This is a genomic window from Streptomyces sp. NPDC002138, from assembly GCF_040296485.1.
Taxonomy (GTDB): domain Bacteria; phylum Actinomycetota; class Actinomycetes; order Streptomycetales; family Streptomycetaceae; genus Streptomyces.
Map to the genome: position 1 here is coordinate 1 of NZ_JBEOXE010000018.1, position 115,343 is coordinate 115,343.

Below are 115,343 nucleotides of genomic sequence, written 5' to 3' on the forward strand. Positions count from 1 at the left end.
GACAGTTCCAGGCACGTGTCAGCCACTACAAACGACGCGGCCACACGCCACCAGAAACTGCCCAACCGTCACAGCAAGCACCGTTGCAGTACTAGTCCGGGCCGCCGTCCAGGAAGCCTCCCGACCGGTGCCGCCACGGCGCCTCCTCCGCGTTGGCTGCCAGGGTACGAGCGACCCCCAGGTCGCTAGTGCCGCGTCAGGCAATGTCCGCCCCGTCGCGACGCCAAGAGATCGGCTTCCTGGTGCCGGCCTTCCGAGCAATCGGGGGGACGCTCATCCACACCGATCGCACGCGGGAATCCGTCGAGCCGCGTCCGACTCCGTCCCTCTCGGACGGCCAGGGCCAGAGGGGACGAGGCGCGGAGAAGACCGGTGGCCGCCACCGACCACGTCCGACACCTCCACAAGCCGGTCATGAGCCGCCCCCCTTCTCCTGACGCGCTGCCTTTTCGCTGGTCGGAGGGCCTACGGGGCAACCGGTCAGATATGGCCGGTCCGGCGGCCTGGTCGCAGAGGGGCGGCCCGGCCAGTCTCGGAGGCAACGACCGGATCGACTCGTTCCGAAGACAAGGAACCCCCATGCCGATGACCGCGGTCTCCGCCCGGCCGGAGGTCCCCGCCCTCAGTCCACGAGAGCGCCGAGTGCTGTACGCGGCGGGCTGTGGCTTGTGCGACGCCGAGATCGCCGAGGTACTCGCCCTCCCCGAGCCCGAAGTGGTCGCCCTTCTCGGCCGAGTCCTCACCAAGCTCGCGCTGCCGGACCGGGCCGCCGCCATCGTCCACGCCTTCGACTGCGGCTTGGTCGCGCCCGGCCGCGGCCCGCGCCGCCGGGCGGCACAGGTGGCGCCCGTCCTGGCTCCCGGCCGACCGACGGTGGCCGTCGGCGGCCCCCGGCTGTCGCTCACACTCCTCGGGCCGCCGACCGCGCACCTCGCAGGGGAGCCCATCGATCTGGGTCCGCTGCGCCAGCAGGCGGTGCTCGCGATGCTGGCGCTCTCCTCCGACCGGCCGGTCAGCCGGAATCAGTTGCTCGACGGCGTATGGGGCAGTGAGCCTCCGACAGGCAACGTCGTGCCGGTTTACGTCTACAGGCTGCGCAAACTCCTCAGCACGGCCTCGGTGATCGAGCACGAGCGGTGCGGTTACCGGATCGGGGCGGGTCGAATCGAGCAAGATGTGACGCGGCTCGAGTCGCTCACCGCCTCAGCCGAAGCGGCCGAGCGCGCCGGTGACCTCACCGAGGCGGTGCGGCTCCGCACCGACGGTCTCGCGCTGTTCCGTGGCGAGCCCTTATCGGGCCTCCCCGGCCCATTCGCCGAGCTGGAGCGCTTTCGGCTCGGCCGCCACCGGATCGCTCTGACCCAGCGCAAGGCCGACTGCCAACTCCGCCTCGGGCACCCTTCCGAGGCCATCGACGAACTCGCCGCCCTCGCCACGGCAGAGCCACTGGACGAACCGGTCGCGGTCCTACTGATGCACACACTCCACCGCGACGGCCGCCGGGCGGAAGCCCTTTCCGTCTTCACCCGTACCCGGCGCCGCCTCGCCGAGGACCTCGGCGTCGCCCCCGGTGCCGCGTTGCGCCAGGCTCACCGGACCATCCTCTCCGGCGGTCCCGGCCTGGATCGACGACGTCCATCCAGGTGACACGAACCGATCGAACCCAATGAAGGACATCATGATGGAACCACTGCCCTCGGACATTCAAGTGACCGCGGACCAGGCCAACTTGGGCGCCCACAAGCACAGCTACGGAGATACCCGGGGCAAGGACTTCATCCAACGCCTGGACGTGTTCGACAACGGCATCGCGGTCCGGTCCAAGGACGGCACGTGTCTGGCCATCACCTGGCCCGAACTGAAGATGTATGAATCCGCCACCACCCTGTACGGAAATGTCTCACACTTCTACAACTTCGAGGACTACAACGGACACAACTTCCCCATCAACGGGGCCTGGAAGAAGTCCGACGAAATGGCCCAGGTGCTCCGCGTCGCCATTGCCGGCTCATGGGTACCCAACGCGCTGTCCAGCATCGCGGAAGGCAGGCCCTGGATCTTCGTTTCCGATCCGGCGAAACCCACGTACAAGCTGGCGCTGAGCCGGGAAGGGATAATCTTCGGCACAGTAACGCTCCCCTGGGAACACATCCAGTACATACGACTGGTCAGCGGCAACCTGGTCATCAAGAGGCACAAGAAGTTCCGGCCCGCCATGTACCCGTCGGGATGGATTCCGAACATCTACAGCTTCATGCACCTGGCCGAGACCTTGCGCGCCGGATAGCCCGCCCGGTCCGGCAGCCCTGATCATGCTCAGCAGCGCCACGACGAGGAGGCGGGCCGGGCCGGGCCGCGGCGACGTGCGGGCCGGAGGTGCCCGTGCCACGCTGGACGGAGTCCGGGGTGTACGCCGACCGGGCGACACAGCCGGTGTCCGCCGAGACCGAACGGGGCCTGCCGTGGTGCGAGGAACGAACGCGCCGTCCTGGCGGCGCCGCGCGGGCGCCGGATGCGCGGCCCTTCTGCTCGTGGCGCTGACCTCGGGGACCTCCGGGGCGGCGGCCGTCGGCGCGACGCCGACCCCGACGCCGACGCCCTCCGGCGACGGCTCCTCGGCCCCGCTCGACCCCCGCATCACGGAGATCATGCGCAAGCCGGAGTACCGCAACGCCCAGTGGGGCCTCCTCCAGACCGACCCGGACACCGGGCGGGTAGTGCACAGCGCGTTCCCCGGCCAGTTCTTCATCCCCGGGTCCACCGCCAAGCTGTTCAGCGTGTCCGCGCCCTGGAAGACCTTGGGCTCCGACCACCGCTTCGAGACGCCGCTCTACGCGGTCGGCGAGCGGCGCGGCGCGACCCTGGACGGTGATCTGGCGCTGGTGGCCCAGGGCGACCTCACCCTGGGCGGCCGGACCCGCCCGGACGGCACGGTCGCCTTCACCTCCCTCGACCACACCTACGCCAACGACGTCCCGGGCGCCACGCTCACCCCGCAGGACCCGCTCGCCGGGATCGATCAGCTCGCCCGGCAGGTGCGGCGCTCCGGGATCACCCGCGTCGCCGGGAACGTCATCGTCGACGAGCGGCTCTTCGCCCCCGATCCCGAGCTCGTCCCCACCCCGACCCCGCTGATCATCAACGACAACCTGATCGACCTGCTGTCCACCCCCGGGGACCGCGCCGACGCGCCCGCGCGGCTGGACTGGCGACCGAAGGCAGCTCCGTACCGGGTCACCTCGACGGTCAAGACCGTGGCCGCGGGCAAGCCGTCCGCGGTCACGGCGACGGCCTCCGAGAACGGCACCCGGATCCAGCTGTCCGGCACGGTGGCGGTGGGCGCCGCCCCCGTCCTGCGGGTGTCCCCCATCGCGGACCCGGCGGCCTTCGGGCGCGCCGCGCTGATCGAGGCGCTGGAACGGGCCGGGGTGCACGTCGGCGCGGCGCCGACGGGACCCAACCCGGCCGCCGCGCTGCCCGCGGACTACGACGGCCGCTCGCGCGTGGCCCTGTACACCTCGCCGCCGTACGCGGAGTACGCCAAGCTCATCCTCAAGGTCAGCCACAACCTGGGCGCCAACCTGGGCATCTGCCTGCTGGCGGTCACGGCCCGCAGCCACGACTGCATGGACGGGTTCCCGGTTCTGGCCACCTTCCTGGACGGGGCGGGCGTCGACCGCGCGCAGGTGCAGCTGCTGGACGGGCGGGGCGGCAATCCCGTCGACCGGTCCACGCCGCAGGCGGAGGCGCAGATGCTGACGTACTGGATGCACACCCCCGACGCGCGCCGCTTCCGGGAGGCGCTGCCCGTCCTCGGGGTCGACGGGCTGCTGGCCGACAACTGCCGCGACTGCCCGGCGCGCGGCAAGGTCTTCGCCAAGACCGGCGCCGCCGTCGGGCTGGACGCGCTCAACAACCGCCTGGGCGTGGGTGCGATCACGATCGCGGGCTATCTGGACAAGGGCGCCGGCCATTACGACGTGTTCTACGCCGGGGTCACCGGCGCCTCGACGCCGACGACCGACCCCAGCGGCATCCTGAGCATCGCGAACGACCTCGCGATGATCGCCGCCCACCTCCAGGAACGGTGAGGGACCGCGGGCCCGCCCCGGTCCGCGGCCCATGTCCGGACATGGTCCTTTGGGCAGAGATTGGCGTTGCTTGTCAGGCTTGAGATGTACGCGCACATCGGCTCCCAGGGGGACTCCCCCGGGCGGCCCGGTCTCATAGCTTCTTGATCGGTACGGAGTGCAGCGCTCCGTCGAACGGGAAGTGGGACGACGATGTACGGCAAGGCTTTCGCGCCCGAATACCGGGGTTCCTTAGGCGACCTCTCCGTCAACACCTCCCTGGAGGAGGTGCTGGCCAAGGCGCTGGAGGAGCGCCGCAAGGCCGATGAGGGCGGCCACGGCGCCGAGTCGGCGAGCGCGGGGCTCGCCGTCGCCGAGGCCAGCAGGCGCCTCGGCCGGGTCGAGGAGGCCGAGCAGGCGTGGAAGGACAGCTACCGGGCGGCCCGCGGGTCCGGCGACCAGGGGGCGATGGCCTGGGCGGTGTGGAGCGGCGGCACCCTGGCACGGCAGCGCGGCGCCCTCTCGCTGGCCCGGCGGCGGCTCGCGCTGGCCGCCGAACTCGCCGAGCGCGGCGGGGACGTCGTGGCCCGCGGCTACTCGCTGGCCGGGCTCGCCGAGACCGGCCGCATCCAGGGCGACCACGCGGCCGTCGGCGAACTCCACGAGAAGCTGCTGGCCGAGGCGCGCCGCCGGGGTGAGGCCCGCCACACCGTGTGGGCCCTGGAGGGCATCGCGCAGATGCACCGGGGCGCCGGCTCCTTCGACACCGCGCTGGCGCTGTTCGAGGAGGCGGCCGAGATCGCGGGGGCGGCGGGCGACGACCGGGGCCGCGCCTGGGCGCTGCGCGGGATCGCCGACGTACGCTCCGCGCGGGGCGAGACCGGGCGGGCGCTGGAGCTCTTGTCCGAGGCGGAGCGGATCTGCCGGGAGATCCAGCTGGTGAGCGCGCTGGCGTACAACCTGAAGATGCGCGGGAACGTCTTCTACCGCGCCGCGCGATACCCGGAGGCCGAGGAGTGCTACGCCGAGGCGTTGCGGGAGTTCCGCGCCATGGACGAACCGCGCGGAGAGGCGCTGTCCGGTCTGGGGCTGACCAAGGCCCTGGCCCGGCAGGGACGCGCGCCGGAGCGGACCGCGGCCGACCTCGACGCCCTGGAGGGGGCGCTCGTCCGGATCGGGCTGCGGCACGCCCGTGCCATGATCGAGCGGGCCCGTGCGGAGCTGGGCATCGTGACCGGGGAGCCGGGAGCGACCGCCGCCGACACCGCACCGGTCCACTGAGCCCGCGCCCGCCCTCGTCCCCCGCACGACCCACGACAGGAGTTCCGCCCATGTCCGCGCAGACCGGTCTGCCCACCTCCACGCTCCAGGCGACCCTGCTCCGCTCCCGGAGCCTGGTCGAGCCCGCGCTGCGCAAGGCCGTCTCGGAGCTGCATCCGGCGCCCGGCCGGATAGCCTCCCACGCCTTCGGCTGGTGCGACGAGGACGGCACCCCGACGGCCGCCGCGAACGACGCGGGCGGCAAGGGCATCCGCCAGGCGCTCGCCGTCCTGGGCGCGCAGGCCGTGGGCGCGGCCGCGGAGACGGCCGTGTCGGCCGCCGTGGCGATCGAGCTGGTGCACACCTTCTCGCTGATGCACGACGACATCATGGACGGCGACGAGCGGCGCCGGCACCGCCCCAGCGCGTGGAAGGCCTTCGGCACCGGGCAAGCGGTCCTGGCGGGCGACGCGCTGTTCGCCCTCGCCGTCCGGGTCCTGGCCGAGACGCCGGGCGAGGGGGGCGCCGCCGCACTGCGGCAGCTCACCGTGACCCTGGGCGAGCTGGTGCACGGGCAGGCCGACGACCTGCTCTTCGAGACCCGGCCCTGGACCGGTCCGGGCGCCGTGGACATCGCGGAGTACCAGGCGATGGCGGAGCGCAAGACGGGATCCCTGCTCGCGTCCGCCCTGGGCCTGGGCGCGGCGCTCGCGGGAGCGCCGCCGGAGCCGGTGGCCGCCCTCTCGTGGGCGGGGCGGCAGTGGGGCATCGCGTTCCAGGGGATCGACGACCTGCTGGGCATCTGGGGCGACCCGCGCGCCACGGGCAAGCCGGCCCACAGCGACCTGCGCCGCCGCAAGAAGACCCTGCCGGTCCTCGCCGCGATGTCCCTGGACCCGGCGGCCGGCCCCGTGCTGGCCGGCCTGCTCGGTACGCGGGGCCCGGTCGAGGAGGCCGACGTGCGGCGCGCGGCGCAGGTGATCGAGGACGCGGGCGGCCGTGACTTCGCGCTGCGGGAAGCGCGCCGCCTGCTGGACGCGGCGCGCGAGCGGATGTACGCGGCTCCGCTGGCCCCGGCCGCCGTGGACGAGCTCGTCGCGCTGTCCGAGTCCCTCCTGCGGTACGCCTCGTAACGGCTGCCGGGGCGCCGGCGCTCAGGTCGCGGTGGTGACCGTCACCGTGCGCGGTGCCTCGCGCTGGTGCGGGACCGGCGCGGGCGCGGCCGTGAGCTGGGGAGCGTCGCCCTGGAGGGAGACCGTACGGGCCGGGACGGGGATGGAGATGCCCTCCGTGCGGAACCGGTGGTGCAGGCGTTTGATGAACTCGTGCTTGATCCGGTACTGGTCGCTGAACTCGCCGACGCCCAGGATCACCGTGAAGTTGATCCTGGAGTCCGCGAACGTGTGGAAGCGCACGGCCCCTTCGTGGTCGAGCACGGCGCCGTTGATGTCGGCCATGACGCTGTCGACGACTTCCAGGGTGACCCGCTCGACGTGCTCCAGGTCGCTCTCGTAGCCCACGCCCACCTGGACCGGCAGGGACAGCTTCTGCTCGGGCTGGGTGTAGTTGGTCATGTTCGTGCGGGCGAGCCGCCCGTTGGGGATGATGACGAGGTTGTTCGACAGGTTGCGCACCACGGTGTTGCGCCAGTTGATGTCGACGACGTAGCCCTCCTCGCCTCCGCTGAGGCGGATGTAATCGCCGGGCTGCACCGTCTTCGAGGCGAGGATGTGCACGCCCGCGAAGAGGTTGGCGAGGGTGTCCTGGAGCGCGAGGGCGACGGCCAGGCCGCCCACCCCGAGGGCGGTGAGCAGCGGCGCGATGGACACGCCCACGGTTTCGAGGGCGACCAGGGCGCCCATCGCGAGGACCACGATCCGCGTGATGTTGACGAAGATGGTGGCCGATCCGGCCACTCCGGTGCGCGACTGCGCCAGCGACTGGACGAGACCGGCGACGACCCGGGCCGCGCCGAGCGTGGCCAGGACGATGAGCAGCGCGGTCAGGGAGTGGTTCACGAACCCCGAGATCCGCGAGGTGAGGGGCAGGGCCGAGGCCGCCACCGCGGCGCCCGCGATGAGGGCCGCGCCGGGCGCGAGGGTGCGCAGCGCGTCGACGATGAGGTCGTCTCCGCTCCAGCGGGTCCGCTCGGCGTGCCCCCGCAGCCACCGCAGGAGGGCCCGGAGGAGCAGTCCGGCGAGAGCGCCCGCGGCCAGTGCGATGCCCGCGACCAGCCAGTCGTGCACGACCAGGTCCCGGGTCACCGGCGGGCCTCCGTCGCGGGGCGGGCCGGGGAGGAGGGGGCGGGCGCCGCGTGCCGGGTTATCGGGGGTGTCGGGGGTGTCGTCACCTTGTCACCTGTCAGTTCGTCGTGGGAGCAGACCCGTTCGGATGTGGATGTACGCATTCCGAACGGGTTGCCATCCTCTCCCATGGCCGGGACCGCCCCCGCAGGCGGGCCGCCGAAGCGTTCTTCACCGAATCCGACGGTCCATCAGGTCAACTGTCCCGGACTATTGACTCCGTAGCCGGCAGCCGGGACCCTGGCCGCGTTGTTTGCGCGGAACATGACAATGAAGCGCCGCGCCTTCCGAGTGGACCACCCCGACCGAAGACGTGAGTGATGACCTTGACCCGAGATCCGCACACCCGGCGAAAGCCGGTCCTCGTCCTGTCGCTGCTCCTCGCCCTGCTGGCGATGGCGCTCAGCCCGGCGTCCAGCGCCGCCGCCGATCCGGGCTGGTGGAATCCGACCGCCCGGCCCGCGCCGGACTCCGGGATCAATGTCACCGGCGAGCCGTTCAAGGGCACCGACGCCCAGGGCGACGTACGCGGCTTCGTCGACGCCCACGACCACATCATGGCCAACGAGGGCTTCGGCGGCCGCCTCATCTGCGGCAAGCCGTTCTCCGACCTGGGCGTCGCCGACGCGCTCAAGGACTGTCCGGAGCACTACCCGGACGGATCGCTCGCGATCTTCGACTACATCACCAAGGGCGGTGACGGCAAGCATGACCCGGTGGGCTGGCCGACCTTCAAGGACTGGCCCGCCCACGACTCGCTCACCCACCAGCAGAACTACTACGCCTGGATCGAGCGGGCCTGGCGCGGCGGCCAGCGGGTGCTCGTCAACGACCTGGTCACCAACGGGGTGATCTGCTCGGTCTACTTCTTCAAGGACCGCGGCTGCGACGAGATGACCGCCATCCGCCTGGAGGCGCAGAAGACCTACGACATGCAGGCGTACATCGACAAGATGTACGGCGGCCCGGGCAAGGGCTGGTTCCGCATCGTCACGGACTCCGCCCAGGCCCGCGATGTCGTCCAGCAGGGCAAACTGGCCGTCGTCCTGGGCGTCGAGACCTCCGAGCCCTTCGGCTGCAAGCAGATCCTGGACATCTCGCAGTGCAGCAAGGCCGACATCGACAAGGGCCTGGACGAGCTGCACGCGCTCGGCGTCCGCAGCATGTTCCTCTGCCACAAGTTCGACAACGCCCTGTGCGGCGTCCGCTTCGACCAGGGCGCCCTGGGCACCGCCATCAACGTGGGGCAGTTCCTGTCGACCGGAACCTTCTGGCAGACGGAGAAGTGCGCCGGTCCGCAGCACGACAACCCCATCGGGCTGGCGCCCGCGCCGGGCGCCCAGAAGGACCTGCCGGCGGGCGTCGCGGTGCCGTCGTACGCCGCGGACGCGCAGTGCAACACCCGCGGGCTGACCGACCTGGGCGAATACGCCGTACGCGGCATGATGAAGCGCAAGATGATGCTGGAAGTCGACCACATGAGCGTCAAGGCCGCGGGCCGCGCCTTCGACATCCTCGAGTCGGCCTCGTACCCGGGCGTCCTGTCCTCCCACAGCTGGATGGACAGCGACTGGACCGAGCGGCTCTACAAGCTCGGCGGGTTCGCCGCCCAGTACATGAGCGGGTCCGAGGGGTTCAGCGCGGAGGCCAAGAGCAAGGACGCGCTGCGCGACAAGTACGGCGTCGGCCTCGGCTACGGCACCGACATGAACGGGGTCGGCGGCTGGCCCGCCCCGCGCGGAGCCGGCGCCCCGAACCCGGTGACGTACCCCTACCGCAGCGCCGACGGCGGCTCGGTCATCGACAAGCAGACCACCGGCCGGCGCACGTGGGACTTCAACACCGACGGCGGCGCGCACTACGGCATGGTCCCGGACTGGCTGGAGGACATCCGGCACGTCGGCGGCCAGGACGTGGTGGACGACCTCTTCAAGGGCGCCGAGTCCTACCTGCGCACCTGGGGCGCCTCCGAGCAGCACCGGGCCGGGGTGAACCTCGCCTCCGGAGCGGCCGCGTCGGCCAGCTCGTCGGAGTGGAACCCCTTCGTCAGCTACGCCCCCGGGCAGGCCGTGGACGGCAACACCGGCACCCGCTGGGCGAGCGACTGGAGCGACGACCAGTGGTTCCAGGTCGACCTCGGGTCGGCGAGCCTGGTCAAGCGCGTCACGCTGGACTGGGAGCGCGCCTACGGCAAGGTCTACCGCATCGAAGTCTCCACCGACGGATCGAACTGGCGGACCGCCTGGTCCACGGCCACCGGTGACGGCGGCCTGGACACCGCCCGGTTCAACGGGGTCTCCGCGCGCTACGTCCGCGTCCACGGAGTGGGACGCGGCACGCAATGGGGTTACTCCCTGCACGAAGTCGGCGTATACAGCAGCTGACGCGATCATGTGGGCGCCGCCCCCGGCCACCTGCCGGGGGCGGCGCCCTGCGTCACGCACGAGGCCCGACGCACCACGCGCGGCACCGCGGCGCGCACCCGGACGAAGGAGACCCCATGGCACGGATGCCGCTGGCCGAGCGCCGCCGGCAGCTGACCGAGGCCGCGATCCGCGCGATGACCCGCGACGGCGTCTCCCGGACGACCACCCGGTCCATCGCCGCCGAGGCGGGCGTGTCGCTGAGCGTCTTCCACTACTGCTTCGACTCCAAGCAGGCCCTGCTCGAATCCGTCCTCACCATGATCACCGATCACTACATCGCGGTGGTGAAGGAGGCGATCCGGCCGCGGGCCACCCTGCGCGAGACCGTCCGGGCCGGGTTCCAGGCGTACTGGGACCACGTGGCGGCCCGTCCCGCCGAGCACATGCTGACGTACGACCTCACCCAGTACGCGCTGCGCGAGCCGGGGTTCGAGCACCTGGCCCGGCGGCAGTACGAGCTGTACTGCGAGACCTACGCGCAGCTCCTCGAACAGCTGGGCCGGCAGACCGGGTTCGAGCTCCTCGTACCCGTCCCGGTGCTGGCCCGCTATCTGGCCGCCATGACGGACGGGGTCACCCTGAACTTCCTCGTCCTCGGCGACGCCGACGCCGCGGCCGGCATCCTCGACATGGTCACCGATCACGTCGCGGGGCTGATCCGCGAGCGCTGAGCGGGCCGGGCTCCGGACCCTGCGCTCAGGGCCCCTCGGCTCCGGGCCCTGTGGCTCCGGGTCAGCCGAGCGGGGGATGCACCTCCGGGTGGGCGTCCCACCAGGCGCGGTGGAAGGGGTTGTTGTCCACATTGGCCAGGTAGGCGCCCGCGGCGGCCCGGTACAGCAGCTCCGCCTGGAGGGTGGAGACCGCCGCGCGGTTCCACGCGAGCCGGATGCGGCCCACGACCGGCTCACCGGCCAGGGGGCGCAGGACCGTACCCGGCACGGCCGGGGCCGTGGGCTGGCTCAGCGAGACCGCCCGGCCCGCCGCGATCAGGTCGTACTGCATCATGCGGTCGGTGATCCGGTAGCGCAGCGAGGGCGCGAACCCGGCCTTCGCACAGGCCTCCACCAGGGCCTCGGGGCCGCCGTCGTCGTCCTCGACCAGCGTCATCCACGGTTCGTCGGCGAGGTCGGCGAGGTCCAGGACGGCCTCGCCGGCCAGCGGGTGGCGGTCGGACATCCGGATGCAGAAGGGCTCCTTGGGGACCAGGGTGCGGCCCAGCACGCCGCCGGGCAGCGGGACTTCGTGGTCGTTGACCTCGCCGTAGACGATGACGTCGTAGCGGCCCGCGCCGAGCATGCGCACCAGTGCGGTCACCGAGTCCTCCAGGTCCACGGTGATCTCCCGGCCGTACAGGTCCAGGTCGGTCCGGGCGAGCAGGCCGTCGAGCAGGACGAGCATGATGCAGCCGAGGCGCAGCGGCGTGTGCCCGGCCATCGCGCGCGCCTCGGCGCCCAGCGCGTCCATCTCGTGCAGCACCCGGCGGGCCTTGGCCAGGACGAAGTGGCCCAGCGCGGTGGGCTCCACCCCGTGCCGGCCGCGGACGAAGAGGTCACCGCCGGTGACCCCCTCGATCCGGCGGAGCTGCGCGGAGAGCGCGGGCTGGGAGACCCCGAGCTGCCGGGCGGCGCCGCCCAGGCTCCCGGCTTCCGCTATCTGGCAGACGGTGTGCAGATGCCTCAACTCGAGCTGCATTGCGGCAGCTTACGCAGCGTGACGCCCCCGGCACCATAACCCGGGTCTTATGCGCGCAGGGATGTCCCAATCTCGCCATGTCCACGCCCATACTCGGCGGCGAACCCCCCGCCCGGCACACATCCCCCGCACAGCCGTCGCACAGGTACCGCACAGATGCCGCACAGCCTTTGCCAAGGCTCTGCACAGGCTCGTCCCGGGCGGCTCACCGTCGTACCCCCCACACACGATCGGAGTGGACTCTTGCAGCCCACCAGATGGATGGCGACCGTGGCAGCGATGGCGCTGACCGCGAGCCTCGCCGGCGCGCTGGCCGGAACCGCGTCGGCCGCGCAGCAGACCGAGCGCCAAGTCCAGCCCCCACGGGCGAAGTCGGCCGAGCGCGCGGTCGCCGCCGCCGACGCGGCCGTGAGGAGCGGCCTCGACACCCTGGTCAACTCCCCCCAGCAGCAGTACGACCGGCGGATGGTCACCCCCTGGGTGCAGGACCTGTACTCCGTCGCCTACGAGCGCACCTACCGCGGCCTGCCCGTGGTCGGCGGAGACGCGGTGGTTCTCGCCGACGGCGAGGGCCGGGTCCGCGCCCTCCAGTCGGCCTCGTCCACCGCGATCGACGTGGCGACGACCCCCACCGTCACGGCGAAGGCCGCCGAGGCCACCTCCCGCAAGGAGCTGGCCAGGACCGACACCGTCCTCGACAGCAGGCTGGTGATCCGCCTCAAGGACGACCGGCCCGTGCTGGCCTGGGAGACCGTCCTGTCCGGCCGGACCGCGACCGCGCCCAGCAAGCTGCACGTGTTCGTGGACGCCCGCACCGGCACGGTGGTCGACCGCCACGACGAGGTGGCGGCGGGCAGCGGAACCAGCAAGTGGAACGGCCCGAACCCGCTGACGATCGACACCACCGCGTCCGGGGCCACGTACTCCCTGCGCGACCCGAACCGGACCGGCCTGAGCTGCGCGGACTACAGCAGCGGCAGCGTCTTCTCCAAGTCGTCGGACTCCTGGGGCACCGGCAACGCCACCTCCAAGGAGACCGGCTGTACGGACCTCATGTTCGCGGCCCAGAAGCAGTGGGACATGCTCGGGTCCTGGCTCGGGCGCAACGGCGTCAGCGGCAACGGGCGCAGCTTCCCGGGCAAGGTGGGCCTGTCCGACCTGAACGCGTACTGGGACGGCAGCTCGGTCACCATCGGGCACAACAGCGCCAACGAGTGGATCGCCGGTGTGGACGTGGTGGCCCACGAGTACGGGCACGCCATCGACACCAACACCCCGGGCGGCACCAGCGGCCAGGAGGCGGGACTCGGCGAGGGCACCGGGGACATCTTCGGCGCGCTGACCGAGGCGTACATCAACGAGCCCGCGCCGTACGACGTCCCGGACTACACCGTCGGCGAGATGATCAACCTCCAGGGCAACGGGCCGATCCGGAACATGTACAACCCGCCGGCCGTCAACAACGACCCGGCCTGCTACAGCTCCTCGATACCGGGCACCGAGGTGCACGCCGCCGCGGGGCCGCTGAACCACTGGTTCTACCTGCTGGCCGAGGGCACGAACCCGGGCGGCGGCAAGCCGAACAGCAGCACCTGCAACGGCACCACGCTCACGGGTGTCGGCGTACAGAACGCCGGCAAGATCTTCTACGGCGGCATGCTGCTCAAGACCAGCAGCATGAGCTACAAGAAGTACCGCACGGCGACGCTGAGCGCGGCCAAGTCCCTGGACCCGGCCACCTGCAACCTGTTCACCCGGACCAAGGCCGCCTGGGACGCGATCAGCGTGCCCGCACAGAGCGGTGACACCACCTGCACGCCGAGCGGTCAGAACGACGACTTCTCGATGGCCCTGAACCCCGCGTCGGGCACCGTCCAGCAGGGCGGCTCGGTCACCACCAGCGTGGTCACGAACACCACCACCGGCTCGGCCCAGCAGGTCACCCTCACCGCGACCGGCCTGCCGTCCGGGGTGAGCGCCTCCTTCAACCCGGCCACCGTGCAGTCCGGCCAGTCCTCGGTGCTGACCCTCACCGCCTCCACCTCCGCGGCTCCCGGTCCGTCCACCGTCACCGTCAAGGGCCAGGGACCGGGCCTCTCGCACACCGTCGACTACGCGCTGAACGTCGGCGGCACCCCGCCCGGCCCCGACGCGCCGAACATCGACGTCGCCAACGTGCAGGCCCACCTCGCGCAGCTGAACACGATCGCCTCCCAGAACGGCGGCAACCGCCGCGCGGGCAGCGGTGGTCACAGCGGCTCGGTGGCCTACATCAAGGGCAAGCTGCAGGCGGCCGGTTACACCGTCACCGAGCAGAGCTGCACCTCCTGCACCTACCCGTCGAACAACCTGATCGCGGACTGGCCCGGCGGCCCCGCCGACCAGACCGTCATGTTCGGCGCGCACCTCGACAGCGTCTCGGCGGGCCCGGGCATCAACGACAACGGCTCCGGCTCCGCGACCCTGCTGGAGAACGCGCTCGCCCTCGCGCAGCGCAACCCGACCCTCACCAAGCACGTGCGCTTCGGGTGGTGGACCGACGAGGAACAGGGCCTGAACGGCTCGAAGTTCTACGTCGGCCAGCTCAGCAGCGCCCAGAAGTCCGCCATCAAGGGCTACTACAACTTCGACATGGTCGGCTCGCCCAACGGCGGCTACTTCATCAACAACCTCAACTCCGCGACCTCGGCCCCGATGAAGGCGTACTGGACCTCGCTGAACCTCGCCCCCGAGGAGAACGTCGAGGGCCAGGGCCGCAGTGACGACTACTCCTTCCAGCAGGCCGGCATCCCGACCTCCGGCTACGCGGCCGGCGCCAGCGCCCGCAAGACCTCGGCCCAGGCCGCCAAGTGGGGCGGCACCGCGAACGCCGCCTACGACTCCTGCTACCACAGCGCCTGCGACACCACGAGCAACATCAGCGCCACGGTCCTGGACCGCAGCGCCGACGGTGTCGCGTACACCATCTGGAAGCAGGCCGTCGGCGGCGACACCCCGGCGCAGGACTTCTCGCTGAGCACCTCACCGGCGGCCGGCAGCGCGAACCCCGGCGGCAGCGTCAGCTCCACCGTGAACACCACCACCGTGAGCGGCAGCCCGCAAACCCTGAACCTGACGGTCTCCGGCGCGCCCACCGGCGTCACCGCCACGCTCAGCCCGGCCTCCGTGCAGTCCGGCGGCTCCTCGGCCCTGTCCGTCCAGGTCGGCGCCTCCACCGCGCCCGGCACCTACACCCTGACGGTCACGGGCACCGGCACCACCAGCCACAGCACCACCTACACCCTGACCGTCGGGGGCGGCGGGAGCTGCACCCCGCGCCAGGTCGTCGCCAACGGCGGCTTCGAGAGCGGGAGCGCCCCCTGGACCGCCACCTCGGGCGTCATCACCAACCAGGCCGGCGAGGCCCCGCACGGCGGCGCGTACATGGCGTGGCTGAACGGCTGGGGCACCCCGCGCACCGACAGCGCGGCGCAGTCCCTGACCCTGCCGACGGGCTGCTCGACCGGCCGGCTCTCCTTCTACCTGCACATCGACACGGACGAGACGGAGAGCGTCGCCTACGACACCTTCACGGTGTCGGTCGGCGGCCAGACGCTGGAGACCCTGTCCAACGTCAACGCGACGTCGGGCTACGTCCTGAAGACCTATGACGTCTCGCAGTTCGCGGGCCAGACGGTCACCCTCCAGTTCCAGGGGGTCGAGGACCAGTCCCTCCAGACCTCCTTCGTGGTGGACGACGTCACCCTCCAGGTGAGCTGACGCCCGCCGAGTCCCCCCACGGGACCGCATGAAGAGGCGCCCGACCGGGGCTGTTGCCCGGTCGGGCGCCTTCGTGCCGTGGTGCCCGGGCGTCCTGGTGACTCGCGCCGTGGCGGCTCGTCCCGTGGTGACTCGCGCCGTGGCGGCTCGTCCCGTCGCGGCTCGCGCCGTCGCGACTCGCGCCCTCACGCCTCCGCGGCGGCCATCCTGCGCCGCAGGCTGAGCGGGCGCATGTCCGTCCACACCACATCGATGTGGTCCAGGCACTCCTGCTTCGTCCCGGACGTGCCCTCGGCCCGCCAGCCCTGCGGCAGTTCGCGGTCCAGCCGCCACACGGAGTACTGCTCTTCCTCGTTGCACACGACCTGGTAGCCGCTCTCACCGCTGGCACTCATCGCTTGGGCCCTCCCGCGTTCGATCGGTCGACGCGCCCAGCCTGCCCCGGAACGGCGGCCCGCCATAGAGACAAACGCGCAGAAGCGGAGGCGCCTGCCGCTGCCCGTCCTTCCCTGGTGGCGCGGAGCCCGCACCGGCAGGGTTCTGGCAGCCAGGGTGACGCCAGAGACGGTACCCGGCGCGGAGTCAGTACCGCCTGGAAGGAGCTCCGCCATGACGGACGTCCCGGACCACGTGCACCTGCCCACCGGTGGGTGGCGCTTGTGGGAGCATTTCGCCCTGCGCGGTCCCGGTTTCCCCGCCGAAGGGGTGCTGCGCATGGCGCCCCCCGGGCTGGCCGTGGCCGCCGACAAGTTCGGGCCGCGGGACCTGCTGGCCGGGCCCGAGTGGGAGGCCTTCACCGAGACCTTCGACACGGGCGCCGTACGCACCGCCGGACTGCTGCAGGAGATCGCCGCCGCCCCGCGCTTCCGCGCCGCCGTGGCCTGGCAGAACCGGACCGTACTGCGCACGGGCATCGCCCCGTTCCTGAACTGGACGCCCACCGCGGCGAGCCGCACCAGCATGCCCCGCCAGCGCGAGGAACTCGTCGCCCACTACTGGCAGCGCTTCTGCGTCAAGAACGACACCATCGGCTTCTTCGGACCCGTCGGCTGGGGCCGCTGGGACCTCGCGAGCGATGGCATCGCCGTCGATCCCGGCAGCGGACTGCTCGCCGACTCGCAGGTGTACTTCGCCAGTTGGGCCATCGACGCGCTGGCCAGGACGCTGGGCGCCGACCCGGCGATGAAGCCGTGGATCGCACCGCGCCGGGTGTCCTTCGTCCGCGCCGAGGGCCGCACCGTCCGGCTGCCCGGCCGGCCGCCGCAGCCGATCACCGACGCCGCGCGGACCGTGCTCGACCTGTGCGACGGGACCCGGCCGGTGGCCGCGATCGCCGAAGCGGCCGGGATCACCGTCGCGGAGGCGACGGAGACCGTCCAGTGGCTCCAGTCCAAGCGCTGGGTGCACTGGCGCCTGGAGGTGCCGAGCAGCACCTACCCCGAGCGGGAGCTGCGGACCATCCTGGAGCGCGTCGGCGACCGTGAGCTGCGGGAATCCGCCCTGGAGCGGCTCGCCGTGCTGGAGCGCGGCCGGGACGCGGTGCAGGCGGCCGGCCTCGACGCCGACGCGCTGGGCGAGGCGATGGGCGCCCTGGAGGCGGATTTCGCCCGGCTGACCGACACCGACGGCCAGCGGGCCAAGGGCTCCCGGACCGCGCCCTGCCGCGGCCTGGTGTACTCCGACTGCCGCCGCTCGGCGACGGCGACGCTCGGCACCGCGCTGCTCGGCGAACTGACCCCGCTGGCGCAGTGCCTGACCTCCGCGCGCTGGATGACGAACCGGTTCACCGAGCGCGTGGGCGTCCGGCTGCGCGAGGTGTACGAGCGCCTGCACGCGGGCGGCCCGGTGGACCTGGGCGCGATGTGGCTGGCCTGCCTGCCGTCGCCGTACGCCGAGGCGAGCAGCGATCTGGACGCGATCCAGGCCGAGATGCGGGCGAAGTGGGCGCGCATCCTGGAGGTGCCCGAGGGGGCGCGCAGCGTGCGGGTGTCCTCGGCGGACATCGCCGAGCGGGTGCGGGAGGAGTTCGAGGAGCCGGGCGCGGGCTGGTCGCTGGCCCGCTACTTCAGCCCCGACGTGCTGGTCCTCGCGGAGGACGCGGCGGCCGTGACCCGCGGCGACTTCGCGCTCGTGCTCGGCGAGATGCACAGCGCGCTCAACACGATGGGCGCGTCGCTCTTCGTCCACCAGCACCCCGACCGGGACCAGTTGATCGCGGAGACCACCCGGGACTTCCCCGAGCCGCGGCTGCTGCCGATGCTCCCCAAGGAGCTTCCGCTGAAGTGGTCCACGCGCAGCAGGCCCTCGCTGGACCGGCCGCAGGACTACTACGTCTCGCTGGTCGACGACACGGGCGACCCGCACCGGCCGCGCACCGTGCTCAGCGCGGACGTCGCGGTGGAGGACCGGGAGGGGACCCTGACGGCGGTCCTCCCGGACGGGACCGCCTTCCCGCTGCTCGACGTCTACGCGAACACCCTGACCCAGCGGATCATGGACCGGTTCACGATCCGCCCCGAGGGCGACCACACCCCCCGGATCAGCATCGACAAGATGATCGTGGCCCGCGAGACCTGGAGCTTCCCGGCCTCCGAACTGACCTTCGCCGACGAGAAGTCGGAGGCCAGGCGGTACGTCCGGGCGCGGCACTGGCAGCGTGAACACGATCTGCCGCGCTTCGTGTTCGTGGTCTCGCCGACGGAACCCAGGCCGTTCTACGTGGACTTCGACAGCCCGGTGTACCTGACGATCCTGGCCAAGGCGGCGCGCCGGCTGGCCCGCAAGGACCCGGACGCGCGGCTGAAGGTCAGCGAGATGCTGCCGACCCCGGAGCAGGCCTGGCTCACCGACGACCAGGGCAACAGCTTCACCTCCGAGCTGCGCTTCGTCGCCGTCGACCAGAGCGCGGTGCCCACGGCGCGGGACGGGGACGCGTGATGCGGACCTTCGTCGACGACATCGCCGCGCACGCGGGCCGCCACCCCGACCGGGTCGCGGTCGTCACCCCGGCCGGCGAGCTGACGTACGCGGAGCTCACCGCCCGGATCGACTCCCTCGCCGGAGTGCTCCGGGCCCGGGGCGCCCGGCCCGAGGTGGTGTGCGCGGTGGCCGTGGAGCGCGGGGTGGACGCCGTGGTCGCGATGGCGGCCGTGGTGCGCTCCGGCGCCGCGTTCCTCAGCCTGGACCCGGAACAGCCCGCGGCGCGGCTGGCGGCGCTGGTGCGCAGCGGCGGCGCCGGGATGCTGCTGACCTCGTCGGAGCTGTCCGCGCGCCTCGACCTGCCGGTCACGGGGCCGCGGGTGCTGCTGGACCGGCCCGGCCCGGTCGGGCCGGGCTCGGCGCCCGCCGGGGCGCCCGAGGAACGCGCCCTCGCGTACGTCAGTCACACGTCCGGGACCACCGGGGAGCCGAGCGCGGTGCTGGTCGAGCACAGGGGTCTCGATTCGTACCTGCGTTTCGTCGTCCGCGACTACGGTCTCGGGCCGGACACCGTGGGGCTCCAGGTCGCGCCGCTGGGCTACGACGCCTCCGTCCGGGACACCTTCGCGCCGCTGCTCGCGGGCGGGCGCCTCGTCGTCGTGCCGCGCTCGGCGCTGCTGCGGCCGGAGGAGTTCGAAGAGGTGGTGCGAAACGAGGGGGTGACCGCGCTGCTGAGCGTGACCCCGTCCTTCCTGTCGTTCCTGGCCGGTCAGCCGGACGCGGCCGCCCTGCTGGCGGGGCTGCGGCTGGTGGTCTCCAGCGGGGAGTCGCTGCGGCCGTTCCTGGCCGCGGGCGGGCGGGCGCTGGTGCCGGGCGCGCTGGTCAACCAGTACGGTCCGACCGAGTGCACGATGACCTCGACCCGGTACGCCGTGCCGAGCGACCCGGACACCTCCCGCGACCTGGTGGGGACCCCGATCGACGGGGTCGTCGTACGGCTGCTGGACGAGGCGCTCGCGCCGGTGCCCGACGGGAGCGCCGGGGAGGTGTACATCGGCGGGACCGGGGTGGCCCGGGGGTACCGCGGGCTGCCCGGCCGGACCGCGGAGCGCTTCGTGCCCGACCCGCTCGGGCCGCCCGGTGCCCGGCTGTACCGGACCGGGGACCTGGCCCGGCGCGGCCCCGAGGGGCTGGCCTACCTGGGGCGCGGCGACCGGCAGGTCAAGATCCGTGGCTACCGCGTGGACCCGGCCGAGGTGGAGGGCGCGCTGCTGGCCCACCCCGCGGTGACGGGCGCGGTGGTCACCTCCGCCACCGACGGCCAGGGGCGGGTGTTCCTGACCGCCCACGTCACCGGCGACCCGGCCGTCCCCGACACCGCGCTGCGGGCGCACCTGGGGACCACCCTGCCGCCGCACCTGATGCCGCGCCGGTTCGTCCGGCTGGCGGAGCTACCCACCACCCGCGGGGGCAAGGCCGACCGGCGTGCCCTGGCCGAAAGCGGAGGCACCCGGTCATGAACGTGACCACCATCGACACCCTGGGCCCGGCGGACGTGGACGCGGCCGTCGAACGGCTCGCGGAGCACGTGCGGCGCACCCCGCTGCTGCCCGGGCTGGGGGACGCGGGGGCGCGCCGCTCGGACTGCGCGCTCCTGCTGAAGGCCGAACACCTGCAGCACAGCGGCTCGTTCAAGGTGCGCGGGGCCGCCAACGCCGTCCTGGCCCTGGGCGCGGAGCGGATCGTCACGGGGTCCTCCGGGAACCACGGGATCGCGCTGGCCCGGCTCGCCGCCCCGCTGGGGGTCGAGGTCACCGTGGTCATGGCGGCCGGGGCCACCCCGGCGAAGGCCGCGCTGATCCGGGCGCTGGGCGGCCGGATCGTCCACGTGCCGGGCGGGGTGGCCGAGCGCGACGCCCTCGCCCTGGACCTGGCCGAGGAGAGCGGCGCCGTCCTGGTCCCCTCCTCGGACCACGAACTCGTGATCGCCGGGCAGGGCACGGTCGGGGCGGAGATCCTGGCCGATGTGCCCGACGTCGAGACCGTGTACGTACCGACCGGCGGGGGCGGGCTGCTGGCCGGGGTCTGCCTGGCCGCCCACGGGCACCGGGTCAAGGTGGTGGGCGTGGAGCCCGCCGCCACCCCCCGCTACGCCCGTTCGCTCGCGGCGGGCCGGCCGCTGCGGCTGCCGCCGAGCGACACCGTCGCCGACGGGCTGCGCGCCCAGCAGCCGGGCGCGGTGACCTTCCCCGTCATCCGGGACCGGGTCGACGACCTGATCGCCGTGTCCGACGCCGAAATCCTGGCCGCGGCCGCCCTGTTGCGGCGGCGCGGCATCGAGGCGGAGCCCAGCGGGGCCGTCGCCCTGGCCGGGGCGCTGCGCGCCGGCCGGGGGGCCGGACGCGCCGTCGCCATCGTCTCGGGCGGCAACACCACCGCGGCGCTGACCGCCGCCGCGGCCACCGAACCGTATCTGGAGGAGATCTCATGACCACGTCCGCGAACCCGATCCTGACCGGCGCCGAGCTGACGGAGCTGGTGCTCGGCATCTACCGCGACACCCTCGGCGAGGCGGAGCTGCACGAGGACAGCGACTTCTACGAGTGGGGCGGCGACTCGCTGACCGCGTTCCGGATCACCGCGCGGATCGAGGAGGCCCTCGGGGTCGAGGTGCCGGTCGCCCTGGTCTTCGCCTACCCCTCCCCGGCCGACCTCGCCTCCGTCGTCGACGCCGACCTCGTCCAGGCGTGAGGGGCAGACCATGACCGAGACCTATCTGCCGGGCGGCCGCTGGCGGCTGTGGGAGCAGTTCGCGCTGCGCGGGCCGGGCTTCCCGGCCCGGGGGGTGCTGCGGCTGGCCCCGTCCGGGCTGGCCGCGGCGGCCGACAAGTTCCCCGAGGGCGAGCAGCTGTCCGGGGAGCGCTGGGGCGAGTTCGGGGCGCTGTTCGACGACGCGGCCGTGGAGAGCGCGCTCGCCCTCCAGGACATCGCCCGGCTGCCGGCCTTCCGGGAGGCCGTGGCCTGGCAGAACCGGACCGTACTGCGTACGGGCATCGCCCCGTTCCTGAACTGGACGCCCACCGCGGCGAGCCGCACCAGCATGCCCCGCCAGCGCGAGGAACTCGTCGCCCACTACTGGCAGCGCTTCTGCGTCAAGAACGACACCATCGGATTCTTCGGACCCGTCGGCTGGGGCCGCTGGGACCTGGGCGCCGAGGGCCCGGACGGCATCGCCGTCGATCCCGGCACCGGTCTGATCGCCGACTCGCGGGTGTACTTCGCCAGTTGGGGAATCGACGCGCTCGCCACGACGATCGGGGCCGATCCGTCGCTGCGCGACTGGGTGGCCCCCCGCCGGGTGCCGTTCGTGCGCCTCGCGGACGGCGGAGGCGGCGAGGACGGCCAGGGCGGCCGGGTGCTCGTCCCGGGCCGCCCCGCGCAGCCTGTCGGCGCCGCGGCCACGGCCGTGCTCGCGCTGTGCGACGGCGTGCGGACCGCGCGGGAGATCGCGGCCGCGCTGCCGGGGACGGACGTGTCGGCCGAGCTGACGGCGCTGGTGGCCCGCCGGTGGGTGGTGTGGAAGCTGGAGGTCCCCGCCGACGCCCGTCCGGAGCGCTACCTGCGGGCCTGGCTGGACCGGATCGGGGATCCGGCGGCGCGCGGGCGCGCCCTGGCCGCCCTGGACGCGCTGGAGCGGGGCCGGGACCGGGTGGCCGCCGCCGAGGGGCCCGAGGCCCTGGTCGAGGCGATGACCGGGCTGGAGGGCGAGTTCGTCGCGCTGACCGAGACCGCCGCCGTGCGCGAGAAGTCGGCCGGTACCGCGCCCTGCCGGGCCCTGGTGTACTCCGACTGCCGGCGCTCGGCGAGCGCGCGGCTGGGCCGGGTGGTGCACGAGGCCCTCGCTCCGCTGGAGCCGCTGCTCACCAGTGCCGGCTGGCTCACCGCCCGGCTCGCCGAGGCGGTCATGGCCAAGGCGGAGGAGGTGTACGACCGCCTCGCCGCGCAGGGTCCGGTGGACCTGGCGGCGTTCTGGTTCGCCTGCATGCCGATCCTGCACGGCGCGGCGCGCACCGAAACACAGGCGCTGCAACGGGAGTTCCGGGCCCGCTGGGCCGCGATCCTGTCACCGCCCCCGGGGGCCCGCCGGGTCCGGCTGACCCTGGCCGACATCGCGGGGCCGGTCGCCGAGCGGTTCGGCGCGGGCGAAGACGGTGCGGTCGGGGGAGGCCCGGGCGCCGGGGGCGGCGTACGCGGCGGCTGGACGGCCGCCCGCTACCTCAGCCCCGACATCATGATCGCCGCGACCGGTACGGACGCGGTGGCCCGCGGGGACTTCGAACTGGTCCTGGGCGAGCTGCACCTGGCGGCCAACACACTGGGTTCCTCGCTCTTCGTCCACCAGCACCCCGACGCCGGGGAGCTGCACGCGCTCACCGGCCGCGACCACCCCGGGCCCCGGCTGATGCCGCTGCTGCCCAAGGAGCACCGCTCGCGGCTGTCGGTCCGTACCCGCCACGCGCTGGTCCGGCCCGAGGACTACCATGTCGCGCTGGTCGACTTCACCGCCGATCCGGGCCGGCCGCGCACGGTGCTCAGCGCCGATGTCGCGGTGGCGCGGGGGGACGACGGCGAGCTGCGGGTCACGCTGCCCGACGGCGCCGTGTTCGCGGCGGTGGACGTGTTCGCGCACGTCCTGACGACCCTCGCGATGGACCTGTTCCAGATCCTGCCGGAGGAGGCGGAGCACTCTCCCAGGGTGACCGTCGACCGGCTGGTGGTGGCCCGGGAGACCTGGCGGCTGCCGCAGTCCGGGATCGACTTCGCGGACGAGAAGGACGAGGCCCGCCGGTTCGTGCGGGCCCGCAGGTGGCGCGAGCGGCACGGGCTGCCGCGGTTCGTGTTCGTGGTGCTGCCCACCGAGACCCGGCCGTTCTACGTGGACTTCGACAGCCCGGTGTACCTCAACATCCTGGCCAAGGCGCTGCGCAGACTGGCCCGCAACGACCCGGACGGCCGCGCGGTGATCACCGAGATGCTGCCCAGCCCCGAACAGGCCTGGCTCACCGACGACCAGGGCGCCGCCTACACCTCCGAGCTGCGTTTCGTGGCGGTGGACGACGCGTAGGCCCAGTCGCGGCACGGACGGCGGCAGCACGCACGACGGCGGCGCGCCCGGCACGGAACGAGGCCGGGCGGGGCCGCCGTTGCGCGTTCTACCCCCGGTGGCTGCGCGCGCGGCTGCGTCTTCTTCCCTACTGACCGGCCTTTCCAGACAGCAGTGTTGAGGAAAACACCGCTTGGAGGCCCGCAGTGAAGGCATCGTTCGCGCAGCGCAGGCTGTGGTTCCTCGACCAGCTCACCCGAGGTTCCACCGACTCCTTGCTCCCCCTCGCGCTGCGGATCCGCGGCACCCTCGACGTCCCCGCGCTGGAGCGGGCGCTGACGGGGATCGTCGCCCGGCACGAGGTGCTGCGCACCCGGTTCACCGCCGTCGACGGCGAGCCCGTGCCCCGGGTGGATCCGGCCGCGCCGGTCGTGCTGGAGCGGGCCGAGGCCGCCGACGCGGCCGAGGTCTTCGAACGGGAGCTCAGCCGCCCCCTCGACCTGGCCGCCGAGCACCCGGTGCGGGCCACCCTCACCCGGCTCGGTCCCGAGGAGCACCTGCTCCTCGTGGTGGTCCACCACATCGCGGTCGACGGCTGGTCCTGGGGCCTGCTGCTGCACGAGCTGGACGCCGGGTACCGCGGCGAGAGCGTGAGCGCGCCCGCGCTCCAGTACACCGACGTCGCCGCCGCCGAGGCCGAGCGCCTCGCCGGCCCGCGCATGGAGCGGCTGCTGGGGTACTGGCGCGAGCGGCTGGCCGGGGTGGCCCCGCTGGCGCTGCCCGCCGACCGGCCGCGGCCCGCGTTCTGGGACGGCTCCGGGGACGTGGTCCGCTTCGAGCTGCCGGCGGAGCTGGTCGCCGAGGTCGACCGGGTGGCCCGCGAACACCGCGCGACCCGGTACATGCTGCTGCTGTCCGTCTACCAGGCCCTGCTGGGCCGTTACTCGGGCCGCGGCGACATCGCGGTGTGCACCACCCTCGCCGATCGCGGGCGGCCCGGTGTGGACGCGCTGATCGGCCCGTTCGTCAACACCATCGTGCTGCGGACCGACCTGTCCGGCGACCCGACCTTCGGTGAGCTGCTGGCGCGGGTGCGGACCGGGGCCCTCAAGGACTTCTCGCACGTCGACGCCCCCTTCGACCGGGTGGTCGGCGAGGTCGTCACCGAACGCGACCTCTCCCGGCACCCGCTCGCGCAGGCCTCCTTCACCCTGCTCAACAACGCCCCGGCCGCCGCCCGTCTGGGGGACCTGGAGGTGGCGCTCGTCCCGACTCCGCTCGGCGGTACCGGGCTCGACGTGTTCCTCGACCTGAGCCTGCGGGCCAACGGCGACGTCGCGGCCCTGCTCCAGTACTCCACCGCCCTGTTCGACCGCGCGACGATGGAGCGTTTCGCCGCGGGGTACGTCGCCCTGCTGCGCGCGGTGGTGGCCTCGCCGGGCGCTCCGGTCGCCGCGCTCGCCCGGGAGCTGGAGCCGCTGCCCGGCGCGGAGAACCGGCGCCTGGCCGCGCTCGCGGGCCGCGGGGAGACGGCCACGGCGCCTGCCGTGCCCGCCCCGCCGTTCACCGTGCGCGGCGCGCCCGAGGCGGTGGCCCTGGTCTGCGGGGACGAGTCCCTGACCTACGGCGGGCTGGACGCGCTGACCGGCGACCTGGCCGCGGCCCTGGCCGGTGCGGGCGTCGGCCCCGGCACGCCGGTCGGGGTGTGCCTGCGGCGCGGGATCGCGTCCGTGGCCGCGATGGCCGCCGTGTGGCGGGCGGGCGGGGTGTTCGTCCCGATGGACCGGCAACTGCCCCTCGAACGGCTGCGGTTCATGGCCGAGGAGGCGGGCGTGCGGTGCGTGCTCGCCGACGCGGCGACCCGGGAGACGGCGGAGTCGCTCGGCCGGCCCGTGCTGAGCGTGGAGAGCGTGCGGCCCGGGTCCGGCGCGGACTCCCCGGCGCCCCCGCACGTCCCGGATCCGCGCGACCTGGCGTACGTCATCTTCACCTCGGGCTCCACCGGCCGCCCCAAGGCGGTCGGCGTCGAGCACGGGGCGATGGCCGCCCACGCCGCCGCGGCCCGGACCGAGTTCGGGATCACCGCCGCGGACCGGGTGCTCGCCTTCTCGTCCTTCTCCTTCGACGCCTCCTTCGACCAGCTGCTGACCGCCCTGGGCTGCGGGGCGCGCCTGGTCGTCCGGCCCGACGAGCAGTGGCTGCCCGACCGGGTGCCCGCGCTCGTCGAGCGGCACGGGATCACCGTCCTGAACCTGCCCCCGACCTACTGGGCCGAGCTGGCCTTCTCGCTCGGCGAGGGCTCCGCGGCCGCGCTGGCCCCGCTGCGCCTGCTGATCCTCGGCGGGGAGTCGGTGCCGGCGGGTGCGCTGGCCGCCTGGCGGGCCCGGGTGCCCGCGGTCCGGGTGGTCAACGCCTACGGGCCGACCGAGACCACCGTCACCGCGACCGTGCACGACATCCAGGCCCCGGCGCCGGGCGGCGACGCGGCGGCGTCCCGGGTGCCGATCGGCCGGCCGCTGGGCGGGCGCCGGGCGTACGTCGTGGACGACCGGGACGACCTGGTTCCCGAGGGGGTCCCCGGCGAGCTGCTGATCGGCGGCCCGGAGCTGGCCCGCGGCTACCTCGGGCGGCCCGCCCTGACCGCGGCCAGGTTCGTCCCCGACCCCTTCGCCGGGGACGGCGGCCGGCTCTACCGCACCGGCGACCTGGTACGCCGACTGCCCACCGGGGAGCTGGAGTTCCTCGGGCGGACGGACGACCAGGTCAAGATCCGCGGGTTCCGCGTCGAGCTCGGCGAGGTCGAGGCCGTCCTGCTGGAGTGCCCGGGGGTGGTGGCCGCCGCGGTGGCCACCGGCCCGGACGCCCAGGGCGGCGTGAGCCTGGCCGGGTACGTGGTGGGCGCCGACGGCCCGGTCGCCGCGCCGGTCCTGCGCGCCTTCTGCGCCGGGCGGCTGCCGCACTACGCTGTTCCCGCCGACTTCGTGAGCCTGGACGCGCTCCCCGTGAACGCGTCCGGCAAGCTCGACCGGGCCGCGCTGCCCGCCGTCCGGCCGGACCGGGACCGGGCCGTGAGCGGGGCCGAGTTCATCGCCCCGCGCGACGAGACCGAGCGGGTCGTCGCCGGGATCTGGGCCGAGGTGCTGGGCGTGGACCGGGTCGGCATCGACGACGGGTTCTTCGACCTGGGCGGTCACTCGCTGCTGGCCACGATGGCGGTCTCGCGGATCGCCGAGCGGCTCGGCCGCGAGGTGGAGCTGCGCACCCTGTTCGAGAACCCGAGCATCCGCGCCTTCGGCCCGCTGGTGGCGGCGGCCCGGCAGGCGGGGGCGAGCGCGGTGGTCCCCGTCGACCGCTCGGGGCCGCTGCCGCAGTCCTTCGCCCAGGAGCGCATGTGGTTCCTGGACCGGATGTCGGACGCGGGCGACGAGTACGTCCTGTGGTTCTCCTGGCGGATGCGCGGCGGCCTGGACCGGGCGGCCTGGCAGGGCGCCCTGGACGAGGTGGTTTCCCGGCACGAGGCGCTGCGCACGGCGCTGTCGGAGCTGGACGGGCGTCCCGTGCAGCGCGTGGTGGAGGGGGCCGTCGTACCGCTGGAGTGGCGGGAGGCCGCGCCGGGCGAGGAGTCCGCGCGCCTGGGGGAGGTCCGCGAGCAGGCCTTCGCCTTCGCCACCCGCCGGTTCGACCTGGAGCGCCCGCCGCTGCTGCGGGCCGGGGTGTGGGAGCTGGGGCCCGAGGACCACGTCGCGGTCATCTCGTTCCACCACGCGGCCACCGACGGCTGGTCCAAGGACATCGTCATCGGCGAGCTGTCGGCCTGCTACCGGGCCCGGCTGGCCGGGGAGGCGGCGGAGCTGGCGCCGGTCCCGGTGCAGTACGGGGACTACGCGGTCTGGCAGCGCGACCGGCTGGCCGGTGAGGTGCTGGAGCGGCAGCTGGGCTACTGGGAGCGGAACCTCGCCGGGGTGCCCGCGCTGGAGCTGGCGACGGACCGGCCGCGTCCGGCGCTCTGGTCGGGCCGGGGCGGGGCCGTGGAGGTGGACCTGCCGGCGGAGCTGGCGGCCGGGCTGGGCGAGCTGACCCGCAGGTACGGGGTGAGCCGGTTCATGGTGCTGCTGGCGGTGACCCAGATCGTGCTGGCCCGCTGGTCGGGACAGCAGGACCTGGCGGTGGGCACCCCGGTGGCGGGGCGCGGCCAGGTGGAGCTGGAGCGGCTGGTGGGGCTGCTGGTGAACACGGTGGTGCTGCGGGCGGACCTGTCGGGCGAGCCCACCTTCGAGGAGTTCCTGGGCCGGGTCCGGGAGTCGGTGCTGGGGGCCTTCGACCACCAGGAGGTGCCCTTCGAGCGGCTGGTGGAACAGCTGCGCCCGGAGCGGGACCCGTCGCGCAATCCGCTCTTCCAGGTGATGTTCGACGTACAGGAGAGCGCCACCGGCGGCCCGCGGGCCGAGGGGCTGGAGGTGGAGCACTTCGTCCTGCCGTGGCGGTCGGCGAAGTTCGACCTGACGGCGACCTTCCTGCTCTATCCGGACCGGTTCGCGCTGAACGTCGAGTACGCGAGCGATCTCTTCGACGCCGCCACGGTGACCCGGTTCGCGGGGCACGTGGGCCGGGTGCTGGCCTCGGCGGTGGCCGATCCGGGGCGTCCCGTCGGGCGGCTGGAGCTCCTGTCGGCCGCCGAGCGGGCGCGGCTGACGGGCGCGGCGGGCAGCTCACCGACGGTGGCGGACGCACCGCCGTTCACGGTACGGGGCGAGGCCGACGCGGTGGCCCTGGTGTGCGGGGAGGAGACCCTGCGCTACGGCGAACTGGACGCCCTGACCGGCGGTCTGGCCATGGCGCTGACCGGGGCCGGGGCCGGCCCGGAGATGCCGGTCGGGGTGTGCCTGCGGCGGGGCACCTGGTCGGTGGCGGCGATGGCCGCGATCTGGCGGGCGGGCGGGGTCTACGTACCGCTGGACCCGCACCTGCCCGAGGAGCGGCTGCGGTACATGGTGGAGCGGGCCGGGGTCGGGTACCTCGTGACCGACGGCCCGACCGCCGCCCTGGCCGCGGGCCTCGGCCGGCCGGTGCTCCGGGTGGAGGACGTACGGCCCGCCCCGGACGCGCCGCGGCACGCGCCCGACCCGCGCGAACTGGCCTGTGTCATCTTCACCTCCGGTTCCACCGGCCGCCCCAAGGCGGTCGGGGTGGAGCACCACGCGCTGGCCGCGCACGCCCTCGCCGCCCGCGAGCGGTTCGGCATCACCGCCGACGACCGCGTGCTGAACTTCGCGTCCCATTCCTTCGACGCCTCCCTCGAACAGATCCTGCCCGCCCTCGGCGCCGGAGCCACGGTGGTGATCCGCCCCGACGAGGTGTGGACGGTGGAGGAACTCGCCGAGCGGGTGCGGGCGGAGGGCATCACGGTCATGGAGGTCACCCCTTCCTACTGGGAGGAGATCGCCGCCCGCCTCGACGCGGTGGCCGGGGACCTCAAGAGCCTGCGGCTGACCGTGACCGGCGGGGAGGCCCTGCCGTCGGCGCCCCTGGAGCGCTGGTTCGCCCATCTGCCCGACGTGCCCGTGCACAACACCTACGGCCCCACGGAGTCCGTCATCTCGGCCACGTCGCACCTGGTCACCGGGCCGGTCGAGGGCCGGGTGCCGATCGGCCGGGCCTGGGGCGGGCGGCGGCTGTACGTCGTGGACGCGCACGACGAGCTGGTGCCCGTCGGCGTACCGGGCGAACTCCTGGTCGGCGGAGCGGAGCTGGCCCGCGGCTATCTCGGCCAAGGCGCCCTGACGGCCCAGCGGTTCGTGCCCGATCCGTACGGCGGCACCGGCGGGCGGCTCTACCGCACCGGCGACATCGTGCGCCGACTGCCCGGCGGGGAGCTGGACTTCCTCGGCCGGACCGACCAGCAGGTCAAGATCCGCGGGTTCCGCATCGAACCCGGCGAGATCGAGGCCGTCCTCGAACAGTTCGAGGGCGTGCGGGGCGCGGCCGTAGTGGTCCGCGAACTGCGCGGCGACCGCGCCCTCGTGGGCTACGTGGCCGGTGCGGGCCTCGGCGCCGACGAGCTGGCCGCCTGGTGCCGCACCCTGCTGCCCGGCTACATGGTCCCGGCCGCCTTCGTGGTCCTGGACCGGCTGCCCCTGACCGTGCAGGGCAAGACCGACATCCGGGCCCTGCCCGATCCCGAACTTCCCGCGCCGGCCGCGTCGGTGGCGCCACGGACCCCGACCGAAGAGGTGACGGCCCAGATCTGGGCCGAGGTCCTCGACCTGCCCGGGGTCGGGGTGCGCGAGGACTTCTTCGCCCTCGGCGGGCACTCGCTGCGCGCCGTGGCGGTGGCCTCCCGGCTGCGCGCCGCCTTCGACTGCCCGGTCCAGGTCCGCGACCTGTTCGAGCACCCGACGGTCGAGCTGCTCGCCGCCGAGGTGGAGCGCCGGCTGTTCGAGGAGATCGCCGGGATGAGCGACGACGAGATCGACCTGTCCCTGACGGCTGACTTCTGAGACGAGATAGGACCGCATTCCCATGACCACTTCACAGGTCGAACCCTCCACCGCTCAGGGCGGGCTCTCCCCGGCGGCCCGGGCACTGCTGGAACGCAGACTGCGCGGCCGGGCCGGCGCGGCGGCGGGCATCCCCCGCGTCTCGCCCCGCCCGGAGCGGATCCCGCTGTCGGCCGCCCAGCAGAGCCTCTACTTCCTGCACCGGCTCGACCCGCGGGGCCTCGAGTACCTGATGCCCGCCGCCTGGCGGTTCACCGGGCCCCTGGACCTGCCCGCGCTGGACGCGGCGGTCGGCGATCTGATCGTCCGGCACGAGCAGCTGCGCGTGATCTTCCCGGACGTGGACGGCGTACCGGCCCAGGAGGTGCTGCCCTCGGACGGCGCCGGTCTGCACCTGGTGGAGCTGCCCGAGGGGGCCGACGCCGGAGCCGTGGCCGAGGCCGTGCGCGCCGCGGCGGTGCGCCCCTTCGACCTGGCCGTCGAGCCGGGCTTCCGGGCCACCCTGGTGCGGGTGGCGGCCGAGGAGCACGTGCTGGTCCTCGCCCTGCACCACATCGTCGCGGACGGCTGGTCGCTGGACCTTCTGATGCGGGACCTCCGGGCCTTCCACCGGGCCCGGTCCGAGGGCGGCGCGCCGCCCGCCGACCCGGCGCCCATCGCCTACGTCGACTACGCGATCTGGCAGCGCGGCCGGGACGAGAGCGCCGACGTCGCCTACTGGCGCTCGGCCCTGGCGGGCCTGACCCCGCTCGAGCTGCCCCTGGACCACCCGCGCCCGGCCACCCGCTCCTACGCCGGAGCCGTGCACACCGTGGAGCTGCCCGAGGAGCTGACGGCGGCCCTCGCGGAGGTCGGCAAGCGGACCGACACCACCCCGTACATGACCACGATGGCCGCGTTCCAGGCCGCGCTGGGCTTCCACAGCGGGCAGGACGACATCGCGATCGGCACGGTCGTGGCCAACCGGGAGCGGCCGGAGACCGAGCAGCTGGTCGGGTACTTCGTGAACACCCTGGTCGTACGGGCCGATCTGGCGGGCGACCCGACCGGGGACGAGCTGCTCGCCCGGACCCGGGAGAGCGTGCTGGGGGCGCTCTCGCACCAGACGCTGCCCTTCGAGCGGGTGGTCGACGAGCTGAGCCCCGACCGGGACCTGTCCCGCAATCCGCTGTTCCAGGTGCTGTTCACGCACACCGCGGCCGAGCACGGCACCTACGCCCTGGGCGGGGCCACGGGCACGGCCTTCCCCATCGACCTGACCACCGCGAAGTTCGATCTGACGCTGGACGTCCTGGACGACGCCGGGCGCCTGAGCCTGCGCTTCGTCTACCGCCCCGACCTGTTCGCGGCGGAGTCGATGGCGCGGCTGGCGGAGCACACCGCCGCGGTCCTGCGGGCCTTCACCCGGACCCCGGCCGTCCCGCTGAGCCGGATGGAGCTGCTCACGGAGGCCGAGACCGCCGAGCTGCTCGGCCCCGACGGCCCGGCGAACCGGTCCGCCACGGCACCGGCCGAGGAGGGGACCGCCGCGGCGCCCCGGCTCGCCTGGGAGCGCCTCGCGGAGCACATCGCCCGTACGCCCGGCGCCGTGGCCGTCTCCGGTGGCGGCCGCTCCCTGACGTACGCGGAGCTGGACGCGGCCTCGCTGGCCCTGGCCGGGCGGCTGCGCGCCGCCGGGATCGGTCCGGAGTCCCTGGTCGGGGTGTGCCTGGGCCGCTCGGTCGACCTGGCCGTGGCGCTGCTCGGGGTCTGGCGGGCGGGGGCGGCGTACCTGCCGCTGGACCCGGCGCACCCGCGGGCCCGGCGGGAGTTCACCGTGGCCGACGCGGGCGTGGAGTGGGTGGTCACCGACGACGCCGGGCGCGCGGCGGTGGACGGGCTGGCGGTGGGGGTGATCCCGCTGGCGGAGCCCGGGGTCCCGGACCCCGCCACGGACCTGTCCGCGGTGGCCCCGGGTCCGGACTCGCTCGCCTACGTCATCTACACCTCCGGGTCCACCGGGCAGCCGAAGGGCGTCGAGGTCACCCACGCCAACCTGGCCTGGCTGCTGGGCGCGGCCGACCACCACTTCGACTTCGGCGCCGACGACGTGTGGACCCTGCTGCACTCCCCCGCCTTCGACTTCTCCGTCTGGGAGCTGTGGGGTCCGCTGACCTCCGGCGGGCGGGTGGTGGTGCTGACCGAGGACGAGGTCCGCGACCCGGCCGCGGTGCACGCCGTCCTGCGGGCGGAGGGCGTGACGGTGCTCAACCAGACCCCGGCCGCCTTCAAGGGGCTGCGGGCCCATCTGGCCCAGCAGGGCGAGGACTTCGCGGCGCTGGCACTGCGTACGGTGATCTTCGGCGGGGACGCCTTCGACGCCCGGGACTACCGCGACTGGTTCGCCGGGCCCGCCGCCGGGCGGCCCGCGCTGGTGAACATGTACGGCATCACCGAGACCACCGTGCACGTCACCTACCGGCTGATCACCGAGGCGGACACGGTCGCGGCGGTGTACTCGCCGATCGGCCGCCCGCTGGCCGGGCAGCACGGGTACGTCCTCGACCGGACGGGCCGGCTGGCGCCCCGGGGCACGGTGGGCGAGCTGTACGTCGCGGGCGGCGGGGTGGCCCGCGGCTACCGCAACCGGCCCGAACTGACCGCCGAGCGCTTCCCGCTGGACCCCTTCGCGCCGGGCGGCGCCGGCGGATCGCGGATGTACCGCACGGGTGACCTGGTCCGGGTGCTCCCCGACGGGCAGCTCGCCTACGCGGGGCGCGCCGACCACCAGGTGAAGATCCGCGGGTTCCGCATCGAGCCGGGCGAGATCGAGACCGCGCTGCGGGTGCTGCCCGGGGTGCGGGACGCCTCGGTGGTGGCCCGGCCCGACGGGCACGGCGGGGCCCGGCTGGTGGCCCACGTGGTGCTGCCCGAGGGGCGCCCGCTCGACGCCGCGGACCTGCGGGACCGGCTGCGCGTGACGCTGCCCGAGTACATGGTCCCCGCCCTGTTCGTGCGGCACATGAAGCTGCCGATCACCGCGAACGGCAAGGTGGACCGGGCGGCCCTGATCGCGGTGGCCGCCGAAGGGGCCGCGGCCCCGGCCGACTTCACGGCGCCCGAGGGCGCGGTCGAGGAGGCGCTGGCCGGCATCTGGTCGGAGGTCCTGGGCGCCGAGCGGATCAGCCGGAGCGCGAACTTCTTCGACCTCGGCGGGGACTCGATCCTGGCCCTGCGGGTGATCGGGCGGGCCCGTTCGGCGGGGCTGGGGCTGAGCGTGGCGGACCTGTTCCGGGCCCGGACGCTGGCCGACCTGGCCGCCCTGGCGTCCACCGCCGAGGACCCGGCCGGTCCCCCGCCGGTCGCGCCGTTCTCGCAGCTGGACCCGGCGGACGCGGCGCGGCTGCCCGAGGGGCTCGTCGACGCCTACCCGCTCACCTTCCTGCAGACCGGCATGCTGCACGAGATGCTCGCGGACCCGGAGCGCGGGGCGTACCACAACGTCACCGACCTCAAGATCACCGTGCCCGAGGGCTTCGACCTCGCCGCCTTCCAGACGGCCGTGGACACGGTCGTGCGCGCCCACGACATCCTGCGCTCCTCCGTCGACCTGGTGTCCTTCTCCGAGCCGCTCCAGCTGGTGCGTCCGTCGGCCGACCTGCCGGTGGGGTACGTCGATCTGCGCGGGCAGAGCCGCGAGGAGCAGCGGGCCGCGGTCAAGGCGTACGTGCGGGAGGAGTTCGCCCGCCGCTTCGACCTCGCCTCGGCTCCCCTGGTCCGGCTGCACCTGCACCACGTCGGCGAGCACGAGCTGCGGTTCACGGTCACCGACTGCCACATCGTGCTCGACGGCTGGAGCCTGACCTCGCTCATCGCCGACGTGCTGGACCTGCACCGCCAGGTGGTGGCCCAGGGGCGGCGCGAGCCGGCCCTGGCGCCGGCCCCGCGGTTCGCCGAGTACGTCGCGCTGGAGCGGGCGGCGGTCCGGTCGCAGGAGAGCCTGAAATTCTGGAGCGCCCAGCTGGACGATCTGCGGCCGGTGCGCTTCGGGCGCCGCTCCGACGGTCCGGTCGACGGCGACCGCGCCATCGTGGAGATCCGCCGCTCCTACGCGGCGCTGGCCGGGCCGATCGGCGACCTCGCGAAGCGGGCGGGCGTACCGCGCCGGACCGTGCTGCTGGCGGCCTTCCACCACACGATGGGCCTGTTCACCGATATCGAGGCGGACCTCGACGGCGGCTCCGCCGGGCACTCGATCGGGCTGGTCACCAACGGCCGCCCCGAGGAGTCGGGCGCGGACCGGATGCGCGGACTGTTCCTCAACACCGTCCCGTTCGGGGTGCGGCGGACCGGGGAGACCTGGATGGACCTGCTGCGGGAGGTCTTCGCCGCCGAGCAGGACCTGATGCCGCACCGCAGGGTGCCGCTGGCCCGGCTGGGGCAGCTGCGCGCGGACGAACCCGGTCTGGTCGACGTGCTCTTCAACTACATCAACTTCCACCGGCTCTCCGGGGACACCTGGGACGAGTCGGAGGAGATCGCCCGGACGATGTTCCCGCTCAACATCAACGTGAGCGTGCAGGGGTTCACCGTCGACGCCGACACGACCCGGGTCGACCCGGCCACCGCCGAGCAGCTCGCCGACGCGGTGTGCGCGCTGCTGGAGTCCATGGTCGGCGACCCGGACGGGCCGGTGGCGCGGCCGGTGCTGCGGGGCGCCGCCCGGGAGCGGGCGCTGGTGGAGTGGGCGCACGGCCCGGTGGTGCGCAACGACCCCCGGATGTTCCACGAGTGGTTCGCGGAGCACGCGCTGCGCGCCCCGGACGCGGTGGCCGTCGCGCACGGCGAGACCGAGGTCGGCTACGGCGCCCTCGACGCCTCCGCCGGGGTGCTGGCGGGCCGCCTGCGGGAGCTGGGCGTGGGCCCGGAGGTGATCGTCGGGATCTGCGCGGACCGCGGCCCGGACATGGTGCGCGCCATCCTCGCGGTCCTCAAGGCGGGTGGGGCGTTCCTGCCGCTGGACCCGCAGCACCCCACCGAGCGCCTCGCGTTCGTGGCCGGGGACAGCGGGATGCGGGTGCTGCTCACCCAGTCCGCGCTGGCGGGCCGGGTGCCCTTCGAAGGCCCGGTGGTGCTGGTCGACGTACCCGCCGAGTGCGCGGGGTCCGGCGGGGTCCCGGAGGCCGGTACGGGCGCGGACAACACCGCGTACGTGCTGTACACCTCGGGGTCGACCGGCCGGCCCAAGGGCGCCGCCGTACCGCACCGCGGCCTGACCAACCTGATCCACGGCCAGCGGGACGTGTTCGGCCCGCGGCCCGAGGACCGGGTGCTGCAATTCGCCTCCTTCAGCTTCGACGTGTTCGTCAGCGAGCTGACCTGGGCCCTGGCCAACGGGGCGCGGCTGTGCACCGCGCCCAAGGAGGCCCTGATGCCCGGCCCGGACCTGATCGCCACCCTGCACCGGTACGGGATCACCGCGGCCGCGCTGCCGCCGAGCACCCTGGCGGTGCTCGCGGAGCAGGGGGATCCGCTGCCGCTGCTGCACACCATCGTCACGGGCGGCGAGGCGCCCACGGCCGAGATGTCGGACATCTGGTCGCCCGGCCGCCGGTTCATCAACTCCTACGGTCTGACGGAGACCTCGGTGTGGTCCTGCGCCGAGGTGTGCGTGGCGGGCACGGGCCTGCCGCCGATCGGCCCGCCGATCCGCAACAGCCAGGTCTACGTCCTGGACCGGGACCTCGAACCGGTCCCGGTCGGAGTGCCCGGCGAGATCTGCCTCGGCGGCGACGCCGTGGGCCTGTACTACCTGAACCGGCCCGCGCTGACGGCCACCGCCTTCGCCCCGGACCCCTACGGCGGCGTGCCCGGCGCCCGCCTCTTCCGCACCGGTGACCTCGGCCGCTACCACGCCGACGGCAGCATCGAATGCCTCGGCCGCAGGGACACGCAGGTCAAGCTGCGCGGCTTCCGCATCGAACTGGGCGAGCTCGAATGCGCGTTGCGGGACCTGCCCGGGGTGAACAAGGCCGTGGTGCTGCTGCGCCGCGACCTGCCGGGTGATCCGGCGCTGGTCGCCTACGTCGTGCCCGAGCAGGGGTGCGCGCCGGACGCCGAGGGGATCCGCCGGGCGCTGCGGGCCCGGATGCCCGCGTACATGGTGCCCGCGCGGTTCGTGTTCCTCGGCGAACTGCCCCTGAACAGCAGCAAGAAGGTGGACCGGCGGGCCCTGCCGCTGCCGCTGGAGCGCTCGGACGTGGACGTCGAGTACACCGCGCCGCGCACCCCGGCCGAGCGGGAGCTCGCCGAGGTGTGGTGCGCCGTGCTGGGGGTGCCGGAGGTCGGGATCCACGACGACTTCTTCCGGATCGGCGGGAGTTCGCTCTCCACGGTCCGGGTGGCCGCCCGGGCGGCGGCCCGCGGGCTGGCCGTGTCCGTACGCGACCTGATCGAGCTGCCCACGATCGCGCAGCTCGCGGCCCGCGCCGGGGAGGCGGCCGCCGCCACCGGGTCCGAGCCGGTGACCTCCGAGGTCCGGCTGCGCGACGGGGAGGGCGACCCGCTGTGGTGCGTGCACCCGACGGGCGGCAGCGCCGCCTGGTACGTCGGGCTGGCCCGCGCCCTGCCGCCGGGCGTCCCGGTGCGGGCCTTCCAGGCCCGCGGCCTGCTCGGCGGGGTGGACCCGACCACGGTGGCCGGGATCGCGGCCAACTACGTGGCCGAGATGACCGCGCACGGCGGGGAGGGCCCGCACGACCTGCTGGGCTGGTCCATGGGCGCCAACCTCGCCATGGAGATGGCCACCCAGCTGCACGAGGCCGGCCACCGGGTGGCACCGCTGACCCTGATCGAGCCCTATCTGCCCAGCGAGGTGGCGCGCGGTCAGCTCGCGGACGTGAGCGCCAAGATGGTCACCGCGAGGCGGCTGCGCGACCGGCTGCGGACGATGGCCCCCTCCGCGGAGCGCGAGGGCGTGAAGGCCGAGCTGACCGCGGTGCTGCTGAGCGCGGACATGAGCCCGAGCGAAGCGGCCCTGGTGGAGAACGCCCCGATCGAGGTGTGGCACTCGCTGCTCACCGCCCTGGCCGACTACGAGGTGCGGCCCTACCCCGGCCGCGTCCACCTGGTGGTGGGTTCGCACGCGGCCGCCCTGCCCGACGGCGAGCCGATGCCCGGCTTCGACGTGGGCTTCCACGAGTACGTCGAACGCTGGCGGGAGCAGGCCCTGGGCGGCCTGACCCTGCACGTCACCGAAGGCGACCACATGTCGCTGATGTCCGAGCCCCTGCTGGGCCGGACCGCTTCCCTGCTGCACGCCATCCGGACGGAGACCCGGTCATGACCACGATGATTCCCGCGGGCGGCCCGGCCGCCCTGCTCACCGCACCCCCGCGGACCGGCTTCGCCGAGCGCTACCTCCTGGACCCCGAGATCAACGCCGACCCCTACGGCTACCTGAACTCCCTGCGCGACCACGACCCGGTCCACTGGAGCCCCATGCACCGCGCCTGGCTGGTCACCGGCCACGGCCAGCTGATGCACTGCCTGCGCGACCCGGCGGTCTCCGCCGAGCGGGTCGGCCCCCTGATGGACGCCGTCCCCGAGGGCGCCCGGGAGGACACCGCACGGGCGTTCTCCATCCTCTCCCGCTGGATGGTCTTCAACGACCCGCCGCAGCACCGGCGGCTGCGCCAGGTGTTCCAGGAGCAGTTCTCGGCCCGCTCGATCGGCCGCTACCGCACGTTCGTCGAGCGGGCCACCCGGGCCATGCTGGCCCGGCGTTCGGTGCCGGGCAGCAGCGGTGACCTGCTCGCCGACATCGCCCGGCCGCTGCCGGCGCTGGTCTTCGCCCGCTGGCTGGGCGTCCCCCAGGCGCACAGCCCCTCCTTCTGGTACTGGAACGCCCGGGTGGGCGACCTGGTGCTCGGGGCCGCGCAGGAGGAGCGCGAGTACCGCACCTCCCTGCAGTCCCTGGTCAAGCTGGACGACTACCTCGCCGGACTGGTCGGCGAGCGCCGCGCCGACCCCAAGGACGACCTGATCAGCTCCGTGCTGGCGGGCGGCCAGATCGGGAAGTCGGTCAGCGAGGAGGAGTTCGTCGGGATGCTGACCCAGATGGCCTTCGCGGGCGGGGAGACCACGAGCAATCTGATCGTCAACACCCTGCTCGCCCTGCTGCGCCACCCCGAGCAGCTGGCGGCGGTCCGCGCCGACCCGGACCTGGTGCCGCTCGCCGTCGAGGAGGCCATGCGCTACGACGGCCCCTCGAAGATGTCGATCCGCAGCGCCGCCCGGGACTTCGACCTCGACGGCCGCCCGGTGCGCGGCGGGGACCGGCTGTTCCTGGTCACCGCCGCCGCCAACCGGGATCCCGAGCGGTTCGCCGACCCCGACCTCTTCAACGTCGCCCGGGGCAGCACCTCGCACCTCGGGTTCGGCTTCGGCGCGCACTTCTGCATCGGGGCCGCGCTGGCCCGGCTGGTGGCCTGCGCGGTGGTCGGCGTCCTCGTGCGCGACTACCCGGACCTCGCGCTGGCCACGGACCGGCACACCTGGCAGCCGTCCCTGCTCAACCGCGCCCTGACGGCGCTGCCCGTCCACTACTGACCCGTGGCCGTCCGCTACCGAACCGCGGCCGCCCCGGGCGGCCCGACGAAGGGTCCGATCATGGCCTCCACCCTGGCGAGCGCGGGCTCGCGCCTGAGCGCCCCCGCCAAAGTGCCCTCCTTCCGGCTGCTGTGGCTGGGACAGTCCCTGTCCCTGCTCGGGGACGGCTTCAGCTACATCGCCTTCTCCTGGATCACGCTGAGCCTGACCCAGTCCACCCTGACCCTCGGCTACGTCCTCGCCTTCCAGGCGGTGCCGCGCGCGCTGCTGACCATGGTCGGCGGCTCGCTCAGCGACACGTGGTCCTCCCGCACGCTGATGACGCTCTCCAGCTGGGCCCGGGCCGTGCTGATGGGGGGCGTCGGGCTGATCGGGATGTCCGGCACGCTCACGGTCCCGATCCTGTGCTGCGCCGCCGCCGCGTTCGGCGCCGTCGACGCCTTCTTCCAGCCCGCCAGGGCCTCGATCCTGCCGTCGGTGGTGGACAAGGAGCTGCTGGCCCCGGCCAACGCCCTGTTGGCGGTCGGCACCAAGGTCTCCTCGATCCTGGGCCCGGCCGTCGGGGGCATGGTGGTGGCCCTCTCGGACGCGCCCGTCGCCTTCCTCGTCGACGGCGTGTGCTTCGCGCTCTGCGGGCTGTGCGTCTCCCGGATCCGGACGGTGCCCCGCGAGGCCGGGGAGCCGGCGGAGTCCGCGGACGGAGGCGACGCCGCGGCGGCGCCGGAGGCCGGGGACTCGCTGCTCACCCGGATGCGCGCCGGCCTGCGCTACGCCCTGGAAGACCCTCGGATCCGCTCGATCCTGGTCGTCGACACGGTGATGACCTTCTGTTACGCCGGTACCTTCACGGTCGGCTTCGCCACCCTCGCCAAGGTGGACCTGCACGGCGGCTCGGTGACCCTGGGCCTGCTCAACGGCGCGCTGGCGGGCGGGGCGATGCTGGGCACCCTGGTGGGCGGCTCGCTCAGCGGCCTCCCCCGGGTGGGGCTGCTGATCGCCGCGCTGGCCGGGTGGCTCGCGGTGGGCATGGGGGTGCTGGGGCTGGTGGACACTACGGTGGCCGCGTTCGTGACCGTCCTGGTGATGGGCTTCGGCATCGGGTTCCAGGGGGTCTTCGGCCTCAGCTGGATCCAGCGCAACATCGACCCCTCGGTGCTCAGCCGGGTGATCTCCATCGACATGGTCCTCGGCTACGCGATGGCCCCGGTCTCGCTGATCCTGTGCGGGGCGCTGGCCCAGCAGGGCAGCGGCCCCATGTTCGCGGTGTCGGGCGCGGTCCTCGCGCTGACGGCGGTGGGGGTGCTCAGCTCCAGGGCGGTGCGCGGGATGCGCTGACCGCGTCGGCGGGCCGGGGCCGGGGCGGTGGCGCCCCGGCTCTACCCGCGCAGGGAAGCGGAGAGTTCGCACAGGGCCGAGCGGTTGGCGCGGCCCGTCTTGGTGCCGAGGCTGGCGATGTGTTTCTCCACCGTGCGGGGCGAGATGTAGAGGCGGTCCGCGATGTCCTTGTTCCCCAGCCGCTCGGCGAGCAGCCGGAACACCTCGTACTCGCGCACCGTGACCCCCTGGGTGCGCAGCACGTCCGGGATGTTGCCCGAGCCGGAGCGCCGCTGGGCGACGGGGGCGCCCATCCGGCGCAGCGCGGCCCGGCAGGCGTTGGCGACGGGGGCCACGGAGCCCTGGTGGAAGTGGAGTTCGGCCCGGCGCAGCCAGGCCACCGGTTCGCCCCAGCCGTCCGCGTGGGCCGCCTCCGCGATCAGCCGCAGGCCCAGGTGGAGTGCGGTGGAGTACGGCTCCGCGGTCCGCAGGGCCTCGTTGACGGCCGCGGCCGCCAGGTCGGGTCTCCCCTCCCGGCCCAGCAGGACGGCGCCCGCGAAGTGCACGAACTGGCGGTTCCAGCGCATCCGGCCGGGGGCGGTGGCGGCGATCTCCTCGTACGGACCGCGGCCGGCCTCCCCGGAGAGCACGTCCAGGAGCAGCCCGATGCCGTACCGGCCGCTGAGGTAGTAGGTACTGGGGTTGGTGCTCTCCAGGTCCGCCACGGTGTGCAGTTCACGGACGGCGGCGGGCCGGTCCTCCTCCATCAGCGCGCAGAAGGCGCGGGCCAGGCCGCGGGTCAGCGGCTCCTCCTGGGAGCCGATGCCGTCCCACTCGCCGAAGGCGGCGAGGGCGCGCTCCATGCCCGCGCGGTCGCCCTGGTGCGCCGCGAGGGTCGCCTGGGCCATCAGGACGTACCGGGTGGCCGGAGCCAGGCGCAGCCGCTGGACGACGGCCAGGCACTCCTCGGCGGCCCGGGCGGCGTCGGCGAACCCGGCCCGCAGCACTCCGTCGAGGATCATGATGCCGTCGATGGTGTAGACGATGGTGGCGGAGCCGAGCCGCTGGGCCTCGCAGCGGGCCGCGAGCAGGGGGACCGTATTGCCCTCGGTGAGCCAGTTGTTCCCGCCGATGCGGGTGAGGGCGTACATCCGCTGGAGCGGGAGCTGGTGCTGTTCGGCGGTGTGCAGGGCCGATTCCAGCAGGGCCGTGGCCTCGTCGAAGTCCCGCTCGCGGGCGAGGGTGGCGAGCAGCTCCCAGGCCTGGCAGACCACCGTGGGCAGGCCGTGCCGTTCGGCGGCCTGGAGGGCCGAGTAGGCCAGCTTCTCGGCGAGTTGGGTGCGGTCGGGGCCGGGGGTGTCGAGGGCCAGGTAGGCGGCGGTGACGTCGATGGAGGCGGTGCTGCGCTCGTCGGGGTGCTCCCCGAGGAGGGCTCTGGCCTGGGCTATCTGCCGGTTGCCGTCCTCCCAGCGCCCGGCGGTGTGCGCCACCTTGGCGAGCCGGGTGTGCAGCGCGGCCAGCCGCTCGGCGCTCAGGCCGCTGCCGCCGAGGGTGTGCAGGTTCTCGGCGAAACCGAAGGCCTGGGCGAAGTCCCCGGCCTCCGCGAGCGCGGGGAGCAGCGCCTCCAGGGCGGCGGTGCGGCCCGCCGCGTCCCCGCTGGCCGCCAGCAGCCGCTCGGCCCGGCCCAGCAGGGTGACCGCCGAGCCGATGGCCCCGGCCGACAGGGCCCGCAGCCCCGCGACGGTGAACAGCCGCCCGGCTTCCGCGTCGTCACCGGCCTGGGAGCGCAACTCCGCGACCAGCGGGCACCATTCGCCCTCCAGCTCGGGATACAGCGCCTGCACCGCGTCGGCGGCGCGCCCGGACATCTCCGCCCGGTTGGTGGGCGTGAGCTGGGTCAGCAGCGCCTCGGCGGTGAGCGAGTGGCGGAACGCGTACCAGTCGGGGGCGGGTTCGTCATGGACGACAAGCTGCGCCGCGACCCCGGCGTGCAGGTGGCTGAGCAGGCTGCGGTCGTCGATCCCGGTCATCCGCTGGAGCACGGTGAGCGGGAAGCGGCGGCCGATCACGGCAGCCGCGGACAGCAGGGTCAGGCCCTGGGGGGCGAGCCGGTCGACGCGCCGCAGGATGCCGCGCGCGAGCGCGGTGGACACGTCGCTGCGCAGGTCGCCGACGACGCGCCAGCCGTCCTCGGCGCGGACCAGCGCCCCGCTGCCGATCATCCCCTGGAGGAGTTCCTCGACCAGGAAGGGGCTGCCCGCGCTGTCGTCCCAGAGCCGCTCCAGGGCCGGTTCCGGCACCAGTTCCGGTTCGGTGTCCAGCTGCGCGGCGATCACGGCGCGCACCTCGGGCCGGGTCAGCGGGGCCAGCTGGAGCACGGTCCCCACACCGCGGCGGCGGGCCGATTCGGCCATGTCGAGGGCGTCGCAGGATTCGGTGCGGATCGTGGCCAGAAGGACCACGTTGGTGTATTCGAGGTTGTCCACGAGGTACTCGACGACCGCGAGGGTCTCGGGGTCGGCGTCGTGCAGGTCCTCCAGCAGGAGGAGCTGGCCGTGTTCCCTGCCGGTGGCGATGAGCAGCCGCAGCACGGCCTCGCCCAGGATCACCATGGAGCTGTTGTCCTGGGCGTCGCTGCTCCAGTCCGGGATGATCCGGCCCAGCGCGGGCCGGTAGGGGCCGAGCGGCAGGTCGTCCAGGGACGGACCGCCGGGCGGACCGCCGCGGAACAGCGCCATCAGCGCTTCGGTCAATGGCCGGAAAGGCACTGTGGGGCCGGTCGTGCTGCTCCGGCCCCGCAGTGCCCGCATTCCGGCGTTGAAGGCCATTCCCACGGCCTCGGCGGCGAGCCGCGATTTGCCGATCCCCGCCTCGCCGACCAGGAAGACGACCCCGCCGCGCCCGTCCCTCGCCTCGGCCAACGCCTGGTTGATCTCTGAGAGTTGCGAGTCACGACCGATGATGTACCGCGTACGGGAACGCATGAGCGCAATCTAGTTCATACGTACGGTCCGCCGTGCACCGAAAGTCGGCCTTTCCCAGGTGCCCCGCTCCGCTATCCGGGCACTACCAGGTGACGTTGGGGGCCGAGACGCTGGTGTCGATCTGGCTCAGCGCGACCACGAGTCCGCTGGTGAGGACGAGGCCGGCCAGCGCCCGGGCCCGCGCGCACGCCGTGTTGCGGCCCGACAGGGTGATGCCGCCCGCGGGGTCCCCGGCGGGAACCTCGGCGACCGCGTCGGTGGTGGCGTCCGTGGCGATGGCGTTGACCTGGAACTCCTGCATGGTGGTGAGTACCTTTCTCGGAACCTGAAGTGGAGTGTGGTGCTCGGTACGGCAGTTCGTTCGGTGCGATCGATCGAGTGTCAGTGGAGCAGCAGTACGGACGGGACCGCCTCCGGGAAACCCAGCCTGAGCAGGGCGTATCCGATGCCGGAGAGGCCGGTGAGGAGTCCGGGTGAGGGGACGTGGTCGGGGGTGCCGCAGCGGTGGCCGTGGCATTCGAGGCGGCCGAGGACCTGACCGGCGCGGTGGGTGAGGGCGGTGGCGGCCCGGGGGTGCCCCTGCCCGGCGAGGACGCTGAGCAGTTCCAGGGAGCCGAGCGTGCCGTGGCCCAGGCTGAGGTCGCCGAACTCGGCCGCCTCGGTGGACTCCCCGGCCTCGGCGGGATCGCTCAGCAGGGCCGCGCACCAGGTGAGTTCGGCTTCGGGGACCGGCTGGCCGGCCCGGGCGAGCGCGTCGGCCGCGGCGAGCGCGGTGCCCGCGAGCCCGGAGTGCCAGCCGAGGTCGGCGGGGTGGTTGAGGGCCTCGTCCAGGGCGGGCCGCAGCAGGGCGGCGCCGGTACGGGCGCACGCCTCGGCCCTCGCTCCGGGGCCGGCGGCCGGGCCGCGCGCCTCCGCGGCGGCGGCGTAGCGCAGCAGGGCCCAGCCGATGCCCGCGTCGCCGTGGGCGAAGCCGGGGGCCGCGGGGCCGTGCCCGGCGGGCCGGGCCAGCCGGGGTTCGGCGCGGGCGAGCAGCCGGTCGGCGAAGGCGGCGGCCAGGGCGGCGGCGCCGGGCATCCCGGTGAGGCGGTGCACGGCGACGACGGCGGCCAGCGCTCCGGCGAGGCCGTCGGCGAGGTCGGCCGGACCTTCGGGGTCGGCTTCGACCGCGAGGGCCAGCGCGGTGAGGGCGTCGGGCAGACAGGCGCGCAAGGGATCGGCGACGGTGCTCCCCCCGGTCCCGCCCTCGACCTCGCCCCCGCCCGGGCCCCCGCCCTCGCCCAGCAGCGCGGCCAGCCGGGCCACGGTGTAGACGATGCCGCTCAGCCCGTGCAGGGCGCCCGGCCCCACGGCGGCGCTCAGCGCGGGGCTGGCGGCGAGCGTGGCCAGCAGCTCCGGCAGCGGGGCCGCGGCCTGCCGGGCCAGGGCGGTGTAGCGTCCGGCGCCGGTCAGGGCGCCGAGCTGGGCCAGGAAGAGGGCCACGCCGCAGTAGCCCTGGGCGAGCCCGCCGCCCATCGGCAGGACCGCCCAGTGCTCACCGGAGACCTGCTCCAGGCCGAGCCAGTTGACCCGGCCGTCACCGTGCACCGCACGGGCCGCGATCTCGTCGGCGATCCCGCAGGCGGCGGTCAGCAGCCGCGAGGGCTCGGGCACGACGGCCGGGGCGAGGTGACCGGCCAACGCCGAACGCGGGCCGCCCCCGGTGAGGTTGGCGCCGGTCACCGCGAGCGTGGCCGAGATGATCCACTCCTGGTCGTGCCGGTCCACCTCGCCCATCGCCGCGATCTTGTCCAGGGCCGCGCGCAGACTGGGCGCGGGCAGCACCCCGTCGATGAGCGCGCCCCGCGAGGTGCGCACCGAGGTGTGCGCGGGGTGGTGGAAGAAGACGGGAACGTCACCCTCCCACAGGTCGGCGGTCTCGTCCTCGATCAGCCGCCGACGGGCCGGGTCGTTCTCGGATTCCGCCCACAGTACGGCGAACAGCGCGTCCCGGGTCAGCGCGTCGCGCAGCACGTCGGGGTGGGTGGACTCCTCCAGCAGGGTCGTGTAGAGGCGGGTGGCGCGGGCGATCAGCCGGCCCGGGCTGGTGGCCCAGCGGCCCAGCAGCCCGTCCTCGCCGAGGAGTTCGCGGCGGTGGGCGGCGATCGCGTCGTAGCCCGCACGGAAGCCCTCGAGCAGCGCCGCCCTGTGGTCCCCGTGTCCGGCGGCCCCGTCCCGCGGCGCGGGCCGGTTCTGTCCGGCCGGGGTCTCGACGCGGCCGCGCAGCACCCGCATCTCGTCGGTTCCGGCGGCTTCCCAGCTCATCCCGTCGCTGGGGTAGGAACCGCCGTGCCCGCCGCCGAGGGCGGAGATGTCCATGGCGCCGTGCTCGCCGATGAGCAGGCTCGGGAGCAGGCAGGTGCGGTGGACCGAGGCGGACAGGGCCGCCGCCGCGGGGTCGGAGCCGCAGGTCACCGCGGCGGGCAGGCCCGCGTGGAGCAGGGTCTCGGCGTCCACCAGGACCGGCTGGTCCTGGCAGGCGATGACGTTCTCGTAGTGCATGTCGACGCCGTCCACCGCGTACAGCAGGGCGAGCAGCGCGCCCTGGCGGCGGTAGAACCGGTCCAGTGCGGTGGGCGAGGCACACCAGCCGTGCTCGATGAACTCCAGCCAGCCGTACCCGGGACGGCGCACCGACCGGGGGGTCCGCAGGCCGAGGCCGGGCACCTTGCCGTTGGTCCAGGCGACGGCCTGGTCGAGGAGGGCGTGCTGGTCGAGCGGGCGGGGCTTGTGCACGACGGTGGCGCCGCCGGCGAAGCGCAGCAGCGCGACGGAGCGGTTGCCCTGGTGGACGTCGCCGCGGCCGAGGTCGATGCGCACCAGCGGGCCCGGGTCGGCGCCGCCGAGCAGGCCCCGCACGATCGCGGCGCGGTCGGTGGTGTAGCGGCGGACCAGCTCCGCCGTCGCGTCCTCGGCGTACGCGCAGGACTGGGCCAGCATCCGGGCCAGCACCGGGTAGCCGGTGAACAGCGCCGCCAGGCCCTCCCGGGTGCCGAGCCGGGCCAGGAAGTCGGCGAACCGCTCCCGCGAGGTCTCTCCCGCCAGCCGCCCGGCGGTGCGCGCCGCGTGCAGTTCCTTGACCAGGGTCCGGGCGGACTGGCGGATCAGGCGGTCGCCCAGCCAGCCCTCGAAGGCGGTGCGGACCACGGCCAGTTCCGCCTCGGGAAGCTCGATCCGCGGAGCCGTCCCGGCCCAGGCCATCTCGGTCAGGGAGCGCAGCGCGGGCAGGAACACCGCGGCGCCCGTGGCCTCTTCGCCGCCGTCGGCCGCGGCGCCCGCCGTGGCCGTCCGCTCGACGGGGGCCGCCGCCACGATCCGTTCCGCGTACGCCGCCCACTCCGGCTTCTCGGCGCGGGCGGCCAGCCGCCCGGACCGCTCCGCCGCGAGCGCGTACCCGGTGTCCTCGGTCGCCCCCAGACTCGCCAGCCGGGCCGCGAAGCCCTCGGGGTCCCCCAGGGACCACGAGGCGGGCCGGTCGTGGGGGGCGGCGGTCCGCGCGGGTGCGGGGGCACCCGGTGCGGCGAGCCGCTCCCGCAGGTTCAGGGCCTGTGCCCACCAGGAGTGGGTCAGGCCGCCGACCTCGGTTTCTGCGGCGGTGGCGGTGTCAGTCACAAGAGGAAAACTCGCAGAGTGGCGCGCCGCGCACATGGGGGCACGTCCCCCATATTCTGCGCGGCCGCCCCCAGAGGCCCCCGGGCGCACCGCCCGGCCCCCACCGCCGTGGCGTCCGCGTACGGCCCGCGCACCCCGTGCGACCCGCCACGACGGGCCGTCCGGCCGATCCGGGCAGCGGCCTTCACACGATCCGCCGCTCGCGGCACCCCGCCTTCACAAATGTGGGGGCCGGGGCCCGATGCCCGGCCCGGCGGCCGCCCCCAGTCTGGGAACCAGCACCCTTTCCGCCGGTCCGACACCCCGGCAGGCGGATGACTTTCGGAGGACCCGGTGGGAGAACCCGTCCCTGTCAACGTCGTCGCACTCGATCCGGTGCTCGAAGCCGGTACCAAGAGCGCCCTGCTCGCCTGTCCGGAGGTGGCCCTGACCGCGCCCGGCGGCGCACCCCGCGTCGTGGTCATGACCGTGGACCGGGTCGGCCGTACGGAACTCGACGTCCTGCGGTCGATCCGGGACACCCCGTCCCGTCCGGACGTGGTGCTGGTGGCGGGCGAGCTGGAGCCCGCCGACGCCCTGCACGCGATCGCCGCCGGGGCCCGGGGTCTGCTGCGCCGCCGCGAGGCGGATCCCGTCCGCCTCGCCCGGGCCGTCCGCGCCGCCTCCCGCGGTGACTGCACGCTGCCGCCGGACCTGCTCGACCTGCTGCTGGAACACTCCGGCGCGCGCGGCTCGGCGGCCGGCGAGGTGGCCGGGCCATGGGACGCGGCGGGGCTCAGCGACCGGGAGCGCTCGGTCCTGCGGATGGTCGCGGACGGCCACGAAACCAGCGAGATAGCCAAGCGGCTGTGCTATTCGCCGCGCACGGTGACCACCGTCGTGCACGACATCACCCAGCGCTTCCGGCTGCGCAATCGCGCCCACGCGGTGGCCTACGCCCTGCGGGCGGGCATGCTGTGAGCCCCGTCGCCGCACCGACGCGCACGACGCCCCGCGAGCCGGGCCACGAGGCGGTCCTGGAGGCGGGCCGGCTGAGCCGGATGCTGGCCCAGGTCGCCACCGGCCTCGCACCCGCCCCCGAACCGGCTCCGGACACCGTCGAGCTGCCCTACCCCGACCTGCTCCGGCTGCTGGGCGGCCACACGGCCCTGCCCGCGCCGCGGCCCGTACCCGCCGCGGACACCCCGCACTTGACGGCCCGCCAGACCTCGGTGCTGGCCCTCATGGCGGAGGGCCACGGGAACGCGGTGATCGCGCGCACCCTGTCCTGCTCGGAGCACACCGTGAAGAACGTCATCTACGAGCTGATGTCCCGCCTCCACGCCCGCAACCGCTCGCACGCGGTGGCCTGCGCGGTGCAGTACAGCCTCATCTGAACGGCCGCCGCCGCGGCGGGGGCTACCGGCGGGAGTCGCGCGAGTTGCCGAAGAGGATCCGGTAGGCGATCAGCAGGACCAGCGAGCCCGCCACCGCGGCGCCCCAGGTGGCGAGGTCGAAGAACTCGTTCTGGATGGGCCGGTCCAGGAACTTCGCCGACAGCCAGCCGCCGATGAAGGCGCCGGCGACGCCGATCAGGGTCGTCCCGATCAGGCCCCCCGGGTCGCGCCCAGGCAGCAGCACCTTCGCTATGCCTCCGGCCAGCAGCCCCAGAATGATCCAGCTGACGAACCCCATACCCGCTCACTCCCGTTCCCTGCCCTCGCGCCCGTCCGTGTGCGCGCTCACCAGGAAGGACGCCGACCGGGCCGAAATGGTTCTCCGCCCGGACCCGATCGGTCCGGATGAGGAGGTCACAGAGCTGCGCGGACCCGAACCTTGACGGGGCTATGCCCTCAAGTGGCCGGAAAGGCACAGTCGACGGGCAGGCCGGGCACGTGCGGTGCACCCCCGGCCCGGCCCTCCCCGTCCCGCGCCCTCCGTCACGCAGCGAGGCCTCCATGACACTGCCCGACCCGCCCGTCCCGGCCGCCCTCACCCACGTCCTGGTGGGGTACAGCCCGGTGATGCTCGGCAAGCTGGACGTCCTGCTCCCCGAGAACTCCGTCCTGGTCGTGGAGGAGCCCGCCGTCATCGCCGCGCGCGGCATCGACGGCCTGGCCGGATCGCACCGCTGTGTCGGAGCGCTGCTCGCGGCGCCCAGCCAGGACGAGGAGCATCCGCACCGCGTCGTCGCCGCCGTCCCCCGGCCCCCGGCCGTGCGCGCGGTCGTGCCGGTCGTGGAGTACGGCGTGGTGGCCGCCGCGGCCCTCGCCGAGGCGTGGGGGCTGCCCGGCGCGGGCCCGAAGGCCGCGCGCATCCTGCGGGACAAGGCCCGGCTGCGGGCCGCGGTGGACGGTACGGACCTGGACCAGCCGGCCTGGCAGCGGGCCCGGAGCCCCGAGGACGTCAGCGCCTTCCGCGCCCGGTACGGCGGGGCGTGCGTGCTCAAACCCGCGGGCCGCCAGGCCAGTCTCGGCGTACGCCTCCTCGGACCGGACGACGACAGTGCCGCGGCCTGGGCGCACACGACGACCGCCGACGAGCCGTCCCTGCACGCGGGGTACCCGGACTCCGCCCGCTATCTGGTCGAACAGCGCCTGTACGGGCCGGAGGTGAGCGTCGAGGCCGTGGTCCACGAGGGCATCGTCGGCTTCACCAACATCACCGCCAAGAGGGTCCAGGACTCGCGCCATCCCGTCGAGACGGGGCACACCGTGCCCGCCGCGCTGCCCGAAGCGCAGGCCGACGCGCTGCGCGGCGCGGTCGCGGTCCTGGTGTCGGCCACGGGGTTCCGCTCCGGCGTGCTGCACTCGGAGTGGATCCTCGACGGCGGCCGCCCGCACCTGGTGGAGTGCGCGGCCCGGCTGCCCGGCGGCGGCATCACCGCGCTCATCGACCTCGCCTACGGGATGGACATCCTGTCCGCGCTGCTCGGCGCGCTGGACGGCACCGGTGCGACGCCGCAGCGGCCGCCCGTCCTGGGCGCGGCCGTCCGGTTCCTGATCGCGCCGGTCGGTCCGGTCGGGGCGGTGGAGGGCGTCGAGGCCGCCCGGCGCGCCGTCGGGGTGGAGGAGGTCCACGTCGGGGTCGCCCCCGGTGACGTGGTCCTGGCCGTCACCAGCTCGTGGGAGCGGGCGGGGTACGTGATCGCCACCGGTACGGACGCGGCGGCCGCGGGGCGCAACGCCGAGGAGGCCGCCGCTCTGGTGTCGCTGCGCACGGCGGGACGCGACGGGGGTGCGCGGTGAAGCGGATCTCGCCCTCGGACTACGTGCCCGCGACGGCTGCCGGGCGGACCTTCGCCCTGACCTCGCTGATCAACGCGATCGGCACCGGCCTGTTCCTCGCCGGATCCACGGTCTTCTTCATCCGCTCGGTCGGCCTGACCACCCCGCAGATCGGCGCCGGTCTGGCCGTCTCCGGGTTCGTCGGCTTCCTGGCCACCGTCCCGATCGGCGCGCTCAGTGACCGGATCGGGGCCCGGCGCACGCTGATCGCGCTCCAGGTGTGGCGGGCCCTGTGGTTCGTGGCGCTGGCGTACGTGCACGGCTTCGGCGGGTTCCTGGTGGTGTCCTCGTGCCTCGCCGCGGCGGAAGGGGCGACCCAGCCGATGACGCAGGCGGTGGCCTCCGACACCACCGAGGAGTCCGACCGTACGCGGACGATGGCGATCGTGCGCACCGTGCGCAACATCGGCTTCTCGGTCGGCGCGCTGCTCGCTGCGCCGTTGCTCGCCGCCGACAGCATGTGGGCGTACCGGGGCATCGTGCTCGGCAACGCGGCGGCGTTCCTGGCGTCGGCGGTCATGCTGGGCCGGCTGCGGCTGGTGCGGGCGAGCGCGGCGCAGCGCAAGGTGGGGCCGCTGACGGCGATCCGGGGCTTCCGTGACTGGCGCTACCTCGGCCTGGCCGGGCTGGGCGGCGTACTGAACCTGCACACGACGCTGCTGTCGGTGGGGCTGCCGCTGTGGGCGATGACGGCCACCGGGGTGCCCGCCGGGTTCGTGCCGGTGCTGATCCTGGTGAACACGGCGCTGTCGATCACCCTCCAAGTGCCGGTCTCGCGGGGGGCGGAGCGGCCCGGCGGGGCGGCCCGGGCGCTGCGGCTGAGCGGTTTCGCGCTCGCCGCGTGCTGCGCGGCGCTGGCGGCGGCGCACGGGCTGCCGCCCCTGCTCGCGGGGGCGCTGCTGCTGGCCGCCTGCGTCGCGCTGACCTTCGGGGAGATGTGGCAGGCGGTGGGCAGCTGGGACATGAGTTACGCGTTCGCGCCGGAGGACCGCCGGGGGATCTACCTGTCGGTGTTCAGCCTGGGCAACTCCGGGCAGCGGATCGTGGGTCCGGCGCTGGTGACCGGGGTGGTGATCGCGGCGGGTGCGGCCGGGTGGGCCGCCCTGGGCGTGGTGTTCTGCCTGGCCTCGGTCCTCGTACCGCCGGTGACGCGGGCCCTGGCGCGGCAGCAGCGCGAGCGGGAAGCAGCACAGGCACAGGCACAGGCGCCGACGCAGGAGCAGGCGCAGGCGGAAGTCCAGGTATCCCGGGCAGCGAATGAAGGGGCAGTGGCGTGAAGGATCTGCTGGTGGTCGGCGTCGGCACGATGGGACGGCCGTACGTCGACGCGGCGAGGCGGCTCGGACACCGGGTCCGCGTGGTGGAGAACGCGGCGCTCATGGGCAGCCGCCCGGCCGAGGAGGACGTCACCTACTACCCGGTCACGGGTTCCCTGGACGAGTCCTGGTTCGCCGGGGTCACGGCGGCGCTCGCCGACCGCGCCCCGGACGGGGTGCTCGCCTTCGCCGAGGCCAATGTGACGGCGGGCGCGCTGGCCCAGGAACGGCTCGGGCTGCCCGGCCCGTCCCTGCACGCGGCGGTGATCTCCCGCAACAAGGCCCTGCAGCGCACCGGGTTCGGGGCGTACGGGGTCGCGCAGCCCGTGTTCCTGCTCGCCCCGGACCTGCGCGCGGCCCGGGAGTGGATGCTGGAGCGGCTGCCGGTGGTGGTCAAGCCGCTGTCCCTGGGCGGCAGCGAGGGCGTCGAGCTGGTCACGAGCGCCGCGGAGGCCGAGGAGATCGTCGCCCGGCGGGGCGGCGAGGGGAAGATCCTGGTCGAGGCGGCAGTCCTGGGCCCGGAGTACAGCTGGGAGGCGCTGGTCCACGAGGGCGAGGTGCTCTTCGCCAACGTGACGGAGAAGGAGACCACCGCCCCGCCGTACTTCGTGGAGCTCTCGCACCGCTGCGGGTACGCGTTCACCGATCCGGAGCTCGCGGCGCGGGTGGACGCCCTGACCGCGGGAGTGCTGCGGGGGCTCGGGATGCGGACCGGGCTGGTGCACCTGGAGTTCCGGGTGGGGCTGGAGGGTCCGGTACTGATGGAGGTCGCCGTCCGCACCCCCGGGGACTTCCTGGCCGAGGCGGTGGGCCTGACGTACGGCTTCGACCTGCACGAGGCGGTGGTGCGGCTCGCGCTCGGGGAGCCGCTCGGCGATCTGCTGCGCGAGCGGCCGGTGGCGTACGCGGCGACGTACTTCCCCACCTGCGCCCCGGGCACGATCACGGAGGTCGACGGGCTGGCGGAGATCGCCGCGCATCCGGCGGTGGTCCGGGTCGGGCTGCGCAAGGGCCCGGGTGACGTGGTCGGCCCGCTCACGTCCTCGTCCCAGCGGCTGGGCCACATCCTGCTGAAGGCGCCCTCGCCCGCCGAGCGCGAGGACGCCCTGAAGTTCGTGGCCCGGCGGCTGAGGATCTCCGTACGCCCCTGAAGCACCCGTCGGCCGGGGAGACCAACTAGTGCCGCGTCAGGCCATGTTCGCCCCGTCGCGACGCCCGGCTCCTTGACGGGCAAACGTTGCCTGACGCGGCACTAGCCGAGGGTGACCGGCAGTTCGAACAGGTCGTTCTGGGTCACGATCGGCTTGTTGCGCAGCTCGTCGCGGCCCACGGCCAGGCTCAGTCCGGGGAAGCGCGCGTACAGGGCGGGGAGGGCCACCGCCGCCTCCAGCCGGGAAAGCGCGGCGCCGGGGCAGACGTGCGGGCCGTGGCCGAAGGAGATGTGCCGGTTCGGGGTGCGGGTGGCGTCGAAGGCGCCCGCGCTCTCGCCGTGCTGGGCCTCGTCGCGGCCGATGGCGCCGAAGGAGACGATCAGGCCCTCGCCCCGGGGCAGGACGGTGTCGCCGACCTCGACGTCCTCGGCGGCGAAGCGGATCAGCACGTGCGAGGTCGGGGTCGACCAGCGCAGGGTCTCCTCGATCACGTTCTCCCACGGCACCTCGCCCTTGAGGACGAGGGCGCGCTGCTCGGGGTGGGTCTCCAGCGCGACGACCGCGTTGACGATCAGGCTGATCGTGGTCTCGTGTCCGGCCGCGACCATCAGCTGAAGGGTGTTGGTGATCTCCTCGGTGGTGAGGTGGTCACCGTCCTCCGAGGCCGCGATGAGCGCGCTGGTCAGGTCGTCGCCCGGGTTCTGCCGCTTGGACTCCACGATCCGGCCGAAGAGCGCCGCGAGGTCCGCCATCATCTGCGGGACCTCTTCGGGCTTCGTCTGCGTCGAGAAGAACTTCTCGAACAGCTCCTTCATCCGGGGGTGGTCGGCGGCGTCCACGCCCATCAGTTCGCTGATCACGTTCATCGGCAGCGGGTACGCGAAGTGCGCCTTGAGGTCCACGGTCTCCCCCGCGGGCACCTCGGCGAGCCGGTCCAGCATCCCCGCGGTCAACGCCTCGATGCCGGTCCGCAGCGTCTCCACCCGGCGCACGGTCAGGGCCTGGGCGACCAGGGTGCGCAGCCGGCGGTGTTCGTCGCCGTCGACGGTCAGCATCGAGCGCCCGGGGTTGGCGAGCCCGATCAGCGGCCAGTCCAGGGGTATCTCGCCGCGCTGCCAGGCGCCCCACGCGTTGATGTCCTTGACGATCCGGGGATCGGTCAGGAGCTTGCGGGCCTCCGCGTGGTGGGTGACCGCGTAGCAGGGCACACCGCCCGGCAGGACGACGCGGACCAGCGGTCCGGCGGCGCGCAGGGCCGCGCTCTCGGCGTCGAGGTCGGCCACGAAGGGGTCCAGGCTGATGGCGGCGGAGCCGGAGTGGTCGATCGGGCACGTCATCTGGTGGCTCCAAGGGCGGGGGTAGGGGTGTAGGTGACGGGCAGTTCGGACAGGCCGCGCAGCCAGGGCGAGGGGCGGCGGGCGAGCTCGGAGGCGGGGACCGCGAGGTCGACGTCGGGGAGCCGGTCGAGGAGGACCTCGATGCCGGTCCGGGCGATGACCTCCGCGACCTCCTGCGCGGGGAACGGGCAGCGGTGTTCGCCGTGCCCGAAGGAGAAGTGGGCGTTGTTGCCGCCGGTCAGGGCGCCCGCGTCGGTGCGCACGTGCGGGTCGGAGTTGGCGGCGGCCAGGCCCAGCAGGACGAGGTCGCCGCTCGCGATCCGGTGCCCGCCGAGGGTGGTGTCGCGGGAGGTCCAGCGGCCCGCCACGTTCTGGGTGGGGGTGTCCTCCCACAGCACCTCGTTCATGGCTTCGCCGACGCTGTGCCGGCCGCCCGCGAGGGAGGCCGCGAACCGGTCGTCGGTGAGCATGAGGCGCAGCGAGTTGCCGATCCAGTCGGCGGTGGGCTGGTGCCCGGCGGCCATCATGACCATGAGGTCCTGGGCGATCTCGTCCAGGGTGAAACCGGCCCGGTTGGCGAGCATCCGGGAGGCCACGTCCGGGCCGGGCGCGGCCGACTTGGCGGCGAGCAGCGCGTACATGGAGCCGCCGAGGTGCTGCTGTCCCGCCAGCGCCCCCTCGCGGCCGTTGATCATGTCGTTCATGGCGGTGACGAGGCCGGGGCCCTCCTCGTCGGCGAAGCCGTAGATCCTGGCCAGGACGCGCAGCGGCAGCAGCATGGCGTACTGGCCGACGATGTCGCAGGAGCCCTTCCCGCAGATCTGGTCGATCAGCTCGTCCGCGAACCGTTCGGCGTGGCCCTTGAGTTCGAAGGGGTCGATGGCCTCCAGCGCGTCGGAGATCACCGCCGCCCGCTCGCGGTGGCGCTCGCCGACGGTGTAGAGGATCGACGGCTGCTTGCGGCCGATCATCGGCAACAGCGGCCAGTCGGCGGGGATGCGGTCCCACTGGTTCCACAGGTCGGAGTCGCGGGAGAAGAGCACCGGGTCGCTGGTGACCTGGTGCAGTTCGCGGTAGCCGAGGACCAGCCAGGCCGGTACGTCGCCGTCGAGGACGACCGGGGCGACGGCGCCGTGGTCGCGGCGCATCTCCCGGTACAGCTCGGTGGGATCGGTCTGGAACCGGGGGCCGCCCAGGGGGACGGGGGCGGGCTCGGGGGTGGTCACGGGGTGGGCTCCGGGGTCGTCGGCCGGTCGGCCGTCTGGACGGACTGACTGTGCTGGCTGTGCCGGACGTCCTGGACGTGCCGCACGAGGGAGATGAGCACCTGCTTGCTGGACTCGCGGGAGCGCGCGTCGCAGAACACCAGCGGGATGTGCGGCGGCAGGTCGAGGGCGCCCCGGATCTGCTCCGGGGTGTGCACGGGGCCGCCGAAGTCGTTGCAGGCCACGACGAAGGGGGTGCCGTGGTGTTCGAGCCGGTCGATGGCGTACCAGGAGTCGGCCAGCCGCCGGGTGTCGACGAGGACGACCGCGCCGAGGGTGCCGGAGAACAGCCGGTCCCACAGGAACCAGAACCGCTCCTGGCCGGGGGCTCCGAACAGGTAGAGCACGTTGTGGGCGTCGAGGGTGATCCGGCCGAAGTCGAAGGCGACGGTGGTGGAGGTCTTGGTGGCGACCCCGCCGGTGTCGTCGACCGCCTCGCCCGCCTTGGTCATGGTCTCCTCGGTGTTCAGCGGACGGATCTCGCTGACCGAGCGGACCATGGTGGTCTTGCCGACGCCGAAGCCGCCCACGACGACGATCTTGAGACCGTTGTCCGCGGTGCTGCTGAGCACCTGCCGGGCGGGGCGGGGTTCGTGGTGACCGGCGGGCAGGTCACCGGACTGATCAGCGGGCCGATCAGAGATTGCGGAGTCCAACGAGCACCTGCTCCAGGATGTCGGGGTCGGGAAGGTTGTACGCCGAGTTCGCCGTGCGCGGGTGGCGGGCGCTGATCCTGCCGGTGCCGAGCAGGTCGGCGAGCAGGATCCGCACGATCGACACCGGCAGTCCCAGGTCGGCGGCGATCTCGACGACCGCCGTCGGGTGCCGGCACATCCGCAGGATGGCCGCGTGTTCCGACTGCATGCCGACGACCGGATCGCATTCGGCGATGACCAGGGTCACCAGGTCGAAGGCGTCCGAACCCGACCGGCTGCGGCCGCCCGTGAGGGTGTAGAGCCGGTCCGGTGAGTCGTCCCGGCCCGGCCTGCCGCGGCTCATCCCCGGGGCCTGGCGATCAGATGCTCACTCAGCTGTTCGACCAGTTCCGACATGTTGTGGCCGACGAGGCCCGCGTCCGCGTCCTCGGCGGCGACCAGCGCCAGGTGGGCGCCTTCGCCCGCCTCGACGATGAAGAGGATCCCGCCGTAGAACTCGGCCATCGCGGAGCGGACTCCGCCGCTGCCGTCGCCGAATTCGATGGACGCCCCGTGCGACAGGCTCTGGATCCCGGCGGCGATCGCCGCGAGCTGGTCGGCCTGGTCGACGGAGAGCTCCGGGGTGCGGCAGAGCTTGAGGCCGTCCCGGGAGAGCACGAGGGCGTGGCGGGCGCCGGGGGTGCGTTCCAGGAGGCTCTCCAGGAGCCAGCCGAGCGTCTCGTCGGTGGTGGTGCCGGTCATCGCGTGTTGCCTTCCGGGTGCGGGGGGTTCGAGAGCGTGGCGGGCGGCGCGGCCGCGGCGCCGCGCACGGCCTGGCGGAAACTGCCGAAGCGGGCGGCGGAGCGCGAGGCGTCCGCGGGGGCGCGCGCGGCCGCCTGGTCCGCGGCCCCGGCTCCCTCGGGGTGGGCGGCGGCCAGGGTCCGGCCGCGCCGGCGCTGCGGCAGCCCGCTCTCGCCGAGGGTGGTGTGCGTGCCGGTGTCCTCGGACCCCGCGGCCGCGTCGGGGCCGTCGGCGGCGGCCGATCCGGCGCGCTCGGCGCCCGCGTGGGTACGGTCCTGCGCGCGCCCGGCGCCGGTACGGGCCTCCGCGCCCGCGGCGTCGGCGGGCGCGGCGTCGGCGCGCGCGGCGTCGGCGGGCGCGGCCGTGTGCTCCGGGTGGGAACGGGCCACCGCGTCGGCGGCGTCGAGCGGCAACGGGGCGTCGGGTTCGGCCGCGGGGTTCACGGCGGGGCCACGGCTGATCAGCTCCTGAGGGAGCATCATCAGCGCGCCCGTGCCACCGCGCGCCGAGGGCCGGAAGGAGACCGTCAGCCCGTGCTTGCGGGCCAGTCGGCCCACCACGGCGAGGCCGAGCCGGGTGCCGGAGAGCCCGGCGAGGTCCAGCGATTCGGCGGACACGGCCTGTTCGGCGCGCCGCAGCTGCACCTCGCTCATGACCAGGCCGCTGTCCTCGACGGTGATGATGATCCCGGCCGGCACCTCCTCCACGTACACGTGGACCTCGGCGGTCGGCGGCGAGAAGTTCGCGGCGTTGTCGAGCAGTTCGGCGAGCGCGTGCATGACGCCCTCGGCGGCGTGCCCGGCGATCGCGGCGTCGCTCGTGGAGTGCAGCCGCACCCGCTGGTAACTGCCGATCCGGCCCATCGCTCCGCGCAGGATCGATTCCATGACGATCGGCTTGGCCCAGCGGCGGCCCGAACGGGCGCCGGTGAGCACCGCGATGGAGTCGGCCAGGCGACCCGCCTGGGCGGTGCGGTGGTCGAGGTGGAGCAGGTCGCCGAGGACGTCCTCGTCGGCGTGCCGGTGTTCCATCTCCCGCAGGTCGGCGAGCATGCCCGTGGCCAGCGCCTGCATCCGGCCCGCCGCGTTGGCGGCGGCGGCCATGGCGGCGGCCCGGCCGGACTCGGCGCGCCGCAGCTGCTCACCGAGGCGTTCGCGCGCGCTGAGGTGAGAAGCCGTCAGCCGGTCCGCCTCGGCGGCTCCGGCACTGACGAGACGTTCCAGCTCGGCGGCGTGATCGCCGGTCAGGCGCTGACGCTCGGCGGTACGGGCGGCCGCTTCGCGGGCCATCGCGGCGGTGAGCCGGGAGATCTCCGCGTCACGGGCGGACACATCGGCCTTGAGGGCGGACACCCGGCCGCGCAGCAGCCGGGCCGAACGCACCGACCAGGTGAGGGCAAAGGCGGCCATCGCGAGCATCAGGATCCCCGCGACGGAGAACCAGGCGAGGGGGGTACGGACGGTCGACGGGGCCGCGGCCACCGCCGCCGTGCAGAGCGCACCGGTCACCGCTGCGGTGAGCAGCAGGGCCAGCGCGGAGGGGCGCAGGGGGGAGGGCGACGCCGTCATCAATCAAAGCCTCAAACCGGGTGGAAATGGAAGCGAGGGTTCCTGTGGCAACGAGAGTCAACTATAGGAGAGTTGGTGATCGATTTAGAAAGCTCTTGGGGAACTTTTGCGTCACCGAGGGGGTATTTCAGGGCTATTTATGGCGTTTTGTCATCGAATTTTTGTGCGCCACGCACACCCCTGACGACCCATCAGAGGGCGGCGGCACTCCGCCGGGCGCACAAGGGGCCATTGGCCCACTTTCACGGCGGCACAATGGCCCTTCTGGACGGGACATCGGTCTTCTAGTCTCGGACGGGTGACCAACACAGTTGATTTCTACTTCGATCCCATCTGCCCCTTCGCCTGGATCACCTCCCGCTGGATCCTGGAGGTGGAGAAGCAGCGCGACCTGGAGCTCAATTTCCGTGTCATGAGCCTGTCGGTGCTCAACGAGGGCAAGGACGACCTGCCCGAGCGCTACCGCAGGCTGCTGGAGACCGGCTGGGGCCCCGTGCGGGTCTGCATCGCCGCCGCCCAGGAGCACGGCGAAGGCGTACTGCGCGACCTGTACACCGCCCTCGGCACCCGGCTGCACAACGAGGACCGCTCGGCCACCGACGAGGTGATCCGGGAGGCGCTGGCCGAGGCGGGGCTGCCCGTCGAGCTGGCCGAGGCCGCCGGGCGCAGCGAATACGACGACGCCCTGCGCAAGAGCCACCACGAGGGCATGGACCCGGTCGGCGAGGAGGTCGGCACCCCGACCATCCACATCGACGGCGTCGCCTTCTTCGGTCCCGTCCTGACCTCGATCCCGCGCGGCGAGGACGCCGTACGGGTCTTCGACGGGGTGCGGCTGCTGGCCGGGTACTCCGACTTCTTCGAGCTCAAGCGCACCCGTACGGGCGGCCTCGACTTCAGCTGAGGCCGGAGCTGCGCGGGCGGTCGCCGCGGCGGCGGCCGGCCGCCGCCGTGAGCGCGACGCAGGCCGTGAAGACCAGGCCCGCGCCGCGCAGGCCCAGCCAGAGGGTGAGCGCGCCGACGCCCACCACCGGCAGGGAGATCCCGCAGTAGGCGATGACGAACAGCGCGGAGATCGTGGCGCCGCGCTGCTCCGCGGGGGCGGCGGCCGATACGGTCGCCACCGCCGCCCGGAAGGCCATGCCCTGCCCGACGCCCGCGACGGCCCCGCCCGCGACGAGCAGCGGCAGCGATTCCACGGCCAGCGAGGCCGCGACCAGCACCAGACCGGCCACCAGCAGCACCCGCCCGCGCGGCAGCGCCCGGTCCGCTTCCATCCGGCCCGCGATCAGCTGCCCGAGGGTGGAGGCCAGGAACACCGAGAAGACGAGGGCGCCGGCGACCGCGTGGTTGGTGACGTCCAGGGTCTGCGCGACGAAGGTCGGCGCCACCGCCGTGAAGAGCCCCAGCAGCGCGAAGCCCGCGAACGCGGCCGGAGCGCATCGCGCGAACGCCGCCCGGGCCGGGGGCGGCACCCGGACGCCCTGGGGGTGCGGCCGGGCGCGGCGGTCGGGCCGCTCCACGGTCTCGGGCAGCAGCAGGACGAGGACCGCCGCGGGCACCAGCAGGGCCAGGTGCACCAGGAAGGGCAGCGCCAGCGGGTGCGAGGCGTACTGGGCGAGCAGCCCGGCCAGCAGCGGCCCGCAGCCGAGGCCGCCCATGTTGGCGGCGGTGGCGGCGAAGGCGGCCCGGGCGCGGCGCTCGGGCGGGGCGAGTTCGATGACGGCGGCGGTCGCGGTGCCGCTGAGCAGTCCGGCGGAGAAGCCCGAGAGCAGCCGCCCGGCGAACAGCAGGGGCAGCCCGTGCTCGGCCAGGAAGCACACGGCGCTGGCCGCCGCCAGCGCGAGCGCGATCAGCAGCACGGGCCGCCGTCCGGCCCGGTCGGAGTAGTCCCCGGCCAGCAGCAGGACGGCCAGCACCCCGACCGCGTAGACGGCGAAGACGACGGTCACCACGAAGGTGGAGAACCCGATCTCCTCGCGGTAGAGCCCGTAGAGCGGTGTCGGCAGGGTGGTGCCCATCATGCCGACCGCGAAGACGGCCGCGGCGGCGAGGTAACCCGGTCTGCGGCGCGGTGCGGCGGTGATCACCGTCGCATCGTACGAGCGCGGCCGCGCCGGGCCCGGGAGCGCGGCCCGGGTCCGCGCGCCACGTCCCCTCCGCGCCGTGCGCTGATCGTCAACGAACGCCGCACGCGGTGCACAGCCGCGGGGGCCGCGCCGTCCTAGGCTCGGGGAGCGAGTGCGTGAGCGGGTGGTGTTGGCATCGGGGGACGCAACACCACCCGTCACGCGTCTCACCCCTCCCCCTCTTCTGCGCCGCCCGGCCCTCCCGCCGGGTGTCCGCGTCCCCGTCCAGGTATGACGGAATCCTGACGTCGGGCCGCCGGCCCTGGTGCCGGGCCGGTGACGGTGGTCGAATCGCGGGGTGAGCACAGAACAGCACGCGCCCGGTCACGGGCCCGATCACGCGCCCGGACACGGGCAGCCGGACCCGGACGGCCGGGGCGCCCCCGTCGGCCGCCGCCTGGTCCTCGGCATGGTCGGCCTGGGCGCCCTGGGCCTGGCCGCCGCCCCCGTCCTGCAGCGCGGCTTCGAATCCGTCCTCGGCAGCGCCGCCGACAAGGACCCCACCGGGATCACCTCCCTGCTGCCCAACGGCGGCGGGTTCCGCTACTACTCGGTGGCCTCCTCCGTCCCCCGGCGCGGCCCGCAGGACTACCGGCTCACCGTCGACGGCCTGGTCGAGCGCCCGGCGACGTACACCCTCGACGACCTCGGGCGGCTCCCGCAGACCCGGGTCGTGCGCGACGTCCAGTGCGTGACGGGCTGGCGGGTCCCGGACACCCCCTTCGAGGGAGTGCCGCTGCACCGGCTGCTGGATGCGGCCGGAGTCAGCCCCGAGGCCCGGGCCATCCGGTTCACCTGCTTCGACGGCGCGTACACCGAGAGCCTGACCCTCCCGCAGGCGCGGCGGGACGACGTGCTCGTGGCCCTGCGCATGCAGGACGAGCCCCTCGGCCACACCCACGGCGGGCCGGTCCGGCTGTACGCCGCCCCCATGTACTTCTACAAGTCGGCGAAGTGGCTCTCCGGCATCACCCTGACCCGGGACGTCGAGCCGGGCTACTGGGAACGCCTCGGCTACGACGTCGACGCATGGGTCGGAAAATCGAACGGACGCGACGATGCCCCCACTGTCTGAGCCCGCCACGGCCGCCCCCGCCCCGCGGGTGCGCCGGTTCAGCCGCTCCCAGCGGTGGGTGCACCGCGGGACCGCCCTCCTCATGGGCCTGTGCGTGGCCTCGGCCGCCTGCCTGTACCTCTCCCCGCTCGCCGAACTGGTCGGCCGCCGTCACCTCGTCGTCACCGTGCACGTGTGGTCCGGGCTGCTGCTGCCGGCGCCCTTCCTGCTGGGGCTGGCCTCGCGGGCCTTCCGCGGCGACCTGCGCCGCCTGAACCGGTTCGGCCCGCACGACGGGGCGTGGCTGCGGGCGGCCCTGCGCCGGGACCGCTTCGGCGTCCGGCCGGCCGGGAAGTTCAACGCCGGGCAGAAGGTGTACGCGAACTGGCTGGCCGGGGCGGTCCTGGTGATGCTGGGCACGGGGCTGCTGATGTGGCTGACCGGCTTCGCCCCGCTGCGCTGGCGGACGGCGGGCACCTTCGTCCACGACTGGCTGGCCCTGACCCTGGGCGTGGTGCTCGCCGGTCACGTCGGCAAGGCCCTGGCCGACCCGGAGTCCCGGCGCGGCATGCGCACGGGTTCCGTGGACCGGGAGTGGGCGGAGCGGGAACATCCGCTGTGGCGGATCCCGGGCGGCCGGAAGGACTGAGGGCGCCGCGGGGGCCGCCCGGCGCGGGTCGCGCACCGGGCGGCCCCCGCGGGGTGGGGTCAGCCGCCGTCCCGGACGGCCACGATGCCGTTGAAGACGCCGACGTACGCCGTCCCGTCGGGCCCGAGGGTGATCGGTGCCCAGTTGTTGTCGTACAGCGGGCCGGTGCCGGTCAGCTGCCGCCAGCGGCGCTCGCCCGTACGGAAGTCGACCGCGCTGAGGTACCAGGCGTCGATCCCCCAGGCGTTGGGCTCCTTCTCGTAGAAGTAGAGCAGCCCGTTGGCCGTCGAGAGCTTGGGCACGGTCGAGGGCGAGCGGATCCCGCTCTCCCACACCGTGTCGCAGCCGCTGCCGTCGGGCCGGACGTCGACCCGGCTGACGCCGCCGACGACACTCTTGCCGAGCAGCAGGGTGGTGAGGTTCTCGTAGCCGTAGTTGTTCTCGACCACGAGGCTGTTGCCCCAGCTGATCAGGGAGTTGTCGGTGGTGGAGGCACCGGAGCGGAAGACCGGGACCTTGCACACGAGCCGCCGGTCCGCCGGGACGTCGACACCGCGCCGGTAGACGAGGATGTTCATCCGGTCGTCGGCGTTGTCGGTGATGGCGACGTAGCCGTCGCCGAAGAGGTCCGGGGTGGTGCCCGAACCCTGGTTCACGGAGCCGGGTTTGGTGCCCGTCCCCCGGTCGTAGGTCTGGCGCCACTGCACCTGCGGGGTGCCGTCGGCCGTGGCGCGGAAACTGTAGAGCGCGTGGTCGGAGACGATGGAGACGCCGTCCTCGGCGACCGAGAAGGAGTTCTGGATCTCCTCGCCGTCCAGCCGGATCGAGCGGAGCCGCCCGGTGACCGGGTCCACGGTGCCGACCCGGCCCTGCCGGGTGACCCACCAGATGCGGCCGTCCCAGTCGGGCATCACCGAGGTGAGCGGATCGCAGGTGCCGCTGGGCCACAGATGGGTCCAGCTCACGCAGTCGTGCGGGACCTGGCCGGTGAGGTCCCAGTCGTCGGCGACGGTGAACGTCCAGCGGCCGTCGGGGTTCTGGCCGTGCGCGAGGCGCAGGATGTGCTGGCGGGAGTCGGCCAGCACCGCCCGGTCCTGGTCGTCGAGGTAGAAGTACGCGCCGCCCGAGGTGTCCTTGAAGATCTTCGAGAAGTCGAGCGAGGTGATCGCCTCGACCGTCGAGGAACGCTGCGGGAGCTGGTACTCCGCGAGCGTGGCGAGGGTGCGGGGGTCGAGCAGTTCGACCTTGAACCCGGAGAAGGTGCCGCACACCGTGACCAGGCGGCCGCCCGAGTCGAAGGTGGCGGTGGCGCACTCGCCGCCGAGGGCGGCGATCTTCTCACTGGTGACCTGCGGGTTCCTGCCGAGCGGGCCGGACCACGGGTAGGTGGCGCTGCCCGCCGCGTCGGCGTGCATTCCGCTGCGGCCGTTGGGCGCGAGGAAGGGGTGCTGGGGCGGGGCGACGCCCGGCACCGGGACGGCGGCCGCGGGGCTGCCGTCGTAGTGGCTGACCAGGCGGTGGCCGGGGGCCTGGGGTATCTCGTCGGCCTGGGCCGGGGAGATGCCGTAGGCCGCCACGAACACGGCGGCCAACGGCATCACCGCGCAGTTCAGCGCTCTTCGGAACATCCGGGATTCCTCCGTTCTCTTCAGTTCTGTTGACAGTCCGTCTGACATCGCGCCGCGGCCAGACGCTAGATCGCGGTACCGGAGGAGTCCAGGGAAGAGGGGGACGATTCACGAAGGCGCAACAGTCGATCACGCACGGCCCGGTCAGGGCTTGAGGTCGCCGACCACCTGCGCCGTGGCCGCCAGGCCGTTCTGGATGGTCGCGGCCATGCTGCTGCTCGCGAGGTAGAAGCCGAGCAGGACACAGACCAGCGCGTGCGAGAACTTGAGGCCGCCACTGCGTACGAAGATCCACGCGAGGACGAGGAGCAGGACGACCACGGAAAGCGAAATCACCATCGGGCACCTCCTTGTGCGCGGCGCCATGGTGGCGCAGCGGGAGGCGCCGCCGGGTGAAATGCGTGTCCGCCGTACGGGTGTTGACCGTGTGTGACCGCGGTGGATCAGTGACCGGCGGCCCGGGTGACCTCGTCCCAGTGGGTCGTACGGTCGCACCAGCGGCCCAGCAGGACGGGATCGTGGCCCACCGCGAGCAGCCCCGCCCCGGTGTCGGCGCGGTACTCCTCCACCACGCCGACCAGGGCCGCGGTGGTGGACGCGTCCAGCATCGCGGTCATCTCGTCGCAGATCAGCCAGCGCGGGCTCAGTACCAAGGCCCGCGCCAGGCAGGCGCGTTGCAGCTGGCCGTCGCTGACCTCATGGGGCCTGCGCGCCGCCAGATCGCCGCCGAGTCCGACCCGCCGCGCCAACTCGCCGACGGCTGACTCGACTTCGTCGCGCCGCCCGGTGGCCCGCAGGGGTTCGGCGATGAGGTCCCGCAGCCTGAGCCGGGGGTCGGCCGAGAGCCGGGGCTGCTGGAAGACGACGCCGACGGCGGTGCGCAGGGCGCGCGGCGCGCGGTGCCGGTAACCGGTGACGGGGACGCCGTCGAGGAGGAGGGCGCCGCGGTCGGGGCGGTGCAGCAGGGCCGCGACCCGGGCGAGGGTGGATTTGCCGCAGCCGCTGGGGCCGAGCAGACCGAGGGCCTCGCCGGGGCGCAGGGCGAGGTGCGCGCCCCGGACCACCGGCGCGGCGCGGTCGTAACCCGCTGTGACGTCCTTGAGCTCAAGCATGGTGACAGGCCACCCTTGCGTCGGATCCGTGAAGGGCCTCGAGCTCGGGCCGCCGTACGCACGCTTCGTCGGCCCGCGGGCAGCGCGCGGCGAAGGCGCAGCCGGGCGGGAGGGCGCCCAGCTCGGGCGGGGCGCCGGGGACGGGGATGAAGGCCCGCTCGGGCAGGGCGTCGAGCAGCCCGCGGGCATAGGGGTGGCGCGGGCCCGGTGCCCCGAAGAAGGCCGCGGCGGGGGCGAGTTCGACGATCCGGCCCGCGTACATGACAGCGACCGTGTCGGCGATCCGGGCGGCGGCCGCGAGATCGTGGGTGATCAGGAGCAGCGCGCGGCCCGCGTCCCGGGTGTGCGCGCGCAGTTCGTCGACCGTGCGGTGCACGAGGTCCCGGTCGAGGCCGGTGGTCGGCTCGTCGGCCAGCAGCAGCGGGGCGTCACCGATCAGCGCGAGCGCGGTGGCGGCGCGCTGGGCGAGGCCGCCGGACAGCTCGTGCGGGTAGCGGTCGAGGTGGGTGCGGGGGAACGCGGCCCGGTCGGCGGCGGCTCCGGCGTCGCTCCCCGAGGTCAGCTCCCGCAAGGTCTCCGCGAGGTGCGCCCGGACGGTCCGGACGGGGGTGAGGTGCGCGGCCGGGCTCTGCGGTACGAGGGCGACGCGGCGGCCGCGGACGCGCCGGGCGAGGGTCCGCTCGTCGGCGGCGAGCAGGTCGAGCCCGTCCGCGAGCCGGGCGGACCCGGCGGTCTCCGCGTTGCCCGGCAGCAGTCCGAGCAGCGCGGAGGCCAGGACGGACTTCCCGCACCCGCTCTCCCCGACGAGTGCCAGGCACTCCCCGGCCCGGAGCCGGAACCGGACCCCGGTCACGGCCTCGACCCGCCCGCCGCCGCGCGTGCGGAACCGGACGGACAGGTCCTCGACGGTGAGCACGGGGGCGTCCCCCGCCCCGGCGGGGGCGCCTGCCGCCTCGCCGGTGTACGGATCCACCACGGTCACAGCATCAACTCCGAACGCCGGCGCGGATTCAACCGCTCGCGCCAGGCTCCCGCCATCCCGGCGATGGCCAGGGTGGGCACGATCAGCAGCAGCCCGGGGAACAGCGTCGGCCACCAGTCCCCGGCGAGCAGCGACCCCCGCGCGCTCTGTACGAGCGTGCCCAGGCTGGCCTGGTGCGCGGGCAGCCCGAGCCCCAGGAACGACAGGGCCGACTCGTGCCACATCGCGTGCGGAATCATCAGCACCGCCGCCAGGCCCGCCTGCGGCAGCACCCCCGGCACCAGGTGCCGGACCATGATCCGCCACCGCGAGGCGCCGCCCGACACGGCCGCGTCGATGAAGGGGCGGGACCGCAGGGAGAGCACCTCCGCGCGCACGATCCGGGCGGTGGACAGCCAGTGGGTCAGGGCCACCGACACCACCACCGGCCAGACCCCCGGCCGGAACAGGGCCACGACCAGGACGCCCAGCAGCAGGTGCGGCACGGAGGAGAAGGTGTCCACGACGCGCATGAGGAGCCGGTCGGTCCATCCCCCGAGCGCCGCCGCGGTCGCCCCGACCGCCGTGCCGATGACGGTGGCGACGACCGCCGCGACCAGCCCGACCAGCAGCGAGACCCGCAGGCCGTAGACGCAGCGCAGCAGCAGGTCGCGGCCGACGTCGTCGGTCCCGAAGGGGTGCGACCAGGAAGGCGGCAGCAGTTTCGCCGAGAGGTCCACGGCCTGCTGGTCGAGCGGGGCCAGCGGGGGCACGAGGACGACGGCCAGCGCGAGCAGGGCCACCACGGCCCCCGAGCTCCGCACCCGCAGCGCCCGGGTGGAGCGCCGGGGGCGCCCCGGGGACCGCCACACCACCGCGGCGGGGGTCCGCTCAGCCATCGAAGCCCACCCTCGGGTCGGCCAGCCCGTAGAGCAGGTCGGACAGCAGGTTGCCCAGCAGCACCGCCACGGTGGCCAGTGCCGTCAGCGCGGCCAGCAGCGGGAAGTCCACCGAGGTCGCCGCCTGCACGGTGGCGGCGGCGATGCCGGGCCAGCTGAACACGGTCTCCACCAGCAGGGCCCCGGTGATGAGTTCGGGGACCCGGGAGCCGATCAGCGTCAGCATCGGCAGCAGGCCCGCGCGCAGCCCGTGGCCGAGCAGAACCGTCCGCTCCCGCAGTCCGCGGGCCCGCGCCCCGCGGACGGGGTCCTCCTCCAGCGCGTCCGCCACGCCCTGGCGCACGTACAGGAGGAACCAGGGGAGCTGCGAGAGCCCCAGCACCAGCGCCGGGAGGACCAGGTGCGGGGCGACCTGTCCGAAGGAGACGGTGTCGCTCGCGGCGTCGGTGAGCCCGCCGGACGGCAGCGCCCCGAGCCTGACCGAGAAGAACCAGATGGCGAGCAGGCCCAGCCAGAAGGCGGGCGCCGCCTCCAGGGTGTAGGCCAGCGCGGTGACGGCCCGGTCCAGCGGGCCGCCCGGGCGGCGGGCGGCCAGGACGCCGAGACCCGTGCCCGCCGCCACCGCGAGCAGGAAGGCGGTGGCGGCGAGCAGCGCGGACCAGCCGAGCCGCCCGGCGATGACGTCGGCGACGGGCTGGCGCATCACGGCGGAGGTGCCGAGATCACCGGTGAGCGCCGAGGTGAGCCAGTCCCACCACTGGGTGAGGAGCGGCCGGTCGGCGCCGAGGTTGGCGCGCAGCTGGTCGAGGTCGGCCCGGGAAGCGGTCAGGCCCGCGGTGCCCGCGTAGGCCTTGACCGGGTCGAAGGGCGAGAGCGCGGCGGCGGCGAAGACGCCGAAGGAGACGGCGAGCAGGACCGGGACGGCGAACAGGGTCCGCCGCCCGGCCATGCGTGCCATCGGCCCCCAGGGGAGCCGGAGCCGGCCGGGGCGGAGCGTCACGGGCGCGTCACTTCCGCTTCGGCTTCCAGCTCTCGACGTTCCACCAGGGGCCGGAGCCGAGGCCGTGGTCGTGCGGCTCAACCTGGGTGGAGGGGCCCGTCCACCGGTCGCTGACGACGTAGAGGTGGTCGATGTGGGTGAGGAAGACGTAGCCGGGGTTCTTCACCAGCTCGCGCTGGACGGTGTCGTAGGCGCGCTTGCGGGCCGCCGGGTCGCCGCTCCTGCGGGCGTCGTCGAGGGCCCTGTCCACGGCCGGATTGTCGTACCGGGCCATGTTGTTGAAGCCGTCGCCGCCGAGGGAGGAGGTGAGCAGCGGGTACTGGTCGAAGTCGGGGTCGGCCGGGGAGCCGCCGCCCGCGAGGACGGCCTCGGTCCGCATCCGGGGCTCGATGACCTCCCAGGTGCCGCTCTCGGTGGTGACCTCGACGCCGGCCTTCTTGGCGTCGGAGGCGAAGGCGAGGGCGTGGTCCTGGCGGATCTTGTCGCCGGAGGTGTACCAGAGCGGGAAGGCGGCGCGGACGCCGTCCTTGACGCGGACCCCGTCGGCGCCGGGCCGCCAGCCCGCGTCGTCGAGGATCCGCTTCGCCCGGTCGAGGTCGTGGGCGCGCTCGGTGCCCGCGGTGAACCAGGGACTGTCGGTGGGGACCGGCCCGTGGGCGGGCTTGCCCGCGCCGTCGAGGAGCTTGTCCACCATGGCCTCCCGGTCGACGGCGAGGTCGAGGGCCTGCCGGACCGCGAGGTCGCCGGTGACGGGGTGCTGCGTGGGGAGGGTGACGTCGCGGTAGTCGAAGGACGTGGCCGCGAGGGTGGTGCGGTTCTTGTCGTCCTTGAAGGTCCGGGCGAGGTTCGGCGGCAGGATCGCCGCGTCCAGTTCGCCGGAGCGCAGCCGGGTGGCGCGGACGTCGTCGTCCTTGATCACGGCCATGGTGAACCGCTTCACCTCGGGCTCGCCGCCCCAGTAGGACGGGTTGGCCTTGAAGGAGAGCTTCTCGCCCTTGGACCAGCCGGTCAGGACGTACGGTCCGGTGCCGACGGGCCGGGTGGTGAACGCGCCGCTGTTGACGTCCTGGCCGCCCGCGAGGTGCTGGGGGGCGATGGGCAGGACGGTCCGCTCGGCGAACGGCGCGTAGGGGTACTTGAGGGTGAAGACGACGCCGTCGGCGCCCTTCTCCTCGACCGAGGCGATCGCGTCCAGCTCGTTCTTGGAGGCGTTGTTCGTCTTCGCGTCGAGGATCGTGCGGTAGGTGAAGACGACGTCCTTGGCCGTGAAGGGCGCCCCGTCGCTGAACGTCACGCCCTGGCGAAGCGTGTAGGTGTAGGTGAGGCCGTCGGGGCTGACGTCCGGCAGGGCCACGGCCAGCGCGGGCCGGAGCTTCATCCGCGCGTCGTGGGTGAGCAGCCCGTCGAAGATCTTGGAGTTGCCGTCCTTGCCGTAGCCGAGCAGCGGGCTGAGGCTCTCGGGCTCGTTGGCGATGCCGACGACGGCGGAGTCCGCCGGGCCGCCCGCCCCGGCGCCCCGAGGGTTCGAGCACGCCGCGGCGCTCGCGATGAGTGCGGCGGCCAGCGTCGTCGCGGCCACCCCCCGTACCGTGCGGGCCGTCATGCTGTGCACATCCCTGTATCGCCGGTTCTCGTACTGTTCGTGAGCTTCTGCTATTGCAAAGAGATCGCAATAGTGCCAGATGTGACCGGATGAAGACGAACCGACCTGAAACGTCCCCACCTGCGGCCCACCCCTTCCGGACCGTGTCGTCAGAGGTCTTGCCGGGGGCCCGGGGGCGTGCCATATATGTCTAGACCTTTGCGGATCCGATCGCGGCCCCCACCCGCCCCGGCCCCACCCGGACGGCCCCGCACCGAGACCCCGTGAGGACGCCACCCTTGCGCCGCACCACCACCCCCACCGCCACGGCCGCCCGCTTCCTGGCCGCCGCCGCCCTCGCCGCCCTCACCTCCTGCGCCGCCCCCGACACGCGGCCGCCGGGGCCGCCCGCCGGGCTCACCGCGCAGGCCGGGAGCGCCACTTCCGTGCACGTGATGTGGCAATCCGCCGACGCGCGCGAGGGGGTGACCGGGTATCAGATCCTCCAGGGCGGCGCCCTGGTCCGCACCGTGCCGGCCGAGAAGACCATGGTCGACCTCACCGGCCTCGCCCCGCTGACCTCCTACTCCTTCACCGTGCGGGCCGAGGACGCCGCCGGGAACCTCTCCGCGCCCAGCGCCGCTGCCGCCACCACCCCGGCCGCGACGGCGGAGGACCACCGGCCGCCGACGGCCCCGCCGAGCACCTCCGGCCACCCGGACGGGGCCCGGGCGGCGGTGCTGACCTGGGCTCCCGCCACCGACGACGCGGGCGTGACGGCGTACGACGTCTACCAGGGCGGCGTCCGGATCCACACGGTCGGCGGCGCGCAGACCACGACCCGGCTGAGCGACCTCCAGCCGGACACCGTCTACACGTTCACCGTGCGCGCCCGCGACGGCGCCGACAACTCCTCGCCCGACGGCCCTCCGGTGGACGTCACCACCGCGACCGCCACGGGCCGGGGTCCGGGCACCGCCCCCGCGGACCTGACCGCGACCGCCTCGGCCGGCACGGTGACGCTGTCCTGGATTCCGCCCGACACCGGCCGGCCCACCGCCGAGTACCAGCTGTTCGTCAACGAACAGCCCACGACCGTCATTCAGTTCGGCGCCGGAGCGGTGCCCGCCGGGCGGGCCGAGTACCGGCTCGCCGTAGCCGAGCCGGCCGGTACCGTATGGGCCCTGAAACTGCGCGCACGCCTGCCCGACGGCAACTGGGGGTCCTTCTCGGCGGAGCGCCGGGTCCCGCTGGTCTGAGCCCCCGCGCCCGCCCGGCCTCCCACGAACGCGCCCGATCTTCCGCGATCTTCACCGAACGCCTCTGCGGCGAACGCGGATCGCGCACAATACATCCGTGTTCGGTGAGTACTCGGTCAACAGCGGTCAGTGCGGTCCGCCCGGCGGCGACCCTCGGCCAGACTCTGCCTCCGTGCTGGGGAACCTGCCGCCGGAGCCGGCGGACTTCGTCGGCCGGGAGCGTGAACTCGGCCTTCTCGACGCCCTGTTGAGGGAAGGAAGACTGACCACCCTCACCGGTGTCGGCGGCGTCGGCAAGTCCCGGCTGGCCCTGCGCGCCGTGCACGCCCTGCCACCGGCACACCGTGACGGCGCCTGGTGGGTGGAGCTGTCGCCGCTGCGCGACCCCCGCCTGCTGACCGCGACCGTCGCCCACGCCCTCGGGCTCGCCGACCACTCGGCGCGCTCCCCCGACGAGGAGCTGTGCGCGTGGATGGCGGACAAGGAGCTGCTCCTGGTCCTCGACACGGCCGAACACCTGGTGAGCGCCTGCCGTCACCTCGTCGGCGAGCTGCTCCAGTCCGCCCCCGGCCTCACCGTGCTGGTCACCTCCCGGGAGCCGCTGGGCTCCCCCGGCGAGACGCTGGTCGAGGTGTGCCCGCTGTCCGCCGACGGGCCCGACAGCGACGCCCTGGCGCTCTTCCGCGAGCGCGCGCTGGCCGCCGCCCCCGCCGCGGCGGCCGCCTTCGCCGATCCCCGGCGGTGCGCCGTCGCCACCGAGGTCTGCCGGCGCCTGGACGGGATCCCGCTCGCCCTGGAGCTCGCCGGAGCCCGGCTGGCGCTGTGGAGCCTGGAGGAGATGGCCCGGCGCCTGGACGCGCCGTTCGACGTGCTCTGCGACCCCCTGGGGACGCTCCAGACCCGGCACCGGACGATGCGGACCGCGATCGGCTGGAGCCACGAGCTGTGCGCGCCGCTGGAACGGCTGTTGTGGGCGCGGCTCTCGGTCTTCGCCGGGGACTTCGACCTGGCGGCGGCCCGCGCCGTCTGCTCGGGCGGCCCGCTGCCGCCGGCCCGGGTGGAGCGGGTGCTGGCCGGGCTGGTCGCGAAGTCGGTGGTGCGGCGCACCGAGGAGCGGGGCAGCGGGGCCCGCTACCGGATGCTGGACACGATCCGCGAGTACGGGCACGACTGGCTCACCGAACTGGACGAGGCGCGCACCCTCGCCGACCGGCACGCCCACTGGTACGCGGCCCTCGCGCGGGCCGCCGACGCGGGCTGGCTCGGCCCGGGCCAGGTCGACTGGTACCGCAGGATGACCGCCGAGCACGCGCAGCTGCGCACCGCGCTGGAGCACCTGCTGGGTACGGACAGGACGACGGCCCTGGAGATGGCCGGGGCCCTGTGGTTCTTCTGGTTCTCCTGCGGACACACGCACGAGGGCCGGGGGTTCCTGGAGCGGGCGCTGCGGTCGGCCCCGAGCACGGGGGCGGCCCACTTCCAGGGGCTCTGGGCGCTCGGGCTGACCGCGCTGCTCCAGGGGGAGATGGCCACGGCCCGGGCGCTGGGCCTGCGGTGCGTGGAGGCGGCGGCGCGGCTGGCGGACCCGGAACCGGAGCTGCGGGCGGCGTACCTGCTGTCGGTCTCGGTGCTGATGCCCGGGGACGCCCAGCGGGCGCTGGAGCTGGCCGGTCCGCGGGCCCGGGCGGGCCACGGCGGGCGCACCAGCGGCCCGGGGTGGCTGCTGTGCCGGCTGTCGGCCTCGTACGCGCTGTGCGACCTGGGACGGTTCGAGGAGGCGGCCGACGAGGCCCGGGGGCTGCGCGAGGCCTGTTCGGAGCTGGGCGACCGCTGGCTGAGCGCCTACGCCGACTACGTCCTGGCGGTGGCCGCCCTCGGGCTCGGGCACCACGGGGAGGCGGCCCGGCACGTGCGGGCGATGCTCTCGGGCAAGCGGCTGCTGGGTGACCGGCTCGGGATCGCGCTGGGCCTGGACGTCCTGGCGGCCGCGGTGGCGGGGCTGGGCGACGGGGAGCTGGCGGCCCGGCTGCTGGGCACCGGGCAGGCCTGGTGGCGTACGGTCGGCCGGCCTCAGATGGGGGGCTCCCCGTCGCTGCTGGCGCTGCGGGACGAGGGCGAGCGGCGCGCGCGGGCGGCGATCGGCGACGCGGCGTTCGAGGACGCGTTCCGCGGTGGCGCGGCGACGCCCCTCGACTGAGCGGCGGCGCCCACCGGTCGAGCGGGGGCGCCGACGGCCCGTGCGGGCGTCAGTACGGCAGTGGCCGGCCGGACGGGGTGCGCAGATCGAGGTCGCGGGGGGCGGGCTTCGGGACGGGCTTGCGGATCAGCTGCTGGCGCATGCTGCCTCCTGGCTCAGACCAGGGCCGGTCGGCGCGGAGCCACCGTACGGCCGTCGGGGAGCAGTTCACCGGTGTCGTCGAAGACCACGGCACCGTTGCACAGCAGGCTCCAGCCCTGTTCGGGGTGGAAGGCGACCGTGCGGGCGGCGTCGTGATCGGCGCTGTCAGCGGTCGGGCAGGGGGGCTGGTGGGAGCACATGGCGCACCTCATCGCAGGGTGGGGCGGGAGGGCCGATGGTCAACCGGTCGATTCCGCGATCCACGGTGGCGAGGAGTATTACCGATCACCACCACCGGATGGAACCCATATTCGAGGTCCAGTTCAGGATGTGTATGCCCGATTACGATGCGCTCATGCCCGTTATTCGGATTCTGCGCCGGACTTCCCTGCCCGCTCCGGAGGCGTGGCGCAGGCTCACGGACTGGGAACGCCATGGTGCGCGCGTCCCGCTGACCCGGACCATGATCACCACGGCGCCGCCGACGGGCGTCGGCACCCGCTTCACGGCCCGCACGGGTGTGACCGGGGTCACCTTCGACGATCCGATGGAAGTCGTGCTCTGGCACCCCCCGTCGGACGATGCGCCGGGGCTCGTCCGGCTGGAGAAGCGGGGCCGGGTCGTCCGCGGCTGGGCGGAGATCGAGGTCCGCCCGCTCCCGACGGGCGGCGCGGAGGTCCGCTGGCGCGAGGACATCCGGATCCCGGCCCTCCCCCGCCCGCTCGACCCGGTGGTCGCCGCGGCGGGCCGCCGCCTGTTCGCCCGCGTGATCGACCACCTGCTGCGGGGCGGGAACGGCGGGGCGGCGGCCCGGACCGGCCGGCGGACCGGCTAGCGGACCGGCTAGCGGATCGGCATGTCCGAGAGCGTGCGGGCGATCACCAGGCGCTGGATCTCGCTCGTGCCCTCGAAAATGGTGTAGATCGCACTGTCGCGGTGCATCCGCTCCACCGGGTACTCCCGGGTGAAGCCGTTCCCGCCGAGGATCTGCACGGCCTGCGCGGTGACCTTCTTGGCCACCTCGCTCGCGAAGAGCTTCGACATCGAGCCCTCCGCCGAGGTGAAGGGCTTGCCCGCGACCGCCATCCACGACGCCCGCCACACCAGCAGCCGGGCCGCGTCGATGGAGGTGCGCATGTCGGCGAGCTGGAAGGCCACGCCCTGGTTGTCGATGATCGGGCGGCCGAACTGGGTGCGGGTCTTCGCGTAGTCGAGGGCCACCTCGTACGCCGCCCGCGCGGTGCCGACGGCCATCGCGCCGACGGCCGGGCGCGAGGCCTCGAAGGTGGCCATGGCCGCGTTCTTCACGCGCTCCCCGCCGCCGCTGCGGGCCCGCTCGTGGGCCCGCGCGAGCCGCTCGTCCAGCTTCTCCTTGCCGCCGAGCAGGCAGGAGCCGGGGATCCGGACGTCCTCCAGCACCACCTCGGCGGTGTGCGAGGCCCGGATGCCGTGCTTCTTGAACTTCTGCCCCTGCGACAGGCCCGGGGTGTTCGGCGGCACGATGAAGGAGGCGTGCCCCTTGGTGCCCAGCTCCGGGTCGACCACGGCGACCACGATGTGGACGTTGGCGATGCCGCCGTTGGTCGCCCAGGTCTTGGTGCCGTTCAGCACCCACTCGTCCTTGGCCTGGTCGTAGACGGCCCGGGTGCGCATCGAGCCGACGTCGGAGCCCGCGTCCGGCTCGGAGGAGCAGAAGGCGGCGACCTTGACGTCGTCCGGGGTGCCGTACATCTGGGGAATCCAGGTGCCGATCTGCTCCTCGGTGCCGTTGGCCACGACGCCGATCGCGGCGAGCCCGGTGCCGACGATCGACAGGGCGATGCCCGCGTCGCCCCAGAACAGCTCCTCCATGGCCATCGGGATGCCGAGGCCGGTCGGGTCGAAGAACTGCTGCGCGTAGAAGTCGAGGGAGTAGATGCCGACCTTGGCGGCTTCCTGGATGACGGGCCAGGGAGTCTCTTCGCGCTCGTCCCATTCGGCGGCGGCGGGGCGGATCACATCGGCGGCGAAGCCGTGGATCCAGTCCCGGACCTGCTTCTGGTCGTCGTTGAGATCCATGGTGAACTCCGCCATGTCGTCCCCTCCAGCTGTGCTTGTCGAACCCAGATGTTACTGCCGGTAACATCACATGATGGGCACAGTGTGTTACTCACCGGTAGCCACTGTCAACGTCCGTCGCCGATTCGGTCGACCCGGTGTGCGGGGTGTTACGTTGCGTGGGCGTCACGCACATCGCAAGGGCGGGGAGAGAAACACGTCATGGAGACCACGCAGCAGGCCGAACCGGCAGGCGGCCAGCAAGGATCGTCCGAGCACCGGCGGCGGGAGCTGCTCGAAGCGGCCGACCGCGTCGTCCTCCGGGACGGCCCCGGCGCCTCCATGAACGCCATCGCGGCCGAGGCGGGCATCACCAAACCCATCCTCTACCGGCACTTCGGCGACAAGGCCGGTCTCTACCAGGCGCTCGCCGTCCGTCACACCGACGCGCTGCTCGACTCACTGCGGGCCGCACTCGACGCGCCCGCCGAGCGGCGCCGCCGGGTCGAGGCCACGCTCGACACCTACCTCGCCGCCATCGAGGCGCGCCCGCAGGTCTACCGGTTCCTGATGCACCCGGCGGAGGACCCGCACACCGCCGAGCGCGGCTTCGACGTCGGCCTGCACTCGGCGCCGCTGCTGCGCCGCCTCGGCGAGGAACTGGCCGAGGTGATCGCGGAGCGGGTGGACCTCGGCCCCGGCGGGGAGCGCCTCGCCCGGGTGTGGGGACACGGGATCGTCGGCATGATGCACGCGGCCGGTGACTGGTGGCTCGGCGAACGGCCCTGCGAGCGGGCCGAGTTGGTCAGCGACCTGGTCGACCTGCTCTGGGGCCGGCTGGCGACCGCGGGCAACCGCCCGGACGGCCCCGGCTTCTGACCCTCCGGGGCGGGGGCGCGTACGCGGGGTCCGCCGGGAGCGCCGGACGCGTTACGAGGACCAGGGCGCCCGGCGGATGGCCCGGCGCAGGCGGCGCAGCCGCAGGCCGGTCACCCGGTCCGCGTACACCCCGCCGTCGAGGTGGTCGCACTCGTGCTGGAGGCAGCGGGCGAAGAACCCGGTGCCGGAGATCCGTACCGGCGCGCCGTCCGAGGTGACCCCCTCGACCACGGCGTGGTCGAAGCGGGCCGTCCCGGCCTCCAGGCCGGGCAGCGACAGGCAGCCCTCGGGGCCGGTCAGCTCCAGGCCGTCGGCCTCGACGAGCCGGGGGTTCACGATGTGGCCGACGTGGCGGACGTCCTCGTCGTCGGGGCAGTCGTAGACGAACACCCGCTGGTCCACGCCGATCTGGTTCGCGGCCAGACCGACGCCCTCGGCGGCGTACATCGTGGCGAACATGTCCTCGATGAGCCGGTCGAGGGCCGGACCGAACGCGGTGACCTCCGCGCAGGCGGAGTGGAGCACCGGATCGCCCAGCAGGCTCATGGTGCGGACGATGCCTGAATTGCCGGGGATCGGACGCTGTCGCATGGCCGTAAGGGTACGCGGGGCGACTATATGAGCGATTCACAGGGCGCCGCGGTCAGGGCTCCCACCGGTTCTGGATAGGCTGGGGCCGACCGACGCAAGGAGGACGAGGGACGATGGCAGGCAACACAGAGCCGCTTTCGCCGCGGGCCAAGCTGGCCGTGACGGCGGGCAAGGCCGCGGCGGCGGTGTCGCGGGCCGCGGGACGCGGAAGCGGATCGGTGATCGGAGGCAAGGTCGCGCTCAGGCTCGACCCCGATCTTCTCGGCGCGCTGGCACAGCATCTCGATGTCGTCCTCGTGTCGGCAACGAACGGCAAGACGACGACGACCCGGCTGATCGCGGAGGCCCTGCGCGCCAGCGGCCCCGTGGTGTCCAACGCGCTGGGCGCCAACATGCCCGCGGGCATCACGTCGGCGCTGGCCGGCGGCAGCGACGCCAAGTACGGCGTCATCGAGGTGGACGAGAAGTACCTCGCGGGTGTGGCCCGGGACGTGACGCCGAAGGTGATCGCGCTCCTGAACCTCAGCCGCGACCAGCTGGACCGCGCCGCCGAGACCCGCATGCTCGCGGAGAAGTGGCGCGAGGGCCTCTCGGGGTCCAAGGCGGTCATCGTCGCGAACTGCGACGACCCCCTGATCGTGTGGTCCGCGTCCTCCTCGCAGAACGTGGTGTGGGTCGCGGCCGGCCAGGAGTGGAAGGACGACGCCTGGTCGTGCCCCTCCTGCGGTGGCGTGATGCAGCGTCCCGGCGACGACTGGTTCTGCGGCGAGTGCGGTTTCCGCCGCCCGAACCCCACCTGGGTGCTCAGCGGCGACCACGTGCTCGACCCGCACGGCAGCGCCTGGCCGATCCACCTGCAGCTGCCGGGCCGCGCCAACAAGGCGAACGCCGCCACCTCGGCCGCCGTCGCGGCCGTCTTCGGGGTTCCCCCGCAGGTCGCCCTGGAGCGCATGTACCAGGTGCAGGCCGTGGCCGGCCGCTACGACGTGGTCTCCTTCCAGGGCCGTGAGCTGCGTCTGCTGCTCGCGAAGAACCCGGCGGGCTGGCTCGAAACGTTTTCCCTGATCGACCCGCCGCCCACGCCGGTGATCCTGTCGGTCAACGCGCGCGGCGCCGACGGCACCGACACCTCCTGGCTGTGGGACGTGGACTACCCGCGTCTGGCCGGTCACCCGATCTTCGTGATCGGCGACCGCAAGCTCGACCTCGCGGTCCGTCTGGAGGTCGCGGGTCTGGACTTCCGCGTCTGCGAGACCCTCGACGAGGCCGTGCAGCTGGCGCCGCCCGGCCAGATCGAGCTGATCGCCAACTACACCGCCTTCCAGGACGTGCGCCGCCGCGTCGGCAACTAGTACCCATAAAGGACAAGAGCATGAGCGACAACAGCCTGCGTCTGGTGTGGGTCTACCCCGACCTGCTGAGCACGTACGGAGACCAGGGCAACGCCCTGGTCGTGGAGCGCCGGGCGCGCCAGCGCGGTCTGGACGTCCAGCGCGTCGACGTCCGCAGCGACCAGCCGATCCCGACCTCCGGCGACATCTACCTCATCGGCGGCGGCGAGGACCGGCCCCAGCGGCTGGCCGCGGACCGGCTGCTGCGCGACGGCGGCCTGGAGCGCGCCGTCTCGAACGGTGCGATCGTCTTCTCCGTCTGCGCCGGCTACCAGATCCTCGGCCAGGAGTTCGTCAACGACATGGGCGAGCGCCAGCAGGGCCTCGGCCTGCTGGACGTGGTCACCGTGCGCGGCGAGGGCGAGCGCTGCGTGGGAGACGTCCTCGGGGACATCGACCCGCGGCTCGGTCTGCCGCAGCTGACGGGCTTCGAGAACCACCAGGGCGTCACCCACCTCGGCCCGACCGCCCGCCCGTTCGCCCGGGTCAGCATGGGCCGCGGCAACGGCACGGGCGACGGCACGGAGGGCGCGTACAACGACACCGTGTTCGGTACGTACATGCACGGCCCGGTCATGGCCCGCAACCCGCTCATCGCGGACCTGCTGCTCAAGCTGGCCCTCGACGTGAACGCGCTGCCGCCGATCGACGACCGCTGGTACGAGGCGCTGCGCGCGGAGCGCATCGCGTCGGCGACTCAGCCCGCGTAGGCCCTGGCACGGTCACGCCACCTCGTGTGCGGCCCGGATCCCCTCGGGGGTCCGGGCCGACGTGCGTTCGTATGACTTCTCCGACCAGCATGTGGAGGATGGTTCAGTCCCGCGGGGATCCGATTGTAGGGTGGCCGGTAGTTCCAACCGGACGACGTGGTCCGGTCATCGGCCCACGTTGCAAAGGTCCTGCCTGCCATGCGCATTGGTGTGCTCACCTCCGGAGGCGACTGCCCCGGCCTGAATGCCGTCATCCGTTCCGTCGTGCACCGCGCGGTCGTCGACCACGGTGACGAGGTCATCGGTTTCCTGGACGGCTGGAAGGGCCTGCTGGAAGGCGACTACCGCAAGCTGGACCTGGACGCCGTCAGCGGCATCCTGGCCCGTGGCGGCACCATCCTCGGCTCGTCCCGCGTCCAGCCCGCGCACCTGCGCGGCGGCGTCGAGACGGCCCGCGGCCATGTCGCGGACCTCGGGCTCGACGCGATCATCCCGATCGGCGGCGAGGGCACGCTCAAGGCCGCGCACCTGCTGTCGGAGGCCGGGCTGCCGATCGTCGGCGTACCGAAGACCATCGACAACGACATCGCCTCGACCGACGTCACCTTCGGGTTCGACACGGCCGTGGGCGTGGCCACCGAGGCCCTCGACCGGCTGAAGACCACCGCCGAGTCGCACCAGCGCGTGATGGTGGTCGAGGTGATGGGCCGGCACACCGGCTGGATCGCCCTGCACTCGGGCATGGCCGCGGGCGCGCACGCCATCGTCGTGCCGGAGCGCCCCTTCGACATCGACGAACTGACGGCCATCGTCGGCGAGCGGTTCTCGGCGGGCAAGCGGTTCGCGATCGTCGTGGTCGCCGAGGGCGCCAAGCCCGCGGAGGGCTCCTCGATGTCCTTCGAGCAGGGCGGCACCGACATCTACGGCCATGAGCGGTTCGCCGGCATCGGCAACCGGCTCGCGGTCGAGCTGGAGGACCGCCTCGGCAAGGAGGCCCGCCCGGTGATCCTGGGCCACGTCCAGCGCGGCGGCACCCCGACCGCCTACGACCGGGTGCTCGCCACCCGCTTCGGCTGGCACGCGGTGGAGGCCGCCCACCGGGGCGAGTTCGGCATGCTGACCGCCCTGCGCGGCACCGACATCGTGATGGTCCCGCTCGGCGAGGCCACCCAGACGCTCAAGACGGTCCCGGCCGAGCGGTACGCGGAGGCGGAGACCGTTCTGTGATGTTTCCCCCCTTGTGACACCGCCCCCGGACGCGGCGTCGTCCGGGGGCGGCACTACTGTGGTGGGGCACCACGGGTCAAGGGAGTACACGGATGAACCACCTCGCGCACGACGGCATGGATATGGGCGACCTGCCGCCGTTCACCCTCGGGCGCGGGCTGGAGTTCTCGTTCGACGCCTTCTTCCTGATCGGCTCCCTGCTCGGGCTCGGCCTCTATCTCTGGGGCGTGCTGCGGCTGCGCGGGCGCGGCGACTCCTGGCCGGTGGGCCGCAGCGTCGCCTTCACCGTCGGCGTGCTCACCGTGATGCTGGTGATGTGCACCAAGCTGAACGACTACGGCATGGTCATGTTCAGCGTGCACATGATCCAGCACATGGTCATCAGCATGCTCAGCCCGATCCTGCTGCTGCTCGGCGCTCCCGTGACGCTGGCGCTGCGCGCGCTGGCGCCCGCCGCCCGCGGCCACAAGGGGCCGCGCGAGCTGCTGCTGATGCTCCTGCACAGCCGCTACATGAAGGTGATCACCCACCCGGTCTTCACCATCCCGATGTTCATCGCGAGCCTCTACGGCCTGTACTTCACCCCGCTCTTCGACTTCCTGATGGAGTCGAAGACCGGGCACATCGCGATGATGGTGCACTTCCTCGCCGTCGGCCTGATCTTCTTCTGGCCGATCATGGGCGTGGACCCGGGCCCGCACCGCCCCGGCTACGTGATGCGGATGCTGGAACTCTTCGCGGGCATGCCCTTCCACGCTTTCTTCGGCATCGCGCTGATGATGGCGAGCGAGCCGATGATCAAGACGTACGCCCACCCGCCCGCGAGCCTCGGCATCGACCCGCTCCTCGACCAGCAGTGGGGCGGTGGCATCGCCTGGGCGTTCAGCGAGATCCCCTCGGTCCTGGTCCTGATCGCGCTGGTCTACCAGTGGTACCACTCCGAGCAGCGGGCCGCGAAGCGCTCCGACCGCGCGGCCGACCGCGACGGTGACAAGGAGCTGGCGGACTACAACGCATATCTGGCCGCGCTCCAAGCGCGTGGACAGTAGCGCCGGACCACCCGCGCGCGCCACCATGGGGCATGACCGGATCTGTGAAGGCGATGGCCGTGCTGACCTGTGCCGCGCTGGTGGCGGTGGCGGGCTATTCGGTGGCCCTCGGCAGCAATGGGTGGCTCTGGTTCGGCTGGGTCGTGCTGATGCTGCTCACCGCGGGGATGGCCGCTTCGCGCGGCGCCTGAGGGGCATGCTCTCGTACGGTCCGTAGCCGTCCCGCGCCGCCCGGAGGACGACGGGACCTCGGGACGTCGACGGGAGCAGCCTGATGTTCTACCACCTGCTGAAGCACGTACTGCTGGGGCCTCTGCTGAGGCTGCTCTTCCGGCCGCGGATCGAGGGCATCGAGAACGTTCCGTCCGACGGCGCGGCCATCGTCGCGGGCAACCACCTGTCCTTCTCGGACCACTTCCTGATGCCCGCGATCCTGCGCCGGCGGATCACCTTCCTCGCGAAGGCCGAGTACTTCACCGGGCCCGGCCTCAAGGGGCGCCTCACCGCGGCCTTCTTCCGCAGCGCCGGACAGATCCCGGTCGACCGCACCGGCAAGGAGGCGGGTCAGGCCGCCATCCGCGAAGGCCTCGGGGTGCTGGCCAAGGGCGAGCTGCTGGGCATCTACCCGGAGGGCACCCGCTCGCACGACGGGCGGCTGTACAAGGGGAAGGTGGGGGTGGCCGCGATGGCGCTCGGCGCCGGAGTGCCCGTCGTCCCCTGCGCGATGGTCGGCACCTTCGAGATCCAGCCGCCGGGACAGAAGATCCCCAAGATCCGGCGCGTGACCATCCGCTTCGGTGCGCCGCTGGAGTTCAGCCGGTACGCCGGGCTGGAGGGCGAGCGGGCCGTGCTGCGCGCGGTCACCGACGAGATCATGTACGCCGTCCTCGGCCTGTCCGGGCAGGAGTACGTCGACCGGTACGCCGCCGAGGTCAAGGCCGAGGAGGAGGCGACGCGGAAGAAGGCCCGGCGCACGGGGCGCTGAGCCTTCTCCCTACGGACGGTCGTCCGCGCTATGCCGAGCCGGTCGTCCTCAACGGACGGCCGGGAGCTCCTCCCGCGCCGGCAGGTCGGACGCCGCGCTCGGGGCGAGCGACTTCGCGGCGGCCGGGGCCGGGGCGACGGGCGTGGCGTGCGGACCGCACGTCACGTCCTTCGCGTCGACCTTGCCGGTGAGCAGGTAGGTGTCCACCCGGGTGTTGATGCAGGGGTTCACCAGGCTGGTGACACCGTGCGAGCCCGCGTTCTGCTCGGTGATCAGACGGGAACCGGCCAGGCGCTTGTGCATCGAGACCGCGCCCTCGTACGGCGTGGCCGCGTCGCGCTCCGACTGGACGATCAGCACCGGCGGCAGGCCGCGCTTGGCACCGACCTCGATCGGGGTGGACTGCTTGGCCTTCCAGGTCGCGCAGGGGAGGTTCATCCACGCGTTGGACCAGGTCAGGAAGGGGTACTGCTCGTGCAGCTTGCTGTTGTCCCGGTCCCACTTGGCCCAGCTGGTGGGCCACTTGGCGTCCGCGCACTCGACGGCGGTGTAGACGGCGTTGCCGTTCTCCGCCGTCGCGTTGCCCTTGATGTCGGACATGTCCGGGGCGATCGCGTCGACCAGCGCCTGCGTGTCACCCGCGACGTAGGCCGCGAAGGTCTTGGCGACGGGCACCCACGACGAGTCGTAGTACGGGGCGCTCTGGAAGAAGCCGATCAGCTCCGCGGGACCGACGACCCCGCCGATCGGATTGGCCTTGGCCTTGGCGCGCAGCGCCTCGTACTGGGCCTGGACCTTGGCGCGGGTGTCACCGAGGTGGAAGGACGCGTCGTTCTTGGCGACCCAGTCCTGCCAGTCGTTCCAGCGGCCCTGGAAGGCCACGTCCTGGCCGAGGTTGGCCTCGTACCAGATGTTGTCCTGGTCCGGGTTGACCACGGAGTCGACGATCATGCGGCGCACGTGGGTCGGGAACAGGGTCGCGTAGACCCCGCCGAGGTAGGTGCCGTAGGAGACGCCGAGGTAGTTCAGCTTCTTCTCGCCGAGGGCGGCGCGGATGACGTCGAGGTCACGCGCGGTGTTCGGCGTGGTCATCTGCGGCAGCATCTCGCCGCTGCGCGCCTTGCAGCCGTCCGCGTACTCGGCGGCCAGCTTGCGCTGCGCGTTCTTGTCGGCCACCGAGTCGGGGACCGGGTCGGCCTTGGGGGCCTTGACGAACTCCTGCGGGTCGATGCAGGAGATCGGCGCCGAGTGGCCGACGCCGCGGGGGTCGAAGCCCACGAAGTCGTAGGCCTTGGAGGTGTTGACCCACAGCGGGCTCTTGGTCGTGACACGGCGCGGGAAGCGCATGCCGGAGCCGCCGGGACCACCGGGGTTGTAGATCAGCGCGCCCTGGCGCTCCTGCGGAGTGCCCGTGCTGCCGATCCGGTCGACCGCGAGGTCGATGGTCTTGCCGAACGGCTTGGCGTAGTCGAGCGGGACCTTGACATAGCCGCACTGGATCGGGGCTTCGAAGCCCCAGTCGGCCGGACAGGCCTTCCAGTCGATCCCGGCGTGCGCCGCGCGGGCGGCGGCGATCTCGACGCCGACCGACTCCGGGATCCCGTAGGACCGGCTGTCGGAGGCGGCGGCGGGTGTGGCCATGACGAGGCCGGCCGTGAGCGTACCGGCGATCAGAGCGGCAGCGCTCCCCAGCGCTGCGTTGCGTATCACGTGGTTGTTCCCCCTGCGTCAGGTGCCGCCGTGGGCGGCCGACTTCGGACGACGTACAGACGACGTGCAGGGGGATCTTCGCGCTTGACCCATACGCGACAACAGAGCGCGGTCGGGTTCTTTGCCAACCCGATATCCGGATTGGGGTGTACCGCTGAGCGGTGTCCTGGTTCGTCCCGGGATCAGCGCCCATGGCCCGGGAGTTCACGCTTCACCAGGCGTACGTCCGCACCGCCTCGTCCAGTAGTGCGCGCAGCGCCAGCGCGTCCGCGGCCAGCGCCGTCACCAGGACGGCGGGCCCCGCGAGCGGGGTGACGGCCGCCAGCTCGCCGAGCATCGCGGCGGCGGCCGGCCGCGCGGTGAAATCCGGGTCCACGATGAGCAGTTGTCCGAGCGCCCGCTGCCCGGCGAGACCGGCCGGGCCGTCCCAGCCGCCGGGGGCGCCGGGGCCGCAGGCCAGTTCCTGGTCCAGCAGGGGCAGCCCGGCCCGGTGCACGGTGAGCCTGCTGCGCAGCAGGCCCGACGGCTCGCCGGTGCGCCCGAGCACCTGCTCCTCGCGCAGCACCAGCCGGGCTGTGGGGGCCAGTTCGACGCGGGTGCGCACCCACAGGTCACTGCCCTTGACCGAGACGAGCTGCTCGGGCAGCCAGCGCACCGCCGCGCCCTCGTCCAGGGTCAAGGTGGTCTCGTACAGCGCGGGCGCACCGCCCCGGCCGGGCAGGGCCAGGGTGGCGGCGGCCGTCCCGAGGGCGAGCCGGGCGCCGGGGCCCGCGGTGGCCTCGACGGTGAGGTGGTCGCCGCCGAGGGGGGCGCTCATCGCGCCGACGAGGGTGACCCGGGCCTCGCCGGGGTCGCTCCCCCGGGTGCGGCGCAGGGCGAAGGGGCCCTCCCCGTGGAGCAGGGGCAGGGCGGTGCCGCCGCGGCCGTCGGCGACCGCGCGGATGCGGGCGGTGGCCCGCAGCCCCGCGGCCGGTACGGCCGGACCGGCGGCCGGGGGCGCGGCGGCGGTGGTCACCGGGCCGCCCAGGCGGTGACGTGCCCGCGCACCCAGTCGGCGACCGGAGCCACGCCCTCGGGACCGCGCAGCGACTGGAAGGCGACGGGGAGTTCGCCGCGCTGCGCGGCCGCGTCCCGGGCCATCCGGTCCAGGTCGGAGCCGACGTAGGGGGCCAGGTCGGTCTTGTTGACGATGAGCAGGTCGGCGGTGGTCACGCCGGGGCCGCCCTTGCGCGGGATGTCGTCGCCGCCGGCCACGTCGATGACGAAGATCTGCGCGTCGACCAGCCCGCGCGAGAACGTGGCCGTGAGGTTGTCGCCACCGGACTCGACGAGCACCAGGTCCAGCGGACCGATCGCGTCCTCCAGCTCCTCCACGGCCTCCAGGTTGGCGGAGATGTCGTCGCGGATCGCGGTGTGCGGGCAGGCGCCGGTCTCCACGGCCGCGATCCGCTCGGGCGGCAGCACGGCCTCGCGGAGCAGGAACTCGGCGTCCTCGCGGGTGTAGATGTCGTTGGTGACGACGGCCATCGAGAATTCGGCGCGCAGCGCACGGCAGAGCGCGGCGACGGTGGCGGTCTTGCCGGAGCCGACGGGTCCGCCGAGTCCGATGCGCAGGGCGCGGCGGGAGCCGTCGGCGCGCAGCGGCGCGGCGCTGTGGGAGTGCCGGTGCGGGAACGTCCCGGCGTGATCGAGGTGCATGGAAGCTCCTTGGGAAGAGGGGGCCGGGTCACGGTGATGCGGAAGAACCGGCGTGATTCACGAGGCGAAGAGGCGGACGGGCCAGGCCGCGTGCGCCTCGGCGGCGATCTCCAGCAGTGGGGAGGAGGCGGCGGGCAGCGCCTCCACCCCGGCCGACCGGGCGAGGCGGGCGGCGTCCGCGGCCCGGGCGGCCACCTCGTCCAGGGCCGGGGCGAGCCGGGCGAGCACCCCGCTCGCCTGGAAGGGATCCAGGCCCAGCAGCCGCACGGTCGCGGTGGCCGGTCCGCCGACGGCCTCGTACGCCGCCACGTGCGCGGCGTCGAGCGGCTCGAGCCCGGCGGCGCGCGCGGTGACGCCGAGCACCACGGGCTGGTGGGCCCCGCGCGGGAACGCGGCGGCCAGCGCTTCGAGTTCCGCCGACGGCCAGGTGGCCCGGGCGGCCCGGACCAGCTGTCGGCCGAGCCGCCGGGTGGCGGCCCGGAGCGCGGGTGACGGCGTACGGGCGTCGGCGGCCGCGTCCAGGACGGCGGGGTCCATGCCGAGGCAGGCCGCGGCGGCCAGGGCGGCCGCGACGAGGCCGGCCGTGTGCAGCCGGCCCCGGCAGAACGCCTCGAGGGTGACGTCGTCGTGGATCCGGCCCGCTGTGACGGCCGCCTCGGCCCCGCCGGAGTGCGCGTGGCCTCCGGCGGGGAAACGGCCGTCGGCGAGGACGAGCAGGGCGGCGCGGCTCATCGGAGCGTCCCCGTCAGCACAGGCCCCGTCAGCACGGGCCCCATCGGAAGAGGCCCCATCAGAACAGGAAGTAGCGCTGCGCCATGGGAAGTTCCGCCGCGGGGGCGGGTTCCACGGCTTCGCCGTCGATGGTCACGGTGAAGGTGTCCGCGTCCACCTCGACACGCGGGCGCGCGTCGTTGTTGCGCATGTCCTCCTTGGTGACCTTGCGGGTGCTCTCGATCGCCACGAACGACTTGCCCAGCTCCAGGCGTTCGGGCAGGCCGTCGTCGAGGGCGCTCTGGGAGGTGAAGTTGAGTGAGTTGTGGGCCGCCGACCGCCCGGTGGCGCCGAACATCGGGCGCGGGAGGACGGGCTGCGGGGTCGGGATGGAGCCGTTCGCGTCGCCCATCTGCGCGTAGGCGATCTGGCCGCCCTTGATGACCACGTCGGGCTTGACCCCGAAGAAGGCGGGGGTCCACAGCACCAGGTCGGCGAGCTTGCCGGTCTCCACCGAGCCGATCTCGCGGGCGAGTCCCTGGGCGACGGCCGGGTTGATCGTGTACTTGGCGACGTAGCGCCGGGCCCGGTGGTTGTCGGCGGGTCCGTCGCCCGGCAGGAATCCGCGCTGCTTCTTCATCACGTGCGCGGTCTGCCAGGTCCGCATGACGACCTCGCCGATCCGGCCCATGGCCTGGGCGTCGGAGGAGATGATCGAGATGGCGCCCAGGTCGTGCAGGACGTCCTCGGCGGCGATCGTGGAGGGCCGGATCCGGGACTCGGCGAAGGCGAGGTCCTCGGGGACGGCGGGGTTGAGGTGGTGGCAGACCATCAGCATGTCGAGGTGTTCCTCGATGGTGTTGACGGTGTGCGGCCGGGTCGGATTGGTCGAGCTGGGCAGGATGTTCGGCTCGGAGACCACGGTGATGATGTCGGGGGCGTGCCCGCCGCCCGCGCCCTCGGTGTGGTACGAGTGGATGGTCCGCCCGCCGATGGCCGCGAGGGTGTCGGCGACGAATCCGGCCTCGTTGAGGGTGTCGGTGTGGATGGCGACCTGCGCGCCGGTCTCCTCACAGACGCTCAGACAGGCGTCGATGACGGCGGGGGTGGCGCCCCAGTCCTCGTGGATCTTGAACCCGAGGGCGCCGCCGCGCAGCTGGGAGTACATGGCGTCGCGGGACATGGTGGTGCCCTTGCCCAGCAGCCCGATGTTGACCGGGGAGTTCTCCAGCGCCGCGAACATCCGGGCGAGGTGCCAGGGTCCGGGGGTGACGGTGGTCGCCTTGGACCCCTCGGCGGGGCCGGTGCCGCCACCGACCAGGGTGGTGATGCCCGATGCGAGGGCCTCGTCGATGATGGTCGGCGAGATGAAGTGGACGTGGGTGTCGATGCCTCCCGCGGTGATGATCTTCCCGTTGCCCGCGATGACCTCGGTCTCGGGGCCGATGACCAGCGCCGGGTGCACCCCGTCCATGGTGTCCGGGTTGCCCGCCTTGCCGATGCCGCAGATCCGGCCGTCGCGCACGCCGATGTCGGCCTTCACGATGCCCCAGTGGTCCAGCACGATCGCACCGGTGATCACCGTGTCGGGCGCCCCCTCGGCGCGCGTGGTGCGGGCCTGGCCCATCGACTCGCGGATCACCTTGCCGCCGCCGAAGACCGCTTCGTCGCCGGAGTGTCCGGGACCGCCGCTGAGGTCCTCCTCGATCTCGACGAAGAGGTCGGTGTCGGCCAGCCGGATCCGGTCACCCGCGGTGGGCCCGAAGAGGTCGGCGTACTCCTGTCGTGACAGCTCAGCCATCGAGCGGCCCCCCGGTCTCCCCGCGCAGGCCGGGTACGACGCGCAGTCCGGCCAGCGGTACGAGTTCCACCGCGACCGGGATGCCCGGCTCGAAGCGGACGGCCGTGCCCGCGGCGATGTTCAGCCGGAGCCCGCGGGCGGCCGGCCGGTCGAAGGACAGGCCGGGGTTGACCTCGGCGAAGTGGTAGTGGGAGCCGACCTGGACGGGCCGGTCGGCGGCGTTGAGCACGGTGAGACGGGTGACGGCGCGGCCCTCGTTGAGGCGCACCGGCCCGTCCCCGAAGCGGATCTCTCCGGGGATCATGACGGTCACTGCCTCTCAGACGATGGGGTCGTGCACGGTGACGAGCTTGGTCCCGTCGGGGAAGGTCGCCTCGACCTGGACGTCGTGGATCATCTCGGGTATGCCCTCCATGACCTCCGCCCGGGTCAGCACGGTCCGCCCGGAGGCCATCAGTTCGGCCACCGTCCGGCCGTCGCGGGCCCCTTCGAGGATGTGGGTGGTGATCAGCGCGATCACCTCGGGGTGGTTGAGGAGCACCCCCCGCGCCCTTCTCTTCTCAGCCACGTCGGCTGCCACATGGATCAGGAGTCTTTCCTGCTCGTGCGGTGTGAGTTGCACCCGTATCACCCGGTTTCTCGACATCATCGACTGCGTGCCGTGCGAGACCCTAACCGCCTTCAACACTTTGTTGACCTGCCCATATGACGCTCAAGCAGTTCTTGCCCAACGAGGGACAAGACTTTCCGCATCACACACCGCGGCTTTGCCATGTCTTGGCTGAATACGGACGCTCGGAGTCCCGGCCCGACCCCCTGTCCGGTGCCGGGCCGACGCCACGTTAGGGCGCGGGGTTTTCCGTCTCGTTAACTCGTGTTTCCTGCGGGGACCGGATTCCGCGGACGGATAAGCCCGGACCCCACGCCGTATACGGAGGTAGGTTGTCGGGCGTTCACCACCGCACCGCACTGGGAGATCCGTGTACTACAACCCTGTACGCCACATCACCTTCGACGCGCTCGACCCGTACAAGGTCGCCGAGTTCTGGTCGGCCGTGACCGGCTACTCCATGCAGGACGACGACGTCGAGGGCGACCCCGAGATCCTGCTGACCACCGACCAGCCCGGGGTGCCGGGCCTGCTGTTCATCCGGGTGCCGGACGCCAAGAGCGTCAAGAACCGCGTACACCTGGACATTTCACCCCCCACCGGTACTCGCGACGAGACGGTGGAGCGGCTGGTGGGCCTCGGCGCGAAGGTGGTCGGCGACCAGCGCCGCCCGGACGGCACGGGCTGGGTGGTCCTGACCGACCCCGAGGGCAACGAACTCTGCATAGAGCGCAGCGCCTCGGAGCGCGGCCAGGCCTGACCGGCGATCAGGCCTGACGCGCGGCGGGAACGGTCCAGGGCAGTGCGATCCACACGGTCTTGCCCCCGTCCTCGGTGGGGCTGACCGAGAGCCGACCGCCCGATTCCGCCGTGAGCCAGCGGATGATGACCATGCCCCGGCCGTTGTCCTGCTGGACGGCGGCCGGGAGCCGCTTGGGCCACCGCGGGTGACTGTCGGTCACCCCCACCCGGAGCAGCTCCTCGCGCTCCAGCCGGACGTCGACGGTGAAGGTGGGAGACTGGCCGAAGGTGTGCTGGACCGCGTTGGTGGCGAGTTCCGAGACGATCAGCCGGACGGTGTCCGCGGTACTGGCGTCATCGGGCAGTCCCCATCCGCTGAGCACCTGCGCCACGTAGCGGCGGGCCGTGGAGACCGAGGCGGGATCGCTCGGCAGAGTGACGGATGCTTCCTGGTGGTCGGCCATGGCGCGGTCCCTTTCCCACCGGAGCGCAATGCCCCGGATCTGTGCTGAGCGCCAGAGTGCCACTCATTGTCCCGGCCCGGCTGCCGTTCACCCAAGATCTGCATATATCTGTCGCTCGTTGCGGTGAACTCTGCTACGGAAGACCGTATTTGGACGGCAGACTGGTGCGAGCTGTGCCGGTGGAAGGAGGCGGGTGTGCAGCACGGTCCCGCGGTGCGCCGGCGCAAGCTCGGCGAGGAACTGCGTGCGCTCCGTGACCGGTCCGGACTCACCAGCGGTGAGGCGGCCCGGATCGTGGGGTGGCACCAATCGAAGATCAGCCGGATCGAGACCGGCCGCAGCGGGGTGAAGCCCGAGGACGTGCGGCTGCTGCTCGACGCGTACGGAGGCGTGGGCGCCCAGCAGCGCGCCCTGCTGGAGGCGCTCTCGGCGTCGGCCGCCGGCCCCGGCACCGAGACCGGGCGCGGTCCCCAGTGGTGGCACGACTACCGGGGCCTGCTGCCGCAGGAGTACCGGGACTTCATCAGCCTGGAGGCGGGGGCCCGCTCCGCGCGCACGGTGGAGCTGTCGGTGGTGCCCGGCCTGCTCCAGACCCCCGCGTACGCCCGGGCGGTGACCCGGGCCGCGCTGGGCGGGCTGCCGGAGCCGAAGGTGGACGCGCTGGTCGACGTACGGCTGGCCCGGCAGTCGGTGCTGCGGACGGACCCGCCGCTGGAACTGAGCGCGGTGCTCGACGAGGCGGTGCTCCGACGGCAGATCGGCGGTCCGGGGGTGATGGCGGAACAGCTGCGCTCGCTCGTGGAGGTGGCACGACTGCCCCAAGTACGGCTCCAGGTACTGCCGTTCAGTGTGGGGGGTCATCTCGGCCTGACCGGACCGTTCGTAATTTTCTCATTTCCGAACATCGCCGATCTGGATGTGGTGGTACTCGACCATTTGACGAGTAGCCTCTATCTGGAGCGGAAGGAAGACCTCGAGGCGTACAGCGCCGCGTTCCGCACTATTCAGGCGCACGCCCTCCCGCCCCAGGACTCGTCGGATCTGATCAGCGCACTCGCTGACGACGCGTAAGGAGGCACCCCCGTGTCCGCAACCCCCTTATCCACCCGCGGACTTCTGATCAGCGCGCGGTGGCGGCGCAGTAGCCGCAGCACCGGAATGAACAACTGTGTGGAAACCGCCGTCCTCAGCGGCGGCCTGCTGGCCGTCCGCGACTCCAAGCGGGCGGACGGCCCGGCCGTGCTCTTCACCGGGCACGCCTGGGACGGTTTCCTCACCCTGGTACGGGCGGACCTCGCCCGGTAGCCGGGGCGGTTGCCTAGTGTTCCGTGGCTCCGGCCGGCGCGGTCGCGAGGATCGTGTCCACGGCCCGGGTGATCTCCTCCCCCGTGAGATCCCCCCGGGCGGTCAGCCGCAGCCGGGAGATCCCGTCCGGCACGGACGGCGGCCGGAAACAGCCCACGGAAAGACCTGCCTCGCGGCAGTCGGCGGCCCAGCGCAGTGCCGCCGCGGCCGACGGGGCCCGTACCGACACCACGGCCGCGTCCGGCCGGGCCGCGGTCAGGCCGGACGCGGTGAGCCGCCCGTACAGCCGGTCGGCCACCTCGCGGGCCCGCGCCGCACGCTCCGGTTCCCTCTGGAGCAGGCGCAGGCTCGCGAGGGCCGCCCCCGCGGCCGCCGGCGCCAGCCCGGTGTCGAAGATGAAGGTCCGGGCACTGTTGATCAGGTGCCGGATCACCCGGGCCGGCCCGAGCACCGCCCCGCCCTGGCTGCCCAGGGACTTCGAGAGGGTCAGGGTCGCCACCACGTCGGGCGCGCCCGCGAGCCCCGCGGCGTGCAGCGCGCCGCGGCCGCCCTCGCCCAGCACCCCGAGCCCGTGCGCGTCGTCCACGACCAGGGCCGCGCCGGCCTCCCGGCAGACGGCGGCGTACCCGGCGAGCGGCGCGGCGTCCCCGTCCACGGAGAACACCGAGTCGCTGACCAGCAGCGCCCGCCCGGTGTGCCCGGCCAGCGCCTTGCGCGCGGTGTCCGGATCGGCGTGCGGGATCACCTGGGTCCGGGCCCGTGAGAGCCGGCAGCCGTCGACGATCGAGGCGTGGTTCCCGGCGTCGGAGACGACCAGGGTGTCCCGGTCGCTGAGCGCGGTGACGGCGGCGAGGTTGGCGGCGTACCCGGAGGACAGGACCAGCGCGGCCTCGAACCCGCAGAACGCGGCCAGCTCCCGCTCCAGCTCGGCGTGCAGCTCGGTGGTCCCGGTGACCAGCCGCGACCCGGTGGCTCCGGCGCCCCAGCGCTCGGCCGCTTCGCGCGCGCCCGCGACCGTCTCGGGGTGCCGGGTCAGGCCGAGGTAGTCGTTGCTCGCGAGATCGAGCAGGGGCGAGGACGCCGGGCGGGGACGCAGCGTCCGGACGAGCCCGGCGCGCTCCCGGGACCGCTCCGCGTCATCGGTCCAGGCGAAGACATCGGCGGGGTCGGGGGTGTGCTGGGGCATCGGCGGGTCCTCGTGTTTTGTCGGCAGTCCACAGACCTGCCCGACCCTAGCCGCCGTGACTCCGGCGCCAGGTGTGGCGATACACACACTCCGATCCGGCCATGTTGTGCGATCTCTCCTTGGCCGGGAGTGGTCGTGTGGTCCAGGATCGGCCTCATGGACCTGCTGAACACCCTGGTGGACAAGGGGCTGCGGCGCGAGCTGCCGACCCGCGAAGAGGCGCTCGCCGTGCTGGCGACCTCTGATGACGAACTGCTCGACGTGGTGGCCGCTGCCGGCAAGGTGCGCCGCCAGTGGTTCGGGCGTCGGGTCAAGCTGAACTACCTGGTCAACCTGAAGTCGGGCCTGTGCCCGGAGGACTGCTCCTACTGCTCCCAGCGTCTGGGTTCGAAGGCGGAGATCCTGAAGTACACGTGGCTGAAGCCGGAGGAGGCCTCCCAGGCCGCCGCGGCCGGGGTCGCGGGCGGCGCGAAGCGGGTCTGCCTGGTGGCGAGCGGCCGCGGGCCGACGGACCGGGACGTGGAGCGGGTCGGCAAGACCATCGCCGCGATCAAGGAGCAGAACGAGGGCGTCGAGGTCTGCGCCTGTCTGGGTCTGCTGTCGGACGGTCAGGCGGAGCGGCTGCGCGACGCGGGCGCCGACGCCTACAACCACAACCTCAACACGTCCGAGGCGACGTACGGGGCGATCACGAAGACCCACACCTACGCGGACCGCGTGGACACCGTGCAGAAGGCGCACGCGGCGGGTCTGTCCGCCTGCTCGGGCCTGATCGCGGGCATGGGCGAGAGCGACGAGGACCTCGTCGACGTCGTCTACTCGCTGCGCGAGCTGGACCCCGACTCGGTGCCGGTCAACTTCCTGATCCCGTTCGAGGGCACCCCGCTCGCCAAGGAGTGGAACCTCACCCCGCAGCGCGCGCTGCGGATCCTCGCGATGGTGCGCTTCGTCTGCCCCGACGTCGAGGTCCGCCTCGCGGGCGGGCGCGAGGTGCACCTGCGCTCGATGCAGCCGCTGGCGCTGCACCTGGTCAACTCGATCTTCCTCGGCGACTACCTCACCAGTGAGGGCCAGGCCGGTCAGACCGACCTGGACATGATCGCGGACGCCGGTTTCGAGGTGGAGGGCGCGGGTACGTCGACCCTCCCCGCGCACCGCTCCGACGTGGCGGCCGGTGGCTGCGGGTCGCACGGCGGGGGCGCGGGCGCGTCCGTCTGCGGTTCGGCCGCTCCGGCCGGCGCGGAGGCCGGCGCGGGCTGCGGTTCGGCGTGCGGCGGGTGCTCCAGCCACGCCGAGGACGAGACGGCCGCCGTACCGGCCCGGGCCGCGTCGGGGAACGTCTCCTCGGCGAACGCCTCCTCGGGACAGGCCCAGGCCGGCGAGGTGCGCTCCGACCTGGTGGCCGTGCGCCGCCGCGGCGCGGGAACGGAACTCGCCCCCAATGCCTGATCCGCACCACCCGCTCGACGCGCTGCCGGCCGCCGAACTCCTCGCGCTGGACCGGCAGCACGTCTGGCACCCGTACGGACCCATGCCCGGGCGGCAGGAGCCGCTGGTCGTCTCCTCCGCCTCGGGCGTCCGGCTGCGGCTCGGCCAGGCCTCCGAAGGCCGGGACGAGCTGGTGGACGGGATGTCCTCCTGGTGGTCGGCCATCCACGGCTACAACCACCCGGTGCTCAACGAGGCCGTACGGGACCAGCTCGGCCGGATGTCCCACGTGATGTTCGGCGGGCTCACCCATGAGCCCGCCGTGCGGCTCGCGGCGAAGCTCGTCGAGATCGCCCCGTCCGGTCTGGAGCACGTCTTCCTCGCGGACTCCGGCTCGGTCGCGGTCGAGGTCGCGGTCAAGATGTGCCTCCAGTACTGGACTTCGCTGGGCCGCCCGGGCAAGACCCGCCTGCTCACCTGGCGCGGCGGCTACCACGGCGACACCTGGCAGCCGATGGCCGTGTGCGATCCCGAGGGCGGGATGCACGAGCTGTGGTCGGGCCGGCTGCCGGAGCAGCTCTTCGCGCAGGCCCCGCCCGACGGTTTCGACGCGCCCGTGGACCCGGCGTACGTCGACCACCTGCGCTCCCTGGTCTCCGCGCACGCGGACGAGCTGGCCGCGGTGATCGTGGAGCCGGTGGTGCAGGGCGCGGGCGGCATGCGCTTCCACTCCCCCGGCTACCTGCGGGTGCTGCGCGAGCTGTGCGACGAGTACGGCGTGCTCCTGATCCTGGACGAGATCGCGACCGGGTTCGGGCGCACCGGCGCCCTGTTCGCGGCCGGCCACGCGGGGATCACCCCGGACGTGATGTGCGTCGGCAAGGCGCTGACCGGCGGGTACATGACGCTGTCGGCGACGCTCTGCACGGCGCGGGTGGCGGACGGGATCTCGCGGGGTGCGGTGCCGGTGCTGGCCCACGGGCCGACGTTCATGGGCAATCCGCTGGCCTGCGCGGTGGCCCTGGCCTCCCTCGACCTGCTGCTGTCCCAGGACTGGGCGCGGGAGGTCAAGCGGATCGGGGCCGGGCTGCTGGAGGGCCTGGCTCCGGCGGCCGGCCTGCCCGGGGTGAAGGACGTACGCGTGCTCGGCGCGATCGGGGTGGTCCAGCTGGACCACGAGGTGGACGTGCGGGCGGCGACCCTGGCGGCCGTCCGGGAGGGCGTGTGGCTGCGCCCGTTCCGGGACCTGATCTACACGATGCCCCCGTACGTGACGGGTGACGGTGATGTCGCGCGGATCTGCCGTGCGGTGTGCGCGGCGGCGCGGGAAGGCTGAACGGTTCGATGAATACGGGTGCGGGCACGATGGGTGCGGGTACGGGCGCGATGGGTGCGGCTGCGGCGGGTGTGGTGGTGGTGTCCGGTACGGGCACCGAGATCGGGAAGACCGTCGTCACCTCGGCGATCGCGGCCGCGGCCGTGGCGGCCGGGCGCTCGGTGGCGGTGCTCAAGCCCGCGCAGACCGGCGTCGGTCCGGACGAGGACGGTGACGCGGCCGAGGTGAGGCGGCTCGCGGGCGCCGGGGTGACCACCCTGGAGCTCGTCCGCTATCCGGAGCCCTTGGCTCCGGACACGGCCGCGCGGCGGTCCGGGCTGGCCACGGTCGGTCCCGCCGAGGTGGCGGAGGCGGCCTCCAAGCTGGCCACGGAACACGACCTCGTCCTCGTCGAGGGGGCGGGCGGCCTGCTCGTCCGCTTCGACGAGGCCGGCCACACCCTCGCCGACGCGGCCCGGCTGCTGCGGGCCCCGGTCCTGATCGTGGTCCCCGCCGGGCTCGGCACCCTCAACTCCGCCGCGCTGACGGCGGAGGCGCTGCGGGCCCGCGAGCTGGCAGCCCTGGGGCTCGTGGTGGGCAGCTGGCCCACCACGCCCGACCTCGCCTCCCGCTGCAACCTGGCCGACCTGCCCTCCGTCTCCGCGATGCCACTGCTCGGGGCGGTCCCGCAGGGCTCCGCGGCCCTGGCACCGGCGGCCTTCCGCACGGCGGCGCCCGGCTGGCTCGCCCCGGAGCTGGGCGGCGGCTGGTCGGCGACGGAGTTCCTGCGGACCTGGGCCTGAGCGAGCGGGCCCGGCGCCCCGCGCGGCGTGCCGCGGTGAACCCTCGCGCCGCGAGGGGATGACGGCGCGCTTCGGGGGGAGACTGGGAAGCGTGCGTACGTCCGCCCAAGGAGGTTCGTCATGTCTCCGCGCCGCCCGCAGGCCCTGCCCCGGGACGCCGTCCACCATCCCCTGTTCGCCCGCTTCTACGCCCGGATGAGCGTCCAGGCCGACACCCGCGGCGGCCTCGCCGTACTGCGCGAGGAGCTGCTGTACGGCCTCTCCGGCCGGATCATCGAGATCGGCGCGGGCAACGGGCTGAACTTCGCCCACTACCCCCGCGCCGTCTGCGAAGTGGTCGCGGTCGAACCGGAGCGGACCCTGCGCCACCTCGCGACCTCCGCCGCCCGGCGCGTCGAGGTCCCGGTGGACGTCGTACCGGGCGCCGCCGAGGCCCTCCCGGTCAAGAGCGAGGCCTTCGACGCGGCCGTGGCCTCCCTGGTGCTGTGCACCGTACGGGACCTGCCGCGCTCCCTCGCGGAGCTGCACCGGGTCATCCGGCCGGGCGGTGAGCTGCGCTTCTTCGAGCACGGGCTGGCTCCCGGGCCCGTGATGGCCGGGGTGCAGCGCGCGCTGGACCGGACCGTGTGGCCCCGGCTGTTCGGCGGCTGCCACACCGCGCGGGACACCCTGGCCGCGATCGAGGCCGCCGGGTTCCGGATCGTCGGCCAGCGCGGGGTGCGGGTGCCGGAGCGCGGGCCCGCGCTGCCGACGTCGTACTGCGTGATCGGATCGGCCCGGCGCTCGGACGACTGAGGCGGCGCGGGACGAGGACGGGCAGGGCGGGACGGCGCGGGACGGCGCGGGACGGCACCGGGAAAGGCCGTTGCCCGGGCGGCGGCATCCGTGTTTGGCTCACAGCCATGATCGATGCGTGCATACGGACGGCCGAGGCGACCGAAGCCGAGCGGGTCCTGGCCTTCTGGCGGGAAGCGGCGGAGGGCACCTCCATCACGGACGACGTGGACGGGGTGACGCGGCTCATCCGGCGCGATCCGCAGGCCCTGATCCTCGCCGAGTCCGACGGGGTCCTCGTGGGGTCCGTGATCGCGGGCTTCGACGGCTGGCGCTGCTCGCTCTACCGGCTGGCGGTGCTCCCCTCGCACCGGCGGCGGGGGATCGGGGCGGCGCTCGTGGAGGCCGCCGAGCGGCGTTTCCTGGCGGTCGGCGGGCGCCGCGGCGACGCGATGGTGCTGGAGGCGAACGGGCCGGGGCAGCGGGCCTGGGCGGCGGCCGGGTACCACCGCGAGGACCACTGGCGCCGCTGGGTCAAACCGTTCGGCCCGGCGTAGCCGCCCGCTGCGCACCCCCGGCCGATGCGCATACTTTGCCGGTCCTTTACCCTAGGGGGAGCTGTTCCCCTCCAACGAAAGGTGTGAGCGTCCGCCCATGGGCGAGCCTCCCAGTACCCGACATCGCGCGATACCCCTCCTCCTGTCTGATCATGGGACGGAGGTGAACCGATGACCGAAGTGCTTCTGCTCGTCGTCGCGCTGCTGCTCTGCCTCGCGTGCGGGGCCTTCGTCGCGGCCGAGTTCTCGCTGACGACCATCGAGCGCAGCGAACTCGAACGCGCCGTCGAGCGCGGCGAGCGCGGGGCCGACAGCGCCCTGGCCGCCGTCAGGACCCTGACGTTCCAGCTCTCCGGCGCCCAGCTCGGCATCACCGTGACCGGTCTGATCATCGGCATGATCTCCAAGCCGTCGATCTCCGCCCTGCTCCAGGGCCCGTTCGAAGCCATGGGACTGTCGGCCGGGGCCGCCTCGTCCACCGCCCTGATCCTCGGCACCGCCGTGTCCACCGTCGTCCTGATGGTCGTCGGCGAGCTGGTCCCGAAGAACTGGGCGATCTCGTCCCCGCTGGCCGTCGCCAAGCGGGTGGCGACCATGCAGCGGATGTTCAGCCGCGCCTTCCGGCCGCTGATCGGCCACCTGAACACCACGGCGAACCACATGGTGCGCCGCTTCGGGATGGAACCGGCCGAGGAGCTGGCCTCCGCGCGCAGCCCGCAGGAGCTGGTGGCGCTGGCGCGGCATTCGGCGAAGGCGGGCGCGCTGGAGAAGGACACCGCCGAACTCTTCGTCCGGACCCTGAACCTGGCCGACCTGACCGCGGAGAACGTCATGACCCCGCGGGTCCAGGTCACCGCCCTGGACGTGCAGACAACGGCGGAGGACGTGGCGAACGCGACCATGGCCACCGGCCTGTCGCGCTTCCCCGTCTACCGCGGCAGCCTCGACAGCGTCGTCGGCACCGTCCACATCAAGGACGTCCTGGCGCTGCCCGCCGCGGAGCGGCACCGCTACCCGGTGTCGCAGTTGCTGCGCGAGCCGCTGCTGGTCCCCGAGTCGCTGACCGTGGACCGGCTGCTGGACCGGCTGTCCGGCAAGCACACGATGGCCGTGGTGATCGACGAGTACGGCGGCACCGCCGGGGTGGCCACGCTGGAGGACATCGTCGAGGAGGTCGTCGGCGAGGTCCGGGACGAGCACGACCCGCACGAGACCCCGGACCTGGACCCGGCCGGTACGGACGCCTCCGGCCGCGCGCTCTTCTCCGCGGACGGATCGGCCCGCACCGACCAGTTGGAACGGATCGGGCTGCGGGTGCCGGACGGCCCGTACGAGACCCTCGCCGGGCTGATGGCGACCCAGCTGGGCCGCATCCCGGTGGTCGGCGACAGCGTGGAGCTGGGCGGCTGGCACCTGGACGTCGTGGACGACAGCGGCCGCCGCGCCGCGCGCGTGCTCCTGCACGTGCCGGCCGAGCTGCCCGCCGAAGAGCCCGGTGGCCGCGAGCGCCGCAGACACGGCAGGAAGAGCGACAGGCATCCGGGCGACGGGCAGCCGGGCGACAGCCGGCCGAGCGACAGGCACCCGAGCGACAGGCACCCGAGCGACGGAGACCCGGAGGAGGGCCGATGACCGCGATCCAACTGCTGATCGGCCTGGCGACCCTGGTCGTCAACGCCTTCTTCGTCGGCGCGGAATTCGCGCTGATCTCGGTCCGGCGCAGCCAGATCGAGCCGTACGCCGAGCAGGGCGACCGGCGGGCCCGGGCCGTGCTGTGGGGCCTGGAGCACGTCTCGGCCCTGATGGCCGCGGCCCAGCTGGGCATCACGCTGTGCACCCTGGTGCTCGGTGTGGTCGCCGAGCCGGCCATCGCGCACCTGCTGACCCCGCTGTTCGACCTGGTCGGCGTGCCGGTCGGGGTGACCCACGCGATCTCCTTCGTGGTGGCGCTGGCCCTGGCGACGTACCTGCACATGCTCTTCGGCGAAATGCTGCCGAAGAACGTGGCGCTGGCCGAGCCGGTCCGTACCGCGCTGCTGCTCGGACCGCCGCTGGTGGCCCTGACGCGGGGCCTGAGGCCGGTGATCTTCGCGATCAACGCCTTCGCCAACGCCCTGCTGCGGATGCTGCGCGTCGAGGTGAAGGACGAGGTCGCCGCGACCTTCTCCGACGCCGAGCTGGCCCGGATCGTCAAGGACTCCAGTGCCGCGGGCCTGATCGACGGCCGCGCGAGCGAGCGGCTGTACGACGCCCTGGAACTGGGCCGCAGGCCGGTCATGGACGTGGCGCTGCCCATGGACCGGGTGGTCTCGGCCGGGGAGGGCATCACGCCCGAGGGGCTGGAGCGGCTCTCGGCCGCGTCCCGGTACTCGCGCTTCCCGGTGCTCGACGCGCAGCAGAAGATCCTCGGCTACCTGCACGTCAAGGACGCCCTCGACGTGAGCGCGCGGGACGAGCCGTTCCCGGTCTCCGCGCTGCGGCCGATCGCCCAGGTGCGGGCCGAGACACCGATGGACGACGTGCTGACCGCCATGCGGCGCAGCCGTACGCACCTGGCGGCGGTCCTCGGGGCGGACGGGGCCATGACGGGCCTGGTCACGATGGAGGACGTGCTGCGCGAGCTGTTCGGGAACCAGACGCCCGCGTAACGGCCGGCCGGCTGGCCGCGCGGTTCCCCCGTCCTGCTCGCAGGACCGGGGAACCGCGCGGTAACATCGCTCCGCCATGGAGATGAATGCGTCTTACACGAGTCTGGTCGCGGTCGGCGACTCCTTCACCGAGGGCATGTCCGACGAACTGCCGGACGGCTCCTACCGCGGCTGGGCGGATCTCCTCGCCGCCCGCCTCGCCGCGCGCGAACCCGGCTTCCGCTACGCGAACCTCGCGGTGCGCGGCAAGCTGATCGGGCAGATCGCCGAGGAGCAGGCGCCGCTCGCCGCCTCGATGGGCGCGGACGTGGTGACCCTGGTGGGCGGCCTGAACGACACCCTGCGGCCGAAGGTCGACATGGGGCGGGTACGCGGCCACCTGGAGACCGCCGTGGAGACGCTGGCCCCGGCGTGCGGCCGGCTCGTCCTGATGCGCTCGCCCGGCCGCCAGGGGCCGGTGATGGAACGTTTCCGTCCGCGCATGGAAGAGCTGTTCGTCATCATCGAGGAGCTGGCGGCGCGGCACGGAGCGCTGGTCGTCGACCTGTACGGCGCCCCCGTCCTCGGCGATCAGCGGCTCTGGCACGTCGACCGGCTGCACCTCACGGCCGAGGGCCACCGCCGGGTCGCCGAAGCCGTGTGGCAGGCCCTGGGACTGCCCGCGGAGGACGACTGGCGCGCCCCGCTGCCCGCTTCGCTGCCGCCGGGCTGGGCCCTGCGGCGCGCCCACGACGCGCGCTTCGCCCGCGAGCACCTGCTCCCGTGGATCGGCCGCCGCCTGACGGGCCGCTCCTCCGGCGACGGCCGCCCGGCGAAGCGGCCCGAGCTGCTGCCGTACGACGCCGCGGCCGCCGAGCGGCTCCCGTAGGCCCTGTCGGGCGCCTGGTCGCTCCGTCTCGCCTCTCGTAGCAATCCACAACCTGGGGCGGGTCACCCACCTGCGTAAACGCACAGCCGAACCGCAAGTAGAATCCCTACACGTGACTGCCAAGCCCCGCATCCCCAATGTCCTGGCCGGCCGCTACGCCTCCGCGGAGCTCGCCGTCCTGTGGTCCCCCGAGTACAAGGTGACGCTGGAGCGGCGGCTGTGGCTCGCCGTGCTGCGCGCCCAGAAGGACCTCGGCATCGAGGTCCCCGACGCGGCCCTCGCCGATTACGAGCGCGTCCTGGCGCAGGTCGACCTGGCCTCCATCGCCGAGCGCGAGAAGGTCACCCGGCACGACGTGAAGGCCCGGATCGAGGAGTTCAACGCCCTCGCCGGTCACGAGCACGTGCACAAGGGCATGACCTCCCGCGACCTCACCGAGAACGTCGAGCAGCTCCAGATCCGGCTCTCCCTGGAACTGGCCCGTGACCGCACGGTCGCCGTGCTGGCCCGCCTCGGCAAGCTGGCCGGCGAGCACGCCGAGCTGGTCATGGCCGGACGCTCCCACAACGTCGCGGCGCAGGCCACGACCCTGGGCAAGCGCTTCGCGACCGCCGCCGACGAGCTGCTCGTCGCCTACGGCCGTCTCGAGGACCTGCTGGAGCGCTACCCGCTGCGCGGGATCAAGGGCCCGGTCGGCACCTCCCAGGACATGCTCGACCTCCTCGGCGGCGACACCGCGAAGCTCGCCGACCTCGAGCAGCGGATCGCGGGCCACCTCGGCTTCGCGCACGCCTTCACCTCGGTGGGCCAGGTCTACCCGCGCTCGCTCGACTACGACGTGGTCACCGCGCTGGTGCAGCTCGCCGCCGCCCCGTCCTCGATCGCCAAGACCATCCGCCTGATGGCCGGACACGAGCTGGTCACCGAGGGCTTCAAGCCCGGCCAGGTCGGCTCCTCCGCGATGCCGCACAAGATGAACACCCGCTCCTGCGAGCGCGTGAACGGCCTGATGGTCATCCTGCGCGGCTACGCCTCGATGACCGGCGAGCTGGCGGGCGACACGTGGAACGAGGGCGACGTCTCCTGCTCCGTGGTCCGCCGGATCGCGCTGCCGGACGCGTTCTTCGCCTTCGACGGCCTGCTGGAGACCTTCCTGACGGTCCTGGACGAGTTCGGCGCCTTCCCGGCCGTCGTCGCCCGCGAGCTGGACCGCTACCTGCCCTTCCTGGCCACCACCAAGGTCCTGATGGGCGCGGTGCGGGCCGGAGTGGGCCGCGAGGCCGCCCACGAGGTCATCAAGGAGCACGCGGTGGCCTCCGCGCTCGCGATGCGCGAGCAGGGCGCGGAGCGCAACGAGCTGCTCGACAAGCTGGCGGCCGACGAGCGCATGCCGCTGGACCGGGCCCAGCTCGACGCCCTGATGGCCGACAAGCTGTCCTTCACCGGCGCCGCGGGCGACCAGGTCGCCGTGATCGTCTCCCGGATCGAGGAGATCACCAAGCAGCACCCGGAGGCCGCGGGCTACACCCCGGGGTCGATCCTCTGACCCCCGAAGAGCTGGCCGCCGCCCGCGACCGCATCCTCCCGGATGTGGTCGCGGGCGGTTTGCGCGTGCTGTTCTGCGGCATCAACCCCGGCTTGCTGTCCGCCGCCACGGGCCACCACTTCGCCCGCCCCGGCAACCGCTTCTGGCCGGTCCTGCACCTGTCGGGGTTCACCCCGCGCCGCCTGGCCCCGGCGGAGCAGGAGGAGTTGCTGACCTACCGCCTGGGCATCACCAACGTCGTGGCCCGGGCCACCGCGCGCGCCGACGAGCTGAGCGCCGAGGAGTTCCGCGAGGGCGGCCGCCTCCTGACGGCCAAGGTGGAACTCCTGCGCCCTCAGTGGCTGGCCGTGGTCGGCGTCACGGCCTACCGCACGGCCTTCGACGAGCGGAAGGCCCGGATCGGCCCGCAGGAGCGGACCATCGGCGCCACCCGGATCTGGGTCCTGCCCAACCCGAGCGGCCTGAACGCCCACTGGACCGCCGACACCATGGCCGAGGAGTACGCCCGCCTCCGCCTCGCCGCCGAGGCGGACCACTGACCGCCCCGGCCGCCCCGCGCGCATCGGACCCGCCCCGCCGGCTCCCCCTGCTCTTCCTCGACGTCGACGGCCCCCTCATCCCCTTCGGCGCCCCACCGAACACCTACCCGTCCTACGAGCCCACGCCCCACCCGGAGCCCCGGCCGACGCCCCCGTCGACGCCCCACCCGGCGGCCCCGTCAGCGCCCCGCCCGGCGCCCCCATCGACGCCCCACCCGGCGGCCCGGTCGGCGGCCCCCGCGACGCCGACCGCGAGCGAAGGGCATCCGCTCCTCCCCCGGCTCGACCCCGGACACGGCCCACGGTTGGCGGCGCTCCCGTGCACCCTGATCTGGGCCACGACGTGGATGGCGGACGCGAACACATGCATCGCGCCCCGGCTGGGCCTGCCACCACTGGAGGTGATGGCCTGGCCGGCGCCGCCCGCCACGGCGGAACCGGTCACCCAGGCCCTCCACGAGGCACAGGAGGCGCAGGAGGCCCGGGACGAGCGGCTCGGCCTGCACTGGAAGACCCGTGCCCTCGTCGCCCGGGCGGCGGCCCTGCCGTTCATCTGGGTCGACGACGAGATCACGGACCCGGACCGGGCCTGGGTGGCCGCACACCACCAGGGTCCCGCCCTGCTCCACCGGGTCGACCCCCGCCGAGGCCTCACCGCCGCGGACTACACCGCCCTCGCCGACTGGCTCCGCGCCCCCTCACCCCAGCCGTCGCCCTGGCCGCCGCACTGGACCCCCGACCCACCCCCGCGTTCCGGGCCGAGGAGCACCGGCGGCCGGCGCTAGGGCGGATCGATCACGGTCACCGCGGCCATCAGCTGGGGTGAGTGGTCGGCCCCCCACTCGGCCGCGTATACGACCACCCACTGCTCGCCGACCCTCCATCCGTGCACGTGGTCCGTGGTGCCGCTCATCTCCCCCCAGGGCTCCGGCACCACCTCCCCCGCGACCACCCGCGCCAGCAGACTTCCGACGGAGAACACCTGCGCCTCCCCCCAGCGCTCCGTCAACCGCTGGGTGAGGGCGCCGTACTCGGCCGAGATCTGCTCGGCTCCGGCTATCCGGTCCGCCGCGTCCTCGTCTCCGTACCAGTGGCTCTCGCCCAGCTCCACGAGGTGGTAGCCCGGCCCGCTCCTCTCGGTCACCGATCTGCTCCGCGCCGCGGGGAACCCGCGTGTCCGGAGCCGGTCGATTGCCTCGATGTGCGCTGCCGTCGTCATGTCGTCAGTATCCCCAGGGCCACTGACAACTGGCCCGGCGTCATGCGTCCCGCCGCCGTACGGCGATCCAGCCGCCCACGAGCGCGGCCACCGCCCACAGTGCCGTGACGCCCAGCCCCGCCCACGGGCCGAGATCTCCCTGCGGCCGGCCGCTCAGCACGAGCTGCCCGGCACGGTCCGGCAAGTACTGCCCAAGTCCGCTCGCGTGGTCGCCGATGACGAACGAGACCAGCAGGATGAAGGGTATGAGCAGGCTCAACACGGCCGTGCCACCGCGCAGTACCGCGGTCAGCCCGGCCGCGAAGAGCACCATGAGGGTGAGGTAGACCCCGCTGCCGATGACCGCGCGGAGCGCGCCCGGCGAGTCGAGGCCGAGGCCCCGGTCCCCCATGAGGGCCTGTCCGGCCACGAAGGTGACGAATCCGGTGAGCTGTCCGGCCACGAGCGCGAACCCGCCGATGACCACGACCTTGGAGAGGTAGAACCGGGTGCGGTTCGGCACCGCGCCGAGGCTGACGCGCAGCGCCCCATGGTGGAACTCGGAGGCGAAGGCCTTGACCCCGAAGGTGATGGCCGCTATCTGCCCGAAACTGACACCGTAGAAGGCCAGGCGGAGCGGATCGCTCCCCGCGCCATCGGCCTCCGAGGGCCCGATGGTGGCCGACGCCAGGGCCTGGATGCCCACCGTGGCGCCGAGTATCGAGACGAGCGCCCAGAGCGTGCCGCGCAGCGACCGTATCTTGATCCATTCCGAGTGCAGGACGGGGACGTTGGGCAGCGCATGAGCGTTCATGGCTGGTTCTCCAGTCAGAGCGTTGGGGTGTGGGCCGAGGCCGACGCGTGGCGACACGGGACTCAGCGCGAGGTCGAGGCGAAGGGGGTCGCCTCCGCCGTGAGATCGAGGTAGGCCTGCTCCAACGAGGCGCGCTCGTCGGCCAGTTCCAGGAGGGGTATGCCGTCGCGGGCCGCGAGGGCCCCGATGCGCTCGGCTTGGATTCCGTCCACCGTCCAGCGCTCCTCCTCGGCCTCCACCATCGAGAACCCGTCCGCGGCGAGGGCTGCCCGCAGCCGCACCGGATCCGAGGTGCGCAGCTGTACCCTCGGGCTGCTCCGTGCGTCGATGAATGCCTTCATCGACGTGTCGGCGAGAAGCTTCCCCTGGCCGAGGACGACCAGGTGTTCCACGAACGACGCGGTCTCCGCCATGAGATGGCTGGATACCAGGACCGTCCGCCCTTCCGCCGCGAGCCGCCGGAGCATGTCCCGGATCCAGATGATGCCTTCGGGGTCGAGTCCGTTGGTCGGCTCGTCCAGGAGCACCACCCCGGGGTCGCCGAGCAGAGCCGCGGCTATGCCCAGGCGCTGGCGCATCCCCAGCGAGAAGGTCTTGATGCGCCGCCCGGCCACCGCCGCGACACCGGACTGCTCGAGCACCTCGTCGACCCGTCGGGCCGGTATGCGGTTGCCGACCGCGAGGGCCAGCAGGTGGTCCCGGGCGGTCCGGCCGCCGTGCGCGGCCTGTGGGTCGAGCAGTGCCCCGACGTGGTGCAGCGGTTCCTGGAAGTCGGTGAACGCCCGGCCGCCGATGGTGGCGGTGCCGGAGGTCGCCCGGTCCAGGCCCAGCAGCAGCCTCATCGTCGTCGACTTGCCCGCGCCGTTGGGTCCGAGGAAGCCCGTGACCCGGCCGGGCAGTACCTCGAAGCTGAGGTGGTCCACGGCGCGGGTGGCGCCGTACACCTTGGTCAGTTCACGGATCTCGATGCTGTTCATGGCTCAAGGCTCGCTGTCGGCCCGTCGCCGATCCTCCCCCGTGCGGGGGGATCCCCTCCCCCGCACGGGGGAGGGGATCCGCCCTGCCTACACTCGCCGCGTGAACACCATCAAGTGCACCCAGTGCGGGGCCGTCGGACTCGAGCAGGGATTCGTCGAGGACTCCGGGGAGAACTCGCGGGGATACGCACGCTGGATCGCCGGGGCGTTGGAGCGCGGGGTCTTCGGCGGCGCGAAGCGGATGGGCCGGCCACGCTGGCAGATCGACGCCTTCCGCTGCCCGCGCTGCGGCCACCTCGAGCTGTTCGCGCGCGACCGCGTCTGACCCGGTTCGCACGGCCCGTCGTCTTCCCGCCGGGAGACAGCACTCCCCGCGTCTCCCCCGCCCGGGGGTCCCCGTCTCCCCCGTGCGGGGGTGCCAGGGGTGATCGGGCGGCTGCCACGATGGCGGCATGTACCGACTCCTCCGGGCACCGTTCAAGGCGGTGACCTACACCCGCTGGCTGCACCTGTGCGTGCCCATGCTGATCGTGGCCGTGTGGATGTTCATCATGCCCTCATCGCCTCTGGTGCCCCTGCTCCTGGTGGCACCGTTCGGCCTGGTCCCCTGGGTCCGTCTGGCCGAGGGTCTCCAAGCGCGGTTCCTCCTCACCCCCCAGGACCGGGGCGAGGACCACAAGAGCGCCATCAGCGCGTCTCCTTCGGCGCGTTGGGGAGACCGGTGGCGGACGGTGCTGTGGCTCGAGATACGGCTGGTGCTCTCGAGCGCCGCCCTCTTCTCGACCGTCTATCTCTCGTCGGCTTCCGTCGAGCTGGGCCTGGCGGCCTTCGGTCACCCGTCCACCCGGCCCTGGGTGCCGCTGGACCTGCCGCGCTGGGCGGCGGGCTTCCTCACACCCGTGCCGGTGATCCTGCTCATCGGGTTCATCATCCTGCTCGGCGAAATGATCAACTCGATCGCCGGCCGCCTGCTCGGGCCTTCGGCGGCGGAGCGTCTCACAGCGCTGGAGGCACGCACCGAGCAGTTGTTGGAGCGCAACCGCATCGCGCGTGAGCTGCACGACTCGATCGGCCACGCGTTGACCGTCGCGGTGATACAGGCGGGGGCGGCCCGCGCCGCGGGGAGCCCCGAGTTCACCGAGCGGGCCTTGCGCGCGATCGAGGAGACCGGGCGGGCCGCGCTGGAGGACCTGGAGCGCGTGCTGCTGGTGCTGCGGGAGTCCGGGCGGCCGCCCTCACAGCGGCCGACGCTCTCGGAGGCGGACCGGCTGCTGGAGTCGGCCCGGGCTTCGGGGGCGTCCGTGGACAGCGAACTGCGCGGACCGCTGGATCAGTTGCCCGGCCCCGTCACCCGTGAGGGGTACCGGATCCTGCAGGAGGCCCTGACCAATGTACTGAGGCACTGCGGGCCGGTGCCGGTCCGCGTGCGGGTCGAGGTGGCGGTCGGGAGGCTGGACCTCGAGGTGACCAACCCCCTGCCGGACGGGCCCACCCTGATGTCGGGCGGCGGCAGCGGGCTGCGCGGGATGCGCGAGCGGGCGGCGCTGCTGGGCGGGACGGCCGAAACCGGTCCGCACGACGGCAATTGGAGGGTGCGCGCCCGGCTCCCGCTGGAACGAATACGCTGACGGGATGCCGGTTACCGTACTGCTCGTCGACGATGAACCCCTGGTGCGGGCGGGGCTGCGCGCCGTCCTGGAAGCCCAGCCCGACATCGAGGTGGTGGGTGAGGCGGCCGATGGGGCAGCGGTGGTACCGCTGGTTCGCCGGTTGCGGCCGGACGTGGTCGCGATGGACGTTCGGATGCCGTTGCTCGACGGGATCGAGGCCACCCGGGCCGTCATCAAGAGCGTCGACAACCCCCCGAAGATCCTTGTGGTCACGACCTTCGAGAACGACGAGTACGTCTACCAGGCGCTGCGTGCCGGAGCCGACGGATTCCTCCTGAAGCGGGCCCGCCCGTCGGAGATCGTCCACGCGGTCCGCCTGGTCGCGGAGGGCGAGACCCTGCTCTTCCCGGCGGCGGTGCGCGCGCTCGCCGCCGAGTACGGGAACCGCGCGGCGCGCAGCACGCTGGAGCGGGCCGCGCTGACCGAGCGGGAGGAAGCGGTGCTGCGGCTGATGTCCCGGGGGCTGACGAACGCGGAGATCGCCGGAGAGCTGTTCGTCGGGGCGGAGACCGTGAAGTCTCACGTCAGTGCGGTGCTGGCGAAACTGGGGGCGCGCGACCGGACCCAGGCAGTGATCATGGCCTACGAATCGGGGTTCGTCGCCCCGGCGTGAGAGTGCGGCGAGCAGGGTCGGCTTCCGGCCGATGGGGGGCCGCTTCTCGCCGGCACCCCGGGCGCGCAGTACGATCCGGCTGAACAAGCGCGCTAGCTGGGAGGACACACGTTGGGGCAGCTGACCGGCGGGGACCCCTCGCTGCTCCGGCGGATCAATTCCGCCGTGGTCTTGCGGGCGCTTCGCGCGGCCGATTCACCGACACTCACGGATCTCACCCGGCTCACCGGGCTCTCCAGGCCCACGGTCGAGGGGGTCGTCGAGGGGCTCATGGGCACCGGGCTCGTCATGGAGGCCGAAGCCGAGGAGGGCGCTCGTAGACAAGGGCGGCCGGCCAGGCGCTTCCGGTTCCGTACCGAGGCGGGTCATCTGCTCGGGATCGAGATCGGCTCGCACCGGGTCGCGGCGCTGCTGTCCGGACTGGACGGGCGGGTGATCGGGGCCGGTACCAAGGAGGTCTCCGAGTCGGCTTCGGCCGACGAGCGGCTCGACCGGGTCAGGGCCACGGTCGCCGACCTGCTGCGGCGGGCCGGGGTACCGAGGGACTCGCTCCGCGCGGTCGGCGTCGGCAGCCCGGGCATCGTCGAGGCGGACGGCACGGTCCGTCTGTGCACAGCCCTGCCGGGCTGGACCGGCCTCCCGCTCGGTGAGCGGTTGCGGCGGTCCTTCCGCTGCCCGGTCCAGGTGGAGAACGACGCGAACGCGGCGGCGGTAGCCGAGCACTGGAAGGGCGCCGGGCGGGACACCGACGACCTGGTGTTCGTCATGGCGGGCCTCAGCCCGGGTGCCGGTTCGCTGATCAACGGCCGGCTGCACCGGGGCTTCGGCGGGGCGGCGGGCGAGATCGGCGCGCTGCACCTGCTGGGCCGTGAAGTGACGCCGGAGAAGCTGTTGTCGACCACGGGTGAGCCGCTGCATCCGCTGGACGAGCAGGCGGTCGCTTCGGTGTTCACGATGGCCAAGCAGGGCGACGAGGGTGCGGTGGCCGCCGTGGAGCGGTTCATCCAGCGTCTCGTGCACGACGTGGCGGCCCTGGTGCTGGCGATGGATCCCGAGCTGGTGGTGGTCGGGGGCTGGGCGGCCGGGCTGGACGGGGTCCTGGACCCGCTGCGGCGGGAGCTGGAGCGGTACTGCCTGCGGCCGCCGCGCGTCGCGCTGTCCCTCCTCGGGGAGGCGGCGGTGGCGACCGGAGCGTTGCGGCTGGCGCTGGACCAGGCGGAGGAAGAGCTCTTCGCGGTGGAGAAAACGGTCACGGCCCCCGGCCGCGCCTGACCCCGCGCATCGCGGCCCCGGGCGACCGCCGTCCCGCCCCGGCCAGGCGCGCCGCGGCGTCGGCGCCCGACGTGGAGGCGAGCGGCGCATGGTGGCCTGCGGGGCGTGGATGCCGCCGTCGACCACCCGGTCCGTCGACCACCCGGTCCGCTGACCGCACCGGAGCGCCTCCCGCCGCCCGGGCGTGCCGCGAGGCGGCCCCCGGAAGGGGCCGCCTCGGGATGGTGCACGGGTCAGGGAGCCGCCGGGACGCGCGGTCAGCGTCAGGAGGCGACGAGGGTCTCCGGGTGGTGGCTGATCCGGACGTCGCCCGAGTCCCCGAAGGTCAGGCGGCAGGTGTCCGCGCGGTAGGTCGCGACCGAGACCGCCGCGGTGCCCTCGGCCGTGAAGAAGCGGGTGGTGACCACCAGCACCGGGGCTCCGGGCAGCCGGTCGAGCTCCTTGGCGTCGTCGGCGCGGGCCGAGCCGAGTTCCACGGACCGGTCCTGGCCCTCGAGCTCCAGGCGCTGCAACTCCCGCAGCACGGCGCGGGCGCGGGCGGGCCCGGCCGGGGCGTCTATGCCGGACAGGCCCGGCACCGAGGAGCCGGGGACGTACAGCAGCTCGGCGGCGACGACCTGGCCCTGGGTGACCCGGGTCCGGCGCACCGTGTGCACGGTGCGGTCCGTACCGAAGGGCACGGCGGACGCGGTACCGAGGATCTTGGCGACGGCGGCGCCGGGCAGGGTCTCGGCGGCGTCCACGAGCTGCCACCCGTCGACGGCCTCGCCGGGCCAGGCGTGCTGTGCGCTGCCGACGGCGACGCCCACCCGCGGCGGGGCCACGGTGGTGCCGACGCCGCGTCGGCGCTGGAGCCTGCCTTCGAGTTCCAGCTGCTCGAGCGCCTGGCGCAGGGTCGCGCGGGCGACGCCGAAACGGGCCGCCAGGTCACGCTCGTTGGGCAGCACCTCGCCCACGGCGAAGTCCTGGTCGAGCGCCTCGCTGAGCACGGTCTTCAGGTGCCAGTACTTCGGCTCCGGCACCGTTTCGAGCTGCGTGGTCCCCACCCTGACTCCTCCTGCCATCGCTGCAATCGCCGTGTTCCAGCGGCAGTTCCGCGCCTTTGTTTATTAAAGGTCCTTGCACTATCCCTGCGACGATAGGACGGCGCATGTACTTGGTCAAGACCAATGCTCATCCCTTTGCCGGGCATAACGGGTATTCGTATCAAGCCGTTCACAGGATGTTCTCGACGGCCCCCGAGGCTTGTAGTGGGGTGCTACCGGGCGGTAATCATTACTGACAGCGAGTCTCACAGCGTCCACCGCCGCACCGCACCCGAGGAGCAGCATGACCAGCACCGCCTCCCTCGCCATCGCCGACGCCTCTCCCGCGAGCGCCCCCGCCTCCGTCTCCTTCGACATCGAGTCCCCGCTCGGCACCCGTTCCACGACCGTGACCTACGAGCGCAAGGGCGCGGGCGAGCCGCTCCTGCTGCTCCACGGCATCGGCCATCACTTCCAGGCCTGGCGCCCGGTCACCGACATCCTGGCCGCCGATCACGACGTCATCGCCGTCGACCTGCCCGGTTTCGGTGCCTCGGCGCCGCTGCCGGGAGGGGTGCCGTACGACCTCGCCACCGTCGCCCCCGCCCTGGGCGCCCTCTGCGCCGCCCTCGGGGTCGATCGGCCTCACGTGGCGGGCAACTCCCTGGGCGGACTGCTCGCGCTCGAGATGGGCCGCGTCGGCCTGGTCCGCTCCGTGACCGCCCTCTCCCCCGCCGGGTTCTGGAGCGAGACCGAGCGGCGCTATGCCTTCGGGGCGCTGCGCGCGATGCGGGCCGGGGCCCACGCCCTGCCGCTTCCGGCCGTGGCGCGGCTCTCCCGCAGCGCCGCGGGCCGGGCCGCCCTCACCGGCACCATCTACGCCCGCCCCGCACGCCGGTCCCCCGACGCGGTGGTCGCCGAGACCGTCGCGCTGCGCGAGGCCACCGGTTTCGAGCCGACCCTGGCCGCGGGGGGCTCCGTACGGTTCACCGCCGACGTGCCCGGGGTGCCCGTCACCATCGCCTGGGGCGAGCGCGACCGGCTGCTGCTGCGCCGCCAGGGCGTCCGCGCCAAGCACACCATCCCCGGCGCGCGGCTGGTGCGGCTGCCGGGCTGCGGCCACGTCCCGATGAACGACGACCCGGCCCTCGTCTCCCGGGTCATCCTCGACACGACCCGCGCCGGACTCCGGGCGGCCGGCACCGCCGAACTCCCCGCGGTCAGCGTCGGCTGACGGCTGTTCATCCACGGTTCGCGTGCGCGACGCGGCCGGGCCGGAGTGCCGGCGGCACACTGGTCCGGCCCGTGCGAGACCGACCGGAACCCTGGAGACGCACCGATGCCGCACACCCGCCGGACCCTGCTCACGGGTTCACTCGCCGCCTCCGCCGCACTCGCCCTCCCGCTGGGTCCGGCCGCACCGGCCTTCGCCCGGTCCGGCCGCCCGAGCACCTCGTGGGGCACCCAGGCCGGTGAGGTCACGGAGCGGTCGGCGCTGATCTGGACCCGCGCCGACCGGCCCGCCCGGATGTACGTGGAGACCTCGCCCACCGAATCGTTCCGCCGCGGGGTGCGCCGCCACCCCGGCCCCCTGCTCGGGCCGGCCACCGACTTCACCGGCACCACCCCCCTGCGCGGCCTCCCGCCGGGCGAACAGGTGCACTACCGCGTGGTGGTGGCCGACCCGGACGACTACCGGCGTACGGGCGAGCCCGCTTACGGCTGCTTCCGCACCACGCCCGTCTCGCGCCGCTCCGGGGTCCGTTTCCTGTGGTCCGGCGACCTCGCCGGCCAGGGCTGGGGCATCAATCCGGACCTCGGCGGCTACCGGGTCTTCGACGAGATGCGCCTGCGCGACCCCGACTTCTTCCTCTTCAGCGGGGACACCATCTACGCGGACGGACCGCTCCAGCCGAGCGTGACGCTGCCCGACGGCCGCGTCTGGCGCAACGTGACCACCGAGGAGAAGGCGAAGGTCGCCGAGACCCTCGCCGAGTTCCGCGGGAACTTCCGCTACAACCTGCTCGATCGCAATCTCACCGCCTTCAACGCGCAGGTCCCGGTCGTCGCACAGTGGGACGACCACGAGGTCCGCAACAACTGGTATCCCGGCCAGCTGCTGGAGGACCCGCGCTACACCGTCAAGCAGGTCGACGTACTGGCCGAACGCGCCCGCCGTGCCTTCGGCGAGTACTTCCCGGGCCGGGCGATCGACCCCGCCACCCGCGCCGAGGGCCGTGTGCACCGCGTCGTCCGCCACGGTCCGCTGCTCGACGTCTTCGTCCTCGACATGCGCACCTACCGCAACGCCAACTCCCCGGACCGCCAGAGCACCGACCCCGTCGGCATCCTGGGCGCCGAGCAGCTGGCCTGGCTCAAGCGGGAGCTGTCCCGTTCCCGCGCCACCTGGAAGGTGATCGCCGCCGACATGCCGCTGGGCATCGTCGTCCCCGACGGTACGGCCGACTTCGAGGCGGTCGCCCAGGGCGACCCGGGCGCCCCGCTCGGCCGGGAACTGCAGATCGCCGAACTCCTGCGCCACATCAAGCACCAGCGCATCACCGGCACCCTCTGGCTCACCGCGGACGTCCACTACACGGCGGCCAACCACTACGCCCCGGAGCGGGCGGCCTTCCAGGACTTCGCACCGTTCTGGGAGTTCGTGTCCGGACCCGTCGGCGCCGGTGGCTTCCCGCACGGCAGGCTCGACGCGACCTTCGGCCCCGAGACCGCCTTCGTGCAGTCGGCGCCGGTGGCCAACATGTCCCCGGCCGAGAACCCGCCGTACTACGGCGAGGTGGAGATCGACGGCCCGAGCGGGGCGCTGACCGTACGGCTGCGCCGCCAGGGCGGCGACGTCCTCTTCACCAAGACGCTCCGGCCGGGACAGGTGGGTCAGTAGCCGTGTCGGCGACAGGCCACCGAGCAGGACGGAAAACAGGCCGGAAAACAGGGCGAAATCGATCGGATCGACACTTAACCAGTCGGTCACAAACCGTTCGTGATCACGCAACACCCCGGCGCCACAGTGGTGTGCATGACTGACCGCAGCCCCGCCACCGCCCACCGTTCCCACCGCCCCCAGCGCGTCCACCACTGGCGCCACGACCTCGTCGAGCTGGCCGCCCTGTTCTGCGCCGTGGCGGTCGCCGACGCGTTGGCCAATCTCGTGGCGCACGGTCCGAGCGGGCCCGTCATGCTGGTCGCCTCGGCGGTCGCGTTGCTGATCACCGCCGGTTTCCACACCTGGTGGGCCCGCCGTCACAGCCACGCCCCACCGCCGGGCCCCAGCACCCCGTCCCCCGCCGGCGCCCTGGCGGGGGCCGCCGCGACAGCGTCCGCGCGGGCGCGTACAAGCACGAGCAGGAGCACGAGTACGAGTACGAGCAGGAGTACGAGCACGACGACGAGCGCCGACGCGAGCGCGACGGACGCCGCGGCCGACCCCACCGCGGCGGGCTCCACCACCCTGTGGCGGATGCGGACGACCGTGCGGGACGAGCCCGGCAGCCTCGCCGCGCTGTGCACCGCGCTCGCCCACCACGACGTCGACATCCTCACCCTGCAGACGCACCCGCTCCCCGAGGGCGGCACGGTCGACGAGTTCCTGCTGCGCGCTCCGCAGGAACTGCCGTCCGCCGAGCTGACCCGCGCCGCCGCCCTGGCCGGCGGCCACAGCACCTGGATCGAGCGCGCCGACGCCCACGACCTGGTCGACACCCCGACCCGCGTGCTGGAGCTGGCCACCCGGACCGCCCTGGACGCGGCCGAGCTGCCGCTCGCGCTGCGCCGGCTGCTCGGCCGCTGCACCATCCACTCGATTCCGGCGACCACCCTCACCGGCCGTCCCAACACGGCCGCCCACGCTCCCGTCGAGGGCGTGCTGGAGTCCACCACGATGCGGTTGCGCGACCCCTCGGGCGGTGCGATCACCGTCGACCGCCCTTACCTGCCCTTCACCCCGACCGAATTCGCCCGGGCCCGCGCGCTGGTCGAGCTGGACGCCCGGCTCGGCCCGCGCGTCCCGCGCAGCCAGGACGTACTGACCCTGCCCGAGGGCAACGAGATCACCGTGCGCCGCGCCGACGGTTCGGACCTCCCGGCCGCCCGCGCGATGCACGACCGCTGCTCCGAGCGGACGCTGGGCCTGCGCTACCACGGGCCGGTCGCCGACGCCGACCGCTACCTGGGCCACCTGCTGAGCCCGCGCTTCGGCCGCACCCTGGCGGCCACCACCACCTCCGGCAAGCTGGTCGCCCTCGGGCACCTGCTCTGGGACGGGGACGAGACCGAGGTGGCGCTGCTCATCGAGGACGACTGGCAGCGCCGCGGCATCGGCTCCGAGCTGCTCGGCAGGCTGATCTCGATGGCCGTCGAGGCCCGGTGCGACAGCGTGTACGCCGTCACCCAGGCCTCGAACACCGGCATGGTGGCGGCCATGCGCGGCCTCGGGCTCCCGCTCGACTACCAGATCGAGGAGGGCACCCTGGTGATCACGGCCCGACTGGACGCCTCCAAGGTCAGCTCCCGGCCGTCGTACGGGCCGCAGGGCGAGCAGCGCTCGTACGAGAGCCCGCGCCACCAGAGCTGACGAGCTCGCCGGGCGCCCGGTCCGCGGCCGTGCCGAGCGCCTGGTCCAGGTCGGCCCACAGGTCGTCCACGTCCTCCAGCCCGACGGACATGCGCAGCAGCCGGTCCCCGACCCCCGAGGCGTGCCGGTCTCCCTCGGCCACGATGCGGTGGCTGATGGAGGCCGGGTGCTGGATGAGGGTGTCCACGCTGCCCAGGCTGACCGCCGGGGTGATCAGCCGGACCGCGCCGATCACCGCGTGCGGGTCGCCGACCGTCTCGAAGGCGACCATGGCTCCGCCGATGCTCGGGTAGTGCACCCGCTCCACCCGGGGGTCGGCGGCGAGCCGCCGGACCAGTTCGCGGGCGGTCGCGGAGGCCGCCCGTACCCGCACCGGCAGCGTGGACAGGCCCCGCAGCAGCAGGTATCCGGCGAGCGGGTGCAGCACCCCGCCGGTCGCGAAGCGCACCTGGCGCAGGGTCCGGGCGAAGGCCTCGTCGCAGGCCACGACCCCGCCCAGGACGTCGCCGTGGCCGCCCAGGTACTTGGTGGCGCTGTGCAGCACGAACCGCGCGCCGCTCTCGACGGGCCGCTGGAGCACCGGGGTGGCGAAGGTGTTGTCGACCAGCAGCGGCACCTCGCCGCAGGCCCGGGCGGCGGCCCGCAGGTCCAGTTCGGCCAGGGTCGGGTTGGCCGGCGACTCCACCATCACGAGGCCGGTGTCCGGACGGATCGCCTCCGCGATCCCCTCCACGAGCCGCTCCGGGTCCACCCAGGTCACCTCGGTGCCGAGCAGCCCGCTGCCCAGCAGGTGATCGCTGCAGCCGTAGAGCGGCCGTACGGCGACCACGTGCCGCAGCCCCATGGACGCACGGGCCAGCAGGGTCGCCGTCAGCGCGGCCATCCCGCTGGCGAAGGCCACGGCGCTCTCCGTGCCCTCCAGCCGGGCGAGGGCGTTCTCGAAGCGGGCGGTGGTCGGGTTGTCCAGCCGGGAGTAGACCGGCGGGCCCTCGGGACGGGCACCCGTGGTGGCGAACTCGTCGATCCGGGCGGCCTCCGCTCGGCTGTCGTACGACGGGTAGGTCGTCGACAGGTCGAGCGGAGGCGCGTGCAGTC

94 protein-coding genes (1 of these 94 running past the window's edge) are annotated in these 115,343 nt (G+C 73.5%); 56 read left to right on the plus strand and 38 right to left on the minus strand.

From position 1 onward, the window contains the following. Positions 1-642 precede the first annotated feature (642 nt). From ABT084_RS14245 to ABT084_RS14265, 5 genes are all read left to right on the plus strand, one after another. Positions 643-1,647 carry an AfsR/SARP family transcriptional regulator gene (locus ABT084_RS14245; protein ID WP_351042530.1) on the plus strand — a complete coding sequence of 335 codons (1,005 nt, stop codon included), beginning with the start codon at positions 643-645 and terminating at the stop codon, positions 1,645-1,647. Positions 1,648-1,666: 19 nt separating this feature from the next. Beyond that, complete coding sequence (locus ABT084_RS14250; RefSeq protein WP_351042532.1) at positions 1,667-2,287, plus strand: DUF6585 family protein; 621 nt, start codon at positions 1,667-1,669, stop codon at positions 2,285-2,287. Between the two features lie 175 nt (positions 2,288-2,462). After that, positions 2,463-4,091: a D-alanyl-D-alanine carboxypeptidase/D-alanyl-D-alanine endopeptidase gene (gene dacB, locus ABT084_RS14255; RefSeq protein ID WP_351042535.1), complete on the plus strand. Its 1,629-nt coding sequence runs from the start codon at positions 2,463-2,465 to the stop codon at positions 4,089-4,091. 192 nt (positions 4,092-4,283) lie between these two features. Beyond that, the gene (locus ABT084_RS14260) at positions 4,284-5,351 is read left to right on the plus strand and encodes a tetratricopeptide repeat protein (RefSeq protein WP_351042538.1); all 1,068 of its coding nucleotides are present in this window, start codon (positions 4,284-4,286) and stop codon (positions 5,349-5,351) included. A 50-nt stretch (positions 5,352-5,401) separates the two neighbouring features. Continuing rightward, positions 5,402-6,463, plus strand: a complete 1,062-nt coding sequence (locus tag ABT084_RS14265; RefSeq protein WP_351042540.1) for a polyprenyl synthetase family protein — start codon at positions 5,402-5,404, stop codon at positions 6,461-6,463. 21 nt (positions 6,464-6,484) lie between these two features. On the opposite strand, the gene ABT084_RS14270 is transcribed toward ABT084_RS14265, so the two are convergent. Then, a complete protein-coding gene (locus tag ABT084_RS14270; RefSeq protein ID WP_351042543.1) occupies positions 6,485-7,594 on the minus strand; it encodes a mechanosensitive ion channel family protein in 1,110 nt (369 codons plus the stop codon). Positions 7,595-7,953: 359 nt separating this feature from the next. Between ABT084_RS14270 and ABT084_RS14275 the strand changes: the two genes are divergently transcribed. Further along, positions 7,954-10,017 carry a galactose-binding domain-containing protein gene (locus tag ABT084_RS14275; RefSeq protein ID WP_351042546.1) on the plus strand — a complete coding sequence of 688 codons (2,064 nt, stop codon included), beginning with the start codon at positions 7,954-7,956 and terminating at the stop codon, positions 10,015-10,017. Between the two features lie 116 nt (positions 10,018-10,133). Further along, complete coding sequence (locus ABT084_RS14280) at positions 10,134-10,730, plus strand: TetR/AcrR family transcriptional regulator (protein WP_351042548.1); 597 nt, start codon at positions 10,134-10,136, stop codon at positions 10,728-10,730. Between the two features lie 61 nt (positions 10,731-10,791). Here the strand turns inward: ABT084_RS14280 and ABT084_RS14285 are convergent, their stop codons facing one another. Beyond that, entirely contained in the window at positions 10,792-11,751 is a 960-nt protein-coding gene (locus ABT084_RS14285; protein WP_351042551.1) for a LysR family transcriptional regulator, read from the minus strand. A 279-nt stretch (positions 11,752-12,030) separates the two neighbouring features. Between ABT084_RS14285 and ABT084_RS14290 the strand changes: the two genes are divergently transcribed. Beyond that, the gene (locus tag ABT084_RS14290) at positions 12,031-15,510 is read left to right on the plus strand and encodes a M28 family peptidase (RefSeq protein ID WP_502968936.1); all 3,480 of its coding nucleotides are present in this window, start codon (positions 12,031-12,033) and stop codon (positions 15,508-15,510) included. A gap of 185 nt (positions 15,511-15,695) precedes the next feature. On the opposite strand, the gene ABT084_RS14295 is transcribed toward ABT084_RS14290, so the two are convergent. After that, the gene (locus tag ABT084_RS14295; protein ID WP_351042555.1) at positions 15,696-15,905 is read right to left on the minus strand and encodes an MbtH family protein; all 210 of its coding nucleotides are present in this window, start codon (positions 15,903-15,905) and stop codon (positions 15,696-15,698) included. Positions 15,906-16,119: 214 nt separating this feature from the next. Here ABT084_RS14295 and ABT084_RS14300 point away from each other — a divergent pair, with 214 nt between their 5' ends. From ABT084_RS14300 to ABT084_RS14340, 9 genes are all read left to right on the plus strand, one after another. Next, positions 16,120-18,447 (plus strand): lantibiotic dehydratase, encoded by a 2,328-nt coding sequence (locus ABT084_RS14300; RefSeq protein ID WP_351042557.1) that lies wholly within the window; start codon positions 16,120-16,122, stop codon positions 18,445-18,447. Continuing rightward, positions 18,447-19,949: an amino acid adenylation domain-containing protein gene (locus ABT084_RS14305; protein WP_351042559.1), complete on the plus strand. Its 1,503-nt coding sequence runs from the start codon at positions 18,447-18,449 to the stop codon at positions 19,947-19,949. The genes ABT084_RS14300 and ABT084_RS14305 overlap by 1 nt, the downstream gene beginning before the upstream one ends. Continuing rightward, positions 19,946-20,920 carry a threonine ammonia-lyase gene (locus ABT084_RS14310; RefSeq protein WP_351042562.1) on the plus strand — a complete coding sequence of 325 codons (975 nt, stop codon included), beginning with the start codon at positions 19,946-19,948 and terminating at the stop codon, positions 20,918-20,920. Before ABT084_RS14305 ends, ABT084_RS14310 begins: the two co-directional genes overlap by 4 nt. Beyond that, entirely contained in the window at positions 20,917-21,180 is a 264-nt protein-coding gene (locus ABT084_RS14315) for an acyl carrier protein (RefSeq protein ID WP_351042565.1), read from the plus strand. Before ABT084_RS14310 ends, ABT084_RS14315 begins: the two co-directional genes overlap by 4 nt. A 10-nt stretch (positions 21,181-21,190) precedes the next feature. Next, positions 21,191-23,554 carry a lantibiotic dehydratase gene (locus ABT084_RS14320; protein ID WP_351042568.1) on the plus strand — a complete coding sequence of 788 codons (2,364 nt, stop codon included), beginning with the start codon at positions 21,191-21,193 and terminating at the stop codon, positions 23,552-23,554. A 185-nt stretch (positions 23,555-23,739) separates the two neighbouring features. Then, positions 23,740-30,030, plus strand: coding sequence for a non-ribosomal peptide synthetase (locus tag ABT084_RS14325; RefSeq protein ID WP_351042570.1), 6,291 nt, complete (start codon positions 23,740-23,742; stop codon positions 30,028-30,030). Positions 30,031-30,052: 22 nt separating this feature from the next. Continuing rightward, positions 30,053-37,354 carry a non-ribosomal peptide synthetase gene (locus ABT084_RS14330; protein WP_351042573.1) on the plus strand — a complete coding sequence of 2,434 codons (7,302 nt, stop codon included), beginning with the start codon at positions 30,053-30,055 and terminating at the stop codon, positions 37,352-37,354. Beyond that, positions 37,351-38,619, plus strand: coding sequence for a cytochrome P450 (locus ABT084_RS14335; RefSeq protein WP_351042576.1), 1,269 nt, complete (start codon positions 37,351-37,353; stop codon positions 38,617-38,619). Before ABT084_RS14330 ends, ABT084_RS14335 begins: the two co-directional genes overlap by 4 nt. A gap of 60 nt (positions 38,620-38,679) precedes the next feature. Further along, complete coding sequence (locus ABT084_RS14340) at positions 38,680-39,954, plus strand: MFS transporter (RefSeq protein WP_351042579.1); 1,275 nt, start codon at positions 38,680-38,682, stop codon at positions 39,952-39,954. A gap of 41 nt (positions 39,955-39,995) precedes the next feature. Here the strand turns inward: ABT084_RS14340 and ABT084_RS14345 are convergent, their stop codons facing one another. The 3 genes from ABT084_RS14345 to ABT084_RS14355 form a co-directional block, all read right to left on the minus strand. Beyond that, on the minus strand, positions 39,996-42,917 hold the full coding sequence (locus ABT084_RS14345) for a helix-turn-helix transcriptional regulator (RefSeq protein WP_351042582.1): 2,922 nt from the start codon (positions 42,915-42,917) through the stop codon (positions 39,996-39,998). Between the two features lie 82 nt (positions 42,918-42,999). Then, the gene (locus tag ABT084_RS14350) at positions 43,000-43,218 is read right to left on the minus strand and encodes a hypothetical protein (RefSeq protein WP_351042584.1); all 219 of its coding nucleotides are present in this window, start codon (positions 43,216-43,218) and stop codon (positions 43,000-43,002) included. Positions 43,219-43,298: 80 nt separating this feature from the next. Beyond that, complete coding sequence (locus ABT084_RS14355; protein ID WP_351042587.1) at positions 43,299-46,565, minus strand: type 2 lanthipeptide synthetase LanM family protein; 3,267 nt, start codon at positions 46,563-46,565, stop codon at positions 43,299-43,301. A 333-nt stretch (positions 46,566-46,898) separates the two neighbouring features. Between ABT084_RS14355 and ABT084_RS14360 the strand changes: the two genes are divergently transcribed. Both ABT084_RS14360 and ABT084_RS14365 read left to right on the plus strand, forming a co-directional pair. Beyond that, positions 46,899-47,525: a helix-turn-helix transcriptional regulator gene (locus tag ABT084_RS14360; RefSeq protein ID WP_351042589.1), complete on the plus strand. Its 627-nt coding sequence runs from the start codon at positions 46,899-46,901 to the stop codon at positions 47,523-47,525. Further along, entirely contained in the window at positions 47,522-47,941 is a 420-nt protein-coding gene (locus tag ABT084_RS14365; protein ID WP_351042592.1) for a helix-turn-helix transcriptional regulator, read from the plus strand. Before ABT084_RS14360 ends, ABT084_RS14365 begins: the two co-directional genes overlap by 4 nt. A 22-nt stretch (positions 47,942-47,963) precedes the next feature. On the opposite strand, the gene ABT084_RS14370 is transcribed toward ABT084_RS14365, so the two are convergent. Further along, a complete protein-coding gene (locus ABT084_RS14370) occupies positions 47,964-48,239 on the minus strand; it encodes a GlsB/YeaQ/YmgE family stress response membrane protein (RefSeq protein ID WP_351042595.1) in 276 nt (91 codons plus the stop codon). A 263-nt stretch (positions 48,240-48,502) separates the two neighbouring features. Between ABT084_RS14370 and ABT084_RS14375 the strand changes: the two genes are divergently transcribed. Genes ABT084_RS14375 through ABT084_RS14385 form a run of 3 tightly spaced genes read left to right on the plus strand, consistent with a single transcriptional unit; the run spans position 48,503 to position 52,298 of the window. Next, the gene (locus ABT084_RS14375; RefSeq protein WP_351042598.1) at positions 48,503-49,792 is read left to right on the plus strand and encodes an ATP-grasp domain-containing protein; all 1,290 of its coding nucleotides are present in this window, start codon (positions 48,503-48,505) and stop codon (positions 49,790-49,792) included. Beyond that, positions 49,789-51,108 carry an MFS transporter gene (locus ABT084_RS14380; RefSeq protein ID WP_351042600.1) on the plus strand — a complete coding sequence of 440 codons (1,320 nt, stop codon included), beginning with the start codon at positions 49,789-49,791 and terminating at the stop codon, positions 51,106-51,108. The genes ABT084_RS14375 and ABT084_RS14380 overlap by 4 nt, the downstream gene beginning before the upstream one ends. Further along, the gene (locus ABT084_RS14385; protein ID WP_351042603.1) at positions 51,105-52,298 is read left to right on the plus strand and encodes an ATP-grasp domain-containing protein; all 1,194 of its coding nucleotides are present in this window, start codon (positions 51,105-51,107) and stop codon (positions 52,296-52,298) included. Before ABT084_RS14380 ends, ABT084_RS14385 begins: the two co-directional genes overlap by 4 nt. 101 nt (positions 52,299-52,399) lie before the next feature. Here the strand turns inward: ABT084_RS14385 and ABT084_RS14390 are convergent, their stop codons facing one another. Genes ABT084_RS14390 through ABT084_RS14415 form a run of 6 tightly spaced genes read right to left on the minus strand, consistent with a single transcriptional unit; the run spans position 52,400 to position 57,904 of the window. After that, positions 52,400-53,635, minus strand: coding sequence for a cytochrome P450 family protein (locus ABT084_RS14390; RefSeq protein WP_351042606.1), 1,236 nt, complete (start codon positions 53,633-53,635; stop codon positions 52,400-52,402). After that, on the minus strand, positions 53,632-54,861 hold the full coding sequence (locus tag ABT084_RS14395; protein WP_351042609.1) for a cytochrome P450: 1,230 nt from the start codon (positions 54,859-54,861) through the stop codon (positions 53,632-53,634). Before ABT084_RS14395 ends, ABT084_RS14390 begins: the two co-directional genes overlap by 4 nt. After that, positions 54,858-55,556: a GTP-binding protein gene (locus ABT084_RS14400; RefSeq protein ID WP_502968933.1), complete on the minus strand. Its 699-nt coding sequence runs from the start codon at positions 55,554-55,556 to the stop codon at positions 54,858-54,860. The genes ABT084_RS14395 and ABT084_RS14400 overlap by 4 nt, the downstream gene beginning before the upstream one ends. Beyond that, positions 55,537-55,899 (minus strand): DUF742 domain-containing protein, encoded by a 363-nt coding sequence (locus ABT084_RS14405; RefSeq protein ID WP_351042612.1) that lies wholly within the window; start codon positions 55,897-55,899, stop codon positions 55,537-55,539. Before ABT084_RS14405 ends, ABT084_RS14400 begins: the two co-directional genes overlap by 20 nt. Continuing rightward, positions 55,896-56,297, minus strand: coding sequence for a roadblock/LC7 domain-containing protein (locus ABT084_RS14410; protein ID WP_351042615.1), 402 nt, complete (start codon positions 56,295-56,297; stop codon positions 55,896-55,898). Before ABT084_RS14410 ends, ABT084_RS14405 begins: the two co-directional genes overlap by 4 nt. Continuing rightward, positions 56,294-57,904: a sensor histidine kinase gene (locus ABT084_RS14415; RefSeq protein WP_351042618.1), complete on the minus strand. Its 1,611-nt coding sequence runs from the start codon at positions 57,902-57,904 to the stop codon at positions 56,294-56,296. The genes ABT084_RS14410 and ABT084_RS14415 overlap by 4 nt, the downstream gene beginning before the upstream one ends. Before the next feature lie 298 nt (positions 57,905-58,202). Between ABT084_RS14415 and ABT084_RS14420 the strand changes: the two genes are divergently transcribed. Further along, on the plus strand, positions 58,203-58,808 hold the full coding sequence (locus ABT084_RS14420) for a mycothiol-dependent nitroreductase Rv2466c family protein (protein ID WP_351042621.1): 606 nt from the start codon (positions 58,203-58,205) through the stop codon (positions 58,806-58,808). Here the strand turns inward: ABT084_RS14420 and ABT084_RS14425 are convergent. Continuing rightward, the gene (locus ABT084_RS14425; RefSeq protein ID WP_502968934.1) at positions 58,801-59,994 is read right to left on the minus strand and encodes an MFS transporter; all 1,194 of its coding nucleotides are present in this window, start codon (positions 59,992-59,994) and stop codon (positions 58,801-58,803) included. The two genes, ABT084_RS14420 and ABT084_RS14425, sit on opposite strands and share 8 nt — an antisense overlap. 448 nt (positions 59,995-60,442) lie before the next feature. On the opposite strand from ABT084_RS14425, the gene ABT084_RS14430 reads away from it, so the two are divergent. Next, positions 60,443-61,108 (plus strand): molybdopterin-dependent oxidoreductase, encoded by a 666-nt coding sequence (locus ABT084_RS14430; protein WP_351042788.1) that lies wholly within the window; start codon positions 60,443-60,445, stop codon positions 61,106-61,108. Continuing rightward, entirely contained in the window at positions 61,092-61,736 is a 645-nt protein-coding gene (locus tag ABT084_RS14435; RefSeq protein ID WP_351042622.1) for a cytochrome b/b6 domain-containing protein, read from the plus strand. The genes ABT084_RS14430 and ABT084_RS14435 overlap by 17 nt, the downstream gene beginning before the upstream one ends. A gap of 59 nt (positions 61,737-61,795) precedes the next feature. Here ABT084_RS14435 and ABT084_RS14440 read toward each other — a convergent pair whose 3' ends face one another. The 7 genes from ABT084_RS14440 to ABT084_RS14470 form a co-directional block, all read right to left on the minus strand. Beyond that, positions 61,796-63,364 (minus strand): hypothetical protein, encoded by a 1,569-nt coding sequence (locus ABT084_RS14440; protein WP_502968935.1) that lies wholly within the window; start codon positions 63,362-63,364, stop codon positions 61,796-61,798. 144 nt (positions 63,365-63,508) lie between these two features. Continuing rightward, the gene (locus tag ABT084_RS14445) at positions 63,509-63,703 is read right to left on the minus strand and encodes a hypothetical protein (protein ID WP_351042625.1); all 195 of its coding nucleotides are present in this window, start codon (positions 63,701-63,703) and stop codon (positions 63,509-63,511) included. A gap of 104 nt (positions 63,704-63,807) precedes the next feature. Further along, positions 63,808-64,476 carry an ABC transporter ATP-binding protein gene (locus tag ABT084_RS14450; protein WP_351042628.1) on the minus strand — a complete coding sequence of 223 codons (669 nt, stop codon included), beginning with the start codon at positions 64,474-64,476 and terminating at the stop codon, positions 63,808-63,810. After that, a complete protein-coding gene (locus tag ABT084_RS14455; RefSeq protein ID WP_351042631.1) occupies positions 64,469-65,452 on the minus strand; it encodes an ABC transporter ATP-binding protein in 984 nt (327 codons plus the stop codon). The genes ABT084_RS14450 and ABT084_RS14455 overlap by 8 nt, the downstream gene beginning before the upstream one ends. A gap of 2 nt (positions 65,453-65,454) precedes the next feature. Further along, positions 65,455-66,336, minus strand: a complete 882-nt coding sequence (locus ABT084_RS14460; RefSeq protein WP_351042633.1) for an ABC transporter permease — start codon at positions 66,334-66,336, stop codon at positions 65,455-65,457. Further along, positions 66,329-67,294, minus strand: coding sequence for an ABC transporter permease (locus tag ABT084_RS14465; protein WP_351042636.1), 966 nt, complete (start codon positions 67,292-67,294; stop codon positions 66,329-66,331). Before ABT084_RS14465 ends, ABT084_RS14460 begins: the two co-directional genes overlap by 8 nt. 49 nt (positions 67,295-67,343) lie before the next feature. Next, positions 67,344-68,939: an ABC transporter substrate-binding protein gene (locus tag ABT084_RS14470; protein ID WP_351042639.1), complete on the minus strand. Its 1,596-nt coding sequence runs from the start codon at positions 68,937-68,939 to the stop codon at positions 67,344-67,346. A 278-nt stretch (positions 68,940-69,217) separates the two neighbouring features. On the opposite strand from ABT084_RS14470, the gene ABT084_RS14475 reads away from it, so the two are divergent. Together ABT084_RS14475 and ABT084_RS14480 are read left to right on the plus strand one after the other, a co-directional pair. Further along, positions 69,218-70,177: a fibronectin type III domain-containing protein gene (locus ABT084_RS14475; protein WP_351042642.1), complete on the plus strand. Its 960-nt coding sequence runs from the start codon at positions 69,218-69,220 to the stop codon at positions 70,175-70,177. Between the two features lie 172 nt (positions 70,178-70,349). After that, positions 70,350-72,374, plus strand: coding sequence for an ATP-binding protein (locus ABT084_RS14480; protein WP_351042645.1), 2,025 nt, complete (start codon positions 70,350-70,352; stop codon positions 72,372-72,374). 155 nt (positions 72,375-72,529) lie between these two features. On the opposite strand, the gene ABT084_RS14485 is transcribed toward ABT084_RS14480, so the two are convergent. Further along, positions 72,530-72,715, minus strand: coding sequence for a DUF5999 family protein (locus ABT084_RS14485; protein WP_330329229.1), 186 nt, complete (start codon positions 72,713-72,715; stop codon positions 72,530-72,532). A 155-nt stretch (positions 72,716-72,870) separates the two neighbouring features. On the opposite strand from ABT084_RS14485, the gene ABT084_RS14490 reads away from it, so the two are divergent. After that, entirely contained in the window at positions 72,871-73,350 is a 480-nt protein-coding gene (locus tag ABT084_RS14490) for an SRPBCC family protein (RefSeq protein ID WP_351042649.1), read from the plus strand. 8 nt (positions 73,351-73,358) lie between these two features. Here ABT084_RS14490 and ABT084_RS14495 read toward each other — a convergent pair whose 3' ends face one another. Next, complete coding sequence (locus tag ABT084_RS14495; protein WP_351042652.1) at positions 73,359-74,588, minus strand: acyl-CoA dehydrogenase family protein; 1,230 nt, start codon at positions 74,586-74,588, stop codon at positions 73,359-73,361. 186 nt (positions 74,589-74,774) lie between these two features. Between ABT084_RS14495 and ABT084_RS14500 the strand changes: the two genes are divergently transcribed. After that, positions 74,775-75,431 carry a TetR/AcrR family transcriptional regulator gene (locus ABT084_RS14500; protein ID WP_351042655.1) on the plus strand — a complete coding sequence of 219 codons (657 nt, stop codon included), beginning with the start codon at positions 74,775-74,777 and terminating at the stop codon, positions 75,429-75,431. Between the two features lie 51 nt (positions 75,432-75,482). On the opposite strand, the gene def is transcribed toward ABT084_RS14500, so the two are convergent. Further along, entirely contained in the window at positions 75,483-76,022 is a 540-nt protein-coding gene (gene def, locus ABT084_RS14505; protein ID WP_351042657.1) for a peptide deformylase, read from the minus strand. Between the two features lie 113 nt (positions 76,023-76,135). On the opposite strand from def, the gene ABT084_RS14510 reads away from it, so the two are divergent. From ABT084_RS14510 to ABT084_RS14535, 6 genes are all read left to right on the plus strand, one after another. Next, on the plus strand, positions 76,136-77,374 hold the full coding sequence (locus ABT084_RS14510; RefSeq protein ID WP_351042660.1) for a MurT ligase domain-containing protein: 1,239 nt from the start codon (positions 76,136-76,138) through the stop codon (positions 77,372-77,374). Positions 77,375-77,394: 20 nt separating this feature from the next. After that, the gene (locus ABT084_RS14515; protein ID WP_351042663.1) at positions 77,395-78,123 is read left to right on the plus strand and encodes a type 1 glutamine amidotransferase; all 729 of its coding nucleotides are present in this window, start codon (positions 77,395-77,397) and stop codon (positions 78,121-78,123) included. 198 nt (positions 78,124-78,321) lie between these two features. Next, the gene (locus ABT084_RS14520) at positions 78,322-79,350 is read left to right on the plus strand and encodes a 6-phosphofructokinase (RefSeq protein WP_351042666.1); all 1,029 of its coding nucleotides are present in this window, start codon (positions 78,322-78,324) and stop codon (positions 79,348-79,350) included. Positions 79,351-79,442: 92 nt separating this feature from the next. Then, positions 79,443-80,399, plus strand: coding sequence for a cytochrome c oxidase assembly protein (locus tag ABT084_RS14525; RefSeq protein ID WP_351042669.1), 957 nt, complete (start codon positions 79,443-79,445; stop codon positions 80,397-80,399). Between the two features lie 32 nt (positions 80,400-80,431). Next, complete coding sequence (locus ABT084_RS14530) at positions 80,432-80,590, plus strand: hypothetical protein (RefSeq protein WP_351042672.1); 159 nt, start codon at positions 80,432-80,434, stop codon at positions 80,588-80,590. Positions 80,591-80,673: 83 nt separating this feature from the next. Continuing rightward, positions 80,674-81,384 carry a lysophospholipid acyltransferase family protein gene (locus ABT084_RS14535; RefSeq protein WP_351042675.1) on the plus strand — a complete coding sequence of 237 codons (711 nt, stop codon included), beginning with the start codon at positions 80,674-80,676 and terminating at the stop codon, positions 81,382-81,384. Between the two features lie 48 nt (positions 81,385-81,432). On the opposite strand, the gene ABT084_RS14540 is transcribed toward ABT084_RS14535, so the two are convergent. The 7 genes from ABT084_RS14540 to ABT084_RS14570 all read right to left on the minus strand — a co-directional run bounded on the left by ABT084_RS14540 (position 81,433) and on the right by ABT084_RS14570 (position 87,926). Then, complete coding sequence (locus ABT084_RS14540) at positions 81,433-83,025, minus strand: alpha/beta hydrolase (protein ID WP_351042792.1); 1,593 nt, start codon at positions 83,023-83,025, stop codon at positions 81,433-81,435. Positions 83,026-83,305: 280 nt separating this feature from the next. After that, complete coding sequence (locus tag ABT084_RS14545) at positions 83,306-84,109, minus strand: urease accessory protein UreD (RefSeq protein ID WP_351042678.1); 804 nt, start codon at positions 84,107-84,109, stop codon at positions 83,306-83,308. Continuing rightward, on the minus strand, positions 84,106-84,792 hold the full coding sequence (ureG, locus tag ABT084_RS14550) for an urease accessory protein UreG (RefSeq protein WP_351042681.1): 687 nt from the start codon (positions 84,790-84,792) through the stop codon (positions 84,106-84,108). The genes ABT084_RS14545 and ureG overlap by 4 nt, the downstream gene beginning before the upstream one ends. Positions 84,793-84,849: 57 nt before the next feature. Beyond that, complete coding sequence (locus ABT084_RS14555) at positions 84,850-85,524, minus strand: urease accessory protein UreF (RefSeq protein ID WP_351042684.1); 675 nt, start codon at positions 85,522-85,524, stop codon at positions 84,850-84,852. Between the two features lie 58 nt (positions 85,525-85,582). After that, the gene (locus ABT084_RS14560; RefSeq protein ID WP_351042687.1) at positions 85,583-87,304 is read right to left on the minus strand and encodes an urease subunit alpha; all 1,722 of its coding nucleotides are present in this window, start codon (positions 87,302-87,304) and stop codon (positions 85,583-85,585) included. After that, entirely contained in the window at positions 87,297-87,608 is a 312-nt protein-coding gene (locus ABT084_RS14565) for an urease subunit beta (RefSeq protein WP_351042690.1), read from the minus strand. Before ABT084_RS14565 ends, ABT084_RS14560 begins: the two co-directional genes overlap by 8 nt. Before the next feature lie 15 nt (positions 87,609-87,623). Beyond that, positions 87,624-87,926: an urease subunit gamma gene (locus tag ABT084_RS14570; RefSeq protein WP_283456084.1), complete on the minus strand. Its 303-nt coding sequence runs from the start codon at positions 87,924-87,926 to the stop codon at positions 87,624-87,626. 358 nt (positions 87,927-88,284) lie between these two features. Between ABT084_RS14570 and ABT084_RS14575 the strand changes: the two genes are divergently transcribed. Continuing rightward, positions 88,285-88,674 (plus strand): VOC family protein, encoded by a 390-nt coding sequence (locus ABT084_RS14575; RefSeq protein WP_351042694.1) that lies wholly within the window; start codon positions 88,285-88,287, stop codon positions 88,672-88,674. A gap of 7 nt (positions 88,675-88,681) precedes the next feature. On the opposite strand, the gene ABT084_RS14580 is transcribed toward ABT084_RS14575, so the two are convergent. Next, entirely contained in the window at positions 88,682-89,119 is a 438-nt protein-coding gene (locus tag ABT084_RS14580; protein ID WP_351042696.1) for an ATP-binding protein, read from the minus strand. A gap of 195 nt (positions 89,120-89,314) precedes the next feature. On the opposite strand from ABT084_RS14580, the gene ABT084_RS14585 reads away from it, so the two are divergent. After that, positions 89,315-90,190: a helix-turn-helix domain-containing protein gene (locus ABT084_RS14585; RefSeq protein WP_351042699.1), complete on the plus strand. Its 876-nt coding sequence runs from the start codon at positions 89,315-89,317 to the stop codon at positions 90,188-90,190. Positions 90,191-90,202: 12 nt separating this feature from the next. Then, positions 90,203-90,424 carry a DUF397 domain-containing protein gene (locus ABT084_RS14590; protein ID WP_351042701.1) on the plus strand — a complete coding sequence of 74 codons (222 nt, stop codon included), beginning with the start codon at positions 90,203-90,205 and terminating at the stop codon, positions 90,422-90,424. 13 nt (positions 90,425-90,437) lie between these two features. Here the strand turns inward: ABT084_RS14590 and ABT084_RS14595 are convergent, their stop codons facing one another. Further along, complete coding sequence (locus ABT084_RS14595; protein WP_351042704.1) at positions 90,438-91,610, minus strand: 8-amino-7-oxononanoate synthase; 1,173 nt, start codon at positions 91,608-91,610, stop codon at positions 90,438-90,440. A gap of 156 nt (positions 91,611-91,766) precedes the next feature. On the opposite strand from ABT084_RS14595, the gene bioB reads away from it, so the two are divergent. The 11 genes from bioB to ABT084_RS14650 all read left to right on the plus strand — a co-directional run bounded on the left by bioB (position 91,767) and on the right by ABT084_RS14650 (position 102,873). Beyond that, positions 91,767-93,059 (plus strand): biotin synthase BioB, encoded by a 1,293-nt coding sequence (bioB, locus tag ABT084_RS14600; protein ID WP_351042706.1) that lies wholly within the window; start codon positions 91,767-91,769, stop codon positions 93,057-93,059. Continuing rightward, the gene (locus tag ABT084_RS14605; RefSeq protein WP_351042709.1) at positions 93,052-94,374 is read left to right on the plus strand and encodes an adenosylmethionine--8-amino-7-oxononanoate transaminase; all 1,323 of its coding nucleotides are present in this window, start codon (positions 93,052-93,054) and stop codon (positions 94,372-94,374) included. Before bioB ends, ABT084_RS14605 begins: the two co-directional genes overlap by 8 nt. 50 nt (positions 94,375-94,424) lie before the next feature. Further along, positions 94,425-95,156, plus strand: a complete 732-nt coding sequence (gene bioD / locus ABT084_RS14610; RefSeq protein WP_351042795.1) for a dethiobiotin synthase — start codon at positions 94,425-94,427, stop codon at positions 95,154-95,156. Between the two features lie 120 nt (positions 95,157-95,276). Next, positions 95,277-95,951 carry a class I SAM-dependent methyltransferase gene (locus ABT084_RS14615; RefSeq protein WP_351042712.1) on the plus strand — a complete coding sequence of 225 codons (675 nt, stop codon included), beginning with the start codon at positions 95,277-95,279 and terminating at the stop codon, positions 95,949-95,951. Between the two features lie 107 nt (positions 95,952-96,058). Continuing rightward, positions 96,059-96,487 carry a GNAT family N-acetyltransferase gene (locus ABT084_RS14620; RefSeq protein ID WP_351042715.1) on the plus strand — a complete coding sequence of 143 codons (429 nt, stop codon included), beginning with the start codon at positions 96,059-96,061 and terminating at the stop codon, positions 96,485-96,487. A 171-nt stretch (positions 96,488-96,658) separates the two neighbouring features. After that, positions 96,659-98,119: a hemolysin family protein gene (locus ABT084_RS14625; protein WP_351042718.1), complete on the plus strand. Its 1,461-nt coding sequence runs from the start codon at positions 96,659-96,661 to the stop codon at positions 98,117-98,119. Beyond that, positions 98,116-99,135 carry a hemolysin family protein gene (locus ABT084_RS14630; protein ID WP_351042721.1) on the plus strand — a complete coding sequence of 340 codons (1,020 nt, stop codon included), beginning with the start codon at positions 98,116-98,118 and terminating at the stop codon, positions 99,133-99,135. Before ABT084_RS14625 ends, ABT084_RS14630 begins: the two co-directional genes overlap by 4 nt. Before the next feature lie 76 nt (positions 99,136-99,211). Further along, positions 99,212-100,003, plus strand: coding sequence for an SGNH/GDSL hydrolase family protein (locus ABT084_RS14635; protein WP_351042723.1), 792 nt, complete (start codon positions 99,212-99,214; stop codon positions 100,001-100,003). A 112-nt stretch (positions 100,004-100,115) separates the two neighbouring features. Beyond that, the gene (gene purB, locus ABT084_RS14640; protein ID WP_351042726.1) at positions 100,116-101,549 is read left to right on the plus strand and encodes an adenylosuccinate lyase; all 1,434 of its coding nucleotides are present in this window, start codon (positions 100,116-100,118) and stop codon (positions 101,547-101,549) included. Continuing rightward, entirely contained in the window at positions 101,546-102,088 is a 543-nt protein-coding gene (gene mug / locus ABT084_RS14645) for a G/U mismatch-specific DNA glycosylase (RefSeq protein ID WP_351042798.1), read from the plus strand. Before purB ends, mug begins: the two co-directional genes overlap by 4 nt. After that, a complete protein-coding gene (locus ABT084_RS14650; RefSeq protein WP_351042801.1) occupies positions 102,085-102,873 on the plus strand; it encodes a hypothetical protein in 789 nt (262 codons plus the stop codon). Before mug ends, ABT084_RS14650 begins: the two co-directional genes overlap by 4 nt. Here ABT084_RS14650 and ABT084_RS14655 read toward each other — a convergent pair. From ABT084_RS14655 to ABT084_RS14665, 3 genes are all read right to left on the minus strand, one after another. Then, positions 102,870-103,232: a hypothetical protein gene (locus tag ABT084_RS14655; protein ID WP_351042729.1), complete on the minus strand. Its 363-nt coding sequence runs from the start codon at positions 103,230-103,232 to the stop codon at positions 102,870-102,872. The two genes, ABT084_RS14650 and ABT084_RS14655, sit on opposite strands and share 4 nt — an antisense overlap. A gap of 115 nt (positions 103,233-103,347) precedes the next feature. Continuing rightward, a complete protein-coding gene (locus ABT084_RS14660) occupies positions 103,348-104,100 on the minus strand; it encodes an ABC-2 transporter permease family protein (protein WP_351042731.1) in 753 nt (250 codons plus the stop codon). Between the two features lie 62 nt (positions 104,101-104,162). After that, on the minus strand, positions 104,163-105,077 hold the full coding sequence (locus tag ABT084_RS14665; RefSeq protein WP_351042734.1) for an ATP-binding cassette domain-containing protein: 915 nt from the start codon (positions 105,075-105,077) through the stop codon (positions 104,163-104,165). 100 nt (positions 105,078-105,177) lie between these two features. Here ABT084_RS14665 and ABT084_RS14670 point away from each other — a divergent pair, with 100 nt between their 5' ends. The 4 genes from ABT084_RS14670 to ABT084_RS14685 all read left to right on the plus strand — a co-directional run bounded on the left by ABT084_RS14670 (position 105,178) and on the right by ABT084_RS14685 (position 108,632). Beyond that, positions 105,178-105,402, plus strand: a complete 225-nt coding sequence (locus ABT084_RS14670; RefSeq protein ID WP_351042737.1) for a hypothetical protein — start codon at positions 105,178-105,180, stop codon at positions 105,400-105,402. Between the two features lie 127 nt (positions 105,403-105,529). Continuing rightward, complete coding sequence (locus tag ABT084_RS14675; protein ID WP_351042739.1) at positions 105,530-106,705, plus strand: sensor histidine kinase; 1,176 nt, start codon at positions 105,530-105,532, stop codon at positions 106,703-106,705. 4 nt (positions 106,706-106,709) lie between these two features. Beyond that, positions 106,710-107,360: a response regulator transcription factor gene (locus ABT084_RS14680; RefSeq protein ID WP_351042742.1), complete on the plus strand. Its 651-nt coding sequence runs from the start codon at positions 106,710-106,712 to the stop codon at positions 107,358-107,360. A 111-nt stretch (positions 107,361-107,471) separates the two neighbouring features. Continuing rightward, the gene (locus ABT084_RS14685; RefSeq protein ID WP_351042744.1) at positions 107,472-108,632 is read left to right on the plus strand and encodes an ROK family transcriptional regulator; all 1,161 of its coding nucleotides are present in this window, start codon (positions 107,472-107,474) and stop codon (positions 108,630-108,632) included. A 263-nt stretch (positions 108,633-108,895) separates the two neighbouring features. Here ABT084_RS14685 and ABT084_RS14690 read toward each other — a convergent pair whose 3' ends face one another. Continuing rightward, on the minus strand, positions 108,896-109,678 hold the full coding sequence (locus ABT084_RS14690; RefSeq protein ID WP_351042747.1) for a GntR family transcriptional regulator: 783 nt from the start codon (positions 109,676-109,678) through the stop codon (positions 108,896-108,898). 283 nt (positions 109,679-109,961) lie between these two features. Between ABT084_RS14690 and ABT084_RS14695 the strand changes: the two genes are divergently transcribed. The 3 genes from ABT084_RS14695 to ABT084_RS14705 all read left to right on the plus strand — a co-directional run bounded on the left by ABT084_RS14695 (position 109,962) and on the right by ABT084_RS14705 (position 114,248). Next, a complete protein-coding gene (locus tag ABT084_RS14695; RefSeq protein ID WP_351042750.1) occupies positions 109,962-110,891 on the plus strand; it encodes an alpha/beta fold hydrolase in 930 nt (309 codons plus the stop codon). A gap of 105 nt (positions 110,892-110,996) precedes the next feature. Continuing rightward, positions 110,997-112,559, plus strand: a complete 1,563-nt coding sequence (locus ABT084_RS14700; RefSeq protein WP_351042752.1) for an alkaline phosphatase D family protein — start codon at positions 110,997-110,999, stop codon at positions 112,557-112,559. A 135-nt stretch (positions 112,560-112,694) separates the two neighbouring features. Further along, the gene (locus ABT084_RS14705; protein ID WP_351042754.1) at positions 112,695-114,248 is read left to right on the plus strand and encodes a GNAT family N-acetyltransferase; all 1,554 of its coding nucleotides are present in this window, start codon (positions 112,695-112,697) and stop codon (positions 114,246-114,248) included. Here ABT084_RS14705 and ABT084_RS14710 read toward each other — a convergent pair. Further along, positions 114,178-115,343, minus strand: the 3' portion of a protein-coding gene (locus tag ABT084_RS14710) for a trans-sulfuration enzyme family protein (RefSeq protein WP_351042757.1). 82 nt of this gene lie beyond the right edge of the window; the window shows 1,166 of its 1,248 coding nt (coding positions 83-1,248); its start codon lies beyond the right edge, outside the window; its stop codon occupies positions 114,178-114,180. The two genes, ABT084_RS14705 and ABT084_RS14710, sit on opposite strands and share 71 nt — an antisense overlap.

What these genes read in the sequence shown, in the direction of transcription:
- ABT084_RS14530 (WP_351042672.1), top strand. Translation starts at nt 80,432, where the DNA reads ATGACCGGATCTGTGAAGGCGATGGCCGTGCTGACCTGTGCCGCGCTG.
- ABT084_RS14340 (WP_351042579.1), top strand. Translation starts at nt 38,680, where the DNA reads ATGGCCTCCACCCTGGCGAGCGCGGGCTCGCGCCTGAGCGCCCCCGCC.
- ABT084_RS14490 (WP_351042649.1), top strand. Translation starts at nt 72,871, where the DNA reads ATGCCCGTTATTCGGATTCTGCGCCGGACTTCCCTGCCCGCTCCGGAG.
- ABT084_RS14630 (WP_351042721.1), top strand. Translation starts at nt 98,116, where the DNA reads ATGACCGCGATCCAACTGCTGATCGGCCTGGCGACCCTGGTCGTCAAC.
- ABT084_RS14540 (WP_351042792.1), bottom strand. Translation starts at nt 83,025, where the DNA reads ATGGCCACACCCGCCGCCGCCTCCGACAGCCGGTCCTACGGGATCCCG.
- ABT084_RS14390 (WP_351042606.1), bottom strand. Translation starts at nt 53,635, where the DNA reads ATGACGTGCCCGATCGACCACTCCGGCTCCGCCGCCATCAGCCTGGAC.
- ABT084_RS14605 (WP_351042709.1), top strand. Translation starts at nt 93,052, where the DNA reads ATGCCTGATCCGCACCACCCGCTCGACGCGCTGCCGGCCGCCGAACTC.
- ABT084_RS14625 (WP_351042718.1), top strand. Translation starts at nt 96,659, where the DNA reads ATGACCGAAGTGCTTCTGCTCGTCGTCGCGCTGCTGCTCTGCCTCGCG.
- ABT084_RS14330 (WP_351042573.1), top strand. Translation starts at nt 30,053, where the DNA reads ATGACCACTTCACAGGTCGAACCCTCCACCGCTCAGGGCGGGCTCTCC.
- ABT084_RS14335 (WP_351042576.1), top strand. Translation starts at nt 37,351, where the DNA reads ATGACCACGATGATTCCCGCGGGCGGCCCGGCCGCCCTGCTCACCGCA.
- ABT084_RS14675 (WP_351042739.1), top strand. Translation starts at nt 105,530, where the DNA reads ATGTACCGACTCCTCCGGGCACCGTTCAAGGCGGTGACCTACACCCGC.
- ABT084_RS14250 (WP_351042532.1), top strand. Translation starts at nt 1,667, where the DNA reads ATGAAGGACATCATGATGGAACCACTGCCCTCGGACATTCAAGTGACC.
- ABT084_RS14265 (WP_351042540.1), top strand. Translation starts at nt 5,402, where the DNA reads ATGTCCGCGCAGACCGGTCTGCCCACCTCCACGCTCCAGGCGACCCTG.
- ABT084_RS14470 (WP_351042639.1), bottom strand. Translation starts at nt 68,939, where the DNA reads ATGACGGCCCGCACGGTACGGGGGGTGGCCGCGACGACGCTGGCCGCC.
- ABT084_RS14405 (WP_351042612.1), bottom strand. Translation starts at nt 55,899, where the DNA reads ATGAGCCGCGGCAGGCCGGGCCGGGACGACTCACCGGACCGGCTCTAC.
- bioB (WP_351042706.1), top strand. Translation starts at nt 91,767, where the DNA reads ATGGACCTGCTGAACACCCTGGTGGACAAGGGGCTGCGGCGCGAGCTG.
- ABT084_RS14350 (WP_351042584.1), bottom strand. Translation starts at nt 43,218, where the DNA reads ATGCAGGAGTTCCAGGTCAACGCCATCGCCACGGACGCCACCACCGAC.
- ABT084_RS14680 (WP_351042742.1), top strand. Translation starts at nt 106,710, where the DNA reads ATGCCGGTTACCGTACTGCTCGTCGACGATGAACCCCTGGTGCGGGCG.
- ABT084_RS14435 (WP_351042622.1), top strand. Translation starts at nt 61,092, where the DNA reads ATGCCCCCACTGTCTGAGCCCGCCACGGCCGCCCCCGCCCCGCGGGTG.
- ABT084_RS14615 (WP_351042712.1), top strand. Translation starts at nt 95,277, where the DNA reads ATGTCTCCGCGCCGCCCGCAGGCCCTGCCCCGGGACGCCGTCCACCAT.
- ABT084_RS14460 (WP_351042633.1), bottom strand. Translation starts at nt 66,336, where the DNA reads ATGGCTGAGCGGACCCCCGCCGCGGTGGTGTGGCGGTCCCCGGGGCGC.
- ureG (WP_351042681.1), bottom strand. Translation starts at nt 84,792, where the DNA reads ATGCACCTCGATCACGCCGGGACGTTCCCGCACCGGCACTCCCACAGC.
- ABT084_RS14315 (WP_351042565.1), top strand. Translation starts at nt 20,917, where the DNA reads ATGACCACGTCCGCGAACCCGATCCTGACCGGCGCCGAGCTGACGGAG.
- ABT084_RS14565 (WP_351042690.1), bottom strand. Translation starts at nt 87,608, where the DNA reads ATGATCCCCGGAGAGATCCGCTTCGGGGACGGGCCGGTGCGCCTCAAC.
- ABT084_RS14635 (WP_351042723.1), top strand. Translation starts at nt 99,212, where the DNA reads ATGGAGATGAATGCGTCTTACACGAGTCTGGTCGCGGTCGGCGACTCC.
- ABT084_RS14295 (WP_351042555.1), bottom strand. Translation starts at nt 15,905, where the DNA reads ATGAGTGCCAGCGGTGAGAGCGGCTACCAGGTCGTGTGCAACGAGGAA.
- ABT084_RS14260 (WP_351042538.1), top strand. Translation starts at nt 4,284, where the DNA reads ATGTACGGCAAGGCTTTCGCGCCCGAATACCGGGGTTCCTTAGGCGAC.
- ABT084_RS14430 (WP_351042788.1), top strand. Translation starts at nt 60,443, where the DNA reads ATGGTCGGCCTGGGCGCCCTGGGCCTGGCCGCCGCCCCCGTCCTGCAG.
- ABT084_RS14660 (WP_351042731.1), bottom strand. Translation starts at nt 104,100, where the DNA reads ATGAACGCTCATGCGCTGCCCAACGTCCCCGTCCTGCACTCGGAATGG.
- ABT084_RS14485 (WP_330329229.1), bottom strand. Translation starts at nt 72,715, where the DNA reads ATGTGCTCCCACCAGCCCCCCTGCCCGACCGCTGACAGCGCCGATCAC.
- ABT084_RS14665 (WP_351042734.1), bottom strand. Translation starts at nt 105,077, where the DNA reads ATGAACAGCATCGAGATCCGTGAACTGACCAAGGTGTACGGCGCCACC.
- ABT084_RS14705 (WP_351042754.1), top strand. Translation starts at nt 112,695, where the DNA reads ATGACTGACCGCAGCCCCGCCACCGCCCACCGTTCCCACCGCCCCCAG.
- ABT084_RS14280 (WP_351042548.1), top strand. Translation starts at nt 10,134, where the DNA reads ATGGCACGGATGCCGCTGGCCGAGCGCCGCCGGCAGCTGACCGAGGCC.
- ABT084_RS14510 (WP_351042660.1), top strand. Translation starts at nt 76,136, where the DNA reads ATGGCAGGCAACACAGAGCCGCTTTCGCCGCGGGCCAAGCTGGCCGTG.
- ABT084_RS14620 (WP_351042715.1), top strand. Translation starts at nt 96,059, where the DNA reads ATGATCGATGCGTGCATACGGACGGCCGAGGCGACCGAAGCCGAGCGG.
- ABT084_RS14495 (WP_351042652.1), bottom strand. Translation starts at nt 74,588, where the DNA reads ATGGCGGAGTTCACCATGGATCTCAACGACGACCAGAAGCAGGTCCGG.
- ABT084_RS14285 (WP_351042551.1), bottom strand. Translation starts at nt 11,751, where the DNA reads ATGCAGCTCGAGTTGAGGCATCTGCACACCGTCTGCCAGATAGCGGAA.
- ABT084_RS14500 (WP_351042655.1), top strand. Translation starts at nt 74,775, where the DNA reads ATGGAGACCACGCAGCAGGCCGAACCGGCAGGCGGCCAGCAAGGATCG.
- ABT084_RS14535 (WP_351042675.1), top strand. Translation starts at nt 80,674, where the DNA reads ATGTTCTACCACCTGCTGAAGCACGTACTGCTGGGGCCTCTGCTGAGG.
- ABT084_RS14700 (WP_351042752.1), top strand. Translation starts at nt 110,997, where the DNA reads ATGCCGCACACCCGCCGGACCCTGCTCACGGGTTCACTCGCCGCCTCC.
- ABT084_RS14310 (WP_351042562.1), top strand. Translation starts at nt 19,946, where the DNA reads ATGAACGTGACCACCATCGACACCCTGGGCCCGGCGGACGTGGACGCG.
- ABT084_RS14580 (WP_351042696.1), bottom strand. Translation starts at nt 89,119, where the DNA reads ATGGCCGACCACCAGGAAGCATCCGTCACTCTGCCGAGCGATCCCGCC.
- ABT084_RS14320 (WP_351042568.1), top strand. Translation starts at nt 21,191, where the DNA reads ATGACCGAGACCTATCTGCCGGGCGGCCGCTGGCGGCTGTGGGAGCAG.
- ABT084_RS14375 (WP_351042598.1), top strand. Translation starts at nt 48,503, where the DNA reads ATGACACTGCCCGACCCGCCCGTCCCGGCCGCCCTCACCCACGTCCTG.
- ABT084_RS14595 (WP_351042704.1), bottom strand. Translation starts at nt 91,610, where the DNA reads ATGCCCCAGCACACCCCCGACCCCGCCGATGTCTTCGCCTGGACCGAT.
- def (WP_351042657.1), bottom strand. Translation starts at nt 76,022, where the DNA reads ATGCGACAGCGTCCGATCCCCGGCAATTCAGGCATCGTCCGCACCATG.
- ABT084_RS14440 (WP_502968935.1), bottom strand. Translation starts at nt 63,364, where the DNA reads ATGTTCCGAAGAGCGCTGAACTGCGCGGTGATGCCGTTGGCCGCCGTG.
- ABT084_RS14410 (WP_351042615.1), bottom strand. Translation starts at nt 56,297, where the DNA reads ATGACCGGCACCACCACCGACGAGACGCTCGGCTGGCTCCTGGAGAGC.
- ABT084_RS14370 (WP_351042595.1), bottom strand. Translation starts at nt 48,239, where the DNA reads ATGGGGTTCGTCAGCTGGATCATTCTGGGGCTGCTGGCCGGAGGCATA.
- ABT084_RS14305 (WP_351042559.1), top strand. Translation starts at nt 18,447, where the DNA reads ATGCGGACCTTCGTCGACGACATCGCCGCGCACGCGGGCCGCCACCCC.
- ABT084_RS14515 (WP_351042663.1), top strand. Translation starts at nt 77,395, where the DNA reads ATGAGCGACAACAGCCTGCGTCTGGTGTGGGTCTACCCCGACCTGCTG.
- bioD (WP_351042795.1), top strand. Translation starts at nt 94,425, where the DNA reads ATGGGTGCGGCTGCGGCGGGTGTGGTGGTGGTGTCCGGTACGGGCACC.
- ABT084_RS14465 (WP_351042636.1), bottom strand. Translation starts at nt 67,294, where the DNA reads ATGGCACGCATGGCCGGGCGGCGGACCCTGTTCGCCGTCCCGGTCCTG.
- ABT084_RS14290 (WP_502968936.1), top strand. Translation starts at nt 12,031, where the DNA reads ATGGCGCTGACCGCGAGCCTCGCCGGCGCGCTGGCCGGAACCGCGTCG.
- ABT084_RS14445 (WP_351042625.1), bottom strand. Translation starts at nt 63,703, where the DNA reads ATGGTGATTTCGCTTTCCGTGGTCGTCCTGCTCCTCGTCCTCGCGTGG.
- ABT084_RS14520 (WP_351042666.1), top strand. Translation starts at nt 78,322, where the DNA reads ATGCGCATTGGTGTGCTCACCTCCGGAGGCGACTGCCCCGGCCTGAAT.
- ABT084_RS14450 (WP_351042628.1), bottom strand. Translation starts at nt 64,476, where the DNA reads ATGCTTGAGCTCAAGGACGTCACAGCGGGTTACGACCGCGCCGCGCCG.
- ABT084_RS14415 (WP_351042618.1), bottom strand. Translation starts at nt 57,904, where the DNA reads ATGACGGCGTCGCCCTCCCCCCTGCGCCCCTCCGCGCTGGCCCTGCTG.
- ABT084_RS14525 (WP_351042669.1), top strand. Translation starts at nt 79,443, where the DNA reads ATGAACCACCTCGCGCACGACGGCATGGATATGGGCGACCTGCCGCCG.
- ABT084_RS14555 (WP_351042684.1), bottom strand. Translation starts at nt 85,524, where the DNA reads ATGAGCCGCGCCGCCCTGCTCGTCCTCGCCGACGGCCGTTTCCCCGCC.
- ABT084_RS14695 (WP_351042750.1), top strand. Translation starts at nt 109,962, where the DNA reads ATGACCAGCACCGCCTCCCTCGCCATCGCCGACGCCTCTCCCGCGAGC.
- ABT084_RS14300 (WP_351042557.1), top strand. Translation starts at nt 16,120, where the DNA reads ATGACGGACGTCCCGGACCACGTGCACCTGCCCACCGGTGGGTGGCGC.
- ABT084_RS14275 (WP_351042546.1), top strand. Translation starts at nt 7,954, where the DNA reads ATGACCTTGACCCGAGATCCGCACACCCGGCGAAAGCCGGTCCTCGTC.
- ABT084_RS14345 (WP_351042582.1), bottom strand. Translation starts at nt 42,917, where the DNA reads ATGCGTTCCCGTACGCGGTACATCATCGGTCGTGACTCGCAACTCTCA.
- ABT084_RS14560 (WP_351042687.1), bottom strand. Translation starts at nt 87,304, where the DNA reads ATGGCTGAGCTGTCACGACAGGAGTACGCCGACCTCTTCGGGCCCACC.